72 protein-coding genes, 2 pseudogenes and 1 riboswitch are annotated in these 91,151 nt (G+C 46.9%); of the genes and pseudogenes, 61 read left to right on the top strand and 13 right to left on the bottom strand.

Annotated elements, in window-relative coordinates; translation table 11 throughout:
• The coding region (locus ABIA61_RS05150; protein ID WP_404580402.1) for an SDR family oxidoreductase at positions 1 to 1,791 on the top strand (1,791 nt) is incomplete at its 5' end.
• Positions 1,792 to 1,818: 27 nt separating this feature from the next.
• The gene (locus ABIA61_RS05145) at positions 1,819 to 3,126 is read left to right on the top strand and encodes a hypothetical protein (protein ID WP_404580401.1); all 1,308 of its coding nucleotides are present in this window, start codon (positions 1,819 to 1,821) and stop codon (positions 3,124 to 3,126) included.
• A gap of 177 nt (positions 3,127 to 3,303) precedes the next feature.
• On the opposite strand, the gene ABIA61_RS05140 is transcribed toward ABIA61_RS05145, so the two are convergent.
• Positions 3,304 to 4,068 (bottom strand): HAD family hydrolase, encoded by a 765-nt coding sequence (locus tag ABIA61_RS05140; protein ID WP_283652074.1) that lies wholly within the window; start codon positions 4,066 to 4,068, stop codon positions 3,304 to 3,306.
• A 65-nt stretch (positions 4,069 to 4,133) separates the two neighbouring features.
• On the bottom strand, positions 4,134 to 5,051 hold the full coding sequence (locus tag ABIA61_RS05135; protein WP_404580400.1) for an ArsR family transcriptional regulator: 918 nt from the start codon (positions 5,049 to 5,051) through the stop codon (positions 4,134 to 4,136).
• A gap of 441 nt (positions 5,052 to 5,492) precedes the next feature.
• Between ABIA61_RS05135 and ABIA61_RS05130 the strand changes: the two genes are divergently transcribed.
• From ABIA61_RS05130 to ABIA61_RS05110, 5 genes are all read left to right on the top strand, one after another.
• A complete protein-coding gene (locus ABIA61_RS05130; protein ID WP_283656276.1) occupies positions 5,493 to 6,650 on the top strand; it encodes an MFS transporter in 1,158 nt (385 codons plus the stop codon).
• Between the two features lie 82 nt (positions 6,651 to 6,732).
• Positions 6,733 to 7,458 (top strand): phosphonate ABC transporter ATP-binding protein, encoded by a 726-nt coding sequence (locus ABIA61_RS05125; protein ID WP_283652073.1) that lies wholly within the window; start codon positions 6,733 to 6,735, stop codon positions 7,456 to 7,458.
• On the top strand, positions 7,455 to 8,789 hold the full coding sequence (locus ABIA61_RS05120; protein ID WP_404520183.1) for a hypothetical protein: 1,335 nt from the start codon (positions 7,455 to 7,457) through the stop codon (positions 8,787 to 8,789). The genes ABIA61_RS05125 and ABIA61_RS05120 overlap by 4 nt, the downstream gene beginning before the upstream one ends.
• A 1-nt stretch (position 8,790) precedes the next feature.
• The gene (locus ABIA61_RS05115; RefSeq protein WP_014281511.1) at positions 8,791 to 9,489 is read left to right on the top strand and encodes a response regulator transcription factor; all 699 of its coding nucleotides are present in this window, start codon (positions 8,791 to 8,793) and stop codon (positions 9,487 to 9,489) included.
• Positions 9,486 to 10,910 carry a HAMP domain-containing sensor histidine kinase gene (locus ABIA61_RS05110; protein WP_283656274.1) on the top strand — a complete coding sequence of 475 codons (1,425 nt, stop codon included), beginning with the start codon at positions 9,486 to 9,488 and terminating at the stop codon, positions 10,908 to 10,910. Before ABIA61_RS05115 ends, ABIA61_RS05110 begins: the two co-directional genes overlap by 4 nt.
• Before the next feature lie 97 nt (positions 10,911 to 11,007).
• Here the strand turns inward: ABIA61_RS05110 and ABIA61_RS05105 are convergent, their stop codons facing one another.
• Positions 11,008 to 12,234 (bottom strand): glucose-1-phosphate adenylyltransferase, encoded by a 1,227-nt coding sequence (locus tag ABIA61_RS05105; RefSeq protein ID WP_283652072.1) that lies wholly within the window; start codon positions 12,232 to 12,234, stop codon positions 11,008 to 11,010.
• 238 nt (positions 12,235 to 12,472) lie between these two features.
• Between ABIA61_RS05105 and glgB the strand changes: the two genes are divergently transcribed.
• Entirely contained in the window at positions 12,473 to 14,395 is a 1,923-nt protein-coding gene (glgB, locus tag ABIA61_RS05100; RefSeq protein WP_404580399.1) for a 1,4-alpha-glucan branching protein GlgB, read from the top strand.
• Between the two features lie 53 nt (positions 14,396 to 14,448).
• Complete coding sequence (gene glgA / locus ABIA61_RS05095) at positions 14,449 to 15,891, top strand: glycogen synthase GlgA (protein WP_404580398.1); 1,443 nt, start codon at positions 14,449 to 14,451, stop codon at positions 15,889 to 15,891.
• Between the two features lie 113 nt (positions 15,892 to 16,004).
• On the opposite strand, the gene ABIA61_RS05090 is transcribed toward glgA, so the two are convergent.
• Both ABIA61_RS05090 and ABIA61_RS05085 read right to left on the bottom strand, forming a co-directional pair.
• A complete protein-coding gene (locus ABIA61_RS05090; RefSeq protein ID WP_404580397.1) occupies positions 16,005 to 17,081 on the bottom strand; it encodes a glycine-rich domain-containing protein in 1,077 nt (358 codons plus the stop codon).
• Between the two features lie 57 nt (positions 17,082 to 17,138).
• On the bottom strand, positions 17,139 to 18,317 hold the full coding sequence (locus ABIA61_RS05085) for a M20 family metallopeptidase (RefSeq protein WP_404580396.1): 1,179 nt from the start codon (positions 18,315 to 18,317) through the stop codon (positions 17,139 to 17,141).
• Between the two features lie 147 nt (positions 18,318 to 18,464).
• On the opposite strand from ABIA61_RS05085, the gene ABIA61_RS05080 reads away from it, so the two are divergent.
• The 3 genes from ABIA61_RS05080 (at position 18,465) to ABIA61_RS05070 (ending at position 21,735) form a co-directional block, all read left to right on the top strand.
• Positions 18,465 to 19,928 (top strand): ABC transporter substrate-binding protein/permease, encoded by a 1,464-nt coding sequence (locus ABIA61_RS05080; RefSeq protein WP_404580395.1) that lies wholly within the window; start codon positions 18,465 to 18,467, stop codon positions 19,926 to 19,928.
• Entirely contained in the window at positions 19,915 to 20,637 is a 723-nt protein-coding gene (locus ABIA61_RS05075; protein ID WP_044648469.1) for an amino acid ABC transporter ATP-binding protein, read from the top strand. Before ABIA61_RS05080 ends, ABIA61_RS05075 begins: the two co-directional genes overlap by 14 nt.
• Before the next feature lie 246 nt (positions 20,638 to 20,883).
• Positions 20,884 to 21,059, top strand: a riboswitch (cyclic di-AMP (ydaO/yuaA leader).
• A gap of 7 nt (positions 21,060 to 21,066) precedes the next feature.
• Positions 21,067 to 21,735, top strand: coding sequence for a 3D domain-containing protein (locus ABIA61_RS05070; RefSeq protein WP_404580394.1), 669 nt, complete (start codon positions 21,067 to 21,069; stop codon positions 21,733 to 21,735).
• 190 nt (positions 21,736 to 21,925) lie between these two features.
• Here the strand turns inward: ABIA61_RS05070 and ABIA61_RS05065 are convergent, their stop codons facing one another.
• Complete coding sequence (locus tag ABIA61_RS05065; protein WP_404520177.1) at positions 21,926 to 22,732, bottom strand: polysaccharide deacetylase family protein; 807 nt, start codon at positions 22,730 to 22,732, stop codon at positions 21,926 to 21,928.
• Positions 22,733 to 23,034: 302 nt separating this feature from the next.
• On the opposite strand from ABIA61_RS05065, the gene ABIA61_RS05060 reads away from it, so the two are divergent.
• From ABIA61_RS05060 to mobB, 7 genes are all read left to right on the top strand, one after another.
• Positions 23,035 to 24,057 (top strand): NADH:flavin oxidoreductase/NADH oxidase, encoded by a 1,023-nt coding sequence (locus ABIA61_RS05060; protein ID WP_283652063.1) that lies wholly within the window; start codon positions 23,035 to 23,037, stop codon positions 24,055 to 24,057.
• Between the two features lie 124 nt (positions 24,058 to 24,181).
• The gene (locus tag ABIA61_RS05055; RefSeq protein ID WP_014281523.1) at positions 24,182 to 24,850 is read left to right on the top strand and encodes a PspA/IM30 family protein; all 669 of its coding nucleotides are present in this window, start codon (positions 24,182 to 24,184) and stop codon (positions 24,848 to 24,850) included.
• Between the two features lie 130 nt (positions 24,851 to 24,980).
• A complete protein-coding gene (locus tag ABIA61_RS05050; RefSeq protein WP_137063271.1) occupies positions 24,981 to 25,388 on the top strand; it encodes a DUF350 domain-containing protein in 408 nt (135 codons plus the stop codon).
• Between the two features lie 27 nt (positions 25,389 to 25,415).
• Positions 25,416 to 25,922, top strand: coding sequence for a DUF4178 domain-containing protein (locus ABIA61_RS05045; RefSeq protein ID WP_404520175.1), 507 nt, complete (start codon positions 25,416 to 25,418; stop codon positions 25,920 to 25,922).
• 13 nt (positions 25,923 to 25,935) lie between these two features.
• Positions 25,936 to 26,694 carry a DUF4247 domain-containing protein gene (locus ABIA61_RS05040; protein WP_404580393.1) on the top strand — a complete coding sequence of 253 codons (759 nt, stop codon included), beginning with the start codon at positions 25,936 to 25,938 and terminating at the stop codon, positions 26,692 to 26,694.
• Between the two features lie 193 nt (positions 26,695 to 26,887).
• Positions 26,888 to 28,165, top strand: a complete 1,278-nt coding sequence (locus ABIA61_RS05035) for a molybdopterin molybdotransferase MoeA (protein ID WP_283656159.1) — start codon at positions 26,888 to 26,890, stop codon at positions 28,163 to 28,165.
• Positions 28,162 to 28,704, top strand: a complete 543-nt coding sequence (mobB, locus tag ABIA61_RS05030; RefSeq protein ID WP_283656158.1) for a molybdopterin-guanine dinucleotide biosynthesis protein B — start codon at positions 28,162 to 28,164, stop codon at positions 28,702 to 28,704. Before ABIA61_RS05035 ends, mobB begins: the two co-directional genes overlap by 4 nt.
• A 10-nt stretch (positions 28,705 to 28,714) precedes the next feature.
• Here mobB and xerS read toward each other — a convergent pair whose 3' ends face one another.
• Positions 28,715 to 29,815, bottom strand: coding sequence for a tyrosine recombinase XerS (gene xerS, locus ABIA61_RS05025; RefSeq protein WP_283656157.1), 1,101 nt, complete (start codon positions 29,813 to 29,815; stop codon positions 28,715 to 28,717).
• A 126-nt stretch (positions 29,816 to 29,941) separates the two neighbouring features.
• Here xerS and ABIA61_RS05020 point away from each other — a divergent pair, with 126 nt between their 5' ends.
• The 7 genes and pseudogenes from ABIA61_RS05020 (at position 29,942) to ABIA61_RS04990 (ending at position 41,283) form a co-directional block, all read left to right on the top strand.
• A complete protein-coding gene (locus ABIA61_RS05020) occupies positions 29,942 to 30,451 on the top strand; it encodes a GNAT family N-acetyltransferase (protein ID WP_283656156.1) in 510 nt (169 codons plus the stop codon).
• Positions 30,452 to 30,738: 287 nt separating this feature from the next.
• Positions 30,739 to 32,355, top strand: coding sequence for an ABC transporter substrate-binding protein (locus ABIA61_RS05015; RefSeq protein ID WP_404520239.1), 1,617 nt, complete (start codon positions 30,739 to 30,741; stop codon positions 32,353 to 32,355).
• Between the two features lie 52 nt (positions 32,356 to 32,407).
• Positions 32,408 to 33,334 carry an ABC transporter permease gene (locus ABIA61_RS05010; protein ID WP_283656154.1) on the top strand — a complete coding sequence of 309 codons (927 nt, stop codon included), beginning with the start codon at positions 32,408 to 32,410 and terminating at the stop codon, positions 33,332 to 33,334.
• Between the two features lie 30 nt (positions 33,335 to 33,364).
• Positions 33,365 to 34,261 carry an ABC transporter permease gene (locus tag ABIA61_RS05005; protein WP_283656153.1) on the top strand — a complete coding sequence of 299 codons (897 nt, stop codon included), beginning with the start codon at positions 33,365 to 33,367 and terminating at the stop codon, positions 34,259 to 34,261.
• A gap of 45 nt (positions 34,262 to 34,306) precedes the next feature.
• Positions 34,307 to 36,439: an ABC transporter ATP-binding protein gene (locus tag ABIA61_RS05000; protein WP_283656152.1), complete on the top strand. Its 2,133-nt coding sequence runs from the start codon at positions 34,307 to 34,309 to the stop codon at positions 36,437 to 36,439.
• A gap of 111 nt (positions 36,440 to 36,550) precedes the next feature.
• Positions 36,551 to 37,723: a M20 metallopeptidase family protein gene (locus ABIA61_RS04995; RefSeq protein WP_283656151.1), complete on the top strand. Its 1,173-nt coding sequence runs from the start codon at positions 36,551 to 36,553 to the stop codon at positions 37,721 to 37,723.
• Between the two features lie 486 nt (positions 37,724 to 38,209).
• A pseudogene (locus ABIA61_RS04990) lies at positions 38,210 to 41,283 on the top strand (cellulose binding domain-containing protein).
• Positions 41,284 to 41,726: 443 nt separating this feature from the next.
• Here ABIA61_RS04990 and ABIA61_RS04985 read toward each other — a convergent pair.
• Positions 41,727 to 42,644 (bottom strand): AEC family transporter, encoded by a 918-nt coding sequence (locus ABIA61_RS04985; RefSeq protein ID WP_283656149.1) that lies wholly within the window; start codon positions 42,642 to 42,644, stop codon positions 41,727 to 41,729.
• 181 nt (positions 42,645 to 42,825) lie between these two features.
• Here ABIA61_RS04985 and ABIA61_RS04980 point away from each other — a divergent pair, with 181 nt between their 5' ends.
• Positions 42,826 to 43,614, top strand: a complete 789-nt coding sequence (locus ABIA61_RS04980; protein ID WP_283656148.1) for an SDR family oxidoreductase — start codon at positions 42,826 to 42,828, stop codon at positions 43,612 to 43,614.
• A 102-nt stretch (positions 43,615 to 43,716) separates the two neighbouring features.
• Here ABIA61_RS04980 and ABIA61_RS04975 read toward each other — a convergent pair whose 3' ends face one another.
• Positions 43,717 to 44,445, bottom strand: coding sequence for a DsbA family oxidoreductase (locus ABIA61_RS04975; RefSeq protein ID WP_283656147.1), 729 nt, complete (start codon positions 44,443 to 44,445; stop codon positions 43,717 to 43,719).
• Between the two features lie 212 nt (positions 44,446 to 44,657).
• Between ABIA61_RS04975 and ABIA61_RS04970 the strand changes: the two genes are divergently transcribed.
• Genes ABIA61_RS04970 through rbsB form a run of 6 tightly spaced genes read left to right on the top strand, consistent with a single transcriptional unit; the run spans position 44,658 to position 50,463 of the window.
• On the top strand, positions 44,658 to 45,704 hold the full coding sequence (locus tag ABIA61_RS04970) for a LacI family DNA-binding transcriptional regulator (protein WP_283656146.1): 1,047 nt from the start codon (positions 44,658 to 44,660) through the stop codon (positions 45,702 to 45,704).
• Positions 45,697 to 46,575, top strand: coding sequence for a ribokinase (gene rbsK, locus ABIA61_RS04965; protein ID WP_283656145.1), 879 nt, complete (start codon positions 45,697 to 45,699; stop codon positions 46,573 to 46,575). Before ABIA61_RS04970 ends, rbsK begins: the two co-directional genes overlap by 8 nt.
• 1 nt (position 46,576) lies before the next feature.
• Entirely contained in the window at positions 46,577 to 47,011 is a 435-nt protein-coding gene (rbsD, locus tag ABIA61_RS04960) for a D-ribose pyranase (RefSeq protein ID WP_283656144.1), read from the top strand.
• A 46-nt stretch (positions 47,012 to 47,057) separates the two neighbouring features.
• Positions 47,058 to 48,539 carry a sugar ABC transporter ATP-binding protein gene (locus tag ABIA61_RS04955; protein ID WP_283656143.1) on the top strand — a complete coding sequence of 494 codons (1,482 nt, stop codon included), beginning with the start codon at positions 47,058 to 47,060 and terminating at the stop codon, positions 48,537 to 48,539.
• 1 nt (position 48,540) lies between these two features.
• Positions 48,541 to 49,509 (top strand): ribose ABC transporter permease RbsC, encoded by a 969-nt coding sequence (rbsC, locus tag ABIA61_RS04950; RefSeq protein WP_014281544.1) that lies wholly within the window; start codon positions 48,541 to 48,543, stop codon positions 49,507 to 49,509.
• 33 nt (positions 49,510 to 49,542) lie between these two features.
• Entirely contained in the window at positions 49,543 to 50,463 is a 921-nt protein-coding gene (gene rbsB / locus ABIA61_RS04945) for a ribose ABC transporter substrate-binding protein RbsB (RefSeq protein ID WP_404520167.1), read from the top strand.
• 308 nt (positions 50,464 to 50,771) lie between these two features.
• Here the strand turns inward: rbsB and ABIA61_RS04940 are convergent.
• Positions 50,772 to 50,888 (bottom strand): annotated as a pseudogene (locus tag ABIA61_RS04940) (SRPBCC family protein); the annotation flags it as partial.
• Positions 50,889 to 51,313: 425 nt separating this feature from the next.
• On the opposite strand from ABIA61_RS04940, the gene ABIA61_RS04935 reads away from it, so the two are divergent.
• The 14 genes from ABIA61_RS04935 to ABIA61_RS04870 all read left to right on the top strand — a co-directional run bounded on the left by ABIA61_RS04935 (position 51,314) and on the right by ABIA61_RS04870 (position 69,576).
• Positions 51,314 to 52,045: a FadR/GntR family transcriptional regulator gene (locus ABIA61_RS04935; RefSeq protein ID WP_283656141.1), complete on the top strand. Its 732-nt coding sequence runs from the start codon at positions 51,314 to 51,316 to the stop codon at positions 52,043 to 52,045.
• Between the two features lie 128 nt (positions 52,046 to 52,173).
• On the top strand, positions 52,174 to 54,279 hold the full coding sequence (locus ABIA61_RS04930; RefSeq protein WP_404520166.1) for a hydantoinase/oxoprolinase family protein: 2,106 nt from the start codon (positions 52,174 to 52,176) through the stop codon (positions 54,277 to 54,279).
• Positions 54,276 to 56,270 (top strand): hydantoinase B/oxoprolinase family protein, encoded by a 1,995-nt coding sequence (locus ABIA61_RS04925; protein WP_283656138.1) that lies wholly within the window; start codon positions 54,276 to 54,278, stop codon positions 56,268 to 56,270. Before ABIA61_RS04930 ends, ABIA61_RS04925 begins: the two co-directional genes overlap by 4 nt.
• Positions 56,271 to 56,328: 58 nt before the next feature.
• A complete protein-coding gene (locus tag ABIA61_RS04920) occupies positions 56,329 to 57,456 on the top strand; it encodes an ABC transporter substrate-binding protein (protein WP_404520164.1) in 1,128 nt (375 codons plus the stop codon).
• Positions 57,457 to 57,516: 60 nt separating this feature from the next.
• Complete coding sequence (locus ABIA61_RS04915) at positions 57,517 to 58,641, top strand: ABC transporter ATP-binding protein (protein ID WP_404520163.1); 1,125 nt, start codon at positions 57,517 to 57,519, stop codon at positions 58,639 to 58,641.
• A complete protein-coding gene (locus ABIA61_RS04910) occupies positions 58,638 to 59,558 on the top strand; it encodes an ABC transporter permease (RefSeq protein WP_404520161.1) in 921 nt (306 codons plus the stop codon). The genes ABIA61_RS04915 and ABIA61_RS04910 overlap by 4 nt, the downstream gene beginning before the upstream one ends.
• Positions 59,548 to 60,378, top strand: a complete 831-nt coding sequence (locus ABIA61_RS04905) for an ABC transporter permease (protein WP_283656133.1) — start codon at positions 59,548 to 59,550, stop codon at positions 60,376 to 60,378. Before ABIA61_RS04910 ends, ABIA61_RS04905 begins: the two co-directional genes overlap by 11 nt.
• A gap of 51 nt (positions 60,379 to 60,429) precedes the next feature.
• On the top strand, positions 60,430 to 61,629 hold the full coding sequence (locus ABIA61_RS04900; RefSeq protein ID WP_283656132.1) for a M24 family metallopeptidase: 1,200 nt from the start codon (positions 60,430 to 60,432) through the stop codon (positions 61,627 to 61,629).
• A gap of 12 nt (positions 61,630 to 61,641) precedes the next feature.
• Positions 61,642 to 62,868, top strand: coding sequence for an MFS transporter (locus ABIA61_RS04895; protein WP_283656131.1), 1,227 nt, complete (start codon positions 61,642 to 61,644; stop codon positions 62,866 to 62,868).
• Positions 62,869 to 63,458: 590 nt separating this feature from the next.
• Positions 63,459 to 64,466 carry an ABC transporter substrate-binding protein gene (locus tag ABIA61_RS04890; RefSeq protein WP_283656130.1) on the top strand — a complete coding sequence of 336 codons (1,008 nt, stop codon included), beginning with the start codon at positions 63,459 to 63,461 and terminating at the stop codon, positions 64,464 to 64,466.
• Between the two features lie 32 nt (positions 64,467 to 64,498).
• On the top strand, positions 64,499 to 66,214 hold the full coding sequence (locus ABIA61_RS04885) for an ABC transporter ATP-binding protein (RefSeq protein WP_283656129.1): 1,716 nt from the start codon (positions 64,499 to 64,501) through the stop codon (positions 66,212 to 66,214).
• A 56-nt stretch (positions 66,215 to 66,270) separates the two neighbouring features.
• Positions 66,271 to 67,230 carry an ABC transporter substrate-binding protein gene (locus ABIA61_RS04880; protein ID WP_404520237.1) on the top strand — a complete coding sequence of 320 codons (960 nt, stop codon included), beginning with the start codon at positions 66,271 to 66,273 and terminating at the stop codon, positions 67,228 to 67,230.
• Positions 67,231 to 67,463: 233 nt separating this feature from the next.
• Positions 67,464 to 68,528 carry a FecCD family ABC transporter permease gene (locus tag ABIA61_RS04875; protein ID WP_283656127.1) on the top strand — a complete coding sequence of 355 codons (1,065 nt, stop codon included), beginning with the start codon at positions 67,464 to 67,466 and terminating at the stop codon, positions 68,526 to 68,528.
• 1 nt (position 68,529) lies between these two features.
• Positions 68,530 to 69,576 (top strand): FecCD family ABC transporter permease, encoded by a 1,047-nt coding sequence (locus tag ABIA61_RS04870; protein ID WP_283656126.1) that lies wholly within the window; start codon positions 68,530 to 68,532, stop codon positions 69,574 to 69,576.
• A gap of 127 nt (positions 69,577 to 69,703) precedes the next feature.
• On the opposite strand, the gene ABIA61_RS04865 is transcribed toward ABIA61_RS04870, so the two are convergent.
• The gene (locus ABIA61_RS04865; RefSeq protein WP_007432475.1) at positions 69,704 to 69,871 is read right to left on the bottom strand and encodes a hypothetical protein; all 168 of its coding nucleotides are present in this window, start codon (positions 69,869 to 69,871) and stop codon (positions 69,704 to 69,706) included.
• Between the two features lie 336 nt (positions 69,872 to 70,207).
• On the opposite strand from ABIA61_RS04865, the gene ABIA61_RS04860 reads away from it, so the two are divergent.
• The 5 genes from ABIA61_RS04860 to ABIA61_RS04840 all read left to right on the top strand — a co-directional run bounded on the left by ABIA61_RS04860 (position 70,208) and on the right by ABIA61_RS04840 (position 75,871).
• A complete protein-coding gene (locus ABIA61_RS04860; protein ID WP_404520160.1) occupies positions 70,208 to 70,498 on the top strand; it encodes a hypothetical protein in 291 nt (96 codons plus the stop codon).
• Between the two features lie 431 nt (positions 70,499 to 70,929).
• Positions 70,930 to 71,886, top strand: coding sequence for a tyrosine-type recombinase/integrase (locus ABIA61_RS04855; protein ID WP_283656124.1), 957 nt, complete (start codon positions 70,930 to 70,932; stop codon positions 71,884 to 71,886).
• A gap of 810 nt (positions 71,887 to 72,696) precedes the next feature.
• Positions 72,697 to 73,698, top strand: a complete 1,002-nt coding sequence (locus tag ABIA61_RS04850) for an ROK family protein (RefSeq protein WP_283656123.1) — start codon at positions 72,697 to 72,699, stop codon at positions 73,696 to 73,698.
• 403 nt (positions 73,699 to 74,101) lie between these two features.
• A complete protein-coding gene (locus tag ABIA61_RS04845) occupies positions 74,102 to 74,908 on the top strand; it encodes an HAD-IIB family hydrolase (protein ID WP_283656122.1) in 807 nt (268 codons plus the stop codon).
• Positions 74,909 to 74,968: 60 nt separating this feature from the next.
• Complete coding sequence (locus ABIA61_RS04840; RefSeq protein WP_283656121.1) at positions 74,969 to 75,871, top strand: ROK family protein; 903 nt, start codon at positions 74,969 to 74,971, stop codon at positions 75,869 to 75,871.
• Between the two features lie 361 nt (positions 75,872 to 76,232).
• On the opposite strand, the gene ABIA61_RS04835 is transcribed toward ABIA61_RS04840, so the two are convergent.
• Positions 76,233 to 78,158 carry an endonuclease MutS2 gene (locus tag ABIA61_RS04835; RefSeq protein ID WP_404580392.1) on the bottom strand — a complete coding sequence of 642 codons (1,926 nt, stop codon included), beginning with the start codon at positions 78,156 to 78,158 and terminating at the stop codon, positions 76,233 to 76,235.
• 930 nt (positions 78,159 to 79,088) lie between these two features.
• Between ABIA61_RS04835 and ABIA61_RS04830 the strand changes: the two genes are divergently transcribed.
• From ABIA61_RS04830 to ABIA61_RS04815, 4 genes are all read left to right on the top strand, one after another.
• Positions 79,089 to 80,078 carry a helix-turn-helix transcriptional regulator gene (locus tag ABIA61_RS04830; protein WP_283656119.1) on the top strand — a complete coding sequence of 330 codons (990 nt, stop codon included), beginning with the start codon at positions 79,089 to 79,091 and terminating at the stop codon, positions 80,076 to 80,078.
• 141 nt (positions 80,079 to 80,219) lie between these two features.
• On the top strand, positions 80,220 to 82,061 hold the full coding sequence (locus tag ABIA61_RS04825) for an ABC transporter ATP-binding protein (protein ID WP_404580391.1): 1,842 nt from the start codon (positions 80,220 to 80,222) through the stop codon (positions 82,059 to 82,061).
• Positions 82,058 to 83,782 (top strand): ABC transporter ATP-binding protein, encoded by a 1,725-nt coding sequence (locus ABIA61_RS04820; protein ID WP_404580389.1) that lies wholly within the window; start codon positions 82,058 to 82,060, stop codon positions 83,780 to 83,782. The genes ABIA61_RS04825 and ABIA61_RS04820 overlap by 4 nt, the downstream gene beginning before the upstream one ends.
• A 266-nt stretch (positions 83,783 to 84,048) precedes the next feature.
• On the top strand, positions 84,049 to 85,152 hold the full coding sequence (locus tag ABIA61_RS04815) for a DUF3900 domain-containing protein (RefSeq protein ID WP_404580387.1): 1,104 nt from the start codon (positions 84,049 to 84,051) through the stop codon (positions 85,150 to 85,152).
• 116 nt (positions 85,153 to 85,268) lie between these two features.
• On the opposite strand, the gene ABIA61_RS04810 is transcribed toward ABIA61_RS04815, so the two are convergent.
• Positions 85,269 to 86,198, bottom strand: coding sequence for an L-lactate dehydrogenase (locus ABIA61_RS04810; protein ID WP_283656115.1), 930 nt, complete (start codon positions 86,196 to 86,198; stop codon positions 85,269 to 85,271).
• Between the two features lie 230 nt (positions 86,199 to 86,428).
• On the opposite strand from ABIA61_RS04810, the gene bcaP reads away from it, so the two are divergent.
• The 5 genes from bcaP to ABIA61_RS04785 all read left to right on the top strand — a co-directional run bounded on the left by bcaP (position 86,429) and on the right by ABIA61_RS04785 (position 91,086).
• Complete coding sequence (gene bcaP, locus ABIA61_RS04805; protein WP_283656114.1) at positions 86,429 to 87,820, top strand: branched-chain amino acid transporter BcaP; 1,392 nt, start codon at positions 86,429 to 86,431, stop codon at positions 87,818 to 87,820.
• 165 nt (positions 87,821 to 87,985) lie between these two features.
• Positions 87,986 to 89,236: a YCF48-related protein gene (locus tag ABIA61_RS04800; protein ID WP_404580385.1), complete on the top strand. Its 1,251-nt coding sequence runs from the start codon at positions 87,986 to 87,988 to the stop codon at positions 89,234 to 89,236.
• A gap of 201 nt (positions 89,237 to 89,437) precedes the next feature.
• The gene (locus ABIA61_RS04795; protein WP_014281573.1) at positions 89,438 to 89,620 is read left to right on the top strand and encodes a hypothetical protein; all 183 of its coding nucleotides are present in this window, start codon (positions 89,438 to 89,440) and stop codon (positions 89,618 to 89,620) included.
• Positions 89,621 to 89,808: 188 nt separating this feature from the next.
• Positions 89,809 to 90,204 carry a DUF2500 domain-containing protein gene (locus ABIA61_RS04790; RefSeq protein WP_014281575.1) on the top strand — a complete coding sequence of 132 codons (396 nt, stop codon included), beginning with the start codon at positions 89,809 to 89,811 and terminating at the stop codon, positions 90,202 to 90,204.
• Positions 90,205 to 90,336: 132 nt separating this feature from the next.
• Positions 90,337 to 91,086 carry an SDR family NAD(P)-dependent oxidoreductase gene (locus ABIA61_RS04785; protein WP_404580384.1) on the top strand — a complete coding sequence of 250 codons (750 nt, stop codon included), beginning with the start codon at positions 90,337 to 90,339 and terminating at the stop codon, positions 91,084 to 91,086.
• Positions 91,087 to 91,151: the final 65 nt, after the last annotated feature.

The following is a 91,151-nucleotide window of genomic DNA, read 5'->3' as shown; positions in this document are numbered from 1 at the left end:
CGCATTGAGCTGGGTGAAATCGAAGCGCAGCTAATGAAGCATCCGCTTGTCCGGGAGGTAGCGGTGATCGCGAGGGAAGACAAGCAAGGCGAGAAATATCTGGCGGCGTATTTTACAGCAGAGGGCGAACCGGGAGTGGAAGAGCTGCGGGAACAGCTTATGCAGGAGCTGCCTGATTATATGGTGCCGTCCAGCTTTATGCAGCTGGATGACATGCCGATGACTCCGAGCGGAAAAATTGACAGGAAGGCATTGCCCGAGCCTGAATGGCAGGGAAGCGACCACACAGTCAGCAGCCCAAGAAATGACGTTGATTTGAAAATCCAGAAGGTATGGCAGGAGATTCTCGGCATAGAGTCGATCGGAATTGATGAGCATTTCTTTAGACTGGGTGGCAATTCGATCAAGGCGATTCAGGTGGTTTCGAGGCTGGCGCTGGATTTTGAAGTGGGCATTAACGACATCTTTCAATATCCGACGATTCGGGCCTTGGCGGATAACATTAAGTATTCCAAAGACAGATTAAAACAATTCGTGTACGCCTTACGGGAAGTGGCAGCTTCCGGAGAAAACGGCGTACCTGGTGTTGTCTGGAAAATGCGCGAGAGTCTCAAAGAATACCGGAAGAAAAATCAGGGTTATGAAAACATCGATCTTTCTGAACGGGCTGACTACCGTAATGTTCTGCTGGTAGGAGGAACAGGGTATCTGGGAATCCATATTTTGTTCCAATTGCTGCAAAATACGGAATATAAGGTGTATGTACCTGTTCGGGGAACGAGTGACGATGAGGCGCTGGAAAGACTGTGGGCGAAGCTGAAGTTCCATTTTGGCCTTGAGCTTGATGGGGAGAAGGCCTGGGAAGACAGAGTGTGCGTGTTTTGTGGAGACTTAACCCAGGACTACTTTGGACTGAGCCGGGAGCGCTATGAGGATTTGGCCGGAAGCATTGATGCGATCATTAACTCGGCGGCAAATGTGAAGCATTTTGGGCATTACTCGGAATTTCAGGCGGTCAATGTGGAAGGGAACGAAAGACTGATCAAATTTGCTGGCACAGGGAAGAAAAAGACCTACAATTTCGTTTCCACCACCAGCGTAGGTAGTGGCTGGATAGAAGACCAGAGCAGCATCATGTTCACTGAATATGATTGCAATGTCGAGCAAAGCTCTGATAACTATTATGTGATGACGAAGCTCGAAGCCGAGAAAGAGATTGTAAGAGCAAGGGAAGAAGGGCTTGATTCCAATGTGTTCAGGGTCGGGAACCTCGTGTTTGATTCCAATTCGGGGATCTTCCAGGAAAATATTTCGGATAATGCATTTTATTCGTTGGTAAAATCGATGATCAAACTTGGCCGATTACCCGCAATTCAAGATAAAACCATGAACTTCTCCTTTGTGGATGAGGTGGCCAAGGCAGTTGTACTCCTGTTCGACCGGAAAAATCTAATCAACGAAACCTATCATCTGTTTAACAGCCATCAGGTTAGCATGATAGCTTTTGCCAAGCTTTTGAAGCAAGCGGATATAAATGTAAAGCCGATGCCAGTGGAGGATTTTACCGAATACATGTTTGAAAAATACGATGAACCGGAGACAGAGCAGGAGGTTGCCCGGATTCTTGTTCATTCCAACGTCTTCTTTGAGGGAGCAAGCAAAACGTTGTTCATGACGATGAACAAGAAGACTGACGGTATTTTGCAGGAGCTGGGGTTTGAGTGGTCCAGGCTGGACGGTCAAAAAGTGAAGCTGATGATGGATCATGTCAAAAAAGTAGGGTTTATGTAAAAGAATAAAAGGGAAGGAGGGGGAAAAATGGATGCGATTAAATTGGCAAGCACTTACTTTTTCGGAACTGAAGATTATATTTTATCCAACAGCATGATCGCAACGGTTACTTTTAAAAGAAGAATCGACGCTGAAAAATTGTTTTCCAGCTACCGCTCGCTCATCATGGACAATCCTTTGCTGCAAGCCAAAAGGGTGGAACAATTCGAAAAAGACACGTTTGTATGGGGGCATTTTTCTCAGGAAGAGCTGGAACATTTTCTGGAGGCTGAAAAGGTGAAGCTTTCCCAATATTTTACGGAAGAGGAGGTACTGGCTCAGTATAGACCGACCAATGCCAGACTTCCGTTTCGTATTTACCCTATAAATGAATATACAATGATATTTGCTATGAACCATGCGGTGGCTAATGGGCTGAGCTTGGTTTTCTGGATCAAGAGATGGCTTGAATATTACTCAGGCGAACCAGATTCCGAGCCGGAAAATAAGGCGGCAAAGGGCGACGTCTCCAAAGACAGGCTGTTGCGTATGAAAAGAAGATTTTCCGCTTTTATGTGGATGCCGGTTTTTGTTGCAGGTTTTATGTCCAGGGTTAGGGGAAAAGGGACAGGCGTTGGCGAAACCGTTGATTTGAGTTACGGCAGAAGGCCGGAGCAAGGCGGCGGTTATGTCAAAAAATCGTATAGATTCAGCAAAGAGGAGACTGGTGAGATTTTACGGCGATGCCGGAGCCTAAAAATGACATTAACCGAATACATCTGTTATCGAATGACTGATGGACTACTGCAGCATGCTCCCTGCAAGCAACGCGTGTTTGTCTCCATGCCTATGGATTTGAAGTTTCTGCATAACTACTCGCCGGAAACTATGCACGGTAATTACGTCGCAAGCCTTCCAATGCAATTTTTCCGGGCTGGAAATTTGGAAAAACAGGTGAAATCTGCGTTCAAATGGTTCAAAAGGGGGGTTCCCTATGCGTTGTCGCTCTTTTTTGCTTCGTTTTCCAATTCATATCGGAAATATAAACAACAGTGTCTTGAATTGGTTATGAAAACAATGCCTGAAAGATTCCCCCTGTGGAATTTTACCATCACCTTGTCCAATCTGGGAGTCATATCGTATCCGATTATGGAGGAATGGGTGGATACCATCTATTTTTCCATCAAAAACCAGTCGTTATTGCTCACAACGGCTACGCTTTCGGGACGTTTAATGATGGAGGTCAGCGTATTGGAGAATCTTTACGATTCGGAAGAAGTCTTTGGTCTTTTTGACCGGATTTTATCCGTGGAACAATTGTTGAATGATTTATCCCCCTGTCAAGTAGATAAATAAAACAGACTAAGCAGCCAGCGCGTGCCGATACTTAATCGACGCGCGCTGTTTGAATTTGACTGAACTCGTTGGCAGTTATAAAAGTAAAAAAATATCCCCTCCAAGTTCTCTCTAGCCTCATGATACCATGTGGACTTTTTTGAGTGTCTACTTGAAGGGGATATTAACCGGTGCAATCTAGCCGAGAGTCCTTTTTTGTTGATGCAATTGAATGCTTTCGTGTATCACTCGGGGTACTTCTGTTAGCTTCTGTATCGTATACATCACGGAGTTAACGTTTTTTTGCAGCTCAACCATGTTGTAAACCCATTCCTTGGGCTGCTTGAGATACACGGCATGAATGCCTGCAGCAAGGGCGGGAGATACATCGGTGCGCAGGGAGTTTCCAATCATCCAGGTGATGCTTCGGTCAAAGCGGTTCATCTGAATAATTTCCTCCAGTGCCTCGACATTTTTATGCTGGCGAATGTAGATGCGATCATCAAAATAGTTAGCCAGCTTCATCTGTTCAATCTTCTTTTCCTGAATGACCTGCTCACCGCCGGTGTAGAGGTGCAGGGCATGCCCGGCTTTTTGGAGGGAGTTTAACGTTTCGACCATCCCGGGATACGGTTCAATTTCCTGCTCGTACACACTTCGGCCAAGCGAGCGAAGCTCCTGCTCTTCCCTAGGATCTGTACGGCGTCCGAATTGCTCCGAGAAAAAGTGGTACGTATCAATCAAGGACTGTGGAAAATGCTCACTGGCAAATCCCACCTGATGAACACCAGCCACATCAATTTCGATTTGTTTTTCACGAATTGTATTTTTCGTCAGGTTACGGGCTGCAAACCATTCCTGAAGCAAATCGAAAAAGTGGTTGAGAATAAGATCGAAATACTTGTTGCAGTGGACCAAAGTGTCATCAAGATCGAATAATATGTGCTGCTTCGGATACGACATGTTGCATACTCCTTCCAAGCCAATGCTTTAACGATATTCGGTTATAACGGAGGGCACAGTTCAAATTACAGTCCGATATAGGATTCCAAAAATACCTGTAAATCAGCCGCTCCGTCGGGGCGAATGCTGAATTTTTCTTTGTGATAACGTCCAATATGGATACGGAGCAGGCCAGCTACTCGCAAAATCATCATATCAGACATGAGCGTGTCTTCCAATCGGCTCAAATCATGACGCATATCTTCGAGAGATTTAGGGCCTTGAGCCACGTAACGCAGAATCCGCAGACGTTGCGGGTCATTTACCGCCCGAGTCAGCCGAAGCAGGAGTGTAGGCGGTTCTTCCTCGCTTTCTTCGGGAACGTCTACCGGATACTGGATCAGCAGCATACGGGTATAAAAACAGTACGAATTGATCGGACGGTTATGGACGACTGGAAACAGAACAACTGTATCCAAATCTTCCATATGAGGCACGATCAGTCCGGCTGTGGCGTATTCAACCAATGCTTCCGGTTCCATTTTGTTCAGAAGCATACGTTTTTCTGCAGCGTCTTCCTCTGCCAGCACACGCAGTTCGCTTTCCATTGCCCGGAAGTAGTCCCGGTCCCATAATTTGAGGAGAGGGGCGTACACCTTGCGAATGCGCAAAGATTCTTCAAAGGTTAAAAAAGGAACATGCGGAACAATCAGCTCGAACATATCTTCATCCGGGCCGTGGTCCAGATAAGCGATATAATCGGATATTTCATCCGATTCCGGTCGAAGCAAAGCCCAAACATAAAGCGCGTCATAATCGCTAAAAGGGCAATCCTGCGCTGTAGCCAGCTCGGTGTGAACTTCGTTTTGTAGCCGTGCATCCACTTTATCGATCCACTCATGGCCCAGGTCCATGTCATGTACCCATTTTTTGGTTACATAGGCCATAAAGCTGCCGAGTAATTCGTAAATTGGAGAAGTGTCTATTTTAATTTGATAACTCATGGAATCAAATGCCTCCTATTCTGTCTTCGAGCCCAGAGCGGTGAACGTAATTAAGCCCGTCCATAAGCAAAACATGAGCATTTAGAAATTGCTCACTTATTTATTATGGCTTGTTCTGCTGGGCATTGTCCACTATAATATAAAATAGTGCGCTGTGACGTGATTGGGTTCGGATTGAACATACAAGACTCCCTAACGATGCGGAGTCGGTTACATATCAGACAGACTTTCCGTAAAATCGTCATCTCAGATGGCGATTTTTTTCATCTTTTCTTTTATGCACTAAAAATACCGAAATTTGCATGTATTCTGGCTGTGTTTGCATGACCGCTATATATGGTAATAAGGATATCTATTGATTATGGAATCAAATGCAAATCATTCCTTAACATTCATTTTAAGATAGTGCTATTTTTATATGTTATATCAGGAGGAACCATGATGTCGTCGTCAATGCGGTTGCATTATTTTATTTTAATTATGGTTATTGTTGTGGCCGGTTTGTGTCAAGGGCTACTGTTGCCGATTTTGTCCATCTCTCTGGAACAGATGGGTGTTTCTTCTTCACTGAATGGAATGAATGCCGCTGCTTTGTATATTGGTTCATTTGCTATGACGCTGGTGGCTGAACGGACATTGGGATGGTTGGGCTTCAAAAAGCTGATGGCCGGAGGACTTGTGCTTGTGCTCTTTACGCTACTACTGTTCCCGCTAGTTCCAGATATCCGAGTGTGGTTCGTATTGCGACTGCTGGTCGGAATCGGAGACAGTGCACTGCATTATTCCGCCCAACTGTGGATACTGCTAGTGACTCCGGCAGAGAATCGTGGGCGTAACATTTCTTTTTACGGCATGTCCTATGGGCTGGGGTTTGCACTGGGTCCGCTTGGATTGTGGTTGCTTGATTATGGAATGCTGGTTCCGTTTGCAGCGCTGGCTTTGTTGTGCTTGCTCGTTCTGGTGCTGGTGCTCATGAAGCTTCCGGATTCCAGACCGGAAAAGCTGGAAAGAGAGGCGCGCCCAGCACAAAGATTCCGGCGCAGCTATAGCTGGGCATGGTACGCGCTGCTGCCTGCATTTTTGTACGGTTATATGGAAGCCAGCCTGAACAGCAACTTTCCGGTATATGGCCTGCGCATTGGCTTTCATACGGATGAGATTGCCGCGCTACTCCCCTTTGTCAGCTTGGGCGGATTAGTTCTCCAGTTGCCGCTAGGTATATGGAGTGATCGTTGGGGCCGTAAAAAGGTGCTTATAAGCGTAGGCATAACGGGTGGATTGATCTTTATGTTGATGCCATGGAGCGGCAATCATTTTATGCTGACACTGGTATTATTGGCGGTGGCGGGTGGTTTGGTAGGCTCCTTTTTCTCCTTGGGGCTGGCTTATGCGGCCGATCTGCTGCCCAAATCATTATTGGCCGCCGCCAATGTGCTGGCATCCTTTCATTTTAATCTGGGAAGTGTGATCGGACCTAACATTAGCGGGGCGCTACTGGACTATGGAACCCAAGGCAGCATGTTTCTGGTTCTTGGAGGCAGCTACGTCATTTTCGGGTTGTTGGGATTGTTCTTCCGAAAAACAATATCGACAGCATAAAACTACGGTTTGCATGGTATTTGTTTTACATTTACTATAAACTATAGACAGTATTGATGGCGGGCAAAGGGGAATCACAAAGATGATTAGAATACAGAAGCTGACCAAGCAAGTAGGGCCTGAACGGACCTTGTTACTTCGGGGGATTGATGCTGAAATTCACCCGGGCGAACTGATTGCCGTAGTGGGACCGAGCGGAAGCGGCAAAACGACGCTGCTGCGCTGTCTTGCTTTGCAGGAGCCATGGGAGGAAGGCAGTCTGATAGTGGACGGCCAGGATGTGCTGAAATCCGGATGGACGAACAAAATGAAAATAAAGCGGGAATGGGCATATCTGGAGCAAAATCCGCATTTAAATATGAATCGGACCGCTCTCAAAAATGTGCTGATCGGCAGATCGGGTCAGACTCCATTATGGAGAATGGTGACCGGGATGGTGCGTTCTGACGATTATATGGGAGCAATGGACGTATTGGAGGATCTGGGTCTGCTGGATAAGGCGCATGACAAATGCGACAAACTTAGCGGTGGTGAGCGGCAACGGGTAGCGACTGCGCGTGCGCTCGTTCACGGGGCCAAGGTCATTTTGGCTGATGAGCCTGTAAATGGACTTGACCCCACTTCAGCAGCTCATGTGATGGATACCTTCCGCAAGCTTTGCTCTGACGAACGGGTGACGGTAATCACCGTATTGCCGCTGGAGATGGCTGAACGCTTTGCTTCCCGTATATGGGGATTGAACGGCGGCGAACTCGTATTTGATATTCAGGGCAGACGACTGACACAGGTGGAAAAGAACAAATTGTGAAGGGGACGGCAAGAGAAGTGAAAATGATGTTGTTGAGAATGTTAACCGGCTGCTGCGCATCACTGCTTCTTGTTGGATTTTTAAGCGGCTGTAATGTCATTAGCGATCCAATTTCGCTGATGCAGGCACCGATGATGTCTGATGAGAAACAGCAGTTGAATGGTGCAGTGGTTACTCAGCTTGGAATGGTACAGCCTCTGCGACCCAATGACCCCGATGACCCCACGCCCATCCGGACGGGGGATCTGAACAATGATGGTACGGACGAAGCAGTGCTTTTTTACGAGACACCAGATGAAAGTGTGAAAATACACGGGGCCTTGTTCGAGGATCAAAACGGAACGTGGGTAAAGAAGCTGACGTTTGACGGGGAAGGTACTGTGCTGGAATCGTTCAAGCTGGTCGACGTAACGAATGATGGCACGCTCGATATTGTAGCGGGCTTTTCCAGCGGGGATAGCAGTGATGGTGGCGATCAGAAGGGACTTATCGTGTATTCCTATACCGGAGGAACTTTGGAGAAAATATATGCTACAGGTTATACGGACTTCGTCGTAGACGATTTTAATCATAACAAGATGGACCTGAACGGGGACAATTTGAATGACTTGACGATTATCCTGCTGCGTCGTAATGAATTTTTCACCGTCAAAACATTCCAATTCAGCGGGGGAACCTTTAAGGAAATCGGATCGCTGGATTTGGACAGTCAGGCGCTTAGTATCTACAATGTGGTCGCTGGTAAGGTAGCCGAGGGTAGGCAGGGGATCATTATTGATACCAAGATTGCTCAGACGACTACGGTGTCCAATGTTATTGTGATGGACCACGGCAAGCTCAAAAAGCTTGATCTTATGGATGTGACCTTTAAGGATGCTACCATTACTAGCGGTGATGTAGATGGTGATGGCATTCTGGAATTTGGCAATTTGGAGAAGCCGAAAGGCTGGTCCAACAGGCCACTGGATGAGGTTCCGTATTTTGTTTCGTTCTATCAGTGGGATGGGGCCAAGGGAACGATTTTCAAGCAGCAGCAGTATCGTGATTCCAATGATCAGGTCTATTTCAGGCTGCCAAAGGAACTGCATGGCAAAGTGACTATTGATCCGAAAGCATCAAAGAAGGACAGCTATTTGCGGTTCATTTTGGACAATACAGACAAAACGATTGCAGAAATTAAATATTTCTCATTGTCGCAATGGGAGCGAAACAATGAAGGATATAGCCAGCTATGGCGAACCAATGCACAGGTGATTGGTATCAAGCGATCCAGTGAGCTGGAACCACGTAAAACCATTAAAAACAAGTTGGGGGAAAGGCAGGTAGAATAGAGTGAGTAAAGTTTTGATCATGGAAGACGAGGAATCCATTCGCAGCTTTATCGTCATAAACTTGAAACGAAACGGTTTCGAGGTGCTGGAGGCAGCGGATGGGCATGAGGCTCTTAATATTTTGAACACGGTGCGGGATATTGATATCGCGTTGCTCGACGTAATGGTGCCCGGTATGGACGGTTTCGAGGTCTGTCGAAGAATTCGGGAAACGAATGAGCGAATTGGTATTATCTTTCTCACGGCGAAGGTACAGGAGCAGGATAAGGTGTATGCCTTGTCTGTAGGGGCTGATGATCATGTGAGCAAGCCCTTCAGCCCGACGGAGCTCATTGCCCGTATTCAGTCGCTGCTGCGTAGGGTGAATGTACACCGCGAGACAGCGGCTAAAGTATCCTTCCAGTCTGGTCCGTTCACGCTGGATCTGATTGCCAAGCAATTTAAGAAAAACGGGCAGTTGATTGAGCTGACGCCAACAGAGTTTTCCCTGATTCAATTTTTTCTGGAAAAAGAAAATACACCGCTTAGCCGGGATGTTTTGCTTGACCACGTGTGGGGCAAGGAATATATGGGCGATCCCAAAATCGTGGATGTGAACATCCGGCGGTTGCGGCAAAAAATTGAAAACAATCCTTCCGAACCTGCCTTTTTGCAAACGGTATGGGGGCATGGGTATAAATGGAAAGGTCAGGCTCAATGATCAAAAAAGGGATTGGCAGACAGATTGTGCTTCACTATTTTTTTGTGGTGTTCTTGGCGCTTCTGTTGGTAGAAGTCATTTTCATGATTGTAATCCGTGCATACTATTACGACACGATTTATAAGCACGTGGAAAGTCGCATCCAATCGGTAAGTGAGTTTGCACCCAAATTCAAGGAGCCGGGACAGTCTTTACAGTCGTATCTGCTTAATACTTTTTCATTAGGGGATACGGAACTGCAATTGCTCGATGAGAAGGGGAATGTAATAGATAATTCCACGAACTTTGCGGCAGAAACAAGTGTACAAACCAGTGATGTGACGCAAGCATTAGCGGGGGATACGGGGAGCTGGATTGGGAAGCAACCTGGTACGGGTCAGCAAGTTATGGCGGTATCCAAAAAACTGGATAATATCGTCGGAGATCAGGTGTATATTGTTCGGTATACGACCTCGCTGGAAAAGGTCAACGACAAGCTATTTACCATTACGCTCTTCTCCGTGGGCATCATGGTAGCTGTACTGGTTATTGTATTCGTGGTCAGTACAGGACTCGCTAATTCCATCGTTAGGCCGATTAATAATATCCGTGATGTATCAGCTCAGATGGCGCAAGGGCGATTTGATGCACGAATTAAAGGAGATTATCGCTTTGAGTTGGGTGAGCTGGCTTCGACACTAAACTACATGGCCCAGGAAATTGCTAGAACGAATCAAATCAAGGATGATTTTATCTCGTCCATTTCCCATGAGCTGCGTACGCCGCTGACTTCTATTAAGGGATGGAGTGAAACGCTAAATTCCGGCGGCTATGATCCAGAGGAGACGAAGATCGGGATGCAGATTATTTCCAAGGAGACGGATAGGCTGATTGGTTTGGTCGAGGAGATTCTTGATTTCTCCAAGCTGGAACAAGACGCAATGAAGCTTGTCATGGGAACGGTTGATCTGCGCGAGCTTTTGCAGGAGATTATGCTGAACGTATGGGCCAAAGCGGAAATGAAGCAAATTAAACTTCAGCTGGACTCGGAGGAAACGGCATATCTGGTTCATGGAGACGGCAACCGTCTGAAACAGGTGTTTTTAAACATTGCGGACAATGCCATCAAGTTCTCGCATGAAAGTTCTATTATTTTTCTGTCACTGCAAAAGATCGGGGACAACATCGAGGTGTCTGTGCAAGACACAGGAATCGGGATTAGCGCGGAGAATCTTGCGAGAGTAAGAGAACGATTCTTCCAGGTAGACCATCAGAATGGTGGTACGGGCTTGGGACTGGCAATCTCGCAGCAGTTTGTGGAGCGCCATCAAGGGCAAATGCTCATCAAGAGTGAATTGGGAGCAGGCACCACGATTACAGTTTCATTGCCTGCTTTGCAAGCCGAGCAACCCGTAGAGCCACCGCAACTCACTGAAGGCTAGTTATGTAACCGAAAGTTAGTTTTAAATAGATGTAAATTAGAAAAACAGCCAGTCCTCATTATAGTGAAGGGCTGGCTGTTTGACATATTTCGTTCCATTATGAAGTAAAACCTTCAGCGCGCAGGCGTGTGTTGCGCTCATAAGCTTCTTTCAACATGCGGGCTGTTTGTGGGCGTACCGCCATTTTACCGAATACCGTTTCATTCGGCCCGATAACCATAATTTCACTCGGGTTGCCCTTGATGACTGCACCGTCACGAATTACAGCACCTTCACCGATAATTGCGTGCTCAATATGCACATTACGACCGATACGGGTGTCAGGCATAACGATACTTTCCTTAATAGCCGAGCCTTTACCTACCTCGACACCGCTAAATACGACGGAACGTTCAATTTGACCTTCTACTTGGCAAGAATCATGCAGGAGGCTGTCCAATGGCTCCGTTTTGCGGTTAGATAGCTTATGTGCGCTCAACCTTGTACGGCGTTCACGCGTATACATAGGCCAGTCTGTCCGTTGCAGGTCAATAGCGCAATCCTCCTGCAGCAGATCCATATGTGAATCCCACAAGCTTTTAACGGTACCTACGTCCTTCCAGTAGCCTTGAAATTCGTAAACATACAAGGATTCTTGATCCGTCAGCATTTTAGGAATGATGTCTTTACCGAAATCATGGCTGGATTGCTCATCCTCGGCGTCCTCCACCAAATACTTTCTTAAATAATCCCACTTAAACAGGTAAATCCCCATAGAGGCCAGATTACTTTCAGGTTTCTCCGGCTTTTCAGCAAATTCGGTGACACGCAGCTCCTCATCGGCACTCATGACGCCAAAGCGGTGGGCTTCATCCCAAGGTACTTCCATAACGGAAATCGTAGCCGCAGCAACTTTTTCCTTATGATAGTTCAGCATTTCACGATAATTCATATAGTAAATATGATCACCGGATAAAATAAGCACGTGTTCCGGGTTTTGACTGTCTATATATTCGATATTTTTATGAATGGCGTCTGCCGTTCCCAAATATTCAGCGTTGTCTGTATTATAAGATGGAAGTAAGGTAACTCCCTTGTCGTTCGTTTTGGTAAGACCCCAGGGAGTCCCATCTCCAATATGCTCGTGCAAGGATTCCGCCTCATATTGCGTCAGCACACCTACAGTATCGATGTCTGAATTAACACAGTTGCTGAGAGGAAAATCGATAATTCGGTAATGACCGCCAAAGGGTACGGCGGGTTTTGCAATCGTTGAAGTAAGGGGAGCAAGACGGCGTCCCTCTCCGCCTGCCAGCAGCATGGCAATGCATTCTTTATTAAACATTTCCTTTCCCTCCCGGTTTAGTTGTCTGTTGTAGTACATACATAAACGGTATGGGGTGCTCTTGAAACCATCAGGTGTGTAAGATCCCCCAAAATTTAAGGTTTATTTTTTTCATAGTCATTTTTCTGTTCATTGTGGCTAGAATGGGGTAATAACTCAAGTCAGCTTTGACCGGAAAGTAAATGCATTTCCGAATCATACATTTTGTACGAAACAAACATATAAAGGTGGTGACGTGATGACAGACCAAACTCTCCCGCAACAGGCTGTATCGCCGGAAGATATTTATTTGTTTCACGAAGGAACGCTTTATCACAGCTACCGATCTTTGGGTTCCCGCCTTACTGTGGAGAACGGAGAACAGGGCGTCCGTTTTACGGTCTGGGCTCCTCATGCTCTCCATGTCGGGCTTGCTACAGATCGTAACAACTGGAATGGGGAACAGGATTCCTTATATAGAGTTCCCGAATCTGGCTTTTGGAGTCGTTTTTTTTCGGGTATATCCCAAGGAACTTTTTACAAATATGATATTACGGGTGCAAACGGTGAACGTTTTCTAAAAGCAGACCCTTACGCGGTACGCGCAGAATTAAGACCGGCAACGGCTTCCGTGGTCGCTTCACTGGAGGGTTATGTTTGGAACGACGCGGCTTGGCGGCGTAAACGGAGAGAGCCTTATGGAAAGCCTCTTCATATATATGAGCTACATTTGGGCACCTGGAAACAAAAAGAAGACGGTACGTTTTATACATACAGGGAAATGGCTGAGCTTCTTGTGCCCTATGTAACGGAAATGGGTTACACGCATATTGAGCTTATGCCACTCAGTGAGCATCCGTATGATCTTTCCTGGGGATACCAGCTCACCGGATATTTTGCACTGACAAGCCGTTATGGGGAACCGCATGATTTTATGTATTTGGTGGATCGTTGTCATCAGGCAAGCATTGGGGTGCTTATGGATTGGGTTCCGGCTCATTTTGCCAAGGATGCTCATGGTTTGAGACTGTTTGATGGATCGCCTCTGTTCGAATACGAGGATCCGCTGATTGCAGAAAAGCCCGGTTGGGGGACGCTGACGTTCGATTACAGCAAGCCGGAGGTGCGTTCTTTCCTTATATCCAATGCGCTGTTCTGGATGGATGTGTACCACATTGACGGCCTGCGTGTAGATGCTGTGACGAGTATGCTGCGGCTGGATTTTGAAAAGCAGGATGGTCAATATCGTTTTAATTCCAAGGGAGGCATTGAAAATAAGGAGGCTATTGCCTTCCTTCAACAACTGAATGAGACCGTATTCCGCTATTATCCGTATGCGCTGATGATGGCAGAGGAGTCCAGTGCCTGGCCGATGGTTACCTCCCCGGTAAGCGATGGAGGACTCGGCTTTAATTACAAATGGAATATGGGCTGGATGAACGATACGCTTGATTATATTGAAACGGATTTCGATCAGAGGCCTGAGCGCCATAATTTGCTGACGTTCCCCATAGCCTATGCATACAGCGAGAATTTTACACTGCCGTTGTCGCACGATGAGGTCGTTCATGGTAAAAAGTCGCTGCTTGATAAAATGCCGGGTAGCTATGAGCAAAAATTTGCCGGACTTCGAGCGCTTCTTGGTTACCAAATCACCTCACCGGGCAAAAAGCTGTTATTTATGGGAGGGGAATTCGGCCAATTCATCGAATGGAAGGATCAGGAGCAGCTTGACTGGTTTCTGCTGGATTATGACAGTCACCGTTCGCTGCACGCTTTTACGAAAGCGCTGAATCATTTGTATATACAGGAAAAAGCATTATGGGAGCTGGACCATTCGTGGGATGGCTATCAGTGGATTGAGGCGGAGGACCGTGGACAGAGCGTAATTACGTATTTGCGTAAAGGGAAAAAGCCGGGAGATACACTGGTCGTGCTTATTAACTTTCAGCCTGTGTCAAGAGATAACTACCGAATTGGTCTGGAAAAGGCGGGGAGCTATATTGAACTGCTGAACAGCGATCATTCGGACTTTGGCGGTAGTGGCCAGTTGAACACCGAAGTGTTGCGCACAGCCAAGATCCCTTGCCACGGACAACTCCACAGCTTGGAGCTGACCATTCCGCCGCTGAGTGTCGTTATACTGAAGAAAGCGCCCCGAAAAGCTAAAAAAGCAGATTAATCCATGTTACAACTGGTTTAAAATAGGGTTGAGGTCATAAGGAGGAAGCACATATGAACATTTTATTTGCGGCAGCAGAAGCACATCCATTTATTAAAACAGGCGGGTTGGCGGATGTCATTGGTGCACTGCCGAAGGCACTTCGTCAGGCGGGGTGCGACGTCCGAATCATCTTGCCTAAATATGCGGGGATTCCCGATACTTATAAGGAGTCTCTGCGTCCGGTAACAGTCAAGCATGTCGCCGTAGGCTGGCGTGATCAGTATTGTGGAGTAGAGGAACTGACGCTGGACGGGATCAAGGTTTATTTTATAGATAATGAATATTACTTTGGTCGTGACGGAATTTACGGCTATATGGATGATGGCGAGCGTTTTTCCTTTTTCAACCGGGCGATTTTGGAAGTACTGCCTGATTTGAATTTTCAGCCTGATATTTTGCATTGTCATGACTGGCATACCGCGATGGCGCCGTTGCTATTGAATGCCAATTACCGTCATTTGCCCTTTTACAGTGATATTCGCACCGTGTTTACGATACATAACCTGCTGTATCAGGGGGATTTTCCATATGAGGTCTTAACGGAACTATTGAATCTTGACGGGAGCTATTTTACCCCTGAGGGTGTGGAGTATCATGGCAGACTGAACTTTATGAAGGGTGGGCTGACCTACTCGGATCATGTCACCACTGTAAGTCCTACCTACGCAGAGGAGATTCAGACGGAATTTTACGGATATGGGCTGGAAGGGCTGCTGCGTAAGCTGGGAGAGCAGGGGCGTTTGTCGGGTATTGTGAACGGAATTGATACCAAAAGCTACAATCCTGCTACGGACAACCGTATTTATACGAAGTACCGCACCAGTTTGGCGAAGAAAAAGGAAAACAAAATCGGTCTGCAAAAGGAACTGGGTCTGCCGGTACGACCGGATGTGCCTTTAATTGCGATGGTAACCCGACTTGTAGATATGAAGGGACTGAACCTGGTAACCAGGGTGCTTGACGAGATCATGTATTATGATGATATTCAGTTTGTTGTGCTGGGCACGGGAGATCCAGCCTTTGAGCACTGGTTCCGGGAAGCGGCTGGACGTTATCCCTTGAAAATGTCGGCGCAGCTCGCTTTCAGTGAACCTTTGTCCCGTAAAATTTATGCTGCAAGCGATATGTACCTTATGCCGTCGAGGTTTGAGCCTTGCGGGATCAGCCAGTTGCTAGCGCTTCGCTATGGAAGCATCCCGATTGTGCGGGAAACGGGCGGTCTGAATGATACCGTACATGCTTACAACGAGTCTACAGGCGAAGGGAACGGCTTTAGCTTCAAAAATTACAATGCGCATGATATGCTGCATACGATTCGTCGTGCGGTTGATTTTTATCGCCAGCCTGAGCATTGGTCCAAGCTTACGAACACTGCTTTTGCAGGAGAGTACAGCTGGGATGTGTCGGCGGTAGCGTATCTGGATATTTACCGTTCACTGACAGGGAACGAATAAACTGAGTCGACCGGGCAGGAGTGTCTGAACAAGGCAGAATTAGCATAGTACAATGGAAAAAGGGCATCCCGCAGAAGCCAATAGTGGCTGAGGAATGCCCTTTTTTGCTGCGATCAGTCGCCTCCGCCTCCACCACAGCTGCTACCGCATGAGGAGCTACTGCTGCACGAGGAATGGCTGCCGCCGGAATCACCTGAATCGTGGTGAGATGAGCCTCCATCATGGGAGCTACCGTGGGAAGAGTGATGGTTCGAGTGGTGCGTATCCCAGCTCGAGCAGCCACTTGCTGAACTACAGCCTGATGAGCTTGCTAATGCGGCACTTCCTGTAGCATCAGGATGCATGTGCAAGGCAAACTGATGGGGTTGATACCAGGAATACCATACGACGGCCAGCAGCAGATAATCTATTTGCAAATAGTTGACCTTCGGCAGCCGCTTGCCATCTGGATCATCCACTGCTTCATTCACCCGATTACGCAGATGGTCCATAATCCTCTGAACCGCTTGCTGTGCCTGCTGAGAGATGCCTATGTCCTTCAGCGTATTCCAACGGTTGCCTGCTGGCAGCCCGGAAGCTGTCAGCTTGTAATAGTGTGCAAGCTCGTTATTCGGTAATGGATGATTGAAAAAAGTCCCCCATAAGCTCGCACTATAACGGTTCCAGCCAAAGCATTCCACATACAGCCAGTCAAACCATGCCCGTTCATCCGGCATCGGCTGTGAGTCGGAATGAGGGGCGTGATGCAGCATGCGACCAAAGAAGGCTTCCGAGAATTGCTGGTATTCTCGCGTAAACATCAACATTTCATGCCACAATTCATCCACATCTGGACTGAACATCGGCACTCGATTCATAATTGCACATAGCATAAAATAGCGTTTGAGCTCATTCCAGCGCCAATCATATTCCTGATCCGTCAGGTGAGAATGGGCATCCATCACACGCCGCCTTACACTATGAGCGTAGGAGGCTGGAATAGATCGTTCCAGAAGCTGCATGAGTTCTATAATCTCCTTATGCCGCCCCTGTTCAAGGGAAGAGGGACACGGGGAGCTAAGAAAAAATGCATTACGGCGGCGTGTTTTTCGATTTTCCCTGTTCCTTCGATATAATGCTCGAAAAAAGAACCACAAAATAATGATGTCGACCACAATAAACAACGCCCAAAAGCTGCTCATATGATTCATAATGACTGCTCCTTTCTGGAAAGAAGACGAAATTAAAAATTTGGCGAAATTAAAAATTTAAATTTTGCTTTTCAGCAGAGCGAATTCTTCCTTAATCTGTGTCAGCAACTCAGGATTCATGATTACATCACATGCGGTCCAGGCCAAGGTTCTGGCGGCCAACAACATTCCTTCCAGCGCCCGGTCCTGCATCGCCAAATCGCGGAATTCAGGTGTATGCAAGGCGTGCTTCTCGTCAATAACTTGAATGTACGGATGAATGGCGGGACAGTGCAGCGACACATTTCCAATATCCATGGAGCCGTGATCTTCGCCTTCCGTGATGTCCTCCTGCGGAATGCCTGTCAGCACCAGGTTTGCGGTAAAGGCATCAGAAAGCGCACGGTTGGTCACCATTTCATCATAAGACGTCTCATAATTCGAGGTTTTCAGACGACACCCCGCTTGTATGGCCGCTCCTTCGGCAATTTGAATGACGCGGTGAGTCAATGAATTCAGTTCATGACGTGTAGCGGCCCGTACATAAAATTGGGCAGAGGCATAATCAGGAATGATGTTCGCTGCCTGGCCTCCTTGATTAATAATGCCGTGAATACGTACCGTACTCTTCACCTGCTGGCGGAACGCATTGATGCCGTTGAACGTTTGAATCACCGCGTCCAGCGCGTTAATACCTTCGTGGGGACTGGCCGCTGCGTGAGCGGATTGCCCAAAGAATTCGAATTGTACGGCATCAATTGCCAGCGATTTGCCTGATTTCTCATAACAGTCATAAGGATGCGTCATGAGTGCTATATCACAATCATCAAACAGCCCGGCAGCCGCCATGGGAACCTTGGCACCGCGTGTTTCCTCGGCAGGTGTGCCATATACACGTACTTCTCCACCGATCTCGTCAATGACCGATTTGAGGCCGACAGCCGCTCCTGTACTCATCATACAGATCAAATGGTGTCCGCATGCGTGTCCCAGACCTTTCAGGGCGTCATATTCTGCCAGAAAAGCGATGACCGGACCGGGTTTGGCTGCTTTATAAGTCGCAATGAAAGCCGTTTCGATACCCAGTACAGGTGCCTGAACTTCAAATTCGTGAAAAGCCAATTCCTCTTTTAGACGAGCAGCCGCCAAAAACTCCTCATTCCCCAGCTCCGGGTTTGCGCCAATATATAAAGAAATGTCCTTAAAACGTTGGGCATGCTGCTCAATGGTACGTTGGATCGTATTTTTGTTATTCATGGAAAAACTCCTTTGTAAAAGCTGTAATGTAGGTATTACGTCAGGTATGCTGAAATTGTAATATAACATTCATTGCATAATCATGCATATTCATTTATAATGACACAATCTTATTTATTATAAAGAATTTAAGGAGAGAAAAAAAGATTGAAAAAGGCATATCGTTTTACCGCCCTGATTTTGACGGCGGTTATCTTGCTGTTGGCTGGTCTTCCGATGCTTACTGCATACGGGACGGAAGCGAAGACACAGCCAAAACTTGTACTCGGCATGAGTGCCGATTTTCCGCCGTATGAGTTTCATAAAGACATTAACGGTAAGGATACCATTGTAGGTTTTGACGTTGATATTGCAAATGAAATTGCCAAGGATCTTGGCGCGGAGCTGGTTATTGAGGACATGAGCTTTGACTCCTTACTGCCTGCCCTGCAAAGTGGTCGTGTAGATCTGGTACTATCTGGTATGACACCAACGGATGAACGCAGAAAGAGCATTGATTTTTCGGATGTATACTACCACTCCAAGCAAGTCATTATGGTACGTCCGGAGGATAAGGACAAATATCCGACGATGGCTGCTTTGAAAGGCGAGAAGATCGGCGCACAAAAGGGCAGTATTCAGGAAGAGATTGCTCAAAAAGTGCCCAATGTCGCTGTAACTTCGCTGGATAAAATCTCCGACCTGGTGCTCCAGCTTCGGACACAGCGTATTAACGCTGTCGTGATTGAAGATACAGTTGCTAAAGGATATACGTTGGACGGTACTGTAACGCTCGCCAAGGCGGTGCCTGAGGATGAGGGAGCAGAAACAGCTGTAGGTATTCGTAAGGGAAATGCTGAACTGCTGGCATCTGTAAATAAAACGTTGGCTCGCCTGAAAGCAGACGGGTCTATTGAAAAGTTTTCCACGGAAGCGAGTGCGCTCTCTGCGGATCGACAGGTTTCATCCAACAACATCGTGGATATATTTTGGAAATATCGCAGCTTTTACGTTACGGGTATCGGCTACACGTTGTTGCTGTCTGCGCTCGGGGTACTGTTCGGATTTATCATTGGTCTGATCATCTCTCTGCTGCGGATGAGTGGTGTACGTATCATTGAATGGTTGGGTACGGCCTACGTAGAGGTACTACGTGGTACACCTATGCTGGTACAGCTTATGATCATCCATTATGGAGTTGCTTTGACGCTGGGCGTCAATTTTACGCCACTTCAGTCCGGTATTATTACGTTATCTCTGAATAGCTCGGCATATCTGGCTGAAATTTTCCGTGCAGGTATCCAGGCAGTGGACCATGGTCAGATGGAAGCAGCCCGTTCACTCGGTATGGGACGAGGCAAAGCTATGCGTCACGTCATTTTACCGCAAGCGTTCAAGTCTGTACTGCCTGCGATCGGCAATGAGTTTATTACGATTATTAAAGAGTCCTCCATCATTTCTACCATCGGTATGGTGGATATTATGTATCAGGCCCAAGTCATTAAGAACATCACCTACGAAGGATTAAGTCCGTTCGTCATCGCGGCTGCTATTTATTTTGTAATGACATTCAGCTTGTCGAAGCTGTTGGGTTTATGGGAAAGGAAGTTGAGAGCCAGTGATCACCGTTAAACAACTGCGTAAATCGTTCGGCAAAAATGAAATTTTAAAAGGCATTGATATAGATATTGCCAAAGGCGAGGTTGTTGTCGTCATTGGCCCGAGTGGTTCGGGGAAAAGTACATTTTTACGTTGTATGAATCTGCTGGAGCAGCCGACCGACGGGGAGATTTTGTTTGAGGGCGAGCCGATTACAGCCCGTGGTCATAATATTAATGCGACTCGTGAGAAAATGGGGATGGTGTTCCAGCATTTCAACCTGTTCCCGCACAAAACGGTGCTGCAAAATTTGACGCTTGCGCCGACTCAGGTTAGAGGCCAGTCCGTGAAGGAAGCGGAGAAAATTGCGCTAGAGCTACTGCGCACCGTTGGACTTGAAGACAAAAAGGACACCTATCCCAATCAGCTATCCGGTGGACAGAAGCAGCGGATTGCGATTGCACGCGCCTTGGCGATGCAGCCGCATGTGATGCTCTTCGATGAGCCGACTTCCGCTTTGGACCCTGAAATGGTCGGGGAGGTGCTGGACGTGATGAAGAAGCTGGCTGAGGGTGGCATGACGATGGTCATCGTGACACATGAAATGGGCTTTGCCCGCGAGGTAGGAGACCGCATTATCTTTATGGATAACGGTCAAATTGTGGAGCAAGGTACACCGGAGCAAGTTTTTGGCACTCCAAGCCATGATCGTACCCGGGATTTTCTTGCCAAGGTTTTGTAAGAAATGAGCTTATAAAGGCTATGAAGTAAGCCCTCCGCGGTGGAAGTTTGACGGGAGGGCTTTTTCTTTTTTTGTCATCCTCGTTCAGATTTTTGTAACTGATTTCGATTTCATGATGACAAAATTGTAACAGATGTAGTATGATGTTCAGGGTTCCCAACATTTTCATGCAGATAAGGTTACAAAATTGTGATATTATGCAGTGAGCCAAAACTTACCGGGGCAGCAGACAGCTACGACAGACGCTGAATGCGGGACCCAAAACCATGGGAAGTGCGGGGGACGTAACAACGGCAGTAACTTCTGATCCGTCTTCATACGAATGGATGGAAGGTTGCCTAGGGGTGAATTGCACAAAAGCATAGGGCTTCTCCTGAGTCCGAATCCGACAGCTAACTTCGCAGGCATAACAGAGGAGGTACATATCTTTTGAAACATCTGAAACGTATTGGAAAAACAATGAAATTTGCGGTGCTGGCAGCAGCCATTGCAGGATTGGCGCAGACAGCCGGGGTAGCCGACGCCGCTTCGCTTCATACCGCCAAGGAAGGTGATACCTTCTTTTTACTTGCTCAACGTTACGGGGTATCTGTAGAAGATCTGCAAAAGGAGAACCCGGATGTTGCCGCCAGCAATATATATGCAGGAGTGCAAATTAAGGTGCCGGACGAGAACAAGTTAAAGGCCGCTTCGGATTCGAAGCCTCAGCTTCTTTCCGAGAAAGCGCCAGCAGGTGACGATCAACAGGTTGAAGCATGGGGCAAAACATTTAACTACAGCAAAGTAGTTGACGTGAAGGCCACAGCGTATTCCGCAGCAGCCAGTGAAAATGGAAAATGGGGAGCGGTGGACTATTTCGGAAATCCGCTTAAGCTCGGTACGATTGCGGTAGACCCCAACGTAATTCCGTTGGGTACGAAAGTGTTGGTTACAGGCTATTCCCACCCGGGGCTGCCCGATCAATCTTTTGTAGCGGTAGCACGCGATAAGGGCAGCGCCATCACGGGTAAACGGATTGATATTTTCATTCCAGGCAGCCCATCTTTTGTGAGTGACTTTGGTTTTCAGAATGTGAAGCTGTATGTCATTGATAAATAGACTTATGTAAGCAAATGAATTAAGTGAACATAATATATATTATGTAAACTATAATCTGTGATCTATAATCTGTGATCTATAATCAAATAGCTTAATCGCAGGTTCAGATTCATATATGGGTCTTGTCGATTAATAAAGGGCTGTCTTGACGAGCAGAATGCATCTGCTGGTAAGACAGCCCTTTTTACTGTTATTTCCGCTCCGAGGTGTGAAGTAGCCGGGGAACCGTGACAAATTTGTAGCCCTTGGCTTTCAGCGACTGAATGAGACCCGGCAGGGATTGAACAGTGCCTTTCAGATTGGAACTTTGACCTCCACCTGCGTGCATTAAAATGATGGAGCCTGGTCCGGTAGCCGGGATCACATTACGCTGAATTTGTGTTTTACTGAGTCCCTTCCAATCGAGGGAGTCTACGTTCCAATTGACAATCATGTAGCCGTGTCGACGCGCCCACTGGATCTGAGGCTCCGTAATTTCACCATAGGGCGGGCGGATCAGCTTGGGTCGAAAGCCGACAGTGGCCTCCAAAATATGTTCTGTTTTCTTAATCTGGTTGCGAAAGCGTTCCGGTGAAGCCTTCCTAAAATCCGGATGGGTATAGGAATGGTTGCCCAAGGCATGGCCTTCACGTACGATACGGCGAATCATGCCCGGGTGTTTTTCCGCACGGTGACCGACAATAAAGAAGGTGGCTTTGATCCCATTCGCGTGCAAAATGTCCAGAACCTGCGGCGTATACCGGGAATCGGGCACGTCATCAAAAGTCAGGGCAATTTGCTGCGTATGCGGGCCGCACATTTTAAAAATATCCGCATGTTTTTTCCGAAGCATGGCTAATGTGGGAGTGGCTCGTTCTCTGCTCTTATGTGCTGAAGAAACAACAGTCGCTTCCTTGGAATGAGTCGTTCCGATATCGGGAGGCGCGTCCGCGTGAACGGGAAAACTCGAAAATGCTAGTAACAGTGCCATCATTGGCAATATTCCCCTGTACGGCATATGTATCCCCCTTTCCGTGCAGTGGTACCTTCTGTTGCTTTCATTTATTATGTACCTGACATGTTGAAATTATGCTGTTGAACAGGTTAGACTATTGAGTGGTTGAGTGGAAATGCCCTGTGTAACGGATGTAAGTGAAGATCACGAAGCTAAACGCACATATTCTATTAAACCTGAGCGAAACAGCAGCATTTTCGCAACTTTTAGCCTTTTAATGGATTCGGTATCCAGTGATAGCTGGTGTATAATGGGGTTGCAATTCATATTGTAGAGACATGGAATTAAAGGAAGGATGGATCAATGTGACCGACTTGTTTACTCCTTATCAATTAAAGGGACTCTCTTTAAAAAACCGGATTGTAATGCCACCAATGTGCCAATATAGCGTGGAGGCCAAAGATGGAAATCCCAATGATTGGCATCACGTCCATTACGTTAGCCGGGCAGTAGGTGGCACCGGGCTGATTATTGTGGAAATGACAGCGGTCCACCCGGATGGACGCATTACAGATTATGATCTGGGTATTTGGAGTGACGAGCATATTCCTGCATACCGTAAAATAGTGGAGGAAGTCCACAAGTACGGTGCCAAAATCGGAATTCAATTAGGTCATGCCGGACGCAAGGCTGAAGATGCTGATTTGCCTGTCGCACCGTCCTCGATTGCTTTTAGCGAACGTTTTAAGGAGCCGCACGCTTTGACGACAGCCGAAGCCAGGGAGCTGGTTCAGGCTTATAAGGAAGGCGCACGCCGCGCGGTGGAAGCCGGTTTTGATACAGTAGAAATTCATGGCGCTCATGGTTATCTAATTCATCAATTTCATTCCCCTTTAACGAACACAAGAGAAGATGAGTATGGACAGGATTTATCGCTGTTCGGTGTTGAAGTGATTCAGGCTGTTAAAGAGGTGCTTCCGTCTGATATGCCTGTGTTGATGCGGATATCCGCCAAAGAGTATGTTGAAAACGGATATAATGTGGAATACATAGCGGGCATAGGGGAACGATATCGTGATGCAGGTGTGGATATTTTTCACATCTCCTCTGGTGGCGAGGGGCCGATTGGTTCCAATGGCGGTCCATCTGCGCGTGCGGGATATCAGGTGGATTTGGCACGTGATATACGTGAAAAGCTTAATGTGCCTGTAATCGCTGTCGGTCTACTGGACGATTATGAGGATGCGCGGCGGGTGATTCAGCAAAAAGAGGCTGATCTGGTAGCGATAGGACGCGCCATGCTGCGCGATCCGTATTGGGCGCTGCATGCGTCGCGGGAGCTGAAAGTACAGGCGGATATCCCGGAGCCTTACTTGCGTGGTTTTTAGAATGCACTTTATTTTTTAGAATGCACTTTGTCGGATAATATTTTTGAAACTCTATTTGCAAAGCTTGCGTAAACATGTGTACAGAGCTTAAAATTTAAGCATTCAACACTAGGAGGAACTTCACATGTCTATTTTCAAACGTTTAAGAGATCTTACCATGTCCAATATCAACTCCATTATTGACAAAGCCGAAGATCCAGTTAAAATGACAGATCAATACATTCGTGATATGCAAGAGGATCTGGAGGATGCAGAGAAAGCGGTAGCCGCTCAGATTGCCATTGAGAAGAGATTCAAACAGCAATACGAAGAGCAGGCTGCTTTGGTAAAAAAACGTGAAGAGCAGGCCCATACAGCAGCAAAAGCGCAAAATGTGGATCTGGCTCGCCGCGCGTTGGAAGAAAAGAAATCTGCTGAGCAAAAAATGACCGAGTTCAAGGCTGGCTACGAGCAGAACAAAGCGGCAGCCGATAACCTGCGCGGTAAGCTGGATGAAATGCGCAGACAACTGACGGAAATGAAGAACAAGCGTGAAACGCTGGTTGCCCGTTATAATGCAGCTAAAGCACAAACGGAAATTAACAAAGCAATGAACGGTTTTAGCTCCGATACGGCAACTGCCGGGCTGAAACGAATGGAAGAAAAAATGCTGCAAGCAGAGGCGCGTGCTGAAGCAAGCAACGAAATGTCCTCTAAGGAAAAATCGTTGGATGAGGAGTTCAAGGAGCTTGATAAGAAAAGTGCCGTGGACGATGAGCTTGCCGCTCTGTTGAAGCAATACGACAATAAATAAGGTTATAAGCACTGCCGCCTGCGTGGCTGCTAAGGAAGCGAAGGGGAACCGTTTTCTCCTTCGCTTTTCCCTGCCCGGAGGCGTAAATCAACATATATGAAGGTCAAGAAGATGTGGAGGATGGTATGAAATGCATTTTTTAGAAACGATGAAAGCGATGCTTGTATGGACTGGCGCGGGTGCCGTTTTGTTGTTCGTATTGATGTACATTGATTCTTTATTTACGAAGTATAAGGATTTTGCAGAAGTGAAAGCCGGTAATATGGCCGTAACAGTCCGGTTAATTATGAAGCTGTTTGCACAGGGGTATATTTTGTCAAGCTCCATTGCTACAGCTAACAATTTGCTGGAGGCGCTTGTGTATTCTGTGATCGCCTTTGTCATTCTGTTTGTTTTGGAAGTTGTCGTACGTCTGTTGCTTCGGTACTGGGCACAGCTTGATCTGGATAAAGGTACGCAGGAAGGCAAAATTGGCTTTGGTCTGTTTTCAGGTACGCTGCATCTGGTCGGGGCTTTGATCATTGCGGCATGTTTCTAGGCTAAAGAAGGGCAGGGGGGAATTATCATGGGTGTATGGAAACGAATTTCGAATCTGTTTGCCAAGCCGGAGCCGCCGAAAGCGGAAAAAAGCATGCTTCATTTAAATCCGGGCGATATCTGTGAAGTGTCGCTTGTCACATATGAAGTGGTAGGCCGAGTACATAATCGCGCTCGGAATGCCGTTGTTTTGACGCTTCAGGATGGTAAACAAGTCAGCTACCTTCACATTGAGGAACGGGAAACGCTGCAATTCGGACTGTACCAGGCCATCGACGGCAGACTGGACAACCCGGAGGAAGTGCCAACGATTCTGGAGCTGGATGATACAACATATCATTTGGAAGAGCAGTATTTTGGGCATGTTACGGTTATGGGCCGTGCTCCTTTTCGACAGGGTGGAGAGCAGCATGTTTGGCAGTATCAGTCGGATGATTATCATCTGCTGCGTGTAGAGTGGCAGGACGGCCGCTTTATGCTTTATGAAGGAGAAGAAGTAATTACCGGAGACGTCAAGGTTATTCGGGCAAGCTAGGAGAGGGTGACACATGGGCAAACGCACCTGGCAGTATGCATTAAAGGTCATTGTGGCGCTGAGCTTGTTCGTATCCGTGCTAAGCGGCTGCGGTGCGCCAAATGTGAAAGATACGTACCCGCTGGAATCAGTCAGTGGCAGCGGTAACTCGACCTCGTACGTGTACCGGGCCGCAAGCAAAACGGTTCCGGAAGTGGCGGAGGAACTGAAAGAACAGCGTGAACCGGAACAAATGTCGCCGCAGAGCAATGAGCGGATGTTTCTGGTGTACAGCGATGAATGGTACCATTTACAGCAAGATCCAGCCAAGAAGGAAGACACATTAATTGAGATCGACAGCAAAAAGTATGTCGAGCAAAATTACAGTTCCAGCTTTCTAAAAGGATACTTAACGGCAACCGTACTGGATGCTCTGTTTGATTCGTTGCGCGGATCAGGCTCTTACCGGGGGTATTCAAGCAGAGATGTATATCGGCCTTCTCAAGGCCAGTACCGTGCACCTACGGTGAAGGAGAAGAAAGCAATCCCGCCAATTACAGTGGAGCGGAAGGGTTCCGTTACCCGCAGGGGTAAGGGGTCTGATTCCAGTGTCGGTTCCAGCGGAAGTCTGTTCGACAGAGGCTCCAGCAGCAGTTCGCCGAGTAGAGGCTCGATTTCACGTGACCGGGGCAGCAGCGGCGGTTCCAGCATTTTTGATTCGCCGCGCAAATCTTATAGTAAGCCTAAAACACGCAGCGGCTCAGGTAAAATCAGCCGACGAAGTCGACGATGATGGGGTTAAGGTGTGTAATGACAAGCAAACTTTTAAAGTAGAATCTGCAAAACAGTCCGGGAATGTGATCCCGGGCTGTTTTTTTTGCGTATAGAGACTTGTCGCTACTCAATAAACATGGCTCGGATTTGCCAGATAACGGTTTTAGCGTTATAACAGAAAGAGGGCATTTTCAGAAGAACGGAGTGAAGATATGAATCAGGCACAATTCAATTCGAACAAATTTCAGCGCAAAGCGGTTCAAGTGGAAGAAGCGCAAAGCAGAATAGCTGCTCATGTTAAACAGGGAGAGCGGGAGGATGTAGGACTGGAGCAGGCGCATGGACGTTATTTGGCGATGGATTTGACCGCACCACACCCGTATCCCAGCTTCCGTCGTTCAGGCATGGATGGATACGCCATCCTTGGTTCGGACACTGAAGTCTGTTCGTCCGGTCAGGAAATCTGGCTACGCGTGATTGATGAAATCCCATGCGGCACCGTATCGGACAAGCGGGTGGAGACGGGATTGGCGGCCCGCATCATGACAGGAGCACAATTACCTGAAGGGGCCGATACGGTTGTTATGCTGGAAGCGACACAGCTACGTGAAGAAGATGGACAGGTATATGTCGGCTTGAAGAAGCGCATGGGAATCGGTAAAAATGTGACGACAATCGGCCATGAGATTCAGGAAGGTCAGCTTTTACTTAGTAAAGGAACCTGTCTGGGGGCAGGGCACATCTCGGTGCTGGCTACCTTTGGTGTACATCGGGTACCCGTCTACAGGAAGCCACGGGTGGCCGTTTTTTCCACAGGTTCGGAATTGCTTGCCGTGGATGAGCCGTTGCAGCCGGGGAAAATTCGGAACAGCAATACATATATGCTGGCTTCACAAATCAGGGAGGCAGGGGGGGAGCCGTTCATCCTGCAAGCCATTCATGATGATTTGGCTCTCGCCCGTGCTTCTGTACGTGAAGCGATAGCTGCCTACGATATCGTCGTTACGAGTGGCGGAGTATCGGTGGGGGATTTTGATATTATGGGCGATCTGGTACGACAGGAGGATGTGGATATGCTGTTCAACAAGGTCACAATGCGTCCAGGCAGTGTGACCACAGCCGCGGTGATTGACGGCAAGCTACTATTTGCGCTTTCTGGCAATCCCGGTGCGTGCTTTGTAGGCTGTGAGTTGTTTGTGCGACCCACCATCCAAATGATGCTGTCTTCAGAGCAGCCGTATTTGCAAACCTGGACGGCGCGGTTGGGAGCAGATTATACGAAGGTGAATAATTTTACCCGTTTTGTACGCAGCTCCCTGGAAATACGCAGCGGGCAAGTATACGCAATTCCTGCGCGAGTAGATGAATCCAGCGTCATGGTGACGATTAAGGACACCGACTGTCTGATCGTGGTTCCTCCAACAACAGAAGGCTTGCGTGCAGGGGAAGAGGTGCGTGTGCTGGTACTTCAAGGCGGACAGGTGACGTGAATACGACGAATCCGTATGTATGTCAGGTCGTCGGATTCAAAAATTCGGGGAAAACGACCTTCCTCGGAGGGTTGATTCGTTATTTGCGGGAGTCCGGGCTACGCGTAGCTGTGATCAAGCATGATGGACATGAGTTTGAGATGGATCATGTGGGAACAGATACGTACAAGCACCGACTAGCGGGAGCCGAAGGCGTAGCCATTGTTTCAGGTGGAAGAACAGCCATTTTAGAGGAGCATAGTCGGCCTGTTGCCGGACTGATCCGGCATTTTCAGGCATACGACTGCGTGTTGCTGGAAGGCTTCAAGCAGGAGCATTATCCGAAGCTGGTCATGGTACGGGAACAATCAAATGCCAAGCTTACCACAGAGCTGACCAATGTACAGGGAGTAGCGGTTTGGGAGGATCAAACGGGCTGGGCACAGAGCCATTTTTCGGATAAAACGATGCAGATATTTCCCGCCGACGCCAACGGCCCGGTAGGCCGCTGGTTACTTGGACAGATTCAGAAGCAAAGAGAAGAAGTCCGGGATGAGTAGGGCTGAGACATCAATCGGCTGAGTCGGTTTGAGTCTCCACCCGCCGTTCAATCGCTTGGGACATGGTCTTGTCGGTCAGATGGGCATAGACTTCTGTCGTTTCCGTGGAAGCATGACCGAGTTGTTCCTTCGTTTTGTAAATATCGTTTTGCAGATAGTAGTCGGTGGCAAAGGAATGACGGAGCTTGTGAACGGTCAGGTAAGGCTTGCCGAACCGTTTGGCATACTTGATAATCATCGCCTGAATCGCTCTTTTGGTCATCCGTTTGCCTTCTGTACTGCCGTTGGGACGTGCGACGAAAAGTGATTTTTCCTTTTTGGGCGCGCGATAACGGGTATGCCGCAGGGATAAATAGAGCGCCAGATCATCTTTGGACTGCTCGCGGAAATATACTGGCGTTTTAAAGGTCTCGTCGTTGTTGCCTTTACGGTACACATATAGTAATTTATTGTTTACATCCAGATCGTCCAGATTCAGATTGACGATTTCAGATACGCGCAGGCCCGAGTTCAGAATGAGACTGGCAATGCAGGCGTCCCGTTCCTTGTTCAGCTCATAAGAGTACAGTGCCTGCTTGTTACCGGCCAAATCTTGTCCATAGCCTTCATAAATATAGCCGATAAATTCAAGCAGCTCTTCCTCCTCCAGTATTTTACCTTTGAGCTTGGCCGCCGTGTCCTTGGGTTTATGTATGCGCTTGATTTCGACCTTGGCCATAATGTTGCGTTTGAGCAAAGGATAAAAGTTTTCATCCTCAGCGATCTGGCTCAAATAATGAAAGAGGGAACGCAGGGACGAAAGCTTACGTGAAATCGTAATGCGGGAATTGGAGCCTTCACGCTTAGTCGATAGAAACAAACGATAGCCTGTAATACTATCCATATGGAGCGTCTCCAATTCTTCCAGCGTAACTTGGGCGTTCGTCTCTCCGGCAGACAAGCCCTCTGAGCGAAGCCATGTAAAAAAAGCTTCATAATCCCGCACATATTCCAGCAATGTGGAAGGGGACAGGTCGGGTAGCTTGTAATCCATAAATTGCTGCACGTACCATGGTAATCCCGGCATTTTTTCATCCAGTTTGCGCCGGTCGATGATCTTTTGTATATTCATTGGGCTCCACCTCGTCCGGTCATAATATATATGTATTTTAGCATATTTTGAACAGCACCGGATGGAATGTAGATGGGATGCAAATCGAAGTAAACAACGAACTGATCCGCCAAGAGAGGTGAAAATATGGGGTATGATATCCAGTCGGAATTGAAGCTGTCCATAAAAAGTGCACCGGAGTCGCAGAAGGGCATTATTGTGCAGCTCATGCAATTTTATTTATATGATTTTACAGCCTATCTTCGAATTGATGTTACTGAAAACGGCACATTCCCGGCTTACCCGGACTTGTATCAATACTGGACAAGCGGTGAACAGAAGCTGCCTTTTCTAATCTGGAGACAGGACGTTCCAGTAGGTTTCGCATTGGTTGACCGAATGTCCAGCAATCGGGAGGCTGACTACTACATGGCTGAGTTCTTTGTGCTTCGTCCTTATCGGCATAATGGGGTCGGTACTTGGGCGGCTCATGAGCTGTTTGGATGTTTTGCCGGGCGTTGGAAGGTAACGCAGATGAGCACGAACAGGCCAGCGCAGTCCTTTTGGCGGAAGGTGATTGGCAGTTATACGGATGGGGACTACAGGGAGCAGACTCATCCGGTACGAGGGAATATAAGTCAGTTTTTCAATACCTGAAAAATTCAAAACTGTGATTAGCTACAAAAATGAGTCGGGGAGAGCATCCTGTCGGCTCTTTTTTGCGTTGTCAATTTAAGTCTTCTATCCATCCATAGATCATTCCAATTAGAACTTGCATTGACACTATAAAAACACGGGTATACAGTTATTTTGTATAATCCATATATAACTTATTGGAATTATCAACAATGTAACATCGGCCTCAAATATGCAATGCATTCATAAAATTACCCACGAGAACGGAGAGTGTTTTACAAGTGAAACGAACAAGTCGATATGCGAAAATGTTAGCTCTAACTCTGTCGCTGGTGCTGATATTATCGGCATGCTCAGGTAATGGAGGAGCCAATTCTACGAATACCGGGGCAAATGTAGCGGGAGGCGGGCAAGCCGCAGAAGGTGGGGACCTGACCTATGCGCTGGCAACATCGCCGGATTCACTGGACCCTCATAAGAGTGGGTTGGCCGTAGCATCCCGGGTGTATCGGGGGATATTCGACAATTTGGTTGTAAAGCTGCCGGACAATACGATTAAGCCTTGGCTGGCCACCGAATGGAGCGTTTCCGAGGATGGCAAAAGCTATACGTTCAAGCTGCGCAAGGACGTCAAGTTCCATGACGGAACTCCGTTTAATGCGGAAGCAGTCAAATTCAGCTATGACCGGATTATTGATCCGCAAGCGGTAGTTGGTAATGCTGCTAACTTGCTGGCCCCGTATGAATCCTCACAAGTGATAGACGAATACACGATTAAGCTGAATCTGAAACGACCATCACAGGCATTTTTGAGCAATTTAACGATCCCGGCAGTAGCTATTGTTTCTCCTGCAGGAGTCAAGAAATATGGAGATCAATTCGGCAAGCATCCGGTGGGCACAGGCCCCTTCAAGTTTGTAAAATGGGACGAAAATGCGGAAATCAAAATTGAGCGTAACCCGGATTACAAATGGGCACCGGAAACCATTGAGAACAAGGGAGCACCGTATTTAGATAGCGTGACCTTTAAAATCGTGCCGGAGGAAGCGACACGGATCGGTAGCGTGCAGAGTGGGCAGGCTTTGGCCGCAGAAACAGTTCCTCCACAAAACATTTTAACGCTTAAGAGTGACCCAAATTTTCAATTGTTGCAGGTCAATACCCTAGGCTTACCGTACACGCTGTTCATTAACCAGAAGAAGGCGCCGTGGAATGAATTGAAGGCCAGACAGGCGTTACAATACGGTATTGATGTGGGAACGATTGTCAAAACCCTTTACCTGGGCACCTACGAGCAGGCATGGTCATCGCTTACTCCGGGCATTTTCGCATATGATAAATCACTGGAAAACGGCTTACAGCCGGATGTTAACAAGGCCAATCAGCTTCTGGATGAGCTGGGATGGGTTAAAGGTGCGGATGGTTTTCGAGTGAAGGATGGAAAACGTCTGACGCTGCATTATGTAGATGGTACGCCGAATCGTGAAAAGCGCAACGACATTGCAGCGATTATCCAGCAACAGCTAAAGAAAATCGGTGTTGATGTGAAGATAGAAATTACCAAGGATGTTGCAACGGTTGTATATACGAACGGAAACTATGATTTCTACGGGAATAGTCAGGTCAATGTGGACCCGAACGCGTTATATGCTTTTTACCACACAGCGGCTCCGAATCAGCGGCCTACGCTGCCTAACTTCTCCAATCCGGAGGTCGACAAGCTTCTGGAGCAGGGAGCGATTGAAAAGGATGATGCCAAGCGGGAGGGAATTTACAAAAAGGTACAACAATTGATCCGTGATCAAGCCGTTATCATTCCGATTTATGTATTCCCTTATACCGTTGGAGCCGCCAAGTCCGTACAAGGTCTTAAATTTGATTTAGTGGGTTATCCGCTGTTTAACGATGTGCGTATTCAAAAATAGGCTTTGTAAATGAGCTCTGAGAACATTCCAAACAGAAAGGAGCATGTACGTCATGGTCAGAGCAGTTGTAGATCGATTTGTTACCTCTCTGTTGGTTATTCTGGGATCTTGTATTCTGGTGTTCAGCATTTTGTATCTGCTTCCGGGAGACCCGGTAGATTCGATTTTGGACCCTTCGACGGCCACGCCAGAAATGATCGCCAATTTGCGTCATCAGCTAGGAGTGGATCAGCCTTTCCATGTGCAATTTTTAAACTATTTTGGAAAGCTGCTGCAAGGCGATTTTGGAAAATCACTGCTGAATGCTGATCCGGTGTTGCCTAAGATATGGGTTAATTTCCCGCCTACATTGGCGTTGACGCTTGTCGGTTCTGCCATTTCGGTCATCATCGGTGTCCTGCTTGGAGTACTGTCGGCCATTCATCGGAATAAGCCAATTGATATCATCGCGCGAATCGTCGGATTGTTCGGCATTTCCATGCCCACATTCTGGTCGGGAATTTTGCTGTTGCTTATTTTCTCCATTCATTTGGGGTGGCTGCCTGCAATGGGCTCGAACGGCTGGAAAACACTTGTGCTTCCGTCTCTCACTTTGGGCATTGTCGGTGCAGGGTTTATTGTCAGAATGGTACGCAACAGTATGCTGGAGGTCATTAATGAGCAGTTCATCGTTACACTCCGTTCCAAAGGCTTATCGGAGAAGGTCATTATGTATCGCCATGCACTGCGTAATGCGTTGATTCCGGCGATAACGATGATTGGGATGCTGATGGGAGAAATGCTGGCCGGAGCAGTTGTGAGTGAGACGGTATTTTCGCGACAAGGTATTGGACGTTTAATTGCGGATGCGATAATGGCTAAGGATTTACCAGTTGTGCAGGGAGTTGTGTTGTTCTCTGCCATCATGTACGTGATCGTAAATCTATTGGTGGATATATCTTATACATTTATTGATCCAAGGGTTAGACGCTCGGCGTAAGTCGGCAGGAATCAGGGAGGAGGAAGACAGTTGAGAGAAACGATGGCGGCCAAAACAGTCTGGAAGGAAAGAAAGCAGCGGGTAGCTTGGAAAACTGGAAGATTGCGGTTTGGGGGAGTGTCGGATGGGTTCATATATGCGGCAGGACTGATTATTGTATTCGTGATCGCCTGTGCGGCGTTTCCGCAATGGATTGCTTCCTATGAGCCAACAGAAATGTTAAGCGACCAGATTTTACAGAGTCCAAGCGCTGCTCACTGGTTCGGAACGGATTATTTTGGACGGGATATATTCAGTTTGGTTGTTCATGGAAGTAGGGATTCCCTGTTTATCGGCTTTATGTCGGTGCTCGTCGGTGGTCTGGCTGGTGGAATCATCGGAGCACTGTCAGGCTACATCGGTGGCATCGTGGACACAGTGCTGATGCGATTGATTGATATTTTGATGACCATTCCCGGCATTCTGTTGGCTTTAGCGATTGCGGCAGCTCTTGGACCGAGTTTGTTTAATATCGTACTGGCGGTAGCCATATCTGCTGTTCCGGGTTACGCAAGGGTCATGCGGGGACAGATAATGAGTATAAAAGGACGTTCTTACGTTACGGCTTCACGCTCCATCGGAGTTACACCTTTCGGCATCTTTTGGCGACATGTGCTTCCTAATTCCCTGTCACCTTTGCTTGTGATGGCGACGCTTGGAATCGGCAGCGCTATTTTGGCCGGATCGGGATTAAGCTTTCTGGGGCTTGGCACGGTAAAAGAAATTCCGGACTGGGGAACGGTATTGTCTCAGGGACGCGGGTATTTGACAGTGGCTTGGTGGATATGCACCTTTCCTGGTCTAGCCATTACGTTGTTCGTGCTGTCGGTCAATATTTTGGGCGACAAGCTGAGAGATGAGCTGGACCCGAAAAAGAACGCAAACTAGCATCAGGCAGCCTATTCGTTAGTGCTATAGAAGGAGGGAGTTCGTTTGTCATCATTGCTGGAGATTGAACATTTGTCGGTCGATTTTCACACTAAAAAAGGTTTGCTGCAAGCACTCGACAACGTATCGCTGACGATTGGGGCGGGGGAAACGGTCTGCCTCGTTGGTGAATCTGGTAGCGGAAAAACGATTACCTCCAAGGCGATTATGCGGCTGATCGATTATGAAAACGGACGAATTGCCCAAGGACAAATACGGTTGAAGGGCATAGATTTGACTGTTTTGTCGCAGCAGGAATTACGCTCACTTCGCGGTAAAAAGATGGCGATGGTATTTCAGGAGCCGATGGCTGCGTTTGATCCGGTGTACACTATTGGATATCAGCTGATGGAAATCATTATGGAGCATGATCGGAAGACACGGAAGCAGGCATGGGCTCATGCGGTTCATTTGCTAAACAGAGTAGGGATTCCCGAGCCAGAAATCCGTATGAAGCAGTATCCCGGAGAGCTGTCTGGCGGGATGCTGCAACGGGCGATGATTGCGATGGCGCTGTCATGTGGCCCTGAACTGCTGATTGCGGATGAACCGACGACGGCGCTGGATGTAACGATTCAATCCCAAATTTTGCAGTTGCTTCAGGAATTAAAGGCGGAATTCAACATGTCGATTCTGTTGATTACGCATGATTTGGGTATTGCGGCGGAGGTTGCGGATCGAATTGTCGTGATGTATGCCGGGCGAGTCGTGGAGCAGGCCGCAACGGAAGAACTGTTCGAGCTGCCGCTGCACCCGTACACAAGAGGTTTGCTTCGTTCGGTGGCAACGCTGGATACAGATCGCAGCAGCAAGCTGTTTTCGATCCCGGGGGCCATCCCCAGCCTGAGTGCGTTGCCGTCCGGCTGCTTGTTTCACCCGCGTTGCCCGCATGCGACGGATCAATGTAAAAACGAAGCGCCTCCGTTAGCTGCCAAGGATGGACGCGAGGTAGCTTGCTGGCATTCGGAGCAGTTGGCTGCGTCCGGTGATTGGCGCATTTCAGAGCTATCGGTGGAAGGGCGAATCTCGGCAGATGCTGTTGAAGAAGCGGCAGAAGTAAAGAAAGAAGTGACGTACGTATCTGCTGTTGATGCGGTCGAGGTGAGCAGTGATGGCGTACAGGTAAAGGAATCTGTAATATCCAATGTAACTGTCACGGACACCGGGCAGAACAAGCAGGATTTGTTTCGGGTGGATGGACTTCGCAAGTATTATCCGGTGAAAAGAAGCTTTCCCGGTCGGGCAGGTGCTTCCATCCGGGCGGTGGATGATGTATCATTTTCAATCCGGCAGGGTGAAACCTTTGGACTGGTCGGTGAATCCGGCAGCGGTAAATCTACCTTAGGCCGTCTTCTGATGCAGTTGGAACGCCCAACCTCAGGGCAGGTATGGTTTCGGGATCGGGAGCTGACAAAGTTAGGGAATTCCGAATTACGAGCTGCACGCTGTGATATGCAGATGATTTTTCAAGACCCTTACGGATCACTTGATCCGCGTTGGAATGTGGGGGATATTATCGGTGAACCGCTTGCGGTTCATGAAGGGCTGAGTGGCAAGGCCAAACGGGAACGGGTTGAGGAACTGCTAAGTTCAGTCGGATTGTCGCCTTCGCTGATCACACGATTTCCGCATGAATTTTCGGGAGGACAGCGCCAGCGGATCGGGATTGCCCGTGCAATTGCGCTGCAACCGCAGTTTATTTTGGCGGATGAGGCAGTGTCGGCTTTGGATGTTTCCGTTCAGGCGCAAATTGTTAATCTGCTTCAGGATTTACAGCGTAAGCTGGATACGACCTATTTGTTTATCGCGCACGGATTGCACATCGTCCGGCATATATCGGATCGGATTGGGGTTATGTACTTGGGTAAGCTCGTAGAAATTGCGCCAAGCGAGGAGCTTTTCCGACATCCGGCGCATCCCTATACCCGAGGGCTTGTTGCTTCCATCCCCAATCTGAATCCGAAAAACCGGCGGGAGCTGATTACGATACAAGGTGAGATTTCTTCGCCTGCGAAGCCACCGTCCGGCTGTCGTTTTCATACCCGCTGTCCGCTGGCGACCTCGCGTTGCCGTGAGGAAGCGCCGGAACTGACAGCGATTGGCACAGGACATTATGCCGCTTGTCACTACCCTGCCTAAATCAAAGACATATCTTCTTTGGCTTGATATCGACAGCATAGGAGATTCTACAGTAAATTCATGGTAAGATAAGGATAGAAGTATATAAATTCAATAGGAAAAGAGGGTATTATGCTAGAGAAATGGGTTCAGGAATTAAAAGATGGTGAGCAAGACCTGATTGCGTGGAGAAGACATCTGCATCAGCATCCCGAGCTTTCTTTTGAAGAAACGAATACGTCTGCATTTATCGCCGATCAATTGCGCTCTTTTGGTATTGAGGTAAGAACGAATGTGGGTGGAAACGGTGTGCTCGGGTTTTTAGAAGGCGTCCAGCCGGGCAGAACGATTGCGTTTCGTGCTGATTTTGATGCGCTTCCCATTCAGGATGAAAAGGATGTGCCTTATAAATCGACCGTTCCTGGTGTTATGCATGCTTGCGGACATGATGGTCATACGGCTGCGCTACTAGGAGTGGCACGCGTGTTGAGCCATAACCGTGAGACGCTGAAGGGAAAGCTTGTGTTTATTTTTCAACATGCGGAAGAAAAACCGCCTGGCGGAGCCAAATTCATGATTGAGGATGGCTGTCTGGATGGGGTGGAGGCGGTATACGGTATTCACCTCGCATCTGAAATTCCACTTGGTAAAATTGGATTAAAGAGTGGGCCCGCCATGGCGGCTGTCGATGCATTTACGATTCAGATCAATGGCAAAGGCGGGCATGGCGCGCGACCGCATCAGACGGTAGACTCTATTGTCATCGGTAGCCAAATTGTGAATGGATTACAGCAGGTGGTCAGCCGCAGGGTGGACCCTATTGAATCAGCAGTGTTGACCATTGGTGTTTTTCAGGCAGGAACCGCCTTCAATGTCATTGCGGATAAGGCTAAAATCGAAGGAACGGTGCGTACGTTTAATAAAGAAGTGCGCAAGGAAGTCGAGAATGAAATTCGCAGTATCGTCAAGGGGTTGACTGAGGCTTATCATGCAGGATATGAAATTGACTATCTGAATGGCTATCCTTCACTGGTGAATGCTGAAGCCGAAACCGAACGTGTTCGCGAGCTTGTCGGCAGGCTGTATGGAGCAGACGCTTTTCTGGATCTGAAGCCGGTCATGGGAGCAGAGGATTTTGCTTATTATTTGGAGAAACGGCCGGGAGCTTTCATTCATGTGGGTGCGCGTAATGAGGATGAACGAACACATTATGCTCACCACCATCCTCATTTTGATTTTGATGAACGTGCATTGCTTGTGTCAGGTCACATATTTTTGGCACTGGCGCTTGAATATTTGCAATAATAAAGGATATATTTAAAGTTTATCGATGGCATTCACGTAAACCGGAACCGCGCATAGCGCGGTTTTTTGGCGTATATCAAAGTATTTTGACAGATATTAAAGAATGAGAAATGAAGTAATTATTTCAATACATGAAAAATTCATAATAGAAATACGTAAAAGGTATCAATGTCCAAGTAAAGGATCAAACCCATACTGTAAGCTGTGGAGTAAGTAATGATATTAACATAATCTTGATTTTTTACACAAGGAAATGAGAAAAGGATGACGAATCTATTGAGCGAGACAAATGTAAGCGCTTTATAAAATGTGATTCCTGTTGTATTTCATTGATAACGACTGGGGGTGAGGCCGAGAGAAGCTTTTATCAGACTATGTTGGTTGTTGGAAAGACAATGATTAGGAACGAATCTGGAATCGACTGATTTCTTTCATCTGGAAATGACTCGCATATTCAAATGAATATAGAGAAGGAGGTTGAATTCATTGACTAAGGCAAAAAGCAGGTTTAGGATCGCGTGTTTGGCGCTTGTGGTAGCGGGTGCTTCCTGGACAGGGTTGATAACGCAGTCACATGCTGCCGCTCCAAGTGATGAGTACACCTGGAAGAGTGTGGTCACGGGTGGCGGTGGCGGTTTTGTGCCTGGTATCATTTTTAATGAGAAGGAAAAAAATCTGATCTATGCCCGTACGGATATCGGAGGTGCTTACCGCTGGAATCCCGCTGACGAGAGCTGGATTCCGTTGACGGATTCTGTGGGTTGGGAAGATTGGAACAAAAATGGCGTAGATGCGTTGGCGACCGATCCTGTTGATCCGAATCGTGTATATATAGCTACAGGTACGTATACCAATTCCTGGGACAAGCAAAACGGGCAGATTATGCGGTCGACCGACCGGGGCAATACGTGGCAGACAACGAAGCTTCCTTTTAAGGTGGGAGGCAATATGCCAGGCCGATCGATGGGGGAGAGGCTGACGATTGATCCCAATAAGAACAATATTTTGTTCTTCGGGGCACGGAGTGGTAATGGACTATGGAAAAGCTCGGATTACGGAGCAACCTGGAGCAAGGTAAGCAGCTTCCCAAATCCGGGCACGTATGTTCAGGACCCTTCCAATGAGTACACCAGTGATATCGTCGGTTTGGCCTGGATTACGTTTGACAAAAAGACGGGCTCTTCCAGCAAAGCTACACAGACGATTTATGTGGGGGTAGCTGATAAGAATCAAAGTGTCTATCGCAGTACAGATGGCGGGACAACCTGGTCTGCTGTAGCAGGGCAACCTAAGGGCTATTTGCCACATCATGGCGTGTTGTCATCGGACGGCAACCTGTATATCTCTTATAGCGATGGAGCAGGTCCATATGACGGGACAAAGGGTGATGTGTGGAAATTGAATACAGCCAGTGGTCAATGGACCAATATAAGTCCTGTTGCCAGTAGCAGCACGGATAATTATTTTGGATATGGTGGACTGACAGTAGACGCTCAGAAGCCGGGTACTCTGATGGTGGCTACGCTGAATTCCTGGTGGCCGGATGCAACGATTTATCGCAGCACCGACAGTGGGGCAACCTGGAGCCCCATTTGGGAATTCGATGGTTATCCAACTCGCAAGCTGAAATACAATTTGGATATAACAGCTGCACCTTGGCTGACTTTCAATGCCAACCCTGCTCCGCCGGAAGTATCGCCCAAGCTGGGCTGGATGATCGGGGATCTGGAGATTGATCCATTTAATTCAGACCATATGTTATACGGCACAGGAGCTACGATTTACGGCTCCAAAAATGTGACCAACTGGGACAAGGGCGGTAAGCTGGACATTTCGGTAGCAGCTAAGGGGGTAGAGGAAACTGCGATTTTGGATCTTGTAAGCCCTCCAACCGGTGCACCTTTGGTGAGCGCAGTAGGGGATGTCTCCGGTTTCAGACATGACGATCTGTTCAAGGCTCCAGCTAAAATGCTGGATAATCCCACTTTTACAAGCAGTGAAAGTATCGACTATGCCGAGCTGAATCCAGCTTTTATGGCGCGGGTAGGCAAAGCCGATTACCAAAAAGATCCGAATGCCAAATCCATCGGCTTCTCCAATGATGGCGGAGCAAACTGGTATAAAGCGAACAGTGAGCCTTCCGGCACAGCAGGAGGGGGAAGCATAGCCGTTGCGGCCGATGGTAATGGCTTACTCTGGAGTACCTCGGACAAAGGCGTATTTTACTCCAAAACAGGCGGCAACTCATGGACCGCAAGTACAGGTATTCCAGCGAACGCGAAGATTGCCTCGGATCGGGTGAATTCCAACAAATACTATGCGTTCGCGGCCGGAAAAATATATGTCAGCACCAATGGAGGCGTATCGTTCACAGCCTCGGCGGTATCTGGCTTGCCAACCGTAGGTAATGCCGATATTGATGCAGTACGTGGAGTAGAAGGGGATGTGTGGTTCGCTGGGGGTTCTGAGGATGGAGGGCCATACGGCTTGTGGCATTCCAAGGATTCCGGTGTTACGTTCACCAAGCTCGCTAATGTGCAGGAGGCAGACTTTGTAGGCTTTGGTAAAGCAGCACCGAATCGTACCAATGCAGCTGTATTCATCGTTGGTAAAATCGACGGTACACGCGGATTTTACCGTTCGGACGATGCTGGCGCAAACTGGGTACGCATTAATGACGACAAGCATCAATATGCTCGGGTGACCACCATTATCGGTGACCCACGAGTTTATGGACGTGCTTATCTGGGAACAAATGGCCGCGGTATTCTGGTGGCGGATCGAGTGAACGGTGATCAACCATCTGCGGGTCAGTCTAGCATTACGCCGACGACTGCAACCTATGGACCGGATAATACCAATGTTGATATTTCCGTCAAGCTTACACTTAGCGGAAATACGTTAGACGCCATCCAGCAGGGCAGCGTAGTGCTGAATAAAGGTGAAGATTATACGCTCAATGGCGAAACGGTCACCTTCTCCAATAGGTATTTGTCCAAACTCCCTAAAGGAGACACAGCGCTAACGTTTCATTTTAATGCAGGTAGCGATGTGCTGTTCACGGTGACAGTAAAAGAAAATACATCTAGCGAGCCGGGAACAGAACAGGGTGTTCTCAAGGTACAGACCTTCAATGGGAATGTATCCGAAACAAGTAATACGATCAGCTCCAAGTTTAAAATTACGAATACAGGAAGCTCGTCCGTTTCCCTTGCCGATGTGACGATGCGTTATTATTACACTATAAATGGGGAGAAGTCCCAAAATTTCTTCGCAGATTGGTCAAGTGTTGGTCCTGAGAATGTGATCGCCAGATTCAAAACGCTGTCCAATCCAAAACCGGGAGCAGATTCTTATGTGGAAATTGGCTTTAAGCCAGGTGCGGGTTCTTTAGACCCGGTCAAAGTGTGGAGCTACAAACACGGATATCCAAAGCGGATTGGAGCAATTACACCCAAACCGATGATTATTCCTTTGACGCCACAGCAACCAGTTTAAAAGATTCCACTAGGGTAACTGCTTACTTGTCTGGAAGCAAGCAATGGGGGATAGAGCCGTAAACCCTGATAAGTAAGCTAAATCCGAACGAAAGGGGACTTTTGCTAAAATGGCTAAACTGCTTTGCAGCATTTAGCATAAGAATAATCCTAAAGCCAGCCACTCCTGATGAGCGAGCTGGCTTTATTTTTGTTGGCATTGTTGATTCTCATTAACACACCAATATAATTATTTCACTATATGAAAAGTTCATAATAGATAAACAATTCTTTCTCGCACACGATCTCCACAAAACACACGTACCACTTTAATCAGGAAAAAGGCAAATCATCCCGAACGTATGTTCTTTTTTTGAGAAAAAAATGCTCTTGTCCTCAGACAAAAGCGGTTCCATATAAGTCGAACACGAAAAAATGAACGTTAAAAACGGAGTATGCGGAATAGTGCTGTACAAGCAAAGTGTTGGCGATGGGAAGCACTATTCGGCTTGTATAATCCAATCAAATCAAACAAGGTACCGGGATGCTGAAATCAATAGCGTCATCGTAATGACGTTCACAATGGTTGAGAGCAGTACCGTTTGAGCTGCGAAATCGGGTTCATTTTTATATTCCTCCGCTAAAATACTTGTATTAACACCGGTAGGCATACCGGATGCAATCAGCAGGGCTTGTGCTGGAATCCCTTTAAGCCCAAGCAGGAGTACGAGCAGAAAACCGACCGCAGGACCGGCAATCAGACGCAGCACCATACTGATATACACGGCTGTACGCCGTAGACGAAAGGGATATTGCACAATTTGCGCTCCCAAGGTAAGCAGAGCAACGGCAACCATCGACTGGCTGATATAATTCAACGGCTCTGCCAGTAAATTGGGCAATGGACTATGTAACAGGTTTAGCAGCAAGCCCAGTACGAGGGCATAAGGAACCGGCATTTTCAAAAAATTAATCAGAATTTTTCGAGTGTCGGCCTTGCCGTTCTGTACAACAAAGGTACCGTATGTAAAGGTGACAAAGCTTTGAAAGGTCATAATCAGTGCTTGAACGGACGTAGCCAGCGGATCACCTTTGAATACTAACTGATTGATCGGCAGGCCGTAATTTCCAGAATTATCAAGCATGACACTGTTTGTAAAAGCTCCCCGCATTCCGGGGCTATACTTCAGAGATCTGGCAACAGTTGTACTGATGACGTACAGAATGGCTATGTACAAGGCGTAAAAAAGAGAAACCTCGCCCATGAGCATTAACGAAATTTCCGAGTTATAAAGACCGGTAAACACAACCGCAGGGGTAATATAGTAAAAATTGATCTTAGCTAAGGTATACAAATCCAGTCGAAAATAATATTGCATGATACAACCAAAACCGATGAGTACAAAAATAGGTAAAACCACGTCTAAAAGAATGGTGCCGAACATATCTGGTTCATCTTCTTTCTATTGTGCGATTTCTTAAAAATGCATGTGCATTGTCCATTATACTGTGGAAATAGGCTGGGCGTATAATGAAATTTTATATAACCCAAGAGGGGCTACTCGCATTATGTGCTGTTCATGTGTACAATTAAATAGAGAACACAGAGAAAAGGGAGTGGCATAGATGGATTTAGGATTAACGGGAAAAGCTGCCTTTGTTGCAGGCTCCAGTAAAGGACTTGGCAAGGCAAGCGCGAGGGAGTTGGCACGTGAAGGTGCGAATGTCGTGATTTCGGGACGGGACGAAGCGGAGCTTCAACATACACAGGCTGAACTCCAGGAAACGGCCAGCGGGCGCGTCGAATATGTGGTTTGCGATGTAACGAAACCTGAACATATTTCCGAAGCTATCCGTCGTACAGCAGATTTGTTCGGCACCGTCGATATTTTAGTTAACAATGCGGGCGGGCCTCCTGCGGGAACCTTTGATGATTTTACGGATGAAGTTTGGCTGCAAGCCTTTGAGCAAAATTTGCTTAGTCATATCCGGTTAATTCGTGAAGCTCTACCTTATATGAAAAAACAACAAAGCGGCCGAATTTTAAATATTGCATCCTCGTCGGTTAAGCAGCCGATTCCGGGTCTTATTATCTCGAATACACTACGTACGGGTGTCTCTGGATTGGCGAAAACACTGTCTCTGGAATTAGCTCCTTACAATATCCTGGTACATACCGTAGCGCCGGGAAGAATCGCAACCGATCGTGTGCGAAGCTTGGACGAGCATCGGGCCGAGAAGACTCAGCAAACTTTGGATCAGGTTCGCAAGCAAGCAGAAGAGGGTATTCCGTTGGGAAGATATGGGGAGCCGGAAGAGTTCGGGAGGGTGATTGCCTTTCTGGCATCTGAAGCCTCGTCCTATTTGACAGGCAGCACCATTCTTGTCGATGGTGGGATGATCAAATCATTGTAACAAATATTAAAAAAAAAGCGTGCCAGCATCAGAATGAATCAGATGTTAGCACGCTTTTTAGGAGGGGGAGTTAAGAAGCTGTGAATCGCTTTCACCGGCCAATCAGTTCTCGTGGCGTGGAAGCTCACAACCGTCGTCTGTGCATACACCCCCTGCATCGTCTGCCGAGGAGCTTGCGCTTACCATCGTGAACGGAGAGCGTTCGTCCCATGCTTTTTGCAGGGCATCATGGAATACCTCGTCCGGCTGAGCACCCGAAACAGCAAATTTACGATCAAAAACAAAGAATGGCACACCACGAACACCCAACTCAGCACCCTCGGCTTCATCGGCTCTAACTTCATCCGTATAGCGATCACTGGCCAGCACAGCAGCGGCTTCGTCTCGATCCAGACCAACCTCGGCAGCCAGCGCCGTCAGCACTTCAGGGTCACCTGTATGCTTGCCTTCTATGAACACAGCCTGGAATAAGCGCTCGCTCAGCTCCAGCATTTTGCCTTGTGTTTGAGCCCACAGCGTTAAGCGGTGAGCATCCAGAGAATTGGTTGGCACCATCGCATGAATATTGTACTGCAGACCCGCCGTGCGTGCGTTTTCGTTCATACGATCATTCATGGCCTGAGCCTCTTGCAGACTGACGCCATATTTGGCTGATAGCTCTTCATTGATCGTTTTACCACTATCTTTTACAGCATCCGGGTTCAGCTCAAAGCTCTTAAATGTCAACTGCACCTCATCGTGGTGCGGGAATTGCTTCACTACTTGTTCCAAACGGCGTTTGCCGATATAACAGAACGGACACATATAATCAGACCAAACTTCGATATTCATAAGGAAAAGCCTCCATGTATACGTATTTTATCGAGTAACCGGGAGTGAGTAAGTTCACGTTTAGATTTTTTATCAAAGGTGAAACTCAATAAGTTACATTAGAATTATAAGGCCAAAGCCTCCTGCGTGCAAATATTTAATACTTGTCAAAAAATAAATGCTGTGATATTTTATATGTGTAACCGGTTACACATTGGAGTTGAAACTACACAATGACAACAATTAAACAGGTCGCCAGCTTTGCAGGCGTTTCCGTAGCGACTGTATCCAGAGTTATTAATGAAACAGGATATGTGCATGAGGATACACGCCGCAAGGTTGAGGCCGCTGTTAAGCAACTAAATTACAAACCCAACGAAGTTGCTCGTTCTCTGTATAAAAAGAAATCCAAATTAATCGGTCTGCTTCTGCCGGATATTACGAATCCTTACTTTCCTTTGCTAGCTCGTGGGGTGGAGGATCGAATGCAGGAAAATGATTTTCGAATTATTTTTGGTAATAGTGATGAGGATCGGCAAAAAGAACTGGATTACATGGATACCTTTATTCAAAATAATGTCGTTGGCGTCATTTCATCTACAAATGATCCCAATGCTGATTGCTACGCCAAGCTGAAAATCCCTGTCGTTTTTCTCGATCGGACTTCCAATGATAGCCCCTCCGTATACGCCGATGGTGCTCATGGCGGTCGACTTGCAGCGCAGGAAATCGTGGCCCGTGGCAGCAAACAAATTACGGTCATGCAGGGTCCGGCACATATTCGTCCGGCGCAGGATCGTTTTCGCGGTGCGGTTGAAGAACTTCAGCAATCGAGTATTACTTATCATGTCGTCAAGACGACGTCCTTTTCGTTCAAGGAAGCCGAGTTGTGGGCCAGAGAGCTTTTCAACAAGCATCCTGATACAGACGGAGTCATTGCGAGTAACGATATTGTGGCTACAGCGGTGATGCACGAGGCACATCGATTAGGAAAGAAAATCCCGGATGATGTTCAGATTATCGGGTTTGATGATATACCGTTAAGCAGCTTGTTATTCCCGCCATTGTCAACCATTCGGCAGCCTGCTTATGAAATGGGATGGGAAGCAGCAGGTCTGCTAATTCAACTGATTGAGCAGTCGCAAGCAACGAAGTCAAGCGTACCTAATCTTCATTCGAGCATACTTACTCATTCAAGCATACTTACTCATTCAAGCATACAATTGCCCGTCAAATTCATTGAACGGGAAACGACCAGAAAGGTGGATTATCATGGCTAAAATCACGATTATCGGAAGCAGCTCTATGGATCTTGTAGTGACTTCATCCAAGCGCCCCGGCGCAGGAGAAACGGTACTGGGTGAAAGCTTTACAACCGTGCCCGGAGGGAAAGGAGCCAATCAGGCAGTAGCCGCAGCCCGTCTCGGAGCGGACGTTACGATGATTGGACGCGTAGGGGATGATCATTTCGGCCAACAGATTTTACGGAACTTTGAAGAAAATCATGTTCATGTCGGCTATGTGAAACCGGTTACACATATGGAAAGCGGTACAGCACATATCGTACTGGCTGAAGGAGATAACAGTATTGTCGTTGTAAAAGCAGCGAATAATGAAATAACTCCAGCCTATGTAGCGGAAGCGATCGATGTGATCCGAAATTCGGATATGGTGCTCATTCAACAGGAAATACCGGAGGAAACGGTCGTATACGTGAGCAAAATTTGCGCCAAGTATGAGGTGCCGCTGTTGCTGAATCCTGCTCCGGCTCGTGAGGTGGAAGCAAGTGTGATTGAGAACGCGACATACATTACGCCAAATGAGCATGAAGCCGCTATTATGTTCAAGGGCCAAAGCCTTCAAGAGGCTCTACGTCAATATCCGAACAAGTTGTTTGTTACAGAAGGCAGCAATGGTGTACGGTTTTTCGACGGAGAACAGGAGATCGTTGTCCCTACTTATAAAGTAGAAGCCGTGGATACGACAGGTGCAGGGGATACATTTAACGCTGCATTTGCGGTGGCGCTGGCTGAGGGGAAATCGCTGGCAGACAGTGTGAAATTCGCCAATCGTGCTGCATCGCTGTCCGTTACCAAATTTGGGGCACAGGGTGGTATGCCAACGCGGCGTGAAGTGGAGGAACAATTATAATATGAAAAAACATGGAATCCTGAACAGTCATATATCCAAGGTACTGTCGGATCTCGGTCACACGGACTATATTGTCGTGGCCGATGCGGGCTTACCCATTCCTGAAGGCGTTACCAAAATTGATTTGGCTCTCAAATTGGGCGTACCGTCCTTTCAGGATGTCGTTGATGTAATCGCAGCAGACATGGTGGTCGAAAAGGTAACGTTGGCTGAAGAAATTAAACAGGGGAATAAGGAAGCTTTACGGTATATTAGCCGCACATTTGCAGGGAAACAGTCAGAAAATTCGCAGACCACGGCGCAAACCGCCGCCATTGAGTTTTGTTCGCATGAGCAATTCAAAGAGTTGACCCGTTATGCCAAGGTGGTCATACGCACAGGAGAAAATAAACCGTTTGCCAATTGTATTCTGCAGGCCGGGGTTTATTTTGGATAAAGTCTATTTTGGATAAGTTCATTTTAGATATAAAGGAGGGGACAGCATGCAGATTCAAATGAAGGGAATTCACAAAGCCTTTGGAACCAATCAGGTGCTGAGTGGTGTTGATTTTGATCTCCGTGAAGGAGAGGTTCATGCACTCATGGGTGAAAATGGTGCAGGCAAATCAACACTAATGAATATTTTAATTGGGCTGCATCGCCGTGATGAAGGGACAATCATCATTGATGGTCAGGAAACCTATTTTGCTAACCCTAAAGAGGCGGAGCATAAGGGAATTGCTTTTATCCACCAGGAGCTGAATGTGTGGCCGGAAATGACGGTGCTGGAAAATCTGTTTATCGGCAAGGAAATGACATCCAAGTGGGGATTGCTGGATAGCACCAAAATGAAAGCGCTAGCAAATGAACAATTCGCTAAGCTTGCAGTGAATCTGCCTTTGAATGGGGAAGCAGGCGAATGTTCCGTAGGTCAACAGCAGATGATTGAAATAGCTAAAGCATTGATGACGGATGCCAAAGTAATCGTAATGGATGAGCCGACAGCCGCGCTAACTGAACGGGAAATTCAAAAGCTATTTGAGGTTATTACTTCCTTGAAAAAAGAAGGCGTTTCCATAGTGTATATTTCACACCGTATGGAGGAAATATTCGCAATCTGCGACCGGATTACCGTCATGCGTGATGGAAAAACAGTGGATACCCAAGCGATTCCTGATACCGATTTTGATGAGGTTGTGCGGAAAATGGTCGGCAGGGAGCTAACTGAGCGCTATCCGGCGAGAATACCTGCTTTGGGAGAAGTGGTGCTGGAGGTCAAAAATGCCTCGCACAAAGGTTTATTTAAAAATGTGAATTTTACCGTGCGATCCGGGGAAATTGTAGGCTTTTCGGGCTTGATGGGTTCGGGGCGGACAGAAATTATGCGAGCGCTTTTTGGATTGGATGCTTTGGATAGCGGTGAAATCCATGTGCGGGGAAAAAAGGTAGCTATCCGCAAGCCGGATGACGCGGTTAAGCTGGGAATCGGCTTTATTACAGAGGACCGCAAGGATGAGGGATTGGTGCTGGATTTTTCGATCCGGGAAAACATGGTGCTGCCCAATCTGTTCAGCTTTACGTCGAAAGGATTTATTTCAGGCAAAAAAGAGCTGGATTTTGTTAATACATTAATTAAGCGCTTACAAATAAAAACTCAATCAGGCGAAACGACGGTACGCAGTTTGTCAGGTGGCAATCAGCAAAAGGTGGTTATTGCCAAATGGGTGGGCATTGGCCCAAGCGTACTTATTCTTGACGAACCAACGAGAGGCGTGGATGTAGGTGCCAAACGGGAAATCTACCAGTTGATGAACGAGCTGACCGAGCGCGGAGTAGCGATCATCATGGTATCCTCAGAACTTCCCGAGGTGCTCGGCATGAGTGATCGTATTATTGTGGTTCATGAGGGGAAAATCACCGGGGAACTGAGCAGGGAAGAAGCCACACAAGAACACATTATGACGTTAGCTACAGGGGGACAGTAATATGACAACTATGAATGAAACTAAAGGTGGCAAAGGGTTTCAAATGTCGCAAATCACGCAAAAGCTCGGCCCGTTACTGGGACTCATTATTTTGGTCATCATCGTATCAGTCTTGAATCCCAGCTTTTTGGAACCCCTTAATATTCTAAATCTGTTGCGCCAAGTATCTATTAATGCGCTGATTGCGTTTGGTATGACCTTCGTGATTCTCACAGGCGGGATTGATTTGTCTGTTGGCTCGATCCTAGCTCTATCCAGTGCATTTGTCGCGAATATGATGCTGGCCGGGTTCGATCCGATTTTGGCGATTATCATTGGCTGTGCGCTGGGTGGCGTCATGGGGATGATTAATGGCTTGATGATTACCAAAGGTAAAATGGCTCCTTTTATTGCCACATTGGCGACCATGACTATTTTTAGAGGATTGACGCTGGTCTATACCAACGGTAATCCAATTACAGGACTCGGAGACAGCCTGGTATTTCAGTTGTTCGGCCGCGGCTACCAGTTTGGCATTCCGGTTCCGGCGATTACGATGCTTATTACCTTTGCCGTACTGTGGATCATTTTGCATAAAACGCCGTTTGGACGCAAAACGTATGCCATCGGTGGTAACGAGAAGGCTTCGATTGTATCCGGTATTAAAGTACCGCGCGTGAAAATTTGGATTTACTCTCTGGCTGGAATGCTCTCTGCTTTGGCGGGTGCTATTTTGACCTCACGTTTGAACTCGGCGCAGCCGACAGCAGGTACTTCTTATGAACTGGATGCCATTGCGGCTGTCGTACTGGGCGGAACAAGCCTGTCAGGCGGACGGGGGCGAATCGTAGGTACGTTAATCGGTGTACTCATCATCGGGACGCTGAACAATGGCTTGAATTTGCTGGGTGTGAACTCTTTTTATCAAATGGTGGTCAAAGGGATTGTAATCGCCATCGCTGTATTGATTGACCGTAAGAAATCTGCATAAACCACCTAATCTGTATATAAGGAGACCACATATATGAAAAAGCTTACATTAATTATGACAGCCTTGCTGCTCCTGGTCATGACAGGCTGTTCTTTGGAACCGCCGGAATGGGCGAAACCTAATTCAGCCGCGAACTTGAAGGACATTAAAATAGGCTTGTCTATCTCCACGCTGAATAATCCATTTTTCGTCTCTCTCAAAGATGGAGTCGTTGCAGAGGCCAAAAAACAAGGATTACAGGTCATTGTCGTTGATGCGCAAAATGATTCGGCGAAGCAAAGCAATGATGTGGACGATCTGATCCAGCAAGGCGTAAATGCGTTGTTAATTAACCCGACAGATTCGTCGGCTATCTCCACGGTCGTTCAATCCGCGAACGCTTTGAACATCCCGGTCATTACGCTGGATCGTTCTGCTGACAAAGGAGATGTAAAAGCGCTTGTCGCTTCGGACAATGTAGAGGGTGGACGCATGGCTGCCAGATACGTGATTGATCAAGTCGGAAAAGGTGCCAAGGTCATTGAGTTGGAAGGCGTACCAGGTGCATCGGCTACCCGAGAACGGGGCAAAGGCTTCCACGAAGTAGCGGATAAGGAACTGAACGTTATTGCCAAACAGTCGGCCGATTTTGACCGGACCAAAGGTTTGAATGTCATGGAAAACCTGCTGCAAGGCAACCCGGATGTTCAGGCGGTATTTGCCCATAATGATGAAATGGCGCTTGGGGCGATTGAAGCCATTCAAAGCTCGGGTAAAAATATTCCGGTGATCGGCTTTGACGGTAATGAGGATGCGTTGAAATCAATTAAGGAAGGCAAGCTCACGGCAACCGTGGCTCAGCAACCTGAACTGATTGGACAATTGGCAGTTCGGGCGGCACAGGATGTACTCCAGGGTAAAACCGTGAAAAAATCAATTCCTGCCAAACTGGAGCTAGTGGATCAGAAGAAATAAAACGGGTGTATGCCCCCATAGATTTAAGATTTCGGGCTGATGCGATCATGGAATTAATGCCAGCCTGGTCAATAGGGACGATTCCAATAAGGGGTAGTACCAGCGAAGCTGTTACCACCCGCAAAATAGATGGAATATAGTGGTGTTTCCAATCCCGAAATCAGATACAGCCGACATACGTGTAAAAACAGATCACTTGATGGGCAATAGATACCATTAAGTGATCTGTTTTATGATGTTGGGCTATTTCACTATCGTACCCAATTAATTTAGCATTGGGGAAGGAGATGTTTTAGTACCGAATGCGATTATTGTTCCAATACCTTTTCAAGCTCGCCGCGCCATTTACCCCAGCCATACTTAGCGCCTTCGACTCCTTGAGCATTTGAGATTCCGGTTTGTTCGAGATGAAGGTTAACCTTTATGTGGCTCTTCGGACGTAGCGCCCACGAGGCGGGAGCTAGGATTCCAAAACTAAGTTGGGTTGTTTCCTCCTCATAATTGTTTTCAAGTGAAACTTATTCAGGTTCCAAACTTTCCAAATGACTAGCAGTCAGCTATGTGTGCCAACTATTGATTTTATGTCATAGGGTCAACAAGACTTGAGGATACGTCCCTTTTTAGTTTGATTTATTCCTAGTTATCTCATGAGTTTAATTGACAAATAAAAAAAGCGGGATTATAATGACCTAAATTCAAAGTTCATTAACGAGTTAAATGGCAACATAAGCAATACTTTTTTTAACTTTTACGTTAATCATCGTTGATTATTAACAATGAAAATAGCTCTTATGATTAGGAAAACGAGAACACAGATGAGCATTCGAACGATACCACAAAGGAGAAACGAATGAGAGCAAAGGAAATGGAACAGTTAAGAATGGAACACAAGCTTCTCTCTTACTTGGGGAAGTACGATAATCCTGTAGGTGCCACGACGCTGGTACTGGTTTTAGGCAAGGAGTTTGGATTAAGTCAGGCTTCCATTGGACGAAAGCTGATGGAGTTCGATACCTTGGGCTATACGGAGAGCAAAGGGCGAAAGGGCAGGTTGCTTGCTCCGCCGGGAAAAGACCGCTTGGCAGATATCGAGCGTCAGCTTACTCAGTGGCGTGATCAGTCGAACTTGCTGGATGCGCTCAATGTTTCTGATGAGGAATCACTGCTTGATATGCTAATCGCAAGACGTGCGCTGGAGCGAGAAACAGCTTGGCTGGCAGCATCGAAGGCCAGTGAACAGACGATTCAAGAGCTATGGCATTCAATTGAAGCACAGGATGAGGCCATTGCAGATGGGCGTGTTCCGATTGAGGAGGACCGGGAGTTTCATGAACGGATCGCTGTGGCATCTGGCAACCGCGTGCTACTGCATGCTTTACGTCTTGTATGGGGAGAAGGGGCTCATCTTCCAGCAACCGCGCTGATTAGGAAAGCCGTTGGCAGCGAGCTTGTGGTAGACCATCGGCAGATTGTGGAGTGTATAGCCCATCATGAGCCTGATGAAGCGGCATCTGCGATGGTAACTCACATCAATCAATTGATTGAGGATGTGCGCATTTATTTTGATAAAAGTAAAGCATAAAAGAACGTCATTAATGACCCATGATATAGCAGTGCTTACCAAAACTCTGATTAACGCCTGATTTAAAATCTTGAGGTAGGATGTTGTTTTTACAGGATACAGGTTATTCAATACAGGAGGTGGTCAATATGACAGTTACATACCGACTCGGTATTGACATCGGTGGAACGTTTACGGATGTAATGCTAACGGATAATAACGGGAGGGTAACCGCAACATTGAAAACACCGTCCGTCCCCTCCGCGCCGGAGCAGGCTATTTTAAATGCGATTGAACAATTGAAGTCCATCCCGATTGATATTGGGGCCGTTGAATTGTTTGTGCACGGGACAACGCTGGGTGTGAACACGCTTATTGAACGCAACGGAGCGACGACAGGGCTTCTCGTCACTCGCGGATTTCGGGATGTTCTGGAAATTCGCAGACTCCGTCTGGAAAATACGACGAATCTTTACGGTGACAAGCCTGATCCACTTATTCCGCGCCATCTTGTAAAGGAAATTGATGAGCGCTGCTTGGCTGACGGACGGATCTATCGACCTCTTCCAGCCGATGATCTGCGTCAGTCTGTACAGGAGCTGCTTGCCGAAGGTGTTACGGCGATTGCCGTATCCTTTCTGCATGCTTACCATAACCCGGAGCATGAGCGGCAGGCCGTGGAACTGATTCGCAGGGAATTTCCCGATGTTTTTGTCTGCTCCAGCAGTGAGGTGTGGCCACAGCAACGAGAGTATGAACGTACTCTGGTAACGGTTATGAATGCGTATATTGGTTCCCGGATGAATGGATATTTCCGCAAACTAGAAGTTGGGGCGAAGGAGCGAGGCTTGCATGCCCAAGTGCTTTCCACGATGTCCAATGGAGGTATTATGACCGCGCAGCGGGCGGCTGAGGAGCCAGTTAAAACGTTGTTGTCTGGTCCGGCATCGGGCGTGATCGGCGCGACCCATGTAGCGAGATTGGCTGCGATCAACAAAGTCGTCACCTTTGATATGGGCGGCACCAGCGTAGACGTGGCTGTCATTGATGGTGAACCGGCCTATTCAAGTGAAAATCAGATTGGCGATTTTCCTGTCATTATTCCGGCGGTGGACGTAACCGCCATCGGCGCAGGCGGCGGATCTATCGCCTGGGTTGACGGTGTAGGCGTGCTCAAGGTTGGACCGCGCAGTGCAGGAGCAGATCCGGGGCCAGCTTGTTATGACAAAGGAGGGATGAATCCGACGACCACCGATGCCTATGTGCATCTGGGTATTATTCGTCCAGATCGCTTTCTTGGGGGCCGTATGTCGCTGAACGAGGAACTGGCGGCAACGGCGCTGGAGCGTTTGGGAGCAAGGATTGGGCTGGATTCCAAAAAAGCGGCTCAGGCGATTCTGGATGTGGCGACCGCCAATATGTACGCACAATTCACACCCCTGATGGCGCGAAAAGGAATTGATCCCCGTGATTTTACGTTGCTGGCATACGGCGGAGCTGGCCCGACGCATGCGTTCCTGCTGGCGCGGGAGGTCGGTATACGGCGGGTGCTCGTGCCACCGTCTCCAGGCACGCTTTGCGCAACAGGATGTGTCGTGGCCGATCTGCGTAATGATTTTGTATATACTTTGTACAAAACTGGACAGCAGCTTCAGGAGGGCGAGCTTAAACGTATTTTTAAGGATCTTGCCGAGCAGGGACATCATTGGCTGGAGACAGAAAGCAGCCGAGGAATAGAACTGGAGTCCACCTATATGCTGTACAGCGCGGATATGCGCTACGAAGGACAGGCTTTCGATATTGAAGTGTCCATTCCAAGTGAAAATCTGGAAGCTGGATCTGTTTCAGAGACTACAACGGATGGCGCAGTCCAGTTTGTTCAAGAGGCAGTGACGCGTTTTCATCGCCAGTATGAGACCATTTTTGGAGTAAGCCAGCCGGAGTCTCCCGTCTCCTTTATCAATCTGAGGGCAACGATTGTTGGCGTAACCCGCAAGGCGGATACGATGCAAATCCCCGACCATGATGATTTGTTCCAACAGCCTAGTCATTCAGCAGCTCAGGAAACCAGAACCATATATTTTGATGGCGGGGAAATGAAGGCGCACATTGTTCGGCGTTCAGGTCTGCCCACTACAGAAGCTTGGCCTGGTCCAGTCATTATTGAAGAGTATGATACGACTGTCTTTGTTCCACCAGGTTACACCGTAAAGATTGACAGCCTGGGGAATATAATCGGGGAGGTGGAAGGATGAACAGCGAGCTGAAGACGGACCGCGTATTTCTGGAGATTTTTAAAAACAGGGTGCAGGCTATCGTCGAGGAAATGGCTAATGTTGTTTTGCGCACCGGATTTACCGCTTTTGTCAAAGAAACAGGTGATTTCGGCACGTACCTGCTTTCACCCCAGGGCGAAACCTTTGGATGTCCACTCGATACAGGTTACAGCCTGTCGTTAGGTATCCCTGCGGGGGATGTGATTTCATCCATCGGACAATGGAATAAAGGCGATATTGTCATTTGTAACGATCCGTATTCGACGGGCGGTATGGCGACACATCTGCCGGATGTCTATCTGCTGAAGCCCTTTTTCCATGAGGAGCAAATTATGGCCTTCGGGCTGTGCTTCATTCACTCTTCTGACGTGGGGGGCAAGGTACCGGGCAGTGTGTCGCCCAGCTCATACGATATTTATCAGGAGGGGCTGCGCCTTGCGCCAGTGAAGCTGTACGAGGCCGGTGTGTTGAACGAAGCCATTTTGCGTATTTTTCTTGATAATTGCCGGATTCCTGACCAAAACTGGGGCGATCTGAGAGCTTTGATGGCTGCACTGAACCGCGGAGAACGACGGCTTAAAGAGCTGGTAGAGCGCTATGGGATATCCCGAGTAGAGAATGGCATCGAAGATGTGCTTGTTTACGCCGAGACACGGGTTCGTCAGATGATTCAGGATATTCCGGACGGAGAATACGAGTTCTGGGATTATATTGAGAAGGGTCCGGGGGGGTATCCGGTTCGACTGCGCTGTAAAATGGTGGTCCGGGACGATGGAATATTTTTGGATTTTAAGGGGACAGACCCGCAGGTGAGAGCATCCTTTAATATTCCGACCCTTAACAAACAGGGGCATTACTATCTGGTGCCAGCACTCATTCGATATTTCAGGACACTGGACCCCTCGATTCCATGGAATTCGGGGATGGTGCGGATGATTACGAATGATGCTCCGTCGGGTACTCTGTTGAATCCGGAAGCTCCGGCTGCGATCGGAGCGCGTGCGGCTACATTTATCAGGCTGATGGATGTGCTGACAGGTACGCTGAGTCAAGCCCAGGAGAACAAGCTGCCCGCTGCTGGTGCCGGACAAGCGGCGATCGTCATGCTGGCTATGACTGATCCAGTCACGGGTGGGCGGAAAGTAGGCGTGGTGCAGCCGATTTGTGGAGGCTCGGGAGCCAGACCGATGAAGGACGGCATTGACGGGATGGACTTTGCGGTCGGTCATCTGCGCAATATTCCTGCGGAAACGGTTGAAGCCGATATGCCTATCCTGATCGAACGGTACGGGTTGCTGCCCGATTCGGCTGGGGCGGGAACCTACCGGGGAGGCTGTGGAATTGATTTGCAGTTGAAGGTACTCAGTCCCGATACGGTGCTGACTGCCCGTAATATGGAGCGGATGGAATTTCAGCCGTGGGGGAGACTTGGGGGGAAAGCTGGTGCCTATGGAACAGCTGTTAAAAATTTGGGACAGCCATCCGAGGAACATACCGGGCGAATCGACGAGCTTTTATTACAGCCGGGGGACACGGTGGCGTTCTTTTCCCAAGGCGGAGGCGGGTATGGGAGCCCTTATAAAAGAGCTCCCGAGGCCGTCGCACGGGACGTACGCAACGGATTAGTATCCAAGGATGCCGCTTATGAGCAGTATGGAGTCGTATTCAATGAAAGACAGGTAGATTTGGACGCTACCCAAAAAAGACGCAGTGCCGTTCACAGTTCAATGGATGAACAGCAATCTTTTCATTTTGGCTCGGCTCGTGAACAATTTGAGTCCACCTGGAGTGATGAAATGCAGTTGGCTATCGGGGCGGCGTTAACGGTGTATCCGCTGGCACTTCGGGATTACCTCAAACGATGTGCAATGAAAGATATAGATGAGCGATTCCACAAAGGCGAACAGGTACAGGCTATTGAAGTGGCAGAGATTATGGCAGCCATCCATCGTACGATTGCTGCTCTCTAAGCAGGAGAGCAGCGTTTTTTACAGTTAATAAACATACTTTACCGGGAGGTTTAATCAAATGAAACGATTTTCAAAAACGTTAGGTTCCGTATCTGTTATTTTAGCTGCGTCTATGTTGCTGCTGACAGCGTGTGGCAGCTCGTCATCCACTTCACAGGCCACCAATGGAAATTCGGATGGAGAACAAAAAATCAAGCTCAGCATGTTTATATGGGCGGGTGCCAATCAGGACGTGGTTCCCAAAGAAGTAGTTGCGGATTATGTGAAGAAACACCCGAACGTTCAGGTTGATTTTGTGGAATCATCCAATTCTGTTATGTACCCTAAAATGGTGGCAGGGCAAAAAGCCGATCCCAACAATCCGGTTGTCAACTTCGGTTACTTTAATGCAGACGCTTCCGCCAAGGGGCTGAACGATGATATGTGGGAGCCGCTGGACCCGTCCATCGTAACCCATATGAAGGATATTCCCGAGCAATACCATACCAAGGACAATCGCGGCATCGTATGGGGAGTAACAAATTTTGCACTCGTATATAACAAGGATTTGGTTAAAACTCCGCCGACAAGCTGGAGCGATCTTTGGGATAATCCGCAATTTAAGGACAAAGTGGCTCTTTGGGATTACATGTTCTATTCCTACATTGCTCCAGTCATCGAATTGAAGGGCAAGGAACTGGGTGCAACCTATGATAAGCCAGAGGCTGCCTTTGATTTCTGGGGGAAGCATACGGATCAGGTACGCACGCTCGTAACCTCCAATGACCAATTGAAAAACTTGCTTATTTCCGGCGAGGCGCTGGTAGCACCATTCAGTTCGCAGACGGCTCAGACGTGGATTAATGATGAAGGCGCTCCACTAGCAGTAGCTATTCCGAAGGAAGGTTTCGTTTCCTTCCCGTATTCCTTGCAAGTGGTCAAGGGCTCGACGCCGGAACAGACACGTGTCGCTAACGAGATCATTAATGAGCTGTTGAAACCTGAAAATTTGACCAAATATGCTGAGGCAACAGGTACTCCGGTAACAAGCACTGCTGCTCAAGTACCTGATAAATATAAAAATGATCCATCTTTCTCTGTAGCTGAGCAGAAAAAAGGCTTGAATCCGGATTGGTCAGCCATGGCCCAAGGAGCTTCGGAGTGGAAAGACCTGTGGGATCGTCTGGTCAAAACAAAACTGCAATAATATCAGGCCATAGTTATAGGGAGGCTATTTGTGGCTAACCCACTAGGAGGGAATCTATCCATGTCCGGAGTTGAACACCAGATTGCGATTGAAGTACGGGATGTCGTGAAGAGGTTCGGCGATCATGCGGCCGTCAATCAGGTATCCTTTCGTGTGAGACAGGGGGAGTTCATTTCTTTGCTCGGTCCCAGCGGCTGCGGGAAAACAACGTTGTTGCGGATGTTGGGAGGACTTGAGATGCCCGATCAGGGTACTATTCTTCTCTCTGGAGCAGATGTGACCCGAATTCCGGCGTATGGACGAAATACGAACATGATTTTTCAGCAGCTTGCACTGTTTCCGCATATGGACGTATATAAAAACATTGCCTACGGCTTGAAAATGAAAGGAACATCAAAAGGTGAAATTCGGAAAAGTGTGGAGCGAGTTCTGGAATTAGTTCAGCTTCCCGGCTTCGGCACCCGCAAGGTTTCACAACTGTCCGGGGGGCAGGCCCAGCGTATAGCGATTGCACGCGCCTTGATCAACCAGCCCCAAGTGCTGCTGCTGGACGAGCCTCTGTCTGCGCTGGATGCGCAGCTACGACTGGACATGCAACGGGAGCTAAAGCGGATTCAGCGGGAGTCAGGGACCACCTTTATATTCGTGACCCACGATCAGGAGGAAGCCATGAACGTATCGGACCGGATCGGTGTTATGCGTGACGGGGTCATGCTGCAATATGGCACGCCGGACGAGATTTATGAGCGCCCCGCTGACCGATTTGTCGCTAAATTTATCGGTGATACCAATTTGTTGCCGTCCCGTGTGCTGGCGCATGAAGGAGACCTGACGATTGTTGAAACGGCAGGGGAAGCCATTACCGTCCACATCGGGCAGGGTCAACAACCGTCGTCGTTACGCGACCAGGGCCATATCTCGATCCGCTATGAATATGTGCGGATTGGTTCAGAGGCTGAGGGTCTGCGCAATCGGCTTACAGGCGTGATTCGGGATGTGCGTTATGGCGGCACGATGCTGCGCTACACTATAGAGCCGGACGGTGTGAGCGAATTCCCGCAATTAACAGCGCATGTCCCTCATTTTCCGGGAAAACCACGATTTTCTCCCGGTGAAACGGTAACTATCGGGTGGGAGCCGCAGGACGCTGTCTTTTTATCTGACCGGGGGGAGGGAGGCGTGTGAACCGACTGGCTCACCGTGTAGTCGACTGGATTTCGCCCAAGGGCAAATCATGGGTCACACCCCTATTGCTACTGCTGCCGTCCCTCCTGCTGATGGGATTCATATTTATCGGCTCGTTACTTATATTTGCCCGCTACAGCCTGGATTCATTTGAAGGTGGGCGGTTGCAATCCGCTTTTCAATGGACAGCGTATCGCACATTTTTAACCGATCCTTACTATTGGAAGGTCATCAGGGACACCTTTTGGTTGACGATCAGGGTGACACTCATAAGCCTGCTGCTTGCATATCCGCTGGCGTATTATACAGCACGTATTCGCAGTAGTGCCTGGAGGCAAACTGTGCTAATGATTATGTTCCTTCCCCTGCTGGTCAGTGCGGTGGTCAAGTCTTATGCGTGGCTTGTTCTTTTGTCCAGACAAGGGCTTTTGAACTGGTTGCTGATACGGACAGGCATTACAGAAACAGGGCTGGAAATGACCTTTAATGAGACAGGCGTCATCATTGCGCTCGTTCATATTTTTCTTCCTTTTATGGTTATACCGATTTTGAGTGTGCTGGTGCAACAGGATAGTATGCTCAAGGCAGCAGCTCATGATCTTGGCGCTGGAAGCTTGCGCACATTCCTGACGATTACGCTACCTTTGTCGGTACGTGGAATCGTATCCGGTGTGCAGATCGTATTTACGTTGTGTCTGACCGCTTTTACGACGCCGGCACTAATTGGAGGCGGGAGAGTAATGACCTTGCCTACCTTTATTTATCAGCGGACGCTGGATACTAATTGGCCGATTGCCGCAGTAGCAAGTCTGTTTCTGATTATCGCTTCGACTTTGGTTGTATGGCTGCTGAATCGGCTCGGAGACTTTCTTACGTTTCAACGCTCCGTAAAAGGAGGTGCTGCGGATGCGCCTTAAAGGTTTATCCTCACGCGGATATCATCTGATTCTGTTCGTCGTTGCAATGATCGTTTGCCTGTTTCTCGTGCTACCGCTCGTCATTGTGGTGATTACTTCACTCAATTCTACTGCCTACAGCGCTTTTCCGCCCAAAGGCTTGTCGTTGCGTTGGTATGAAAATTTGCTCTCGCAGCCCCAGTTTCTTCGTGCGTTCGGTAATAGTGTTTTTTCTTCCGCTTGCGCCACATTGCTTGCCTTAGTAGCGGGTACGCTGGCTGCTCTGGCCATTCAGCGCTTTGAGTTTCCCGGACGCAATCTGTTGCGGGCCTTATTCATGTCGCCGATGGTAGTGCCTAAAATCGCGCTGGGCGTTGCCTACTTGATTTTGTTTTCAAAGCTTCGGATTGCAGGCGGCTTGTTTGCCCTTATTTTAGGAGAAGCGGTCACGATTATGCCATTTGTATTGAGTATCATAGGCAGCACGCTGGCTAATGTACGCCGGGAGCATGAGGAGGCTGCCTCAGATTTGGGCGCGGGTCCGCTGCGCGTATTTTTTACGGTAACCTTGCCACAAATACGACTAGGGCTGCTAATGAGTGGGGCTATCGCTTTTATATTTACATTTGATCAGGTAGAGACGGCACTGCTCATTTTGCGACCTGAAAATAATACCTTGCCCATTGAACTCTTCCTCTACATGGAAAAATGGCAGGACCCAACCATCGCGGTTGTTTCAACCCTCATGCTGTTAATTGCGCTGGCGCTGTTTTTTGGCTTAAAGCTAATTCTGCGCTCTGTGCCTGAGGTACAGCGGGTGCTGGAACGGAAAGAAAATTGAGTAACAGACGTATTATTCATATCTAAAATGAATTCCAAAGGAGGAAAAACGATGACCCACACGAACACGGTCAACCGTGAACGGGCCCAGCAGATTATGAAGCGGGAAGGTTTACAAGCCCTCGTGGCTACCACCCCTGAAAATATCTCCTACGTAATCGGCTCCCAACTGCGAACCACCAATTGGACTATGCAAATTTATGCTGTTTTACCACAACAGACGTCCGCCCGGGCACGTCTTATTTTGCCGACCAACCGACTGGGTGTGATCGCCCAAATGGGCTTGCCAGATGCGGATTTATACCTGTACAGTGATTTTTTTCTGGAAGGATCACCGGAAGGCAAAGCTTCGACCCCTGACATTGATCTATTTTACAATCTTCTCGGTCGTACACAGACTTATGCAGGACCTATTGAAGCGCTACAGGCAGCTTTGCATGATCTGGACATTTCCCAAGGCCCGTTGGGAGTGGATGAAATGCGTATTGCACCAGCGCTTTATGCACGTTTGAAGGAAGAACTGCCAAATGGGGTGATCAAGCCGGCCTATGCGCTGTTCAGAGAGGTTCGGCAAGTGAAAACAGCAGAAGAAATCAGACGGCTACGCCGGGTAGCTGAGCTGAACGAGCGTGTTGAGCTTGAAATGATCCGCAAAATCGCCGAAAATGTGCATGAAGAGGAACTGGCCGACTATTATCGTTTGGAGACGGTAAAAGCGGGTGCGATTCCGGCGATGGTTGCTGTGGGAGCTGGTCCACGCAGCGCGTTGCCATTAATAGAACGTTACTTTCACCGCGTACAGCCTGGAGAGCAGGTACGGTTTGATCTATGCTGTCACCTGGACGGCTATTGGGCGGATACCGGGCGCACAACTGTGCTGGGAGAACCGACAGACTGGCAGAAGCGTCATTTTTCAGCTATTCATAGCGGTTGGGAGCGAGCGTTGGAACGGGTACGTCCCGGAGCCAAAGCATCGGATATTTTCCAGGCTGCGGTTCAAGCCGTCCAACAAGAAGGTATTCCGCACTATCGTCGTCAGCATGTGGGACATGCCATCGGTTTGGAGCTGTATGATGATATTGTATTGGCTCCCGGAGATCACCGAACGATGGAGGAAGGCATGGTATTTTGTGTTGAGGTGCCTTATTATGAGCTAGGAGCAGGTGGTTTTCAAATCGAAGATACGGTAGTTGTAACCAAGGACGGGTATGAATTTTTAACTCATATGGAACGGAAACTATATCGGCAATAAAGAGGGATTCTTATGACATATATTCAAAAAGGGTCCCGTTCGTTTCACAAAACGAGCTTGGCTATGTTCGCGGGAGGATTCAGCACATTTGCCTTGTTATATTGCATGCAGCCGCTGATGCCCGAGTTTTCCAAAGATTTTGGTATTTCCCCCGCCACCGCCAGTTTGTCGCTGTCCATGTCAACTATCGCCATGGCGATAACGATGCTGTTCGTTGGTGTTTTATCGGATCAAAAAGGACGGAAAATCATCATGTGCTGCTCCTTAGTCGGAGCATCTGCTGTGGGGTTGCTGTTAGCGATTAGTCCGGGCTTTCTAACGCTGCTTATTCTGCGGATGATCCAAGGCATGATTCTCGCGGGTCTTCCCGCCATCGCCATGACCTACCTCAGTGAGGAAATAGATCCTGCCCATCTGGGCTATGCTATGGGATTGTACATCAGCGGGAATTCCATTGGCGGGATGGGCGGACGAATTCTGACCAGCACCTTAACGGATTTGGTGAACTGGAGAACTGCTTTGGGAATATTGGCCTTGCTTAGCATCGTATCCTCGGTACTGTTTTGGCAATGGCTTCCGGCTTCGCGTAACTTCAAGCGTCGAAAGGTCCGTTTTTCAGATACCATTCGTACACTTTTTGTTCCCTGTAAAGACCCGGCGCTACTGTGTCTGTATGGGCTGGGCTTTGTGTTTATGGGCAGCTTTGTTACGCTGTTTAACTACATTGGATATCGTCTTACTGCACCTCCTTATCTGCTTGGCTCCGGCCTGATTGGCTGGATTTTTGTTGTGTACATCATGGGAACGGTCAGCTCCACCTGGATGGGGAGACAGGCTGACAGATACGGCAGATATGCGGTTATGGGGGTTGCTATTGGAATTCTGCTGTTGGGTGCCTTGCTGACATTATCGGGCAGTCTGTGGGTGATGACTATCGGTATTGCGTTGTTTACGTTTGGTTTTTTCGGGGGACACTCGATTGCAAGCAGTTGGGTAGGCCTTCTGGCGGTTGAGCACAGGGCGCAGTCGTCTGCGCTCTATCTGTTTTTTTATTATGCCGGTTCCAGTATTAGCGGTACCTTGGGCGGTATATTTTATGCAAGTTTCGGATGGAACGGTGTTATTCTGATGATTACGGGATATATGACGGTTGGTTTGATACTGAATGTTGTTTTAAAACGCCGGGGAGCATCCAGAAATACAACAGGTAAACAGACCGATGCTAGGCATACAATATAAAAATGAACAAAGGCTGCCTGTCGAAGGCAGCTTTTGTTTTATATCATTTTATATATGAGAAGGGAAGACTCCTGACATCAAGGCCTGGGTTCAAAATGGATTTCAAGGGTCAGGCTGATCGGCAGCTTGACCCGCTAGATGGCATCAGGGATGTCCTCATGGGCAATACCATGTTTGTCCTACCCAGGGGAAACGTCGCGTAGGCTTTTTTTTCATGATGAGCTCACCTTTTCAATGAAAGTTTTTTGGTATTGCTGGACAGCATGCCCGATGGCATCAGCACGGATAATGGCAGCGGCGACTTGTTCAGCGTTAACTGCAAAAGACAAGTGATCCGCTGCGCCCTCACGTAAGGTCAGACCTTGAGCAATCCGAAAGGCTGCCTTCTCTGGTTCACTTTGTCAAAGGTTCTATGCAACAATGCTCTATTTTGAGCGCGATTCTGCTGAGACAGGAATCATTGCTTCGTATAATATGGAAGTTTTTAATTTTAGTGTTGTAAGAAGTGGTGGTAAAAGATAGAATAACAAATGTATGATAATGAGAATCACTATCATTTTTAGATATATATACTTAAGGAGGACATCATCGTGCAACAAAGTAACAGGATAAAATGGGGCACCACACTGTGTCTCGTGGTTCTACTGACGGTTGTACTGGGGGCTTGTGGAAACGCAGATACTGGCAATCAGAACAATGGAAAGACCAGCATTAACAACTCTAACGGGCAATCCCAAACGGTTGCCATGCGTGAATATACAGATGCCACTGGCAACAAGATCAATATCCCTGTAAATCCGCAACGAGTTATTACGACGCAATATTTGGATGCCATACTGGCCTTGGGAGTTAAGCCGGTAGGTGCTGCTTCCCATTTGTTGGAGGGCGAATATTTAAAAGGTAAGATTGACGGAATTGCAGATATTGGGAACCCGACGAATGTAGAAAAGGTGCTGGAGCTACAGCCAGACCTGATCATAACAACAGAAGATACCACTCCCGAAGTGAAGGAGCAGCTGGAGAAAATTGCTCCAACCGTAGTCGTTTCTTTTGGAGCAGGGGATGTGTTCAAGCAATTTCGGGATGTTTCCGCTGTACTCGGTAAGGACAAGGAAGCTGAGCAGTGGATTGCTAACCTGGATAAAAAGGCTGCTGAAGGCCGGAAGAAGCTGGCTGGAAAATTTAAGAAAGGTGAAACGGTCACGATTTACATGACTTACGGTAAGGATGTGCTAAGAGTGTACGGGGCGCGGAATGTAGGACATGCCATTTACCGTTCACTGGAATTGAATCCTCCTGAGTACATACGCCAAAAGCTGGCGAAGGACCCGAACTTTAATTTCGTTTACGATAGCATTTCGATGGAAAAGCTGCCTGAACTGTCAGGGGACCGAATTATTATGCTGGTTTATGATGAAGAGACCAAGGATGGAATCCTCAAGGAAATCGAGCAAAGCGCACTGTGGAGAAATCTTCCTGCGGTTAAAAACCACAAAGTATATTTCATCAAAGCTGACCCATGGTTTACGTACTCACCGCTTGCGATTGACAAATCGCTGGATGAAGCGGTTAACATGCTTTCCTTCGATCCTAAATAATCACTTGAAATAAGAAAGGAGAAGTCATATACATGTTAAAACGTTTTTTTGAATATTACCGTCCTTACCGGACTTTGTTTATCATTGATTTCTCTTGCGCCTTGCTGGCTGCACTGCTGGAGCTGGCTTTCCCACTTGCCGTCAACCGGGTGGTCGATGATTTGCTGCCTAGCGGGAACTGGAAGTGGATTTTATATGCTTGTCTAGGACTGCTTGGTATTTATGTAGTCAGTGCCGGATTAAATTACGTGGTTACCTATTGGGGCCATAAGCTGGGGATTAACATTGAATCGGATATGCGTAAAAAGCTGTTTGATCGAATTCAAAAGCAATCCTTCCGTTTTTTTGATAATAACAAAACAGGGCATCTCGTCTCCCGTATGACCAACGATCTGATGGATATCGGGGAAATCGCCCACCACGGACCTGAAGATTTGTTTATCGCGTTGATGACACTGGGAGGGGCCTTCGGCATCATGCTCGGCATTAACTGGAAGCTGGCAGTGCTGACGTTCATTATTGTGCCGCTTATGATTTACTTGTCTTTGTATTTTAGCCGTAAAATGAATGCTGCTTTCCATCGCATGTTTTCGGATATCGCAGATTACAACGCACGCATCGAAAATAACGTCAGTGGTATCCGCGTCGTACAAGCATTTTCGAACGAAGAGCATGAAATGGAACGTTTTGCTGAAAACAACGGACGATTCCGTAAAACCAAGCTAATTGCTTACCGTATTATGGCTTGGAATTCTTCGATTAGTTTTGTTCTGATGAAACTGGTTTCGCTGTTTGTACTCGTGTGCGGTACATGGTTTGTGATTGAAGGGCAAATGACGTACGGGGAATTTATCGCATTTGTGATGCTGTCCAACGTATTTCTCGCACCAATCAAGCAGATTAACTCCGTTATTGAAACGTATCCCAAAGGCATTGCCGGCTTCCGTCGATACCTGGATTTGTTGGAAAGTGAATCGGATGTAGAAGATCTGCCAGGGGCCAAGACCGTTACCCATCTCAATGGAGAAATCCAATTTGCAGGTGTAACATTTGGCTATGAAAACAAAGACAAAGTATTGCGTAAAGTGGACCTATCCATCCATGCGGGAGAGACTGTAGCACTGGTCGGCCCTTCAGGAGCAGGTAAAACGACGCTTTGCAGTTTGTTGCCACGCTTCTATGATGTGGAGGAAGGCAGCATTACCATTGATGGTATGGATATCCGTGAAATGAAGCTGGAATCGTTGCGCTCCATGATTGGGATCGTACAGCAGGATGTGTTCCTGTTTGATGGAACGGTTCGTGAAAATATTGCATATGGCAAGCTAGGTGCTTCGGAAGAAGAAATTTGGGATGCCGCCCGACGGGCTCAGATTGAAGACCTCGTTCGTTCCTATCCGGAAGGGTTGGATACGATGATTGGTGAACGGGGCGTGAAGCTGTCGGGGGGTCAAAAGCAACGCTTGTCTATTGCCCGGATGTTCCTCAAAAATCCACCTATTCTCATTTTGGATGAAGCAACATCAGCACTGGATACAGAGACAGAAGCTGCGATTCAGCAGGCTTTGACAGAGTTGTCGCAAGGACGCACAACGCTCGTTATTGCGCATCGTCTGGCAACGATTAAAAACGCCGACCGCATTATCGTGGTTGCCGATCAGGGAATCGCCGAGCAAGGTAGGCATGAAGAATTGCTGGCGGTAAAAGGTCCATATAGCCGTCTGCATCAAGCCCAGTACGGTACCTAAATGAAATAGTATGAAATGTAAGTAGAGAGAGGAATGAATTTTTTTTGAAAAAGGAAATGTGGATTGCAATGCTGCTGCTGACATTCATCCTGGCTCTGACCGCTTGTGGAGGAAATACGGGGCAGGCTGACGGAAAGCAGAATCAAACTTCTGCCGAGCAGAAGCTAGCAACGAAAACAGTCAAAACAATTCATGGTGATGTTACGATCCCAACTCATCCTCAACGGATCGTAGTAGATTTGTACCAGAATGACTTATTAGCTCTCGGTATTCAACCCGTGGGGAGTGTTAAGTATTATTTGGACAATCCGTTTTCCAAGGATCTTGTACAGGGCATTACAAGCATTGGAGACCGCGATAGCGTGTCCTTTGAAAAGGTACTTACTCTGGAGCCGGATTTGATTCTGATTGGTTCCAAAGATGCTTCTCAATATGAGAATTACAGTAAGATTGCCCCGACCGTCGCTATTCCTTATGGCACGTATAAGGATGTGCATGAGGAATTAACTGCTTTTGGAGAGCTTCTTGGTAAAGAGCAGGAGGCTAAAGCGTGGCTAGCCCAATACGATCAGCGGATGCAGGCAGCACGCGACAAGTTAAAGGGAATCATTCAACCTGAGGATACCTTCACTGTCATGGAGGCTTCAACGAAGGAATATTATGTATATGGCGATAACTTTGGCAGAGGAGGACAGGCGGTATACAGAGGACTGGGTTTGACGCCTCCACCTTTTGTCCAAAAAGAACTATTAGGTGATACTCAATGGAAATCGGTATCGAAAGAAGTTATTAATCAGTATGCTGGCTCTTATATTTTTCTGACGGTTAACAAGGAAACCGCCGGTTATACAGGGGACAGTATATGGAAGTCACTGGATGCCGTTCGAAATGACAGGGTCTTTGAGTTACAGGAGGATCGCTATTGGTACTTTGACCCGATTGCCATTGTAGGACAAGCAGAAGAAATCGCAGACATGCTCGTCGAGCGGAATAAAGAGAAGGCTTCACAGAAGTAGTTACTCAGGTGTTGCTGGCAGCCCTTTGGTATATTTTATGCCAAAGGGCTTTATTTTTTCACAAAATTGCAGGGCTTCACGGGTTCGTCGAAATTTACTATTGAAGCCATTGTCGCATTAATTTACAATAGTAAAGATTGCATGATAATAATTCTCATTATCAAATGCCTTCATGAGCACAGGTTTGTGTGATAGCCTACATACTATTCAACAAGTAAGGGTGAAAAATAGTCATGAAATTATCAGAATCATCGGAGAGTCCCGCCCAGAGTAACCATAGCCAGCCGCCGATTTCATTCCACTCACGGCCATGGGCGGCTTCACTCATCTTAACAGCCGGACTAGCCCTTTTGGCGTTCGGTATCGCTTTATCCCTATCTTTTGGTGCAGCTCCTATTAGGCTGTTTGAGGTATGGAATGCAGTCTTTCATTTTAATCCTGAAATACAAAATCATCAAATTATTTGGGAAATCAGACTACCACGGATTTTGGGTGGTGTGTTGATCGGAGTCTGCTTCGCTGTGGCGGGGGCGATTATGCAGGGGATGACCCGCAATCCGCTTGCTGACTCGGGTTTGCTTGGATTGAATTCGGGAGCCAGTTTGGCGATGGCGATTTGTTTTGCTCTTTTTCCCGGGTCATCCTTTTTACAACTGATGCTGTACTCCTTTGTTGGCGCGGCCTTAGCTGTTGTGATGGTATATGGTACAAGCTCCATATCCAAGGGTGGACTTACGCCAGTACGCCTTGTATTGGCGGGTGCAGCTGTAACGGCATTGCTGTCTGCCTTGGGTGACGCGATCAGCTTGTATTTTAATGTCGGACAGGATCTGGCCTTCTGGTATGCAGGGGGACTTAGCGGAACCAAGTGGGTGCAACTGGGGATTGTCTTGCCTTGGGTTGTGGCAGCCTTTATCGGCGCGCTTATGCTATCACGGTCTATTACGTTGCTCAGCCTCGGGGATGAAATTGCGCTCAGTCTCGGTCAGCGCACTGGCATTGTAAAGGTGCTTGGGATGATCCTGGTACTTATTCTGGCGGGGGCGGCAGTGTCGCTGGTAGGATCTATCGGCTTTGTAGGGCTGATTATTCCTCATATGACCCGCAAGCTGGTAGGTGTCGATTATCGCTGGATCATTCCTTGCTCGGCCATTATGGGGGCTTTACTCATCGTGTTTGCCGATCTGGCGGCTCGCATGATTAATGCACCGGAGGAAACACCAGTAGGCGTGCTTATTGCCCTGATTGGGGTGCCATTCTTCCTTTATCTGGCTCGTAAAGAAAGGAGAGCACTGTAAGATGAATAACATCACGACTGGAGCTATTGCCAAAGCAGGTCACCGTAAAAAAATCCATGATTGGATCGTTGTTATCGTTCTGCTCATTCTGCTCATTGTTGCATTCACCATTAGTGCGAATACAGGAACCATTCGACTTTCGCCAATGGAGCTTTTTAGAACCTTATTTGGGCAAGGGACTCCACAGCAGGAATTAATCTTGTTTGAATTCCGATTGCCACGAATGGTTATTTCCATTTTGATTGGTGCAGGTCTGGCGGTTTCTGGCTGTATCATGCAGGGAGTTTCACGTAATGGTTTGGCGGACCCTGGTATTTTGGGGATTAATGCCGGAGCCGGGCTGATGGTTATGCTGTTTGTATTGCTTTTCCCAACGATGCAAACAACGAATTCATTGTTTTTACTACCTGGCCTTGCACTGATTGGATCAGGAGCGGCTGCTATTCTGATCTACGCGCTTTCTTACAAAAAGGGTGAAGGGATTTCTCCGACAAGGTTACTGCTAAGCGGGATTGGTGTAGCGGCGGGGGTCAGTGCTGCGATGATCATCTTGACTCTCAAGCTTACGCCTGAAAGTTATACGTTTGTTGCCAGTTGGTTGGCAGGAAGTATATGGGGGTCCAACTGGAAATTTGTAATGGCACTGTTACCTTGGCTTGTGGTGTTGCTGCCTTTCGCATACTACAAGGCCAATGTGATGAATGTGCTTAATTTGGGAGATCAGACGGCATCCGGGTTAGGTACATCTATTGAAAAGGAACGCATCCTTCTGCTCGCTGCTGCGGTTGGATTGGCCAGTTCCAGCGTATCGGTTAGCGGTGGAATCGGCTTCGTCGGTTTAGTTGCTCCGCATTTGGCAAGAAAACTGGTGGGGCCAAAGCATAAGATGCTGTTAGTGGCCTGTGCATTGGTTGGGGCACTGTTAGTGCTTGTGGCGGATACAATTACACGATCCTTACCTTTACAGAAAGAAATCCCGACAGGTTTGATCGTGGCGATCATTGGTGCTCCATACTTCCTGTATCTGCTGAGTCGCTCCAAGGGATAACATCGCAAAGAAAACATAACTTATTCATTAAAAGCTATACACGACAAAATAACCTTCAACACCACTAAGGAAGTGGGGCTGAAGGTTATTTTGCATTTAAAAATTTAAGCATTCGTATTTTTTCATATCAACGGGAAGTATTCAAGGCGTGAGAAGTTTGATGAAGCTCTCTGATCATTTTGTGCAAAGTGTAATTTTCTTGACGCGTCACGCCGTGTTGATTTTCCTGAACCAGCAACTGATGGATGTTCCGTTTTAGAATTTCACTTCGACGTTCCAGCATTTCGGTACTCATAAATAAATGAACACTCCCTTTGTCATGAATAACTTACATTTTTGAAATGAACATAAGCTGAAAATAAGTTTGCCTTTCGACTTCTTTAAGTATATCGTGCTGAAAGATGAAGGGAAAATGGAGCGAGACAGCAAAATTCTTTTTCACATCACCCATGTCCCGCCGACGGCTACTCACCCCATGGGTTCTTAGATATGCTTCCTAATGCTGGTGATAACAGGTGCTTAGGCGTAATTAGCTAAACGAATAGAATTTGACTGCCTATTATTTTTTTGATATGAACGGATTAAATACGTTAATCCATTTAAAATATTGATCCGTAAGGAGCGTCTATACATGAGTCCCTTATTGTCCCGGGAGAATTATTTCTTAAGTGTTATCAATCAATTGGATCAACATCAAGTTAAAATAGGAAGTCTGGAGCAGCAACTGCAAGAACTTATATTGGATACCGCTCAGGCTGTTCAGAACAAGCTAGTTCTTAACACCAAGTTAATACAAAGAATCAATCGTGTATTCAAAGAATATCAATCCATGCGGTTAAAAGTTGGTTTTGTTTCAGAAGACCAGCACATTTTGTTACATACAGAGTTTATAGATGAACCACACCAGTTAAGGCGAATGTAAATGGAATCACTCATAAGTTTGCTTGAAGCTATGGAGAGAGGCCCACTGGATTTGCAAAGGTGTATTCAATGCAATAATTGGTTTATTCCATATCAGCGTGCTCAGGTTACCAAATTTTGCAGTTCTACATGTGGCGTCCTTCCTGTTGCTGGCGGACAGGATATGTCGCAAAAAAGAACCGCAAAAATGCGGTTCTTTTATTTGAAGATATAGAGTTTTGAATTGCGCGCTAGACAAGGCTAAGGGCTTTATTTATACTTGAAAAGTGCCTAAAATAACTGCGTATAATATAAATTATACGCAGTTTAGGTTTAAATCGACTTTCATTAGCCCTCACGCACAAGATGTCGATCGAATTGTCGATAAAAAGTAGGCGAAAATGGACGTTTTACAGTATATTGGGAAGATGAATCGGAGCGGAGGTAAGCGGGATGAAAAAAGGGGTACGGCAAATGGAGCCGGATATGATAGATGATATTGATGAAGTGTATGCTGAGGAGCTGGAAGCTTTTTTGATCTGGATGAAAGATGCAGGTTATACGATACATACGCAAAAAAACTATACAGGGGATGTGAAGCAGTTCTTACGTACGCTGCGTGAAAAGCCACTTGATCAGGTGAAGAAAATTCATGTGATGTCGTATCTGTCTAAAGCGCGGGAAAGTGGGGCCGGAGATAGTACGCGGAACCGGAAGCATGCGGCGGTAAGTAGCTTTTACAAAGCGTTGCAGGAATTTGAATTGTGCAGCACAAATCCGGCATCTGGAATTAAAAAAGCAAAGACCGAGAAGAATCGTATGCCCGTCTATTTGGATGAAAAGGAAATTCAGCCGTTTTTGCTCGCAATAGAGGGGAAATATGCCAATCGCAACATGACTATTTTTCTGCTCATGGTATATATGGGATTGCGGGTGGGAGAGGTTCATTCTTTGAATGTCTCGGATTACAGCCGGGAGCGACGCACCTTAGATGTGTTCGGTAAAGGACGCAAGTGGCGTACGCTTCCGGTGCCGGAGGGTGTGTGTGATATTGTGGAACGTGCGTTGGAGGAAAGATTAACCCCGTGGAGGGGGAAGGAGGACGCGATGTTCGTGTCGCAAAAAGGCCGCCGTTTGGCGGTGCGCTCTATTCAGCAGATTGCTACGGAAACATTCGAGCGATTCCAGCAGGATAAGAATGCGGAACGTCGGGTATCTTACTCCAGCCATAAGCTGCGGCATACGTTTGCAACGATGCTTTTACGTAAGGGGGCTGATCTGCGTACTGTGCAGGAACTGCTAGGACACTCATCCATCCAGACGACCACTGTATATACGCATGTCACCGATCGAGAAAAAGAAAAAGCGATGGATAAGCTGGATATTCAGATACCAATAACGGGATTGTAAGTATATATCACGGGTTCATTTTGAAAATAAATACGTTTAGTTTACATAATAATTATTATGTAAACTAAAAAAGGAATTGCACCCTGACTTGGAAATCGCATCAACGACTTTGTATCATCAATATTGTGAACATTGTATCCTTTATCATAGTGCTTAGTCTTGTTTTTGATTGATTTGCTCCAAATGATGTTGCAAATGCTGAGTATAATCGTCAACTAGCCACTATAATGTTTCGGTAGACTGGTCATCTTTTTGAAATTTTTTTCTCAAAATCGAGTGATGTACATGAGTTTAACACATTTATGATTTGCTTATTTAATAGTTTCCATAGATGAATGACATCCACTTGGGAGAACGCTTCCTGATACTGATTAGCTGCAACCCAATCATTTTGCGCATATGCTTCAATTTTAACTGGGGATCTTGAATGCTTAATCATTATAAATCTTCGATGATTATTAGAAGCAGAGTCGCACAGATGCCCTAGTATTTCTTTTTTAGACCATTTTTCTGGAAAAGGTTTGGCATTAAATTCATGTTCTGAGATCGAAAAGAATTCTTTTTCATGATCCTCGATGAGCCTGGCGAGTTCTTCAACAGCATTCTTAATAGTTGAGCCTCCTTATTTTAGCGATTGTCATATGATAAACCTTAGAATAATTCAGAATAAGTTGGAAAGCAATGGTGAATTAAAAGCCAGTAAGGTATTGCCTTGACAAAGGTAATATTTTGCTGCAAAATTAGTGAAACCACTTTATAAATATGGTTTATGAAGTGGTTTCATGATTTTATAAAAGGAAGGTGCTATGTATGGAAAAAGCTAATACAAATTTAATTAAAGAAATAAATCTGAACCTGGTTCGCAAAGTATTGAAGCAGATCGGCAAGGCAACAAAACCCCAACTAGCCGCATTGACTGATTTAAGTGTGGTAACTATCAATACTCTTATGCAGGAATTGCTTAATAATGGAGAGATTTTTGAAGATGAAATCGTCCCTTCAAACGGAGGCAGACATGCGTTAACCTATCGTTTTAATTATGAGTTTAGTCTGGCACTGGTTATACATATTAATGAAAAACAAGGGATGGATGTAGTGTGTACCACGGTAGTTAATTTAAATGAGGACGTTCTGATGAAAGAAGAGCATCCCTTTCAAATTTTTAATGCTACACAATTTTATTCCACGATTCAAGACATCATTTCTCTCTATCCTTCCATTAAAGTTATTGGTATTGGAATCCCGGGACAATCTGTAGATGGAGAAATTACAGTTAGCAGCTATGAAAGGTTAAATGGAATTCGATTGGCAGAGGATGTGCAAAGCAAATTTGGTTTGCCGGTTATTCTGGAGAATGACGTAAATGCCGCAGTATGTGGATACGTCTATAGAGAACAGATAGATGAAGATCAATGTGTGCTGGCTATTTATTTTCCTGAGAATTCCCCCCCAGGGATGGGGATTTATTTACGGGATGGGGTTTTAAAGGGCAAACATGGATTGGCTGGTGAAATCAAATTCCTTCCGTCTATAGTTTGGGATGAAAGCAAAGGAACAGAAGTTTTTTTCAATAGTATATGTGAAATTATTCAAATATTACAATCCGTATTTGATCCTGATCAGATTGTAGTCTATAGAGAGAACATAGAAGAAGAGTCTTTCTTTCATTTTTTAGAATCCTACAAATCTAAGCATACGATGCCTTTGTATCCTGAAATTATTCTCTCGGATTTATTTTATGAAGATTTTAAAACAGGGTTGAGAGGGTTAACACTAAAAGAATTAGAACGCCCGATTATTGTCTTTAAATAATGTATATAGGTGTAACCTGCTTTTCTATAAATTATAACTTGACCTGAAACGCGTTTCATCAGCTAAAGTACATGTATAACCTAAAAGAGAAAGCGAGGGCACTCTATGATCTCACTGATTATACTTTGCTCAGTTATATGGGGTGGTACTTATTCGTGCTTAGTATTATCCGGGCAGCCTATGGAAGTAAAACCTTACCGCTCCTTTGATGATTTTTTTGAATGACTTTGTATATCCACTTAATAAAGGAACTTTTTTTACTCGCTTTATTAATATGTTTAATTAAATGATTTAATAGAAGATTTTAATAGAGACTTTGATGTTGATCCATGGAAAGAAAATAAAAAGACATAAATTAAACTTGACAGCTAAAGATTTTTATATATAAAGGGAGGATTTATTTATGTTTAAACTGGTGGTAAGTGATCTAGATGGTACTTTTCTGAATAATAGTAGCACTTTCGATGTCGAATTATTTAATCAGGTTTATGGAGAAATGCAAAAAAATAATATTTCCTTTGTTGCTTGTACAGGTAAACAGTGTGAAAGAGTAGAAGAATTATTTGGTGAGCATGGAAAAGGGATCTGGATCTTAGGGGACAGTGCTACTCGTATTAAAAAGGATGGAGTCGTCGTCAAAGAGTTTACGTTTGAACACAATTTAGCATTACAAGCGATAAGAGAAATTGAAGGTTTTTCCAATGATTTCATTATCATAGCATGTACAACGGAAGCAGCATTTGTCCATTCTCATATTCAAGAGGAATATTATAAAATTGTAAAAGGATCCTATAAGGAAGTTATTAAAATTGACTCATTTGATCAAATAAACAGCAGCTTTCTTAAAATAACCGTTTATGATCCATCTGGAAGAAGTTCCTTATTAAGAAAGCATGTTGAAAAGACTCTGCTGGATCAAATTTATATTGTTGATTCTGAAGCGAATTGGCTGGATATTACAGCACTTCATACCCATAAAGGGGAGACGGTAAGAAAACTCCAGGAGATATTGGGTGTTACTGAGGATGAAACCATGTCTTTTGGAGATGGAGAAAATGACGTGGAACTTATGAGTATAGCAAAATACAGTTTTGCTGTAAAAAATGCTTGTGAGAACACTAAAAATGCAGCTAGCTTTATCACCAAATCCAACGAAGAGAACGGTGTCTTACTAACGATAAAGAAAATGATGGATTTACAAAACCAATAAAATTAATTATCGTTATTGAGAGAACTACTCAAAACTGCTCAATGAAAGGACTATAGTAGTATGAAAAAGAAAATACTGGTTTTTGATATTGGCGGCTCTTTTATAAAATTCAGTTTGTATTTTCAAGGTGAATTTATCAGCAAGGGGAAAGTTAAAACTCCATTGGACTCACTTGAGAATCTGCTTGTAGCTTTAAAGCAAATTCATAATCAGTTTATAGATGATTGTGAAGGTATAGCCGTCAGCATGCCAGGCATTGTGAATTCAGCAAGCGGCCATATGGTGCATGGTGGTTCATTAAGATATATAAATGATATAAATATGATAGAAGTTTTTAAAAAATCGTTTCACAAACCCGTAGCGATTGAAAATGATGGAAAGTGTGCTGCTCTTGGAGAAGCATGGCGTGGTTCATTACAAGGAATTACCGATGGTGTTGTTCTGGTAGTTGGAACAGGGATGGGTGGTGGAATCATCTCTCAAGGGAAATTGCTGAAAGGCCACCATTTATCGGCTGGAGAATTCTCCTTCATCAGAACTAACAACGAGTATGCAGACAATAATGATTATCTGCTTGGTATGCAAGGGAGCAGTTTTGTTTTAACTAAAACCGTTGCGAAAGCTAAAGGACTTCCTGCAGATTCTATAACAGGTGAAAAAGTATTCAAGTTTATTGAAGAAGGTGATCGCACGGTCCAAACGATTTTTCAAGAATACTGTAGGAACATCGCAACACAAATCATTAATTTGCAATCAATTCTTGACCCTGAAAAGTTTGTTATTGGGGGAGGCATATCTGAAAATCCTTTACTGGTAATTACGATTAGGGAAGAGTTAGAGAAGCTTTATATGGATTCTATCTATAATTTTGTGCGTGCAGATATTGAACAAAGTAAATTAGGCAATGAAGCGAATTTGCTAGGTGCTATATATAACTACAAACAATCGTATCATCTTGAATGATGACACAAGTTATATTTCGACGAGTGCGGGATTGAGTAATACAAACCAATAAAATACCAACAAAAGAGCGTGCCTTTAACTTTGGACACGCCTTTTTTTGCATTACAGACGTTTGATATAGGAGGTTTATATGAAAAACATGGTTTTGGAATATATAGGAAATTTGGAGTGGAGAAATCAACAGGATTACATAATATATATTACGTTAATAAACTAGATTTATGAGTCCTATTAATGCATTCAAATGACAACAAGTAGAATCTGCAAGTGGATCACTCTTATCAAAGTGTCCGCTTGCAGATTAAAGTTTCACTGACATTCAAAAAAAGCTTATTTTTCGATTGAGATAATGCATGTGCGTCTACATTTCTTTTTCTGGAGGAGATTCAATGATCAGACCTTGGATATGCTTGCGTCCCATAAGCTTCCGTTTTTTGCGGTTTTCCTTGGTTTCTATAACAATATCCAGATCATAGTCGTCAGGATACAATTCAGTAGCAGCTATGTGAAGGACGAGCCTCTTTTTGTTCATGGTCAGCCTTTGGCCTTGGATCAAAATCCCCACATCCCCGCGTTCATCCTCGGTTTTATATATAATTCCAGTCCGATTCAGGTAGCCTACATAAACACTATCGCCAAGGGCAAACGGCGTCACTGAAGGGTCTAAAACTGCTCTTTTGGGGGAAGTTTTACTTGCAGCAACAGGCTTTTCATCATAAAGAGCAGGGGGGATAACAAATGAATCCTGTGTATTCCGAGATGCTCTGCTTGCAGAAATGGCCTGAGAACGCTCGATAATACGATTCCACATCCCCAGCTTCAAGGCGATGGCGTATGCATAGCTTTCTCCTGCCTCACCAATTCGGAGACGGTATAATGGTTGCAGTGTTTCAGTATCAAATTCCATTCGAGCATTCTGGAATCCTGGCGTATTTTCGGCAAAATGCTTAATCTCACTAAAGTGTGTGGTAGCTACAACGGTTGTCTGGCGGCGGTGGAATTCTTCCAGCAGAGCGATAGAGAGGCCCACGCCTTCGCCCGGATCGGTTCCAGATGCCATTTCATCAATCAGGATCAGAGTGGAGTTTCCTGCTGTTTCCAAAATGCCGATCATGTTGCGGATATGTGCAGAAAAGGTGCTCAAGGCATGCTCAATGCTTTGTCCGTCCCCGATGTCCACCTCAATTCCCTCAAATACAGCCATTCGGCTGCCTTTCAAAACGGGTACCAGTAGTCCGGATTGCATCATCAGGGTTAACAGGCCGACACTTTTGAGGGCCATCGTTTTTCCACCTGTATTGGGTCCAGTAATGATGAGCGAGGAGTAGACTTCACCGATTGAGAAATCAAGTGGAACCATGGAATTTGCCATCAACGGGTGACGTGCACCTCGGATGTCTATAATCCCGTTAAGGTTAAGCTCCACAGGGACAGCATCTATAGTCATGGCATATTTGGCTTTTGCTAATAAAAAGTCGAGTATACCTACCGTCTCTGTGTTGATGCTCAGCTCCCGGTTGTATGACTCAGTGAGTGCCGTCAGGTCTCCCAGCACTTTCATTTCTTCTTTGGATTCCTCCGCCATGTTCGCACTCTGATCGAATTGCAGACTTACGATCTCGGCAGGCTCGATGTAAACCGTTTGACCGCTGCCCGATTCATCCAGCACATTGCCTTTCACCTGTTTTCGGAACTCTTTTTTGATTGGAAGCACATAACGTCCACCACGCTGACTAATCATATTTTCCTGCATGATGGATCGGTGACGGCTGGTGAGAGAATCAAGTTTCCTTTTGATCCGCTCTTCCGTGACCGCTATTTTTTTGCGGATTTTAGCCAGTTCTTTACTGGCGGTGTCCGTAACTTTTCCTGAATAAATACATCTTTCAATTTCAGACAGAAGGGGTTCCATACCATACATGGAAGAAGCATAGGCACTGACGCTTGAAGCGGCATTCGACTTGGAACCCATATATTTTATCAGTTGACCGCAACTTCTGATAAATTGGGCAATGTGAGAAAAATCGCGCTCGCTGAACAAATATCCGGTTCCCAGCAAGTGAAGAATGTGTTCCATCCCTTCCAGCGAGGGGATAGGAACACTTGCACCGTGGCGAATGAGCTGCAAGGCTTCGGTCGCTTCGTCAAGGCGGATCCTGATCGTACGGATATCTGTAATTGGTTGCATGGAAGCGGCATGGCGCTTACCAAGGTAAGAAAAAGCACATTCGGAAACTCTTGTTTTGATCCGGTCATATTCCAAACGCTGCATTGTGGTTTCATTCATGAATAAATCTCTCCTTTATTTGTATAGTGCCAGGATTTTTTGAACCTTTTCTGTAAAACAAAAAAAGAGCGGAGAATGAACAAATCGTTCATTCTCCGCCCTGAAGGAAAGAGGGAATTTATCGTCAAATAAGCCTATAATCCAGCTTTTGCAGCTCCAATTTATGCGTCCCCAAATCATCCATGAGTAAACCAATTTGTAAGCTAATTAGCCCATGAATAGGAGGTGTATAAAGGAAGTTCACAAAATCTGAAAACAAAAAAACCGCGCTGAACACAGCACGGAATAAGGCCTAGAAGAAAATAATCCCTGAGGCGATTTATGATATCCGCATGTTCTTAACTAATGTCAGGGTAAAAACATAGTAGCAAACAAACCTGTCCCCGGAGGGCGCAAGCGCCTGAATGGTCTTCCCTGAATATGAAGTTGCTTAGTTAAGAACGTTCACCGACATCAAAATCTCTCCCTTGATTACAGATATATCCACACTATACGATCAGTCAGCACCGAAGTCAAGCCAAGATCACTCGAAATCTTCAAAGCGGACAAAAGATAAACGGACATCATGGGGCTTCTTAATTCTGGTACAGCAGTGATAATAAGAAAATGTGGAATGTGAGCCACTTGGAAGAAATAAATCGTGTTACTTAAAAAGAGGATATATAGATTACGTAATATATATTATGTTAACCATAACATCTCCTAGTGAGTGAATGTAATCATATGGAATTTTAACTGGATTGGAGCCATCTATATAATCGAAGTATGGAAAGGAATCAAAAAGGTGGTCCGAAGTTGGCTACGCAAGACCACTTTGAAATAGAGGGAATTTTTTTGTCTTTCAAATGAGAATGATAATCATTATACTTGTGATTAAGAATAAAACACGCATGCACTGCGAATCCAGCTAAAGGGGGAAGCTATAACAAGATGAAAATACATACCTCTACGTCTACTTTTAATGATTACTACAATGAAATAGCCGATGCAAACTTTATGAGCTATGAAAAAGATCCCATTCAGGCGTCCGCGAAGCATGAGCAGATTTATCATATACCTGAGCAGTGGGGAGAGGGAGTGCATCATACGCATTTTTTGCGCCAAGGCTTCGAGCTTTCCCATAGTAACATGCTATTTCATGAGCCAGTCCAAATTGCAAGAAGGTTTGACACTCCTTATCTGGAGCTGGCGTTGAACCTCAACTATTCGGCTACCTGGTCCGTAGATGGTTTCCGTTCAGAGCGTGAGCATGGAGGGCATGTGCAGCTCATTTATATGAACGAAGTGAAGATCCATGCGGAAATGCCGGGAAGTAAAGCGATGAATCATATGGAGCTGCGTTTTAATCCTTCGCTGTGGGGCGAGCTGTTACAGGAGTTGGGTATCCGTCTGGAGCAACCGTTTGCTTGTATGGAGACAGTGATTACGCCCGGTATGCGAGCGATCGCTCAGGAACTGTTGTTTCATCCTTATCAGGGCATGACCCGACAGCTTTTTTTGGAGAGCAAGGCGCTGGAGCTAATGGCACTTTTTCTGCAAGAAATACGCAACCCAAAGCCTAAATCAACCATGACGATCAAACCCAATGATGTACAGTGTATTCACGAGGCGAAAGATATTTTGCTGCGTACACTGGTTCAGCCTCCGAGTCTGATTCGGCTGGCACAGATGGTACATATTAATGAACAAAAGCTCAAAAACGGCTTTAAAGAGCTATTCGGCACGACGGTATTTGGCTTTGTACGCGAACAAAGATTGGAAAGAGCGAAGCAACTGCTGGAAAAGGAGCAGATCACTGTCAGTGAAGCGTCAGCGATGGTGGGTTATAGCAACTTTAGTCATTTTGCCGCATTATTCCGTAAAACATATGGCTATAACCCGAGTGCCTACCGAAAAAATAACAATTTGTCTTCGTTATAAAATCCTCCATTTTAAAAAACTTCTCCCTCCAGTGTTGGTGATTCTCCGGGAATCGGCGGCGGAAAGCAGGACGAGAGCCGTACAATAGAACCAGGCTCAAAGCATTCTGCAACTGTCGTGATTTGAAAGGAGAAATGATTCATGCAACAAAAGGCGGGCATTGCCCGATTAGTGCAAATCGCCGGGGAAAAGCGTGGACTATTAGCTTTCTCTACGTTTTTTTCCGGTTTAAGCGCCATTCTGATGCTGGTGCCTTATGCATCTGTGTATTTTGTGCTCAAGGAGCTGCTCGAACACGCTGCACAGCCGACAACAGCGGATGGGCCGTTTATGATTCGCTGGGGGCTGATCGCGCTCGCAGGTTTATTGGCCAGCCTCATTACGATGTACATCGGTGGACTCATCTCCCATATCGCAGCCTTCCGTATTTTATACGGTCTGCGTGTCAAGCTGTCAGCTCATATTGGTAAGCTTCCATTGGGCTGGCTTAATGGTACTTCCACGGGTGCGGTTAAAAAGACACTGGAGCAGAACGTGGAAAAAGTAGAGACATTTGTCGCTCACCAGCTGCCGGATCTGGTGCAGGTCATCGTGACGGCGGTGGTGATGATTGTCGCTATGTTTAGCTTGAACGTGTGGCTGGCACTTGCTTGTGTTGTGCCCATTTTACTCGCTTTTACCGTCCAGATGACGCTGATAGGCGGCTCCAAGACGTGGGATAACGTCAGAGAGTATTACAATTCACTGGAGCGTCTGAACGGATCGGCTGTGCAATATGTACGGGGGATGCCTGCGATCAAGATATTCGGTCAGACGGTGCATTCGTTCCGTAAGTTTTACTCCGATATGGTGCATTACCGCGAGTATTGCGTGAAATTCACTGATCAATTCCAAACCGGCTTTCTCGTGTTTAAGGTAATTATTAGCTCATTCGCCGCTTTTGTACTGCCTGTGGGTGTTTATTTGCTGAGTGGTAATCCGGGGAATGTTGCTTTTGCCTCGGTTCTGCTGTTTTTCCTGGTGATGGCTCCCGGGGTTTCAGCTCCGATGTTTAAAATTATGCACCTCATGTCGTCCATGCGAGATATTAATGAAGGTGTTGATCGGATCGATCGTATTTTTAATGAGCCTGCAATGCAGGAGCCTGCACATCCGCAGGAGCCGACTACCTATGATGTGCAGTTTGAGCAGGTTTCCTTTTCCTATGGCAGCACAGAAGAGGTTAAGGAGCCTCAAGACGGCGGGGACGCTCAACCGACTCGCGTATTGTTCGATATTTCTTTTACTGCAAGACAGGGGGAAATGACCGCATTAGTCGGACCTTCCGGCTCCGGGAAATCCACGATCGCCAATCTGGTGCCACGCTTTTGGGACGTGCAGGAGGGGGCGATTCGTATTGGTGGCGCAGATATTCGACAGATGAGTACGTCCAACCTGATGGATACGGTCGCTTTTGTATTTCAGGAAACCTTTTTGTTCTTTGACTCTGTGTTTAACAATATTGCAGTTGGCGATACAGGTGCTTCCATGGAGCAGGTTATTGCGGCGGCAAAGGCGGCGCAGTGCCATGAGTTCATCTCCAAACTGCCGAACGGGTATGATACGCTCATCGGGGAAGGCGGAGTGTATTTATCGGGTGGTGAAGAGCAGCGGCTTGCGGTAGCACGCGCCATTCTCAAAAATGCGCCTATTCTGGTGCTGGATGAAGCCACGGCATTTGCTGACCCTGAAAATGAATACGAGATGCAGCTAGCCTTGATGGAGCTGATGAAGAATAAGACGGTGATCGTTATCGCACACCGGTTGTCCACTATTCAGCATGCAAATCAAATTCTGGTGCTTCAGGAAGGTCATATTGCTGAGCGGGGACAGCATAGAGAGCTACTTCGTGCAGATGGTCTGTATGCCCGCTTGTGGCAAGCGTATACGGATGCGGGACAATGGCAGATTGGGGCGCCGGGAGAGGAGGCGGCTAAACGATGAGTATGCTGCAAAATATAACGGCGGGTAATCCGCGGGTACTGTTAAAGTCGGTATTGTACACAACTCTGGCTAATGTTGCGGGGCTGATTCCATTTGCGTTGCTGGTAGGGGCGGCCCGTCTTATTTTCGAGCCTTTCATTCATCCGGGAGCTTCGCTCCAATCGGCTGGATTGTGGTGGATTAGCGGAGGGCTGCTTATGTCGTTGATTCTGCTGTATCTGTGTGAAGTTCCGGCTTATCGTTCCCAGTACCGGGGAGCCTATGACGCTTCTGTAACCGGGAGATCGCGTTTGGCTGAGCATTTGCGCAAGCTGTCACTCGGTTTTCTGAACAAGCGTGATCCGGGTGATTTGGCGAATATGATGATGGGTGATTTCACAATGGTGGAGCATGGGATTTCCCATTTGGTCCCGCAAATGATCGGGGCGGTGACGATGCCGCTGCTGGCGTTGATTGGCTTATCCTTTTTGGATTGGCGCATGGCGCTGGCACTGTTCGCTGCTTTTCCGGTAGCGATTTTGCTGGTATTGCTCACTTCCCGTATACAGCGGCGGCTGGGAGCTAATCACATGCGGGCTAAAATTAACGCGGCTAATCGCCTACAGGAGTATTTGAACGGTATTCGGGTAATTAAGGCTTATCAGCTAACCGGAGAGCGCTTTGTGCGTCTGGAGCTTGCGTTCAAGGAGCTGATGCGTCACAGTATCCGAATTGAAGGGCTGTTGGGGCCGATTGTATTAGCTGCTATTGCTTTTATACGCTCTGGCTTGACGTGGATGGTTATGATCGGGGTATATCTATTATTGGCTGGGCAGTTGGATGTGATCGCTTTTGTCTCCTTTTTAATCGTAGGAACACGTATTTATGACCCTCTGACCACTGCGCTTGTTAATTTCGCCGAGTTTCGTTATCACGAGCAGGCAGGGGAGCGTATTGTCCAGTTGCTGAACGAGCCTGTCATGCCCGGGGATCAGATACCTTCGCAAAGGCATGATATCGAGCTGAGACACGTAAGCTTCCGCTATGGTGAGCAACCCGTACTTGAGGATGTAAGTATGTCTATGCCGTTCCGTTCCTTTACGGCGCTCATAGGGCCTTCTGGTAGCGGGAAAAGTACGGTATTGCGTATGATCGCACGTTTTTATGACCCAAATCAGGGCAGTGTACTGCTTGGCGGCGATGATATGCGGCAGATGGACCCCGAGGCGCTGCTGCGCAAGGTATCTATGGTGTTTCAGGACGTGTATCTGTTTCAGGATAGCATTGGGAACAATATTCGATTCGGTAAAAGTGATGCGACGCAGGCAGAGATCGAAGCTGCCGCTCGTCAAGCTTGCTGTCACGATTTTATCTCCAAGCTGCCGAACGGGTATGACACCTGGGTAGGCGAGGGCGGCAGTACATTGTCGGGTGGGGAAAAGCAACGAATTTCTATCGCCCGTGCTATTCTCAAGGATTCGCCGATCGTATTGCTGGATGAGGCCACCTCTTCGCTTGATCCTGAGAATGAAAAGGATATTCAGCAGGCGATTGATCGCCTTGTACAAGGCCGAACCGTTATCGCTATTGCTCATAGGCTCAAAACAGTACGAAATGCGGACCGCATCGTTGTACTGGATAAAGGAAGGGTTGTAGAGCAGGGACGACATGATGAACTGCTGGATGACAACGGCCTGTATGCACGATTGTGGAAAAGACAGCATGAAGGAAGAGAGTCTTAGGATGCATGAAATTATGAAATAACGATTTGATCATAAAAAAACCGACCCTTAGCGGATGGCAGGATACACCTCCATTCCAATAAGGATCGGTTTTTTGCGTTACTTAGATTCCCCGGATACGACAGCTTGCACAAAATATTACATAATAAATATTATGTTAACTGAAATGTATATCTGAACGATGAGGATTTGTATCCGATGTACGTTTTAAATCCATAGTGATATAATTACGCGTACATGCCTGAAAAGGAGCGTATGGAACGCAAATGAACTTTCAAGTGGACTTTTTATCTTTTTTTGTAATTCAGGTAGACGGAAAAGAAGGACAGGGTGGTAAGTCCTACAAGCATTACGCTACGATGGATGACTATGATTATGACGAAAGTGATGTTAAAAAATTTCTGGATGGGGAATTTGCCCGCATTAGCAAGCGGAAGGTCGAGAAAAATCCGAGCACAGAGCAGGCACCGACCAAAATTGGCCGCTTTATCGTCGAACCGGAGCATGAACTGAGCAGTAATCCGAATTTCAATATGTTCGCCCGGCTGCGGGGAGCAGAGGATAAGGAAGATTTTAAAAATGCCTGCGACGATCTGGTGCGGATGTATCTGGATACGAGCGCGGTACGCGGCGGAGCGTTGATCATTGTACAGGCTACCTTGAATACACACTCCGATGATCCGTTTATTTTTGTGCTCAAATGTGATTTTGAACCTAAAATTGCTCGGATTACCGAAAGCAGTCTGGTCAGTGAGGTCGAAATGGCCATTTCAGCCCGTAATATGAAATCCATCATGTATCCTTACATGCTGGAGGAGGGGATGAACGATGAGTGGGAGCTTAAAATTCACCAGTCCTCGCATGCCCGGTATTTTGAGGATTTTCTGAAATTTGTGACCTACGAGCAATCCATGCCAGAAATCGTTAATGAGCATGTCATGGGCTTCGTCCAGAACTATGTAGAGACGAAATGGCCAGATGCTTCCAATGAGGAAAGACAGCAAGAGGAACGTGATCTGGAGCTGTGGGCGGCCAGTGAAAAACGGGATTTGCAAGGAAAATGGGAACCCCTTCAGGTCGTAGAGGCTGCACAGCATATTGTTGAGCTAAAACCGGAAATTGAAGTTCGCTTCAAGCTGGATGATATGGCTGTGCGTGGACTGCTGTCCGACTTTGGGGCCAAGCTGCATATTACGAAGCTGCATGATAGATACGCGCTTATCATTGAAGGCGACGCATTTACGTTTGAAAAAGGCTTTTCACCGATTGAGCTGCTTCAACCTGAATCGTTCGAAACGGTGGCTGAGCGCTTGAAAGAGAAACGCCAGCAAGAAGACGAGTTTGCCGATGGCGATACACCGCCTTGGTAATCTGAATAAACTGTTTACGATAAGCCGAACTCCTTATATAAAATAATCAAAGGGCCTCTCAACGGTATTTTCGCCGCTGTGGAGGCCCTTTTTGTCTACAATTTCAGTTTGTTCATCTACAAGTTGAGTTTACTGATTTGATCTTTCAGCTTGTTCGCAGATTGATGCAGCCCTTGACGTTCCTTGTCATTCAGTGGAAGATCTAAAATTTCGCGTACCCCGTTGTGATCTACGATACTCGGGACACCCAGATAAACGTCAGACACTCCGTTATAATCTTCCAGCAAAGTGGACACATTAAGTACCGACCCTTCGTCCCCCAGAATGGCTGCTACGATCCGGTCGAGAGCCAGCCCGATGGCGTAAGAGGTCGCGCCTTTGGCATCTATAATTTCATAGGCTGCATTTTTGGTACTTTCAAAAATCTCATTTTTCGTTTCTTCGCCCAGCTCCAATGGAGTTCCTGCGATGTTGGCCGTGCTCCATACAGGCAGCTCGGAATCGCCATGTTCTCCAATAATATGGGCGTGGATGCTGCGAGGATCAATGCCCTTTTGCTTACCGATCAAATAACGGAAGCGTGCGCTGTCCAGCAGCGTACCCGAACCGATAACTCTGCTCGAAGGCCAGCCACTACGTTTCCAGGAGATGTAGGAGAGGATGTCCACTGGATTGGTTGCGATCAGCAAAATGCCGTGTGTGTTTACCTTGACGATATTATCAATAATGCTTTCAAAAATTTCGGCATTACGCTTGAGCAGATCAATGCGTGTTTCTCCCGGTTTTTGTGATGCGCCCGCTGTAACAATGATGATATCCGCATCACGGCAGTCTTCATAATCACCCGCCCACACTTTGACACCGCCGAGAAAGGGAAGCCCGTGATTCATATCGAGCATTTCCCCCTGCGCCTTTTTGACATTAACATCAATAAAGACAAGTTCTGACATGCGTTGGCGTAGCAGGAGGGTGTAACCGGTCGTTGTACCGACCGCTCCCATGCCGACAATGGCCACTCTGCTTCGTTTGTAAGGTTTTAAGCTCATAAAATCCTCATCTCCTTTTCGGGTTGAATACCTTTTCATTTTTTAATAATACAAAATTTATCTTTCCTACTTAGTTTACCGTATATGTGCCCTCCACTGCAAAGAAATATGACATTTCTCCTTGACTTCAAACAGGGACTCGCCAATAATTAATCGAATGACAGAAACACACACTAAAGCGTTGCAGTAGCAATATTGGCGTAGGACATTATGGAAAGAGGATTATGATTATGGACTTATTTCGAAAAAAGACAGGGATGCTCCCGCATGGGGAAAACGGAACGACGGGTCATTTGAAGAGAACGATGGGCGCCTTCGATCTGACTATGCTGGGTGTAGGATGTATCATCGGTACCGGGATTTTTGTGATCACAGGCAAGGCAGCAGCGGAAAATGCGGGTCCTGGCCTGATGATCTCCTTTGTTATTGCAGGAATTGCCTGCGTGCTGGCAGCCTTGTGCTATGCAGAGCTTTCATCTACGGTTCCCGCTGCCGGCAGCGCTTATGCGTATAGCTATATTGTGTTTGGGGAAATTCTGGCCTGGGTGCTGGGTTGGGACTTAATTCTGGAATACGGGGTGGCGGCCGCCTCAGTGAGCAGTGGCTGGTCTGCTTATTTTCAAGGTTTGCTGGCCGGCTTCGATATACATTTACCACTGGCTTTAACCGCAGCCTTTGATTCAGCCAAGGGAACCATTATTGACCTGCCTGCTGTGTGTATTATTATGTTGATCACACTGCTGCTGAGTCTCGGAGCCAAGGAAACGGTCCGATTTAATTTCATTATGGTTTGTGTCAAAGTGGGCGTTGTGCTGCTGTTTATCGGAATCGGAATTTTTTATGTTAAGCCTGCTAACTGGACACCGTTTCTCCCCTATGGTTTTTCCGGTGTTTTGAGTGCTGCGGCAATCGTATTTTTTGCTTACTTGGGTTTCGATGCCATTTCAACGGCAGCAGAGGAGGTACGTAATCCGCAGCGAAATATGCCAATTGGTATTATTTCCTCGCTTGCGATTTGTACAGTGCTGTATATAGCGGTTTCGGTTGTACTTACCGGAATGGTGCCTTATACGCAGTTAGGGGTAAATGATCCTGTTGCGTTTGCTTTGCGCTTTATCCATCAGGATTTTGCGGCAGGATTGATTTCTGTCGGTGCGATTGCCGGGATGACCACGGTTTTACTCGTACTGTTGTATGGTCAAACACGGTTAATTTTCTCGATGTCGCGTGACGGTTTGTTACCGGTATTTTTATCTAAAATCAATCCCAAAACTCAAACACCAATCCGAAGCACTTGGCTGGTCGGAAGCATCATCGCATCGGCTAGTGGATTTTTTCCATTACATGCTCTGACGAACCTGACGAGTATCGGAACCCTGTTCGCTTTTGCCGTTGTATCGGTTGGGGTGATCGTTCTGCGTAAGAAACGTCCCGATCTGAAAAGAGGCTTTACCGTTCCTTGGGTCCCGTTACTCCCGCTTTTGAGTGCCCTGGTTTGCGTCGGTTTGATGCTTCAGCTTCATATCAGCACGTGGATTGGATTTATCGTTTGGCTTCTGCTGGGTCTACTGATTTATTTCTTCTATGGATATCACAAAAGTTTGTTAAACCGTAAATCCTAATTTGTCTGAATGTTAAAAAGCCGGCATCCTGCACTTATGTGGAGGGTGCCGGTTTTTTTGTATGAGTGCGCGAAAAGTGTCACATAAGGTCGTTTATGGTATAATTCTGTTTCAGATAAGCTTGTGGCACGGGATTACCGCATGCCATCTAGGGAGGATCTTTATATGAAACTGCGCTGGCGTGCGCTCCTGGGGGGAGTATTGCTGCTGACATGTATCCTGCTGGCTGGCTGTTCTTCCGAACCCGCAGAAACCGTAACCAAACCTCCGGTTGAGGAACCGGATGACCAGGGACAAACGATAACTATTAATCCACCATTGACGCCGAAGGTGGGCGATCCCGATGCCAAATATGTAGTTCAGACACGAATAGCTGATTTCCATCTGATTGATAATACCAAAGGTTTCGTTTGGGGAGTTACTCGTAATGAGCTTCGGCTCTATTATACGCATGATGGTGGAAATACCTGGAATAATATTTCTCCTTCCGAAAACGTTCAATTTCAAGACAAGCTTGAATATGGGAAGGATATTAGCTTTACCGATTCCCGGCATGGATGGGTTGTCCGTCAAAATCTGGACAAAACCGCAACCGTCATCCTCAGAACCGCTGATGGGGGACAAAGCTGGGATATTTCAGCGCTCCCAAGCGGGGAGCATGTGAGCGCGATACAATATGTAAATCCGTCTACCGGATGGATTATGGCGTCTACAAACCTGAATGAGCAGGATCAACAAAAGTTGTTGTATCATACCACTGATGGAGGGGCTACATGGAAGAAGGTTGCGCAAAGTTCTGGCATGTCATCCAATGAGTCAAGCTCGGGCCTGCCCGATCAGGGCAGCATGGCGGGAATGAGCTTTGATGGCAACAAGCAGGGTTTTGTTGCGATTAATTTGGATAGCAGTGTTAAGCTTTATAAGACTTCGAATCAAGGGAAGACTTGGACGCCGGTAGCCAGCAAGATGCAGGGTTGTCCTCAAGCCGAAGCCGAAGCTCCGCAGTCTTTTAAAGGAAATAGTTCCTCGTATTGGATTCCTGTTCTCTGTTATTTAGACAGCGGTACAAAGTATAGCGGACTGTTTACTGCTGATGCAGGCATGCAATGGAACCATGTGTCTTTGGGGCTGACCAGTAAAAGAAACTCCGTTATTCCCGGCCGCACTTTTCTAAATGATAAGGAAGGGTGGATCGTAACCCCAACCGGAATGAAGCGAACGATGGACGGGGGCAAGACATGGACAACCCTTACTGGCAGCAAAGTATTGCCATCGAAGCTTAAGGATTACCCGCGATCGGTCAAGCTCCGTTTCGCTTCTTCTACGGTAGCGTGGCTGCTTCTGGAACGATTGGACGACAAGAAATCACTGTTACTTAAAACGACGGATGGCGGTGCCAGCTGGAGGATCCTATAACCTTTCACCAGAGCGATTGCCCTGTGCTTTTCCCCCTCATTTTGCACGTCCTCAAAAGGCCATGCAGATACAGGGAAGAGGCACAGGGCGTTTTATTTTTAAAAAACTTAAATTTTATACGACAATATGTGAAAAAAATCACAATCTATCGGATGAGCCGCTGTTATACTGAACCTGTAAACAACGATAGGAGTGATAATCATGAGAGCGAATCAGGATCATATGTTAACCCAATACTACCTTCAATTTTGTTACACTTGCCAAGATGCCTACGGTTGCACGACTGAAGAGGATTGTAAACAGTGTGCAGAACGTTACGCCGAAACAGAAGAAAATGAAGTTCTGGATGAGACACAACGTTATCTCCAGCTTGTACATGTATAAACAGATGCATCATTCTGATATCGCCATATGTTGAGCCTCCCGGATCATTCCGTGGAGGCTCTTGGCGTTCTTGAGGGTTGCTATCAAATTTGGGCAGGAACGTACATATACTATTACAGAAAGCTTAGGTCATGTGAGGATGCCCGGCCGTTTCCCTGTGGAATGCCTGGCGGAGAGGAGTGCGGTGCATGGGATTTGAGTCATTATGGATGTTCGATTGGCTGGGTACGGTACTGCCCGTATTTTTCGTAGTCGTGTTGGGTATTGTCGTACTGTCTGCGGGCAAGGAAGTCATGGAATGGAGCCGGAATAAAAGGCAGCCTGTATTGACGGTCGGTTCCCGAATTACGGCCAGAAGGACACATCTCCAACAGAGGCGGCAGGAGGAACAAGGGACTCGTACCTATACTTTCTATTATGTAACCTTCGAGGTGGAGAGTGGCGACCGGATGGAGTTTAAGGTGAGCGGGGAAGAATATGGTCAATGTGCCGAGGGAGATGAGGGGCGGCTTACCTTTCAGGGTACACGGTACATCGGGTTCCAGCGTCTCAATCGCTATAGCTTGGAACAGGTAAAAATGTAGACAGCAGCTTATTCTCCCATTCATTCATGGGCAGCCTCCTGCGGTGAAACAGGCCAGGGGGCTGTTCTTGTTTCTTGTGCAGCACATTTTGGTACATATATACTAGGGAAGTGTATAGAGGAGGAATAAGCCATGTCATTTGAGGGACAAGTTGTTATCGTAACAGGAGCGGCACATGGAATCGGAAGAGAGGTCGCTTTGGCCTACGCTGGCAAAGGTGCCAAGGTCGTATTTGCCGATCGCAATGAGGAAAAAGGGGCTGCTGTTGCGGCTGCGGCACGGAATGAAGGACATCAGGCGATCTTTGTTCCCTGTGATGTGCGTAAGGAAGAAGATATTGTTGCGCTGATCCGTGCTACGGAAGAGGAATATGGCACCATTCATACGCTGATTAACAATGCGGGCGTGTCCAAATGGAAATCTCCATATGAGTTAACGGTTGCGGAGTGGGATGACATTTTGAATACAAATGTACGTAGCTGCTTTATTGCGACACGAGAAGCGGCTAAGGTGATGAAACGTAATCCGGAAGGGGGCTCTGTGGTCAATATGACTTCAACACGGGCTTTTATGTCAGAACCGGATACAGAAGCCTATGCGGCGTCCAAAGGAGCCATTGCAGCCCTTACACACGCGATGGCCATATCGCTAGGAAAGGATGGAATCCGGGTCAACTGTATTAGTCCGGGTTGGATTGAGACAGGGGATTACGGGCAACTACGCCCCGAAGACCATCAGCAGCATCCATCCGGTCGAGTGGGAATTCCTGCCGACATCGCGCGGGCGTGTCTGTATTTGACCCAGTCCGGCAACGACTTTGTTACAGGCACGAATCTGGTTGTAGATGGCGGCATGACGCGAAAAATGATTTATGGGCCCTGAAAATTAGGCTGAACATGGGCGAACTTAATTTTTATATAAGGATACGTTACTGCAGGATAGTCCCG

Source organism: Paenibacillus sp. RC21, from assembly GCF_044907935.1.
Classification (GTDB): domain Bacteria; phylum Bacillota; class Bacilli; order Paenibacillales; family Paenibacillaceae; genus Paenibacillus; species Paenibacillus terrae_A.
This window is presented reverse-complemented; position numbering and strand designations above follow the sequence as displayed.

Coding starts and splice junctions, on each gene's coding strand:
- ABIA61_RS05145 (WP_404580401.1), top strand. CDS start 1,819: ATGGATGCGATTAAATTGGCAAGCACTTACTTTTTCGGAACTGAAGAT.
- ABIA61_RS05140 (WP_283652074.1), bottom strand. CDS start 4,068: ATGTCGTATCCGAAGCAGCACATATTATTCGATCTTGATGACACTTTG.
- ABIA61_RS05135 (WP_404580400.1), bottom strand. CDS start 5,051: ATGAGTTATCAAATTAAAATAGACACTTCTCCAATTTACGAATTACTC.
- ABIA61_RS05130 (WP_283656276.1), top strand. CDS start 5,493: ATGTCGTCGTCAATGCGGTTGCATTATTTTATTTTAATTATGGTTATT.
- ABIA61_RS05125 (WP_283652073.1), top strand. CDS start 6,733: ATGATTAGAATACAGAAGCTGACCAAGCAAGTAGGGCCTGAACGGACC.
- ABIA61_RS05110 (WP_283656274.1), top strand. CDS start 9,486: ATGATCAAAAAAGGGATTGGCAGACAGATTGTGCTTCACTATTTTTTT.
- ABIA61_RS05105 (WP_283652072.1), bottom strand. CDS start 12,234: ATGTTTAATAAAGAATGCATTGCCATGCTGCTGGCAGGCGGAGAGGGA.
- glgB (WP_404580399.1), top strand. CDS start 12,473: ATGACAGACCAAACTCTCCCGCAACAGGCTGTATCGCCGGAAGATATT.
- glgA (WP_404580398.1), top strand. CDS start 14,449: ATGAACATTTTATTTGCGGCAGCAGAAGCACATCCATTTATTAAAACA.
- ABIA61_RS05090 (WP_404580397.1), bottom strand. CDS start 17,081: ATGAATCATATGAGCAGCTTTTGGGCGTTGTTTATTGTGGTCGACATC.
- ABIA61_RS05085 (WP_404580396.1), bottom strand. CDS start 18,317: ATGAATAACAAAAATACGATCCAACGTACCATTGAGCAGCATGCCCAA.
- ABIA61_RS05065 (WP_404520177.1), bottom strand. CDS start 22,732: ATGCCGTACAGGGGAATATTGCCAATGATGGCACTGTTACTAGCATTT.
- ABIA61_RS05055 (WP_014281523.1), top strand. CDS start 24,182: ATGTCTATTTTCAAACGTTTAAGAGATCTTACCATGTCCAATATCAAC.
- ABIA61_RS05050 (WP_137063271.1), top strand. CDS start 24,981: ATGCATTTTTTAGAAACGATGAAAGCGATGCTTGTATGGACTGGCGCG.
- ABIA61_RS05045 (WP_404520175.1), top strand. CDS start 25,416: ATGGGTGTATGGAAACGAATTTCGAATCTGTTTGCCAAGCCGGAGCCG.
- ABIA61_RS05040 (WP_404580393.1), top strand. CDS start 25,936: ATGGGCAAACGCACCTGGCAGTATGCATTAAAGGTCATTGTGGCGCTG.
- ABIA61_RS05035 (WP_283656159.1), top strand. CDS start 26,888: ATGAATCAGGCACAATTCAATTCGAACAAATTTCAGCGCAAAGCGGTT.
- xerS (WP_283656157.1), bottom strand. CDS start 29,815: ATGAATATACAAAAGATCATCGACCGGCGCAAACTGGATGAAAAAATG.
- ABIA61_RS05020 (WP_283656156.1), top strand. CDS start 29,942: ATGGGGTATGATATCCAGTCGGAATTGAAGCTGTCCATAAAAAGTGCA.
- ABIA61_RS05015 (WP_404520239.1), top strand. CDS start 30,739: ATGTTAGCTCTAACTCTGTCGCTGGTGCTGATATTATCGGCATGCTCA.
- ABIA61_RS05010 (WP_283656154.1), top strand. CDS start 32,408: ATGGTCAGAGCAGTTGTAGATCGATTTGTTACCTCTCTGTTGGTTATT.
- ABIA61_RS04995 (WP_283656151.1), top strand. CDS start 36,551: ATGCTAGAGAAATGGGTTCAGGAATTAAAAGATGGTGAGCAAGACCTG.
- ABIA61_RS04985 (WP_283656149.1), bottom strand. CDS start 42,644: ATGTTCGGCACCATTCTTTTAGACGTGGTTTTACCTATTTTTGTACTC.
- ABIA61_RS04980 (WP_283656148.1), top strand. CDS start 42,826: ATGGATTTAGGATTAACGGGAAAAGCTGCCTTTGTTGCAGGCTCCAGT.
- ABIA61_RS04975 (WP_283656147.1), bottom strand. CDS start 44,445: ATGAATATCGAAGTTTGGTCTGATTATATGTGTCCGTTCTGTTATATC.
- ABIA61_RS04970 (WP_283656146.1), top strand. CDS start 44,658: ATGACAACAATTAAACAGGTCGCCAGCTTTGCAGGCGTTTCCGTAGCG.
- rbsK (WP_283656145.1), top strand. CDS start 45,697: ATGGCTAAAATCACGATTATCGGAAGCAGCTCTATGGATCTTGTAGTG.
- rbsD (WP_283656144.1), top strand. CDS start 46,577: ATGAAAAAACATGGAATCCTGAACAGTCATATATCCAAGGTACTGTCG.
- ABIA61_RS04955 (WP_283656143.1), top strand. CDS start 47,058: ATGCAGATTCAAATGAAGGGAATTCACAAAGCCTTTGGAACCAATCAG.
- rbsC (WP_014281544.1), top strand. CDS start 48,541: ATGACAACTATGAATGAAACTAAAGGTGGCAAAGGGTTTCAAATGTCG.
- rbsB (WP_404520167.1), top strand. CDS start 49,543: ATGAAAAAGCTTACATTAATTATGACAGCCTTGCTGCTCCTGGTCATG.
- ABIA61_RS04935 (WP_283656141.1), top strand. CDS start 51,314: ATGAGAGCAAAGGAAATGGAACAGTTAAGAATGGAACACAAGCTTCTC.
- ABIA61_RS04930 (WP_404520166.1), top strand. CDS start 52,174: ATGACAGTTACATACCGACTCGGTATTGACATCGGTGGAACGTTTACG.
- ABIA61_RS04925 (WP_283656138.1), top strand. CDS start 54,276: ATGAACAGCGAGCTGAAGACGGACCGCGTATTTCTGGAGATTTTTAAA.
- ABIA61_RS04920 (WP_404520164.1), top strand. CDS start 56,329: ATGAAACGATTTTCAAAAACGTTAGGTTCCGTATCTGTTATTTTAGCT.
- ABIA61_RS04915 (WP_404520163.1), top strand. CDS start 57,517: ATGTCCGGAGTTGAACACCAGATTGCGATTGAAGTACGGGATGTCGTG.
- ABIA61_RS04905 (WP_283656133.1), top strand. CDS start 59,548: ATGCGCCTTAAAGGTTTATCCTCACGCGGATATCATCTGATTCTGTTC.
- ABIA61_RS04900 (WP_283656132.1), top strand. CDS start 60,430: ATGACCCACACGAACACGGTCAACCGTGAACGGGCCCAGCAGATTATG.
- ABIA61_RS04895 (WP_283656131.1), top strand. CDS start 61,642: ATGACATATATTCAAAAAGGGTCCCGTTCGTTTCACAAAACGAGCTTG.
- ABIA61_RS04885 (WP_283656129.1), top strand. CDS start 64,499: ATGTTAAAACGTTTTTTTGAATATTACCGTCCTTACCGGACTTTGTTT.
- ABIA61_RS04880 (WP_404520237.1), top strand. CDS start 66,271: ATGTGGATTGCAATGCTGCTGCTGACATTCATCCTGGCTCTGACCGCT.
- ABIA61_RS04875 (WP_283656127.1), top strand. CDS start 67,464: ATGAAATTATCAGAATCATCGGAGAGTCCCGCCCAGAGTAACCATAGC.
- ABIA61_RS04870 (WP_283656126.1), top strand. CDS start 68,530: ATGAATAACATCACGACTGGAGCTATTGCCAAAGCAGGTCACCGTAAA.
- ABIA61_RS04865 (WP_007432475.1), bottom strand. CDS start 69,871: ATGAGTACCGAAATGCTGGAACGTCGAAGTGAAATTCTAAAACGGAAC.
- ABIA61_RS04860 (WP_404520160.1), top strand. CDS start 70,208: ATGAGTCCCTTATTGTCCCGGGAGAATTATTTCTTAAGTGTTATCAAT.
- ABIA61_RS04855 (WP_283656124.1), top strand. CDS start 70,930: ATGAAAAAAGGGGTACGGCAAATGGAGCCGGATATGATAGATGATATT.
- ABIA61_RS04850 (WP_283656123.1), top strand. CDS start 72,697: ATGGAAAAAGCTAATACAAATTTAATTAAAGAAATAAATCTGAACCTG.
- ABIA61_RS04845 (WP_283656122.1), top strand. CDS start 74,102: ATGTTTAAACTGGTGGTAAGTGATCTAGATGGTACTTTTCTGAATAAT.
- ABIA61_RS04840 (WP_283656121.1), top strand. CDS start 74,969: ATGAAAAAGAAAATACTGGTTTTTGATATTGGCGGCTCTTTTATAAAA.
- ABIA61_RS04835 (WP_404580392.1), bottom strand. CDS start 78,158: ATGAATGAAACCACAATGCAGCGTTTGGAATATGACCGGATCAAAACA.
- ABIA61_RS04830 (WP_283656119.1), top strand. CDS start 79,089: ATGAAAATACATACCTCTACGTCTACTTTTAATGATTACTACAATGAA.
- ABIA61_RS04825 (WP_404580391.1), top strand. CDS start 80,220: ATGCAACAAAAGGCGGGCATTGCCCGATTAGTGCAAATCGCCGGGGAA.
- ABIA61_RS04820 (WP_404580389.1), top strand. CDS start 82,058: ATGAGTATGCTGCAAAATATAACGGCGGGTAATCCGCGGGTACTGTTA.
- ABIA61_RS04815 (WP_404580387.1), top strand. CDS start 84,049: ATGAACTTTCAAGTGGACTTTTTATCTTTTTTTGTAATTCAGGTAGAC.
- ABIA61_RS04810 (WP_283656115.1), bottom strand. CDS start 86,198: ATGAGCTTAAAACCTTACAAACGAAGCAGAGTGGCCATTGTCGGCATG.
- bcaP (WP_283656114.1), top strand. CDS start 86,429: ATGGACTTATTTCGAAAAAAGACAGGGATGCTCCCGCATGGGGAAAAC.
- ABIA61_RS04800 (WP_404580385.1), top strand. CDS start 87,986: ATGAAACTGCGCTGGCGTGCGCTCCTGGGGGGAGTATTGCTGCTGACA.
- ABIA61_RS04795 (WP_014281573.1), top strand. CDS start 89,438: ATGAGAGCGAATCAGGATCATATGTTAACCCAATACTACCTTCAATTT.
- ABIA61_RS04790 (WP_014281575.1), top strand. CDS start 89,809: ATGGGATTTGAGTCATTATGGATGTTCGATTGGCTGGGTACGGTACTG.
- ABIA61_RS04785 (WP_404580384.1), top strand. CDS start 90,337: ATGTCATTTGAGGGACAAGTTGTTATCGTAACAGGAGCGGCACATGGA.